General features: G+C 43.5%; 91 protein-coding genes (2 of these 91 running past the window's edge). 2 read left to right on the top strand and 89 right to left on the bottom strand.

Going from position 1 to position 115,343, the window contains the following annotated elements:
• The 13 genes from pksL to bslm_RS08895 form a co-directional block, all read right to left on the bottom strand.
• On the bottom strand, positions 1-8,260 hold the 5' portion of the coding sequence (gene pksL / locus bslm_RS08955; protein ID WP_082098078.1) for a polyketide synthase PksL. The gene continues 5,369 nt to the left of window position 1, outside the view; the window shows 8,260 of its 13,629 coding nt (coding positions 1-8,260); its start codon is at positions 8,258-8,260; the stop codon falls past the left edge of the window.
• On the bottom strand, positions 8,244-23,375 hold the full coding sequence (gene pksJ / locus bslm_RS08950) for a polyketide synthase PksJ (RefSeq protein WP_046381038.1): 15,132 nt from the start codon (positions 23,373-23,375) through the stop codon (positions 8,244-8,246). Before pksJ ends, pksL begins: the two co-directional genes overlap by 17 nt.
• 44 nt (positions 23,376-23,419) lie before the next feature.
• A complete protein-coding gene (locus bslm_RS08945; RefSeq protein ID WP_003231800.1) occupies positions 23,420-24,169 on the bottom strand; it encodes a polyketide synthase in 750 nt (249 codons plus the stop codon).
• A gap of 39 nt (positions 24,170-24,208) precedes the next feature.
• Entirely contained in the window at positions 24,209-24,988 is a 780-nt protein-coding gene (locus bslm_RS08940; protein ID WP_010886512.1) for an enoyl-CoA hydratase/isomerase, read from the bottom strand.
• Entirely contained in the window at positions 24,976-26,238 is a 1,263-nt protein-coding gene (pksG, locus tag bslm_RS08935; RefSeq protein WP_003231805.1) for a polyketide biosynthesis 3-hydroxy-3-methylglutaryl-ACP synthase PksG, read from the bottom strand. Before pksG ends, bslm_RS08940 begins: the two co-directional genes overlap by 13 nt.
• Positions 26,239-27,486, bottom strand: a complete 1,248-nt coding sequence (gene pksF / locus bslm_RS08930) for a polyketide biosynthesis malonyl-ACP decarboxylase PksF (protein WP_003245287.1) — start codon at positions 27,484-27,486, stop codon at positions 26,239-26,241.
• Positions 27,464-27,712: an acyl carrier protein gene (locus tag bslm_RS08925; protein WP_003231809.1), complete on the bottom strand. Its 249-nt coding sequence runs from the start codon at positions 27,710-27,712 to the stop codon at positions 27,464-27,466. The genes pksF and bslm_RS08925 overlap by 23 nt, the downstream gene beginning before the upstream one ends.
• Before the next feature lie 61 nt (positions 27,713-27,773).
• Positions 27,774-30,077: an ACP S-malonyltransferase gene (fabD, locus tag bslm_RS08920; protein WP_003231811.1), complete on the bottom strand. Its 2,304-nt coding sequence runs from the start codon at positions 30,075-30,077 to the stop codon at positions 27,774-27,776.
• Complete coding sequence (locus bslm_RS08915) at positions 30,074-31,048, bottom strand: acyltransferase domain-containing protein (protein ID WP_003231814.1); 975 nt, start codon at positions 31,046-31,048, stop codon at positions 30,074-30,076. Before bslm_RS08915 ends, fabD (bslm_RS08920) begins: the two co-directional genes overlap by 4 nt.
• A gap of 503 nt (positions 31,049-31,551) precedes the next feature.
• On the bottom strand, positions 31,552-32,418 hold the full coding sequence (gene fabD / locus bslm_RS08910; RefSeq protein ID WP_003231821.1) for an ACP S-malonyltransferase: 867 nt from the start codon (positions 32,416-32,418) through the stop codon (positions 31,552-31,554).
• Positions 32,415-32,681, bottom strand: a complete 267-nt coding sequence (locus bslm_RS08905; RefSeq protein WP_019712693.1) for a hypothetical protein — start codon at positions 32,679-32,681, stop codon at positions 32,415-32,417. Before bslm_RS08905 ends, fabD (bslm_RS08910) begins: the two co-directional genes overlap by 4 nt.
• Before the next feature lie 109 nt (positions 32,682-32,790).
• On the bottom strand, positions 32,791-33,468 hold the full coding sequence (locus bslm_RS08900) for an MBL fold metallo-hydrolase (RefSeq protein WP_003231824.1): 678 nt from the start codon (positions 33,466-33,468) through the stop codon (positions 32,791-32,793).
• Positions 33,469-33,657: 189 nt separating this feature from the next.
• Positions 33,658-34,275 (bottom strand): TetR/AcrR family transcriptional regulator, encoded by a 618-nt coding sequence (locus bslm_RS08895; protein ID WP_003231827.1) that lies wholly within the window; start codon positions 34,273-34,275, stop codon positions 33,658-33,660.
• A 120-nt stretch (positions 34,276-34,395) separates the two neighbouring features.
• On the opposite strand from bslm_RS08895, the gene bslm_RS08890 reads away from it, so the two are divergent.
• Positions 34,396-34,953, top strand: a complete 558-nt coding sequence (locus bslm_RS08890; RefSeq protein WP_003245720.1) for a hypothetical protein — start codon at positions 34,396-34,398, stop codon at positions 34,951-34,953.
• Between the two features lie 154 nt (positions 34,954-35,107).
• Positions 35,108-35,563, top strand: a complete 456-nt coding sequence (locus tag bslm_RS08885; RefSeq protein WP_003231830.1) for a regulatory YrvL family protein — start codon at positions 35,108-35,110, stop codon at positions 35,561-35,563.
• A gap of 397 nt (positions 35,564-35,960) precedes the next feature.
• On the opposite strand, the gene mutL is transcribed toward bslm_RS08885, so the two are convergent.
• The 76 genes from mutL to flgG all read right to left on the bottom strand — a co-directional run.
• The gene (mutL, locus tag bslm_RS08880; RefSeq protein WP_003245099.1) at positions 35,961-37,844 is read right to left on the bottom strand and encodes a DNA mismatch repair endonuclease MutL; all 1,884 of its coding nucleotides are present in this window, start codon (positions 37,842-37,844) and stop codon (positions 35,961-35,963) included.
• A gap of 15 nt (positions 37,845-37,859) precedes the next feature.
• Positions 37,860-40,436 carry a DNA mismatch repair protein MutS gene (gene mutS, locus bslm_RS08875; RefSeq protein ID WP_003244841.1) on the bottom strand — a complete coding sequence of 859 codons (2,577 nt, stop codon included), beginning with the start codon at positions 40,434-40,436 and terminating at the stop codon, positions 37,860-37,862.
• 132 nt (positions 40,437-40,568) lie between these two features.
• Positions 40,569-41,114 carry an outer spore coat protein CotE gene (gene cotE / locus bslm_RS08870; RefSeq protein ID WP_003231833.1) on the bottom strand — a complete coding sequence of 182 codons (546 nt, stop codon included), beginning with the start codon at positions 41,112-41,114 and terminating at the stop codon, positions 40,569-40,571.
• A 261-nt stretch (positions 41,115-41,375) separates the two neighbouring features.
• Positions 41,376-41,807 carry a regulatory iron-sulfur-containing complex subunit RicA gene (gene ricA, locus bslm_RS08865; protein ID WP_003231834.1) on the bottom strand — a complete coding sequence of 144 codons (432 nt, stop codon included), beginning with the start codon at positions 41,805-41,807 and terminating at the stop codon, positions 41,376-41,378.
• 1 nt (position 41,808) lies between these two features.
• Positions 41,809-43,338 (bottom strand): tRNA (N6-isopentenyl adenosine(37)-C2)-methylthiotransferase MiaB, encoded by a 1,530-nt coding sequence (miaB, locus tag bslm_RS08860; protein ID WP_003244831.1) that lies wholly within the window; start codon positions 43,336-43,338, stop codon positions 41,809-41,811.
• A gap of 147 nt (positions 43,339-43,485) precedes the next feature.
• Positions 43,486-44,664 (bottom strand): glycine C-acetyltransferase, encoded by a 1,179-nt coding sequence (locus bslm_RS08855; RefSeq protein WP_003231837.1) that lies wholly within the window; start codon positions 44,662-44,664, stop codon positions 43,486-43,488.
• A 12-nt stretch (positions 44,665-44,676) separates the two neighbouring features.
• The gene (gene tdh / locus bslm_RS08850; protein ID WP_003244880.1) at positions 44,677-45,720 is read right to left on the bottom strand and encodes an L-threonine 3-dehydrogenase; all 1,044 of its coding nucleotides are present in this window, start codon (positions 45,718-45,720) and stop codon (positions 44,677-44,679) included.
• A gap of 265 nt (positions 45,721-45,985) precedes the next feature.
• Positions 45,986-46,246: a stage V sporulation protein SpoVS gene (gene spoVS, locus bslm_RS08845; RefSeq protein WP_003154135.1), complete on the bottom strand. Its 261-nt coding sequence runs from the start codon at positions 46,244-46,246 to the stop codon at positions 45,986-45,988.
• 199 nt (positions 46,247-46,445) lie between these two features.
• Positions 46,446-47,240 carry a 2',3'-cyclic-nucleotide 2'-phosphodiesterase gene (gene ymdB / locus bslm_RS08840; RefSeq protein ID WP_003245138.1) on the bottom strand — a complete coding sequence of 265 codons (795 nt, stop codon included), beginning with the start codon at positions 47,238-47,240 and terminating at the stop codon, positions 46,446-46,448.
• Between the two features lie 68 nt (positions 47,241-47,308).
• Positions 47,309-48,871: a ribonuclease Y gene (gene rny, locus bslm_RS08835; protein WP_003221010.1), complete on the bottom strand. Its 1,563-nt coding sequence runs from the start codon at positions 48,869-48,871 to the stop codon at positions 47,309-47,311.
• Positions 48,872-49,146: 275 nt separating this feature from the next.
• On the bottom strand, positions 49,147-50,322 hold the full coding sequence (locus bslm_RS08830) for a serine hydrolase domain-containing protein (RefSeq protein ID WP_003245877.1): 1,176 nt from the start codon (positions 50,320-50,322) through the stop codon (positions 49,147-49,149).
• 167 nt (positions 50,323-50,489) lie between these two features.
• Positions 50,490-51,536 (bottom strand): recombinase RecA, encoded by a 1,047-nt coding sequence (gene recA / locus bslm_RS08825; protein WP_003245789.1) that lies wholly within the window; start codon positions 51,534-51,536, stop codon positions 50,490-50,492.
• Between the two features lie 172 nt (positions 51,537-51,708).
• Positions 51,709-52,959, bottom strand: coding sequence for a competence/damage-inducible protein A (locus bslm_RS08820; protein WP_003231847.1), 1,251 nt, complete (start codon positions 52,957-52,959; stop codon positions 51,709-51,711).
• Positions 52,960-52,976: 17 nt separating this feature from the next.
• Entirely contained in the window at positions 52,977-53,558 is a 582-nt protein-coding gene (gene pgsA, locus bslm_RS08815; protein WP_003244753.1) for a CDP-diacylglycerol--glycerol-3-phosphate 3-phosphatidyltransferase, read from the bottom strand.
• Between the two features lie 49 nt (positions 53,559-53,607).
• The gene (rodZ, locus tag bslm_RS08810) at positions 53,608-54,522 is read right to left on the bottom strand and encodes a cell shape determination protein RodZ (RefSeq protein ID WP_046381037.1); all 915 of its coding nucleotides are present in this window, start codon (positions 54,520-54,522) and stop codon (positions 53,608-53,610) included.
• 18 nt (positions 54,523-54,540) lie between these two features.
• Positions 54,541-55,332, bottom strand: coding sequence for a DUF3388 domain-containing protein (locus bslm_RS08805; protein WP_003220998.1), 792 nt, complete (start codon positions 55,330-55,332; stop codon positions 54,541-54,543).
• 128 nt (positions 55,333-55,460) lie between these two features.
• Positions 55,461-55,718: a DUF3243 domain-containing protein gene (locus bslm_RS08800; protein WP_003245199.1), complete on the bottom strand. Its 258-nt coding sequence runs from the start codon at positions 55,716-55,718 to the stop codon at positions 55,461-55,463.
• 80 nt (positions 55,719-55,798) lie between these two features.
• Positions 55,799-56,527, bottom strand: coding sequence for an elongation factor P 5-aminopentanone reductase (ymfI, locus tag bslm_RS08795; protein WP_046381036.1), 729 nt, complete (start codon positions 56,525-56,527; stop codon positions 55,799-55,801).
• 54 nt (positions 56,528-56,581) lie between these two features.
• The gene (gene yfmH, locus bslm_RS08790; RefSeq protein ID WP_003244823.1) at positions 56,582-57,868 is read right to left on the bottom strand and encodes an EF-P 5-aminopentanol modification-associated protein YfmH; all 1,287 of its coding nucleotides are present in this window, start codon (positions 57,866-57,868) and stop codon (positions 56,582-56,584) included.
• Positions 57,865-59,145, bottom strand: a complete 1,281-nt coding sequence (gene yfmF, locus bslm_RS08785; RefSeq protein WP_015715896.1) for an EF-P 5-aminopentanol modification-associated protein YfmF — start codon at positions 59,143-59,145, stop codon at positions 57,865-57,867. Before yfmF ends, yfmH begins: the two co-directional genes overlap by 4 nt.
• A 179-nt stretch (positions 59,146-59,324) precedes the next feature.
• Entirely contained in the window at positions 59,325-60,536 is a 1,212-nt protein-coding gene (bcbE, locus tag bslm_RS08780; protein WP_031600514.1) for a bacillibactin exporter BcbE, read from the bottom strand.
• A 138-nt stretch (positions 60,537-60,674) separates the two neighbouring features.
• The gene (locus bslm_RS08775) at positions 60,675-61,400 is read right to left on the bottom strand and encodes a GntR family transcriptional regulator (RefSeq protein WP_003245732.1); all 726 of its coding nucleotides are present in this window, start codon (positions 61,398-61,400) and stop codon (positions 60,675-60,677) included.
• A 143-nt stretch (positions 61,401-61,543) separates the two neighbouring features.
• Positions 61,544-63,907, bottom strand: coding sequence for a DNA translocase SpoIIIE (gene spoIIIE / locus bslm_RS08770; RefSeq protein WP_046381035.1), 2,364 nt, complete (start codon positions 63,905-63,907; stop codon positions 61,544-61,546).
• Between the two features lie 130 nt (positions 63,908-64,037).
• Entirely contained in the window at positions 64,038-64,250 is a 213-nt protein-coding gene (gene tepJ, locus bslm_RS08765; protein WP_003231871.1) for a YlzJ-like family protein, read from the bottom strand.
• A complete protein-coding gene (gene tepA / locus bslm_RS08760; protein WP_003245712.1) occupies positions 64,247-64,984 on the bottom strand; it encodes a translocation-enhancing protein TepA in 738 nt (245 codons plus the stop codon). Before tepA ends, tepJ begins: the two co-directional genes overlap by 4 nt.
• A 115-nt stretch (positions 64,985-65,099) precedes the next feature.
• Positions 65,100-66,767: a ribonuclease J2 gene (gene rnjB, locus bslm_RS08755; RefSeq protein WP_003231875.1), complete on the bottom strand. Its 1,668-nt coding sequence runs from the start codon at positions 66,765-66,767 to the stop codon at positions 65,100-65,102.
• A gap of 177 nt (positions 66,768-66,944) precedes the next feature.
• Positions 66,945-67,817, bottom strand: coding sequence for a 4-hydroxy-tetrahydrodipicolinate synthase (dapA, locus tag bslm_RS08750; RefSeq protein WP_003245816.1), 873 nt, complete (start codon positions 67,815-67,817; stop codon positions 66,945-66,947).
• A 30-nt stretch (positions 67,818-67,847) separates the two neighbouring features.
• A complete protein-coding gene (gene dapG / locus bslm_RS08745; RefSeq protein ID WP_015483233.1) occupies positions 67,848-69,062 on the bottom strand; it encodes an aspartate kinase in 1,215 nt (404 codons plus the stop codon).
• A 91-nt stretch (positions 69,063-69,153) separates the two neighbouring features.
• Positions 69,154-70,194 carry an aspartate-semialdehyde dehydrogenase gene (gene asd / locus bslm_RS08740; RefSeq protein WP_046381034.1) on the bottom strand — a complete coding sequence of 347 codons (1,041 nt, stop codon included), beginning with the start codon at positions 70,192-70,194 and terminating at the stop codon, positions 69,154-69,156.
• Positions 70,195-70,319: 125 nt separating this feature from the next.
• Positions 70,320-70,922, bottom strand: coding sequence for a dipicolinate synthase subunit B (gene dpaB / locus bslm_RS08735; RefSeq protein ID WP_046381033.1), 603 nt, complete (start codon positions 70,920-70,922; stop codon positions 70,320-70,322).
• Between the two features lie 2 nt (positions 70,923-70,924).
• A complete protein-coding gene (gene dpaA / locus bslm_RS08730) occupies positions 70,925-71,818 on the bottom strand; it encodes a dipicolinic acid synthetase subunit A (protein ID WP_046381032.1) in 894 nt (297 codons plus the stop codon).
• A 185-nt stretch (positions 71,819-72,003) separates the two neighbouring features.
• A complete protein-coding gene (locus bslm_RS08725; protein ID WP_003231890.1) occupies positions 72,004-72,261 on the bottom strand; it encodes a YlmC/YmxH family sporulation protein in 258 nt (85 codons plus the stop codon).
• Between the two features lie 77 nt (positions 72,262-72,338).
• Complete coding sequence (locus bslm_RS08720; RefSeq protein WP_003245717.1) at positions 72,339-73,568, bottom strand: M16 family metallopeptidase; 1,230 nt, start codon at positions 73,566-73,568, stop codon at positions 72,339-72,341.
• 39 nt (positions 73,569-73,607) lie between these two features.
• Entirely contained in the window at positions 73,608-74,567 is a 960-nt protein-coding gene (locus bslm_RS08715) for a polysaccharide deacetylase family protein (protein ID WP_046381031.1), read from the bottom strand.
• Positions 74,568-74,683: 116 nt separating this feature from the next.
• Positions 74,684-76,801, bottom strand: a complete 2,118-nt coding sequence (gene pnp / locus bslm_RS08710) for a polyribonucleotide nucleotidyltransferase (RefSeq protein WP_046381030.1) — start codon at positions 76,799-76,801, stop codon at positions 74,684-74,686.
• A gap of 172 nt (positions 76,802-76,973) precedes the next feature.
• A complete protein-coding gene (gene rpsO / locus bslm_RS08705; RefSeq protein ID WP_003220957.1) occupies positions 76,974-77,243 on the bottom strand; it encodes a 30S ribosomal protein S15 in 270 nt (89 codons plus the stop codon).
• 156 nt (positions 77,244-77,399) lie between these two features.
• Entirely contained in the window at positions 77,400-78,350 is a 951-nt protein-coding gene (gene ribF, locus bslm_RS08700) for a bifunctional riboflavin kinase/FAD synthetase (protein WP_046381029.1), read from the bottom strand.
• Between the two features lie 18 nt (positions 78,351-78,368).
• Positions 78,369-79,298: a tRNA pseudouridine(55) synthase TruB gene (gene truB, locus bslm_RS08695; RefSeq protein WP_015252083.1), complete on the bottom strand. Its 930-nt coding sequence runs from the start codon at positions 79,296-79,298 to the stop codon at positions 78,369-78,371.
• A gap of 81 nt (positions 79,299-79,379) precedes the next feature.
• Complete coding sequence (rbfA, locus tag bslm_RS08690; protein ID WP_009967251.1) at positions 79,380-79,733, bottom strand: 30S ribosome-binding factor RbfA; 354 nt, start codon at positions 79,731-79,733, stop codon at positions 79,380-79,382.
• 16 nt (positions 79,734-79,749) lie between these two features.
• On the bottom strand, positions 79,750-80,028 hold the full coding sequence (locus tag bslm_RS08685) for a DUF503 domain-containing protein (protein ID WP_003220950.1): 279 nt from the start codon (positions 80,026-80,028) through the stop codon (positions 79,750-79,752).
• Positions 80,025-82,175: a translation initiation factor IF-2 gene (gene infB / locus bslm_RS08680; protein ID WP_014479801.1), complete on the bottom strand. Its 2,151-nt coding sequence runs from the start codon at positions 82,173-82,175 to the stop codon at positions 80,025-80,027. Before infB ends, bslm_RS08685 begins: the two co-directional genes overlap by 4 nt.
• Positions 82,176-82,194: 19 nt before the next feature.
• Positions 82,195-82,497 (bottom strand): YlxQ family RNA-binding protein, encoded by a 303-nt coding sequence (locus tag bslm_RS08675; protein ID WP_003220946.1) that lies wholly within the window; start codon positions 82,495-82,497, stop codon positions 82,195-82,197.
• 1 nt (position 82,498) lies between these two features.
• Positions 82,499-82,774 carry a glucose-induced regulator RulR gene (rulR, locus tag bslm_RS08670; RefSeq protein ID WP_009967250.1) on the bottom strand — a complete coding sequence of 92 codons (276 nt, stop codon included), beginning with the start codon at positions 82,772-82,774 and terminating at the stop codon, positions 82,499-82,501.
• Between the two features lie 13 nt (positions 82,775-82,787).
• On the bottom strand, positions 82,788-83,903 hold the full coding sequence (nusA, locus tag bslm_RS08665) for a transcription termination factor NusA (protein WP_003231912.1): 1,116 nt from the start codon (positions 83,901-83,903) through the stop codon (positions 82,788-82,790).
• Between the two features lie 34 nt (positions 83,904-83,937).
• Positions 83,938-84,408 carry a ribosome maturation factor RimP gene (gene rimP, locus bslm_RS08660; RefSeq protein ID WP_003231915.1) on the bottom strand — a complete coding sequence of 157 codons (471 nt, stop codon included), beginning with the start codon at positions 84,406-84,408 and terminating at the stop codon, positions 83,938-83,940.
• Positions 84,409-84,737: 329 nt separating this feature from the next.
• Positions 84,738-89,051: a PolC-type DNA polymerase III gene (locus tag bslm_RS08655; protein WP_046381028.1), complete on the bottom strand. Its 4,314-nt coding sequence runs from the start codon at positions 89,049-89,051 to the stop codon at positions 84,738-84,740.
• A 108-nt stretch (positions 89,052-89,159) separates the two neighbouring features.
• Entirely contained in the window at positions 89,160-90,854 is a 1,695-nt protein-coding gene (gene proS, locus bslm_RS08650; protein WP_046381027.1) for a proline--tRNA ligase, read from the bottom strand.
• Between the two features lie 32 nt (positions 90,855-90,886).
• On the bottom strand, positions 90,887-92,155 hold the full coding sequence (gene rseP / locus bslm_RS08645) for an RIP metalloprotease RseP (protein ID WP_010886508.1): 1,269 nt from the start codon (positions 92,153-92,155) through the stop codon (positions 90,887-90,889).
• Between the two features lie 6 nt (positions 92,156-92,161).
• Positions 92,162-93,313, bottom strand: coding sequence for a 1-deoxy-D-xylulose-5-phosphate reductoisomerase (gene dxr / locus bslm_RS08640; protein WP_003245155.1), 1,152 nt, complete (start codon positions 93,311-93,313; stop codon positions 92,162-92,164).
• 61 nt (positions 93,314-93,374) lie between these two features.
• Positions 93,375-94,184 carry a phosphatidate cytidylyltransferase gene (gene cdsA, locus bslm_RS08635; protein ID WP_015252087.1) on the bottom strand — a complete coding sequence of 270 codons (810 nt, stop codon included), beginning with the start codon at positions 94,182-94,184 and terminating at the stop codon, positions 93,375-93,377.
• A 3-nt stretch (positions 94,185-94,187) separates the two neighbouring features.
• Positions 94,188-94,970, bottom strand: coding sequence for an undecaprenyl pyrophosphate synthase (locus bslm_RS08630; RefSeq protein ID WP_003231925.1), 783 nt, complete (start codon positions 94,968-94,970; stop codon positions 94,188-94,190).
• 130 nt (positions 94,971-95,100) lie between these two features.
• Positions 95,101-95,658: a ribosome recycling factor gene (gene frr / locus bslm_RS08625; RefSeq protein WP_003231927.1), complete on the bottom strand. Its 558-nt coding sequence runs from the start codon at positions 95,656-95,658 to the stop codon at positions 95,101-95,103.
• A gap of 1 nt (position 95,659) precedes the next feature.
• Entirely contained in the window at positions 95,660-96,382 is a 723-nt protein-coding gene (pyrH, locus tag bslm_RS08620; RefSeq protein ID WP_003220923.1) for a UMP kinase, read from the bottom strand.
• Positions 96,383-96,527: 145 nt separating this feature from the next.
• Complete coding sequence (gene tsf / locus bslm_RS08615; RefSeq protein WP_003231929.1) at positions 96,528-97,409, bottom strand: translation elongation factor Ts; 882 nt, start codon at positions 97,407-97,409, stop codon at positions 96,528-96,530.
• Positions 97,410-97,510: 101 nt separating this feature from the next.
• Complete coding sequence (gene rpsB, locus bslm_RS08610; protein WP_003220918.1) at positions 97,511-98,251, bottom strand: 30S ribosomal protein S2; 741 nt, start codon at positions 98,249-98,251, stop codon at positions 97,511-97,513.
• A 143-nt stretch (positions 98,252-98,394) separates the two neighbouring features.
• Positions 98,395-98,898: a swarming motility protein SwrB gene (gene swrB, locus bslm_RS08605; RefSeq protein ID WP_015252089.1), complete on the bottom strand. Its 504-nt coding sequence runs from the start codon at positions 98,896-98,898 to the stop codon at positions 98,395-98,397.
• 28 nt (positions 98,899-98,926) lie between these two features.
• Positions 98,927-99,691, bottom strand: coding sequence for an RNA polymerase sigma-28 factor SigD (gene sigD, locus bslm_RS08600; RefSeq protein WP_003220911.1), 765 nt, complete (start codon positions 99,689-99,691; stop codon positions 98,927-98,929).
• Between the two features lie 22 nt (positions 99,692-99,713).
• Complete coding sequence (gene cheD, locus bslm_RS08595) at positions 99,714-100,214, bottom strand: chemoreceptor glutamine deamidase CheD (RefSeq protein ID WP_003244852.1); 501 nt, start codon at positions 100,212-100,214, stop codon at positions 99,714-99,716.
• Positions 100,211-100,840, bottom strand: a complete 630-nt coding sequence (gene cheC / locus bslm_RS08590; RefSeq protein WP_003231935.1) for a CheY-P phosphatase CheC — start codon at positions 100,838-100,840, stop codon at positions 100,211-100,213. The genes cheD and cheC overlap by 4 nt, the downstream gene beginning before the upstream one ends.
• Positions 100,841-100,858: 18 nt before the next feature.
• Entirely contained in the window at positions 100,859-101,329 is a 471-nt protein-coding gene (cheW, locus tag bslm_RS08585; RefSeq protein ID WP_003231938.1) for a chemotaxis protein CheW, read from the bottom strand.
• 21 nt (positions 101,330-101,350) lie between these two features.
• Entirely contained in the window at positions 101,351-103,369 is a 2,019-nt protein-coding gene (gene cheA / locus bslm_RS08580; protein WP_015483230.1) for a chemotaxis protein CheA, read from the bottom strand.
• Between the two features lie 5 nt (positions 103,370-103,374).
• Entirely contained in the window at positions 103,375-104,448 is a 1,074-nt protein-coding gene (cheB, locus tag bslm_RS08575; protein ID WP_038428963.1) for a protein-glutamate O-methylesterase CheB, read from the bottom strand.
• Position 104,449: 1 nt separating this feature from the next.
• Positions 104,450-105,346, bottom strand: coding sequence for a flagellum location/number ATPase FlhG (gene flhG, locus bslm_RS08570; protein WP_082098077.1), 897 nt, complete (start codon positions 105,344-105,346; stop codon positions 104,450-104,452).
• The gene (gene flhF / locus bslm_RS08565; RefSeq protein ID WP_038428960.1) at positions 105,337-106,437 is read right to left on the bottom strand and encodes a flagellar biosynthesis GTPase FlhF; all 1,101 of its coding nucleotides are present in this window, start codon (positions 106,435-106,437) and stop codon (positions 105,337-105,339) included. The genes flhG and flhF overlap by 10 nt, the downstream gene beginning before the upstream one ends.
• A complete protein-coding gene (gene flhA, locus bslm_RS08560) occupies positions 106,437-108,470 on the bottom strand; it encodes a flagellar biosynthesis protein FlhA (RefSeq protein ID WP_003231947.1) in 2,034 nt (677 codons plus the stop codon). The genes flhF and flhA overlap by 1 nt, the downstream gene beginning before the upstream one ends.
• A gap of 32 nt (positions 108,471-108,502) precedes the next feature.
• Positions 108,503-109,585 (bottom strand): flagellar biosynthesis protein FlhB, encoded by a 1,083-nt coding sequence (gene flhB, locus bslm_RS08555; protein ID WP_003231949.1) that lies wholly within the window; start codon positions 109,583-109,585, stop codon positions 108,503-108,505.
• A complete protein-coding gene (gene fliR / locus bslm_RS08550) occupies positions 109,585-110,364 on the bottom strand; it encodes a flagellar biosynthetic protein FliR (RefSeq protein WP_003245510.1) in 780 nt (259 codons plus the stop codon). Before fliR ends, flhB begins: the two co-directional genes overlap by 1 nt.
• 7 nt (positions 110,365-110,371) lie before the next feature.
• The gene (gene fliQ, locus bslm_RS08545) at positions 110,372-110,641 is read right to left on the bottom strand and encodes a flagellar biosynthesis protein FliQ (protein WP_003220888.1); all 270 of its coding nucleotides are present in this window, start codon (positions 110,639-110,641) and stop codon (positions 110,372-110,374) included.
• 14 nt (positions 110,642-110,655) lie between these two features.
• Positions 110,656-111,321 carry a flagellar type III secretion system pore protein FliP gene (fliP, locus tag bslm_RS08540; protein WP_003245692.1) on the bottom strand — a complete coding sequence of 222 codons (666 nt, stop codon included), beginning with the start codon at positions 111,319-111,321 and terminating at the stop codon, positions 110,656-110,658.
• The gene (gene fliZ / locus bslm_RS08535; RefSeq protein WP_046381026.1) at positions 111,314-111,973 is read right to left on the bottom strand and encodes a flagella biosynthesis regulatory protein FliZ; all 660 of its coding nucleotides are present in this window, start codon (positions 111,971-111,973) and stop codon (positions 111,314-111,316) included. The genes fliP and fliZ overlap by 8 nt, the downstream gene beginning before the upstream one ends.
• A gap of 14 nt (positions 111,974-111,987) precedes the next feature.
• Positions 111,988-112,350 carry a chemotaxis protein CheY gene (gene cheY, locus bslm_RS08530; protein WP_014476812.1) on the bottom strand — a complete coding sequence of 121 codons (363 nt, stop codon included), beginning with the start codon at positions 112,348-112,350 and terminating at the stop codon, positions 111,988-111,990.
• Positions 112,351-112,375: 25 nt separating this feature from the next.
• Complete coding sequence (fliY, locus tag bslm_RS08525; RefSeq protein ID WP_003231962.1) at positions 112,376-113,512, bottom strand: flagellar motor switch phosphatase FliY; 1,137 nt, start codon at positions 113,510-113,512, stop codon at positions 112,376-112,378.
• Complete coding sequence (gene fliM / locus bslm_RS08520; RefSeq protein WP_003220879.1) at positions 113,502-114,500, bottom strand: flagellar motor switch protein FliM; 999 nt, start codon at positions 114,498-114,500, stop codon at positions 113,502-113,504. The genes fliY and fliM overlap by 11 nt, the downstream gene beginning before the upstream one ends.
• Positions 114,501-114,533: 33 nt before the next feature.
• Positions 114,534-114,956, bottom strand: coding sequence for a flagellar basal body-associated protein FliL (fliL, locus tag bslm_RS08515; protein ID WP_003231964.1), 423 nt, complete (start codon positions 114,954-114,956; stop codon positions 114,534-114,536).
• Entirely contained in the window at positions 114,953-115,168 is a 216-nt protein-coding gene (gene swrD, locus bslm_RS08510; RefSeq protein WP_003231966.1) for a swarming motility protein SwrD, read from the bottom strand. Before swrD ends, fliL begins: the two co-directional genes overlap by 4 nt.
• Positions 115,169-115,207: 39 nt before the next feature.
• Positions 115,208-115,343, bottom strand: the final stretch of a protein-coding gene (gene flgG, locus bslm_RS08505) for a flagellar basal body rod protein FlgG (protein ID WP_003231968.1). The gene runs 659 nt beyond the window's last position; the window shows 136 of its 795 coding nt (coding positions 660-795); its start codon lies beyond the right edge, outside the window — the gene reads right to left on this strand; the stop codon is at positions 115,208-115,210.

Below are 115,343 nucleotides of genomic sequence, written 5' to 3'. Positions count from 1 at the left end.
TTTCCCTCAAGTTTTCATGCAGCGTTTCAATTGCTACAGTATATTGTCTTGATGCAGATATTTCTGCCGCTGCATATTGAATCGTTTCTTCAGCTTCCTCTTGCACTGGCTGATGATGTTCTAACGGCTGCAGAGATATATTAGCCGGTTTAGCAGCAGGTACCGCTGTTTTTTGTCTGATCGGCGTGTACGTCTCCGTTTGTTTTTTCTCCCCAGCCTGTGTGCTTAACTCGTGTGCTAAGTAAACAGCGAAATCACGTGTTGTCGGATAATCATATACCTTTGTGACATTTAGTGATGTGCCATACTGTTTATTTATTGCTTTTATCCATTCGAGCCCGGTAATCGAGTCCATACCGATATCTATGAATGCTTCGTCTGGATCAATCTCGTTTTGGTCCATGTACAGCACTTCCGCTAAGCCCGCTGTCAGTTCATCGCACAAGGCTTCCGCCGTGATCGTCTCTGTTTCTGTATCTGATGGAACACGCTCTAAACGATCCTGATTGGTCATTAAAGGCTGTAACGTAATATTGGCAGGCTTGCCGCTGGCTTCTCTGGCTACAGACGGCTTTGGAAGGACGGGCTGTACTGGAGCGAATGGCTCCTCCGTTCTTTTTTCCTCAGCCTTTGCATGTACGTCTATCCAATAGCGATCTCTTGAGAAAGGATAGGCAGGTAAACTGATGCGCCGCGGTTTTTGATCCTGATATAGCGTGCTCCAGTCGATTCGCAAACCTCTTACCCACAGGTCTAAAACCTTCGCATATTTGCCTTTTTGCAGCCATGCCTCAATTGTTTTTGACATATCCTCATCAGCAGCAAAAGCAGCAATGGCCTCTTTGTTGCTCTTTACTTGTCCGCGATAGACATATTCACGATTTTCTGTTCCGGAGATACATTCATTCAGCTTTTCTTCAAGCTCCTGCATCGTTTCCGCAACGAACGCCAGCCGTTCGTTCATCGCTTCCCGTCCGACTTGCAGCGTATAGGCAATTCGGTGTAAATCTGCTTCAGCATATTTTTGTTCACGAATGGCATGCAGCAATCGCTCCGCGCGTTTCTGAAGCCTTTCCTCATTTTTTGCTGAGAGCACAATGACAGCCGGCTGTTTCCTCGCTGGTAAACGTTCCTCCACAGGTTCCGGAGCATACTCTTCTATTAAAATATGGGCGTTCACACCTCCGGCACCAAATGAAGAGACTCCTGCGATTCTCGGTAATTCGATGTCTTTGCCATTGACACTGATGATCGGCCTCTTCCACTCTTCTAGCTCTTGCTGTACTTTAAACGGCGAGTTAAGGAAATCAATATTCGGGTTCAGCACGTTTGAATGCAGGGAAGGCGCAAGCTGCCTGTATTTCATTTGGAGCAATACCTTCGTTACTCCTGCGATACCTGCCGCACTCTCACAGTGCCCGATATTTGATTTGGCTGACCCTATTGCACAAAATTGTTTGTCATCGGTTTCTTGCGTAAACACTTTGGACAGCCCTGTGATTTCAATAGGATCACCGAGAGAGGTTCCCGTGCCGTGGGCTTCGATGTAACTGACTGTCCGCGGATCAACCTTCGCTTCCACAAACGCCTTTTTGATGACATCTGCTTGGGCATGCGGATTGGGCACTGAGTATCCGTTTGTTTTTCCCCCGTGGTTAATGGCAGTCCCCTTAATGATTCCATAAATGTGATCACCATCTTCAACTGCTTTAGACAATGGCTTCAGAAGCACTGCTCCAACGCCTTCCCCTGGCACATAGCCGTCTCCGCCCTGTCCGAAGCTTTCACACCGGCCTTTGCTGGACATAAATTTGTTCTGCCCGAGCATCAAATATTTATTTGGATGGATTGACACATTCACGCCGCCCGCGAATGCCGCCTCACACTCTCCGCGCTGCAGGCTTTGGCAGGCCAAGTGGATAGCCGTTAAAGAAGAAGAACACATGGTGTCTAATGCAATACTCGGTCCGTGAAAATCAAAATAATAAGATACCCGGTTCGCGATGGATGATGGATTTCCCGTTAAAGCCAGAGACCTTCCCCGCACCTGCTCTTGTGCCCCGTACAGCTGATATTCTTCGTACATGACACCGACGTAAACACCGACGCTTCCGCCAAGCTCCGAATCACGCTTACGGCCGAGATGCTCCCTTGTATAGCCTGCGTCTTCCATCGTTTCATACACGCACTGCAAAAATAAACGCTCTTGCGGGTCCATTAATTTTGCCTCACGCGGCGAAATATGGAAAAACTGCGGGTCAAACTTGTCTACATCCTTCATGAAGCCGCCCCACTTGCTGTAGGTTTTACCAGGCTTGTCTTTATCTTCGTCATAATAAAGACTGTGATCCCAGCGGTCTGCAGGAATTTCAGTAATACAGTCTCGACCGTCTCTCAGGTTCTCCCACAATTCATTAATGTTGTCTGCCTGTGGATAGCGCCCTGAGATACCGATGATCGCAATTTCCTCTGTTCCCTTTTCTCTTAACTGTTGTTGCCCTTTTTCTTGCAAAGGAAAGAATCCAGACTTTCTTGGGGCAACAGAGATTTCTCTCTTTTCAGGCTCTGAATCAGTTTTTGTATTTTCCGCAGCAGAAGGTTTGTCTTTTTCAATTCCCAAGATGTCCAGCAGTTTTTCTCTGCGGGAATCAATAAAATACCGTGTTAATGAGCGAATATCCTGATATTCAAAGAACAACGTCTTGGACAAAGAACCGAATACTTTTTCTAATTGACCCGTTACATGCATGATCATGATAGAATCGATCCCGTAATCCTCGAGAGGAGCTTCAGCATCAATCTGGCCGGCTGGCAGCTTAATCACCGAAGAAAGCACCTGTTTAAAATAGTTCTCCGCTTTTTCTCTTAGTATCTCTTCATCAATTTCCCCGATCATGTCTGCTTTTTCTGCCTCCTGATTGAGACTGCTTTTTTTGATATTGTGAGATTGGCCTTTGCCATGTCCCGTTTCATGTAAAAATGCACGAATCCGATCAGTAACACCGGAAGCAACTAACACTTGCGGGTTCCCTGACGTCCAGCCATGATATAGCGCCTGAATCCCACGATCTGTTTCCATGGCCACCATGCCTGTTTCTCTTTTCAGCATCCTTGCAGTTTCCGCATCAATTTGCATGCCCCCGTCTTTCCACAGCGGCCAGCACACTGAAAGAGTTTTTCCGTAACGCTTGTGCAGCTCTGCTTGCCCATTTCGATATTCGCTGAATGCATTCATAAATGCATTGGCCATTGCGTAATCAGCCTGTCCCGCGCTTCCTACTGCTCCGGCACCTGAGGAAAAAAGGATAAAGAAATCGAGCGGAATATCTTTCGTTGCTTCGTCAAGGTGAATCAGTCCTGCTACCTTTGGAGCAAGAACGGTTTGAACCTCTTCTTTCTTTTTCTTCATAATGAAATTATCTTTTATTAAACCGGCGCTGTGAATGATGCCATCTAAGTCTCCGTAAACGTTTTGGGTTTCTTTTAATAAGGCATCAACCGTTTGTTTGTCAGCCAGATCAGCTTGTCTGTAAATCGCTTGGATGCCAAGTTTCTGTAAGGCTTTAAGCTTCTTCTTCTTCCTTTCATCAAGCGGAGAGCGTCCTGTCAGGATCACAACCGCATCATTCGTTTGGTTTGCAATTTCAGTTGCAAAGATGAATCCAAGGCCGCCTGCACCGCCTGTGATCAGATACACGCCTTTATCCTTCCATGGCATGTCAGCACTTAGGTGCTCACCAGACACTTCTTTCCACTTGCTTACAAATCGCTTCCCTTGCCAGTGGCGGATATGCGTGTCACGCGGATAGCGTCTGTTTTCCTCCAATATTTCGAATAGGTCACCAGCTGACATCCCGGTCTCTATTTCGATCAACTGTCCTGTCAGTTTTGGATTTTCCAGTTCAGCCGTTTTGAGCAATCCAGTTAAGCCGCTTAATAGCTGAGGCTCGTCCAACGCAGGCACCGCCACTTGAATGAATGTATGTCCCCCTGTTTTTGAGTGCATTAGCTGTTTGATTTCTTCAAATAACTGTATGGCATAACCTTCAAACCGTTCATCAATTGTCTCTGTATCATGCTGCAGAACTGTACAGTCAAGATGATTTTGGAGGCTTTCCATTTGTTCTCCAACATCACAGACAACGACTTTATGCGTGTCGTACTCTATGAGCTCTTGCCTCTCTGCAGCACGTTCTTCCCAAATATGTTCGAACAATAGCGTGTCAGTCGCTTCAGAAGGACCTTCTTGATCTGTTTCTAACACTCTTGCAGAATAGCCCGTCAATCGCACGCAAACCTGCCCCTCTTCATTGCATAAATCGATATCAAGCTTCTGCATACGATCCCCAGCTGTACTGCCCTCGCTATATGTGATCCGCGCCCACATAGATGCCTCGCAGCCTTTGAAGATTTGGACATCCTGTATGGCAAAAGGCAGCATTGCCTTTCTGTCTTCTAAACTCGTAGCTCCTCCCAGCCTCAAACCGATAGATGCTTGAAATGCCGAATCTATCATGCTCGGATGCAGAATATATTGGTCTTCTGTATCAGAGATTACAGGAGGCATCGTCAATTTCACTAGAACTCCGTTTTCGCCTGCATATAGGCTGTCGATCGCTCTGTGGCTGTCACCATAATGAATACCCATTTCTGTATAAGCCTCGTAGCAATCAAAAGGTGACAGCGTCCGGCCATTATAGCTTGCCTTCAGTTCTTCAATGTTGATGACCGGATTTTCACCAGCCTCACAAAGCACTGCACTCCCTTGTCCATATACAATCGGCGACTCCTCTGCGCTTTCAGGGTCCCGGCAGATTTCAAATGTAATCTCATCATTCTCCTCAGGATATAGACGTACATCTATATCTTTCTGCTGTTCTGTGACGGCGAACGGCCGGACCCAGACGATATTCCGGAGCCGGAATCCTGTCTGGAACTGATCCGCAGCTGCCCTTTCCACAGCTGCCCGAACCATCTCCAATAAAGCTGCGCCAGGTAAAACGTGTTCGCCCTTTATGACATGATCCTTCAAGAAAAATTCACGTCCTGTAAACGCTGAACGGAAGCGGACACCCGATATATCAGACACATTTTGATGCAGAAGAGGATGCAGGATGTGCCGCTCCTGTTTTGAACGATCAGTCTTTTTCTCCGCTTTCGGCACCCAATAACGCACCCTCTCAAATGGGTAAGTTGGCAGGCTGATCCGCTTTGGTTTGTTTCCGTCGTAAAGCAGCTTCCAGTCAACACCAGATCCGTTCGCCCACTGCTCCGCAATTTGGTCGAGTTTTCTTTGCTCCAGCAATTTATGTACCGATTCGGCGGGACGCGATGGTTCGCTTCCTCTTGACACGCGGCCCTTCCAGCAATGCTGAATGGCTTTTCGTCCTTCTATAAAAGCCTTCAATTGGTCGCTCAATTCTTGAATTCCGGATGCTAAGAAAGAAACCCGTTCTTCCATCGGTTCACGGCCTACCTGCAATGTATACGCCAAATCTCTAATCTGAATCCCATCATGAAGAAAATCCAAGAGACGTTTTGCATATACACGGAGACGTTCTTGATTACGGGCAGAAAGCGGAATAACTGCGGATATGTCAGAATCTGAGGACAAAGAAACGTCCTGCTCCGCTGTTTGAGGAATATATTCCTCAAGGATAATATGTGCGTTTGAACCAGTTGCTCCGAAGGAACTGATACCCGCCCGCCGCGGATAAGGGACGTCTTCCCCATTCTCCTTGATAACAGGCTGCTTCCACGTTTCTGTTTCATGCTGTACATAAAATGGAGACTTTTCAAAATCAACGTACGGATTCAGTTCTTCCGAATGCAAAGAAGGCACAAGTTTTTGATGGTGAAGCTGAAGGGCAACCTTGCTTAAACCGCTGATCCCCGCGGCGGATTCGGCGTGCCCAATGTTTGACTTTACAGAACCGATTGAACAGAACTGCCGATCCTGCGTATATTGGCGGAACGCTTTCACTAATCCCTGTATTTCGATCGGATCTCCTAAGGACGTGCCGGTTCCATGGGCTTCCACATAACTGATCGTCCGCGGGTCGATTCCCGTTTTCTCCAAGCATGTCTCAATCAGATCAGCTTGAGAAACAGGGCTCGGCACTGAAATGCCGCTTACAGTGCCCACATGATTCACAGCACTTCCTTTAATAACTGCATAAATGCGATCTCCGTCTTTCTCCGCCTGGCGCAAAGGCTTTAATAAAACCGCGCCTATACCCTCGGCAGGCACATAACCGTCCCCATCCTTTCCAAACGTACGGCAGTGCCCGTCAGTGGAAAACATATCCCAGACCCCGTATGTCATATATTTATTCGGGTGCAAAGACAGGTTCACTCCGCCTGCTAACGCAACATCGCACTCACCGTGACGTATGCTTTCCAACGCCAAGTGCACTGCGGTCAAAGAGGATGAACATACCGTATCGACAGCCATACTCGGACCGTGGAAATTACAAAAGTAAGAAACACGGTTGGCGATTTGCGCATAGTTGAGCGAAAGAGGAAACACATTTTCTGCTGATGCTTCTTCAGCTCCGACTAATGTATAATCCTTGTGCATGACGCCTGCAAAAACTCCTACATGCTGCCTTTTATTTCGTCCTTTAGGCTTGGCCAACGTCTTTGGCGTATAGCCCGCATCCTCAATCGTTTCCCAGCATGTTTCTAAAAACAGCCGCTCTTGAGGGTCCATTGTCTCAGCTTCTCTTGGCGTGATTCTGAAAAATTGGGGATCAAAGCAGTCGGGATCATCAATAAATCCTCCCCATTTGGAAATGTCCTTACCCGAAGGAGATGTGATTCCTTCAAGTTGCTGCCAATCCCAGCGCGACTCAGGAATCTCGCTAACGCAGTCCTTCCCCTCTTTCAGATTGTTCCAAAATTCATGAATATTGGCTGCCTTCGGATACCTGCCCGCCAAGCCGATAATCGCAATATCGCCTGCTGCCTCAATAGGTGCAGGACGAGAAGCTTCAACAGTCTTATGGTCGTTTATTGTGTTGGAAACGCGTGCTCTTTCATTCTGGCTAAGGGAGCCAGCGGCACTAAAATGCTCAGCATATTCCTCGGCAAGAAACGCTGACAGCTCCGCTATGGTGGTATGCTCAAACAGAAGAGTCGGCGAAAGGCTCTCACCGATCTTATCACTGATCGTTTCTACCACCTCAAGCAAGCCCGATGAATTCAGTCCCATTTGGTAATAACCGACCTGTTTTTCAACTTGTTCTACCGGCTTATTGATTTTCTCTGCAATTAATTGGCTTACGAACTGTTCAGCCCCGCTGTAGGAATCAACGGGAGAAGAAACCATGTCAGCAGGTTTATCACGCTCAACAGTGTCCGCTCTTGTCATCTGTGTCTCCTGTGCACCTTGATGTTTTCCGCTAATCAGCTCCGCTTCTCGCACCAATTTGCTTGTAAAGTTCTTCAACTCAGCCACTTTTTCTCCCGACGCATTAAAAAATTCAAGTGTTACATAAATCAGCTCTTTTTCCCGCCGGACGGAGGAGCGCTTAATTCTCGTCATGCAATCCGACTGCAAAAGTGCAGAAGCGGAAAAGGATTCATAGAACAGAGGCAAATACAGCCTCTGTTCTCCTTTAAGCAAAGATGTGAGCAAATGATTGGCACCCACCCCGCTCCCGTCTATGAGAGTCGGGTGAAACATAAAGCCTTCTGCGTGAAGCATGGCTTCCGAACCAAGAGAAAGCGCAAGAAGGACGCCGTCTTCCTCTTCATAGATACAGCCTTTTGCTTTCATATATTCGCTGTGCACCAATTCCTGACGTCTGCATTGTTCATATACATCATCAAGCTGAACAACGTTCTGTGCAGATGCTTTGATTTGACTGAGATCCAGTGTTTCTTCAAATATGGCTGGGGAGTCTGCGTACATATCAGCCTTCATATAGAGCTTTTCTTCTGAAGCTTCTTTCCCATCACGTTTTTCAGTTCCCTTGGCTGTGATTTGCCACTGTCCTTCTTTTTTCTCCGCGCATTGGATATTCAGAACAATTACTGCATCCTGTTCCGCCGTCAATGGCTGATAGATGGATAAATTCCGCAGCTGAAGCTCTGAGCAGGAGAAGCCGTGTTCTCTGAATATCTGGTAGATTATATCGATATAAGCCAATCCCGGCAGGACATTTTGTCCGTAAACCACATGGTGATAAATAAACGGATTTTTTAACGATAATGTGAGTTGTTTCGTTATCTTTTTCACGTTAGACCTCCACCTCATAAGTATCCCATATGTTTGCCGCAGTCATTTTCGAAGTCTCCGCTTCCAGCTTTGTCTCGCCTGGCGAAAGCATTCGTTTCTTTAATTGAGGAGGCGATTTTGGACTGCGCTTGATGGCGTGTTTTTCATCTTTTTCCCACACCTCTACGATGACATGGGCATTCGTCCCCCCATCGGCAAAGCAGTTAATAGCCGCAGTAGGCTGCGAATCTGTCCATTTTTCCAGGGCTCGGCTGAACGTGATGTTCGCTTTCTGTTGATCGAAATGCGCCATCTCTTTTTCACCTGATAAAAATGGGACAAAGCGGCGCTCTTTCAGCATCAGCACAACCTTAATGAAGCTGGCGATCCCTTCAGCACATAGCGGATGCCCGATGTTCGGCTTGATTGAGCCAAGAGAAAGAGGCGATGAGTGCCCAGAACGGTACACTGATTGGATCGCTTTTAGCTCAAGGAGATCGGTTACGATTGAACCTGACCCGTTTGCCTCAAGGTAGCTGATGTCCTCTGGTTTTTTTCCGCTTTTGAAAAGCGCATCTTTCATGACTTCCTTTTGCGCCTCAAGATTAGGTGTTGCAGGCCCCGCCGTTCTTCCGTCGTTATTGACCGAGGCCGCTTTGACGACAGCATATATGGTATCTCCGTCTTCCAGTGCCTGTTTTACGGTTTTTAGCATGACCATTCCGACGCCTTCACCTAACACAACTCCGTCAGCACGCTCATCAAACACATGGAAGGATGAATGCTTGCTTAAAATGCCGCGCCGGTCAAACAGCCTGTGAGAGGCATCTGAGCTCAGCAAACTGACACCGCCGACTATGGCGGATTGAATATCTCCGCCACGCAGCGCCTGAATGGCCATATTCATGCCGACCAAAGCTGACGAGCATGCAGTGTCAACTACAACACTTGGGCCGCGGACATCAAAAAATTGTGAAAGATTAGCGGCTAAATAATTTTGGCCGACTGTCACGATCGGATTCTTGGCATGATCAAGGCTGTCTTCATCAGGTTTGTGCTGGCTTCTGCCTCCGATATAAACACCGACGGGCTTGCCCTTTATTTCCTCAGGTGTATAACCGGCGTGATACAAGAGCTTCAGACACTCTTCCAACACGAGCAGTGCTTGCGGATCCATCGCCCTTACGTCTTCTTCGTGAAGCAAAAAGAAATCAGGATCAAAATAGCTGACGCCATCAATCACGCCGGCATAATATGGTGTCTTACAGCCCCAACGCTCTGCCGGAATCGGGCCGATTGACGAACGCCCCTCGGATAGTAACGACCAATATGACTCCAATGTCTCTGCCCCAGGGAATCGGCAAGAGAGTCCGACAACGGCAATACCTTCTGCATGAGAGTCCGGTGACAAAATCGCTGGTGCCTGAATCTGAGGTGTAAGAGCTCGATCCTTCGCAGGAACAGGTGCCTCCACCTCTATTTTGTTCTCCAAAGGTGCTGATGCATCCGATATCCTGCCTCCGAATAAAGCGGACAGCCTTTCGGAATAAGAACCGATCAGCCAATCTGTGAATCTTTGAATTGTCGGGTATTCATATAGAATCGATGGATCGAGCGCTGCCTCTAATTTGCGGTTTATACGCTGGAGCACCTGTGCCAAAATGATCGAATCCACGCCATAATCCTGAAACAACCCGTCAATCTCGAAGTCTTCACGATCTATTCTCAGCTCTTCGGTAAACAGATCAATAAGCCAGGACTGTGTTTCAGATAATAATCCATCACATTTGGAAACTTCATCGGCCTCTTCAATGTCTCTGGCTGGCGGGCTCTGTAAAGCAGCTTCCTGCAAACCGCCCTCATGCGGTTTCCTCCTCTTCATCAGCAGTTCCGGCTCCCAGTTTGTTTGATTCGCCATTGCAGGGAGAACAACCGGTCCGAACATTTTCGATACAATTTGATCTAGAAAACGTAAGCCTTCTGAATTCGTAATGCTCAACAAGCCGCTGTCCCGATACGCTTGATTTGTCACTTCACCCATACCGGTTTCTTTCCAGTTCGGCCACTGAACACTGATGATCGGCGCATGTTTCTGATGTGCTTCTGCAAAATAATCCATATAGCAATTGGCCATCGCATAGTCAGCTTGTCCCGCCGAAAGCTCCGGAATAATGGCTGAAACAGAAGAAAATAAGACAAAAAACTGTAAAGGCTCGTTACACACATGGCGATATAACGTTGTAAGACCTGACACCTTAGGTTCCATCACCCGCTGGATATCATCTGAAGTTTTTCGGATAAATGCCAGCGTATCCATATCCGTCAGACCTGCACAATGAATGACACCGCCAATCTGTCCTAATGTTCGCTTGATATGTTGCAGCGTTTGCTCAACCTGAGCATCATCAGATAACGTCAGCGACAGCATCTCCACCTGTACACCCTTCGCTTCCAGCTCCCGCACTGCCTGGATTTTCTGGGCAACTGATGTGTTCGAGGTGTCAAAACGAGTCCATTCCTCTCGCGGTGGAAGCTGTTCTCGTCCGGTCAGCACCAGTTTTTTCACTCCATAGCACTCTGCAAAATGACGGGCGCATAATAGTCCGATGCCTCGTGTGCCGCCTGTAATGAGAAGCACATGATCTTTCGGGAAGACCGCGCTCTGTTCCGTGGCCTTACCTGTTTCCGGATGAGCTTTTAGAAAAGCTTGATACCGTAAACCATCTCTGTAGCAAACCTCGGCATCATGAGAATCGGAATAAAACTCATCAGCGATCAACTTCGCGAGACGGCGATGATCAGTAACCTCCTCAGCATCCATATGCCTTGATATAAGATGGCTGTACTCGCATTGGAGCATTCGATACAACCCAGCCCGTGAGGCGCCAGCCATCCGGACAGATGTGTTTTGAAACGATTCGAGCCCCTTCGTCACACAAAGCAGCCTGAGCCCCTCTTTATGCCCGAATTCAACCAGTCTTTGCACCCATTCAATCCAATCCAGCCGGCCCTCATCATCCCAACCGCATCCGATGACATCCACTAGGCCGTCAAACTCTTTCCAATCAATGTCTGACTGATCATTTTCTATCCGGCTCACATCTATTAAGAGATGATTCGGAAAATACGAAGACACTTCTGCTGCTAAATCTGCTGTCTCTTGACAGCACAGGATGGCAACAGTTCTTGTCCCCGGCACTGCTGAGCCAATTGGACTCAAACTCCATTGTTTCGTCAAAAAACATGCATCCCGATCTTCAATCGCATTAACCAGTTCTTTTTTGTCTCTTTCTGAATGTTCCTTTGCCGGCACCCAATAGTGATCCTTCGCAAACGGATATGAAGGGAGGCTGATCAGGCGCGGTTTGGTCTCTCCGTATAATGTGTTCCACTGGATTGAGACCCCTTTGACCCATAAATCAGCAAGTTTGGCGTATTTTCTTTTTCTGATCCAAGCATCAAGTGCCAACGCTATATCTTCATCTGCTGTAAATATAGTCTGGGTCTCTTTATTTCGATGAGACTGTCCCCGGAAAAATTCGCCTGTTTCTTCCTTACCGTCAACAAACGCCTGCAGTTTCTCTTCAAGTTCCTGCATTGTCCCCGCAACACACGCCAGACGCTCATCCATTTCTTCGCGCCCGACCTGCAGGGTGTAAGCGATGCGGTGCAACTCCTGATCTGTATATTTTTTATTGCGGATCGCCTCAAGCAATTGCAAAGCACGATCTATCAGCCTGCTTTTATTTTTAGCCGACAGCACAATCACGTTTGGCTGTCCTGTAGCCGTGTGTTCTGAATTGGCTTTTGGCATATATTCTTCAATCACAATATGCGCGTTTACTCCGCCAATCCCAAACGAACTGATTCCGGCACGGCGCGGAAGCTCGTTTCCGTCACGATCTGTGACAGACTTCCATTCCTGTTTTTCCTGAACGATGTAAAACGGACTGTCTGTCAGCTGAAGATAAGGATTAAGCGTCTCGCAATGCAGGCTTTTCACTAACGTTTTATGCTTCATTTGCAAAAGCACTTTGATCAAACCGGAAATACCGGCTGCTAGCTCTAAATGACCGATATTGCTTTTAACTGAGCCGATGCCGCAACGGTGATCCGGAACATCCGGCTGGCTCTCTCCTTTCATATTGGATAGTTCCTTAAACGCGGCTTTCAGCCCATTTATTTCAATCGGATCGCCCAATTCCGTCCCTGTTCCATGTGCTTCGATATATGTGACAGTGCTTGGATCTATGCCTGCTTGGCGATATGCACGCACCAACAAATCAGCTTGTGCTTTCGGATTAGGCGATGTCAGGGTATTAGCTCTTCCGCCGTGATTTTCCGCCGTCCCCCGAATAACGCCGTAAATATGATTTCCGTCGCGCTCGGCATCTTCCAGCTTTTTCAGCATGACCATTCCGACCCCTTCGCCTCTGACATAGCCATTCGCATCGGCAGAGAAGGTTTTACACCTGCCGTCTTTGCTGAGCATGCCCGCCTTGCTGTAGCTAATATGCGCCTCCTCGGTTAAGATCGTATTCACGCCTCCAGCGATCGCCATCTCACAATCACCGTTTTGCATCGCAGTCACAGCACGGTGAATGGCTACAAGAGAACTGGAACAAGCCGTCTCTACTGGCTCGCTCGGACCATGAATATTTAAAAAATAACTCATTCTATTCGGGCCTACCGAAGGAATCATATGACCTGTAGCAGCATGGCCTTCAATTGGAAGATTCGCTCTATGGAATAGATCTTTATAACCGGTGTTTCCCGTACCGATAAAGATACCAGTCCCTGTACCCGAAAGGCTTTGCGGCGAGCAACCCGCATCTTCCAGTGCCTTCCACACGTATGTCATTAACAAGCGCTGCTGAGGGTCTACATAATCAGCTTCTCGCGGCGAAATACCAAAAAACAACGGATCAAACTCTGCGACACCATCAATAAACCCGCCCCATTTGATGTCGGTTTTATTGACGTCAGTGTCTGGGTTTCCATAATGCTCCCGCCAATCCCATCGATCTTTTGGAACTTCTGTGATGCTGTCTTTTCCTTCTTCTAGGTTTTTCCAAAATTCGTCTATATCCATAGCGCCAGGGAATCGGCCGCTGATGCCGACAATTGCAACCGGCTCAAAATCGGCAGCCTGCTTTTTGTTTCTTTCTGCTTTTGCAATAATAGGCTGTGTAAAGCGGCGCTTTCTACGTGATGTGATTTTCGGCGCTTCAGGGGATTTTGTCTGTAACTCTTCCTGCCCCTCTGGTTTTTCTCGCTCCTGAACCAGGGTGTCACCATGTTCAACGGTCAAATACTCAGCCAGGCTGTGGATGCTTCCATATTCAAAGAAAATGGTCGGCGTTAGCTCCAACTGAAATTCTTCGTTTATCTTGTTTGTAAAGACCGTAAATGTAACGGAATCAAATCCGTATTCACTCAGCTCTGTATTGACATCAATATCTTCACTATTTACTTTTAAAATTGCACTGACCATGTTGCTTAATGATGCCTCCAGGCTGCTTAAACTGTGCACTAAGTTTGTTCTTTCATCTATGCCTTTAGCAGTAGCATCTTGATTCCATTCGCCCTGATACGCAGCAACTACATATTCAGCCAGGCTTTGGACGCTACCATATTCAAAGAAAATGGTCGGTGTTAGCTCCAACTGAAATTTTTCGTTGATCTTGTTTGTAAAGACAGTGAATGTAACTGAGTCGAATCCGTACTCACTCAGCTCTGTGTTGACATCGATATCGTCTGTGTTTACTTTCAAAATTGCGCCAACCATCTGGATTAAGGCTGCTTCCAATTTTCTAGTTTGTCCTTGATCCTGATCCGCCTTTCTCTGATCGTTCCGCTTGGCTTTCGATCCTGCGGAAAGCAGTTTTTGCTTCATTTTCTGAAGCTGTCCTTCCATCACAAAAACTTGCGGCTTATCAGATGCTATCCCCTGATAAAATGCTTTCAAGCCACTATCTGTCGGCATCGGGACCATTCCCGTCGTTTTCAGCATTCTCTTTTCATCTTCAGCGCCGACTTGCATACCGCCTTCTTCCCATAACGGCCAATTGAAGGAAATGGTGGAGCCGAATCTCTTTTTTGATGCCGCAAGAGAACGGCGGTATTCAGCAAATGCATCCATAAACGAATTGGCTGCCGCATAATCGGCTTGTCCAGCGTTTCCTAAACATCCCGAAACAGATGAGAAGAAAATGAAAAAGTCCAATGGGAAATCCTTGCTGCATTCGTCTACATGTAACAACCCGCTCACTTTTGGCTGCAACACCTCTTGAAACTCTTCATTCGTTTTATGAATGATGAAGTGATCTTTAATGCTGCCTGCACCGTGAATAATTCCATTGAGAGTGCCATATCTTTCTTTGATTTCCTCAAAAAGATGACGAACCGCATGCTGATCACTTACATCAGCCTCTCGATAGACAACCTCCGCTCCGATGCTTCGAAGAGCCTCCAGCTCGTTTTCCTTATCCTCACTTAAAACAGATCGTCCCGTCAGCACAATAGTAGACCGGCCAGTTCGATTGGCAATTTCCTTTGCAAACAGAAGGCCTAAGCTTCCTGCTCCGCCTGTGATTAGATAAACACCCTCGTCTCTCCACGGCATGTGAAGCGTATCAGCTGAAGGAAGCACCATTTCCCTCCAGCCTTTCACAAAACGGTATCCAGCCTCATATCGAATCTGTTTGTCAAATGGTCTCCGGCTGTCGTCTTTCAGCTTGAGGTGAAGGTCTATCATCTCTTCAGGTTTCTCAATTTCGATGACCTGAGCAGTCAGTTTGCTGAACTCTATTTCTGCTGTTTTAAACAGACCGGAAACGCCGGCAAACAATTGCTTCTCTTTTTCCAGTGGAACAATCGCTTGAATGATGATACGGCCTGCAGAAAGCTCACGGACCTTGCTTTGCAGGAGTTCAAAAATGTTCTGCATGTAACATTGATAACGTTCAGCAATATGTCCTTCAGCTTCGTTTAGAGTAATCACACGGACATCTTTCATGTGGGAGGCAATGCTGTCTGTGACACTTCGTTCAGTTTCGAAGAGAACAATGATATGCTCCGTGTACGAAGGATCTTCGTCCTCTCGTTCTTCATTCTGTTTTTCCCACACCGGTTCAAGCATTAAGCGTTCGTACCGTGTTGAAGGCTTTGAATTATGAACCTCCCCTTCTAATACTCTCGTTGAGAATCCTTTGATCCTGACACATACGCTTCCACTCTCGTCAATGACATCGATATCCGCTTTCTGAACAACCCCTCCGGAGTGATCGCTGTCACTTAAGCGAGCATAAGCCCACATAGAAGAAGAACACCCTTTGATCACCTCAAGCTCCTCAAGCGCAAATGGCAAAATCAGCTTTTGATCCGTCAATTCCTGCATGATGCATATTGTTGCTGTCTGCAAGGCGGAATCCATGATACTTGGGTGCAGCACAAACTGTTCATTCGTTCCAGAAACGATTTCTGGAAGCTGCAGCTGCGCCAAAACCTCTCTGTTTCCTATATTCACATTCTTAATTCCTTGAAAGGCCGGACCATGGAACATTCCTCTGCTTCTGCCTTCTTCGTAAAATTGATCAGGCGACATCTTTCCTATGCCGCAGCGGCGTGACATTTCAGTGAGGTCTGCGACTGGCGTTTCGGCGGCAGATGCCAGCTCCGCACTGCCTTGACTATGAATAACAGGGTCGTCCCCGTCTTCCTGTGTACTATAAATGTCAAAGGTGATTTTTCCATCTTCTTCAGGAAAGAGACTGATATCCACTTGAGCTGAATGTCTGTCAACCACAACAGGCTGAACCCAGACTGTATGATTCAATCTGATTCTGACATCTTGGCCAATTTCACTTCCTGCCGCCTGGTTTATAGCCGCGTACGCCATTTCAAGGTACGCAACACCAGGAAGCACAGGCTTTCCTCTTACCACATGGTCTCTCAGGAAAAATTCGTCACCAGTGAAAACCGAACTGAATTTCTGTTCAGAAAAATCAGATGTATTCTGATGAAGCAATGGATGAATAGTGCCGATCCCTGTCTGATTTCCGGATAGCTGCGCCACCGGTTTGCGGTCATCCCGCGACGGCCAATATCGTTCCTTTGCAAATGGATAAGTCGGCAGACTCATTCTGTTTGGGCGCTCACCCTTGTAAAGCTGCATCCAATCTATATGTGCTCCCTTGCTCCACATTTCTGCAAGCTTGTTTACCTTTCCTTTGGCCATCCACTTACGTATGAGTTCAGCGCTGTCCTCATCCTCCGTCAGCCATGAAACCTCTCTGGCATTGTGCTTACTTCCTTGAAAACAGCCTTCAATCGCTGTTTTTCCATTGATAAAATCTGTGAGCCTCTGTTTTAACTCATTTATATGATCGGCAATAAAGACAACGCGATGCTCCATCGCTTCGCGCCCCACCTGAAGGGTATACGCAAAATCAGGCAGCCGGCTGTTCTCAAGCCCTCTTCTTTCTAAATAGGCCAGAATGTCTTCGGCATACTCTTGCAGCCTCTCTTTATTTTTCGCCGAGATCGGGACGATGCAAGTCCCGTCTATCTTTCTCTTATCAGAATCCCTTTTGAATTGTTCAAAAATAGCATGGGTATTTGTCCCGCCAAGCCCGAACGAGCTAAGTGCAGCCCTGTGCGTTTTGATCTCACGGCTTAACGTTTTCTTTTGATCGACGACGTAAAAAGGAGAGCTGGCTAAGTCTGTATTTGGATTCGGCTCCTTATAATTGATACTCGGTGCAAGCTCTTGATGATAAAGACTCATCACGACTTTAATGCAGCCCGCAAGACCGGCGGCTGTATCTAAATGTCCGATATTGGTTTTCACCGACCCAATGCCGCAAAATTGCGTTTTATTTGTATATTGCCTGTAAACGTTTGTTAAAGCCGCCAGCTCGATCGGGTCCCCCAGCTTCGTTCCGGTTCCGTGTGCTTCTACATAGCAGATGGATTCAGGCTGTATCTTCGTTTGATTCATGACCTGTTGAACCACGTCAGCCTGGCCTTTAACGCTTGGAGCATAAAAGCCGACTTTGTCAGCGCCGTCGTTATTTACACCAATGCCTCTCAGCAAGGCATAGATATGATCCCCGTCCTTTACTGCATCAGCTGCTTTTTTCAGCAATACAACAGCAACGCCCTCACCGCCTATCATTCCGTCAGCTGAAGCGTCAAAAGCTTTAATATGTCCATCACTCGAAAAGTTCAGCCCCGGCTGATGCACATATCCGATATTTGACTCGGTATGCAGCGTTGCCCCGCCAACTAAAGCATAATCAGATTCACCCGACAGCAGGCTTTTATAGGCAGAATGCAATCCAATCAGAGATGATGAGCAGTTGGCATGAACGAAATAGCTTGACCCTCTCAGCCCGAGCTTATGAGAAATCATTGTCGGAATCGTCCCGCTCTGTGCAAGCACCCACGAAACATAGCCGTCCGGCGTCTCCAAGCTCTCTGTTGTATCTGACGGCAGCAGCGCGCGATAAGAATTATTGCTTGCCGACATAAAAACACTGGTTTGCGGAATCTGTCCCGCAGCATAACCGGCATCTTCTATTGCTTTCCATGAATGAGTCAGCAGCATCCGAAGCTGAGGGTCCATAAATTCAGCGTCTTTAGGAGAGATTTGAAAGAAGCTTGGATCAAATCTGTCTTTCCCATCAATTGAAGCTTTAGCAGGGACATAGTCGGCATTCTCCGCTATCTCCTTTGAAATGCCAAAGCGCTGAAGCTCTTCTTTATTGAAAAACGCAATGCTTTCCTTGCCGTCTCTGAGGTTCTCCCAAAATTCATCATGATTTTTTGCCCCTGGAAATTCACACGATATGCCAATAATCGCCACACTATCGTCATAATAGTCCGGGAGATCACTCATCTCGGTAGACTGATCTTCTATATGAGCTGCCGGGTCTGTCGGCATATGGTCACTTGCATCGCCCATTCGCTGTTCAGTGATGTACTGGCTGATATTTTTAATCGTTGAATACTCAAACAGGTCTGTGACAGAAAACTCACAGGATAGTTCATGTTTGATACGATCAGCCACAGTGACCGCGAGAAGCGAATCCCCGCCCACATCGAAAAATCCGTCATCCCATTCAATGTCACTCGTTTTCAGCACTTCCTGCCAAATGGTAAAAACAGTATCCTGAATGTTCTTAGGAGAGGTCTGCCTTTGCTTTAGCTGCTCCCCTGATAAATCGATATTCTTAAGGCTGTTTCTATCTATCTTTCCGTTCGGAGTTAACGGCATATGATCAAGCTGAATAAAATAAGAAGGCACCATATAGGCAGGCAAAGCGTTTTTCACAAAATGACGCAGCTCTCTCGCTGTGAGAGAAGCATTTGCATGTTTAGCTGTATAATAGGCAGCTAGGTTATCCATATCTGCGACCACAACGCATTCCAGAATGCCGGGATGCTCACTAAGCCTGCTTTCAATATCACCAAGTTCAATACGGAATCCGCGGATTTTTACTTGATTATCGATGCGGCCTATATATTCAATTCGCCCTCCCGTAAGCCAACGGGCCATGTCTCCCGTTCTATAAAGCTTAGACCCAGGCTCAAAAGGGTTGTCAATGAATCTCGAATCCGTTAATTCTTCCTTTTTGTAGTAGCCCTTCGCCACACCGTCTCCTGCAATGCACAGCTCACCCGGAACACCTGCCGGCACTGGCGCGAGCTGAGAATCCGTAATATAGATTTGTGTATTGGCGATTGGCCTTCCTATCGTGGCATGAGAGCATTCAACGTTAATGCGCTGAACCGCTGACCAGATAGTTGTTTCGGTTGGCCCGAACATATTCCAGGCTTCGCTGCCCGTATCTAAGAAATATCGTTTTAATGTCTCAGGCAATGCTTCGCCACCGCATAAAATTTTCACGCTCTCTTCATTTTCCCAGCCTGAATAAAAGAGCATCTTCCACGTAGCGGGGGTTGCCTGCATCACTGTCGGTTTGATCGCGCGGATGTCCCGTTTCAGTTTTTCAACGTCTTTTGTATGCTCCGTTTGACAAATATAGCAGTGTGCGCCCTTTATTAAAGGCAAAAATAATTCCAGAGCTGCAATATCAAAACAGTAGGTTGTGACAGCAAGCATTTTATCCTCTGCCGTAAGACCTGGTGTTTCCCCCATCGAAACGAGAAAGTTTGTCAAAGCTTTATGTGGTATCATGACACCTTTTGGCTTTCCTGTGCTGCCGGATGTATAAATGACATATGCCAAGTTCTCTGGCGTGACAGTGCGTGTAAGCACTTTTCGATCAGAGGCTGTTTGAGCAATTTCATCCCAATCTTGATCTAAAAGGGCTGTTGTGACACCGTTCCAACTCAACGTATTTACTAATTCCGATGTCGTCAGTGTAATGAAAACTTCACTGTCCTCAAGCATGTATTCTAATCGTTCAGCCGGATAGGACGGGTCTAGCGGCACATACGCTCCCCCAGCCTTGAGGATCGCTAATAAACCCACTAGCATGTCCAGCGATCGATCCACATAGATCCCCGCCAGACGGTCAGGACCCACTCCATGCGCCTGCAAATAAATGGCCAGCTGTGTGCTTTTCTCATCAAGCTCCCGATACGTCAATGTTTGACCTTCATAGCTGACAGCCGCTCTATCAGGCGTCTTTTTCGCCTGCTGCTCAAACAACTCATGAAAAGTTATATATGGATACGTTTTTCCTGTGGCGTTCCATGTTTTGAGAATCATCTGCTTCTCTGCCTCAGGTAATAAAGAATACTCTTTTAAAGGCTGAGAAGGATTCAACATCGCCTGCTCTGTTACATAAACAAAATGGTCGAACATGGCGGATATAGAAGCCGCATCAAACAGCCCAGTATTGTACTTGATGTTCAGCTCCATTTTTTCTTCTGTTTCCCACAGTTCAAATACTAATTCGTATTCGCCCTCTTGGTGAATATACTCAACGAAATCGACAGAAAAGAAGTCAGCATAGCGGCTCAGCAAGCTTTGATAGCTTCCGGATTGAAGAAAATTCTGATAGAAAAAAGCGGTTTGAAATACCGGTGAACCTGCTTGACTGCGAGGAATATTCAGATCCCTCACCATTTTTGGAAAAGGATATGCTGCATGATCAAGCCCATCCAATATCGTTAATTGCAATTTTGATATAAAGCTAGAAAAAGTGTCTGCCGGGTTCAGCTCACTCCGAATCGGGAGCATATTGAGAAAATGTCCAATGGCATCATCAAATCTTTCTTCCGGCCTCACCATGGCCGGCATGCCGACGATCTGTTCTTTTTGGCCTGTGTAACGGCCAAGCAGCATCATATAGCAGCTTAAGAATACCGTCGTGACATTTACAGAATGCTCTTTCGCAAACGTTCTGACCTGATTCATGAAGCCGCTGGACAACCGCCTGGTGTATGTATCCTCTCTAAACTGAGAATCGACTGAACTTGCGCTGACATTAGGCAGCTGAAGATTCGGCAAAGTTCCCGATAGCTGTTTCTGCCAATATGTACGGTGCTTCACACCGTCTTTGCCGGCAAGCATGTTTTTCTCCCATGCCGCAAAATCATGATAAATGGCAGGAGAAACAGCTTTTTCCGGCTGCTGTCCTTTTAAAAGAAGCTGATAGGTATCAAACAGACTGCGTATAAATGTGACAGACGAAACTCCGTCAAAAATCAAATGGTGAATGACAACTAATAAAAAATGCTCTTGTTCAGATCTGGAAAAGCTCATGACACGCACTAACGGGCTGTTTTCCTTTACATACGGTTCCTTTACTTTCTTTCTAAGAAAAGCAGGAATATCAGACTCTTTCAAACTTGAGATATTTTCTGTCTTGATTTCAATTGAAAGTGCTGGCTCATTTTTAAGAAATGGCACTCCGTCTTTCTCTTGGATGACGTGCTTTAAGATTGGGTGCTGATTCAATACAAGGCCGAAAGCCTGCTGGAATGTTTCATGGTGAAGCCCTGACGAAAATTTAAAACAGAGAGGTACGTGATATGCACTTTTTTCGGGTGACATTTTTTGCAATGTCCATAATCCTTTTTGAACCTCAGAGAGAGGCTGAAAAGTTGCCTGACTCCTTTCCGGTTCGGTTTTATATGTGTCCGTGCCCTTTTTGTCAGCAGACAAGCTGCTGAGGTCTTCATGTTCTGATAGATAGCTGGCTAAGCGTTCAATTGTAGGATATTGATGTATCTCTCTAGCTGTTAGTTTGATATGATAGTTTTTCTCGATCGATCGAATGAGCTTCATCATCTTGATAGAATTCACACCAAGACTTTGGATATTTGCATTTGGCTCCACCCAATCGTGGGAAACGTGCAGCTCCTCAGTCAAACAGGTGAGCAGATGCTTCTGTATTTCTTCCCTTACTCTTTTCACCTGGTCTGCTTGCTGTATCCCCTCATCCTGGACTGCATCGTTCATCCGATTGGGTTTATGTAGCAAGTGGTCGAACTCTCCATTTTCAAATGAAGTTTTTAGCTGGGTGCGCTGGATCTTTCCGATAGCCGTTTTTGGAATCTCTTCTTTTTGTACAGGCAGCAAATATTCCGGGGTGACTCCGATCACCTGTGAGACATGGGATTGTATGTTTCTAAGAAGCTGAGACATCTGCTCATCATTTAATTTTGCGGAAGTAACAAAGAAGATAGCCAGCTGATCTGTTGAATTCTGGCCCAGACGGACAGCGCAAGCAGCAGTATAAGAAGTTTCAATTTCAGGTAATTCTTCAACTGCAGACTCAATTGCATGACTGTAATAATTAATGCCGTTAATGATAATTGCATCTTTCGTACGGCCTGTTATGGTTAAGCGCCCGTTTCGCAAAAAGCCAAGATCTCCGGTTTCAAACCAGCCGTCTTCTGTAAACACACTCTCATTCAAATCAGGCCGCTGGTAATAACCGCTAGTAACAGAAAGACCCGAGACTTGAAAACGGCCGATCTCACCCTCTTCAACCAATTCATTATGGTCATTCACAATTCTCATAGAGAAGCCGGGGATTGGAGAGCCTATTTCAACAAAATGATCATCATCACTTGTTCCAGCCCGGGTAAATTCATGAGAAAAAATAACGCCCGATGAAGTTTCGGACATTCCCCAGGCAGGTCGGATGGCGTCAGCAGGCAGTCCATGTGGTTCTAAAAGCTCAAGTATTCTACGCCCTACCTTGGCTACCATTGCTTCACCGCCATTGAGCATGTATCGCATTGAAGACAGATCCCATTTCTTATCTTTTATTTCTTCTGCAAAATCAGTAACCAGACCAAACGCAAAATTCGGCGCCCACGTAACAGAAGCTCGGTAATGATCAATCCAATCCAGCCATTTCAACGGCTCCATTAAGATCGTTTCGCTTGAGACGTTAATTTCCTGACAGCCAAGATAAACATCCCGCAAATGCAGCATTCCGATCCCTCCGACATGGTCAAACGGCATCCAGTTAAACGTAATATCCTCTCTGGTGAAGCCTTGCATTTGAATAATCCCTTTCACCATGCTCATAATGTTACGATGATTAAGCATAACTGCTTTGGGCGTTCCCGTACTGCCTGAAGTCAGCAATAAAAGCGCTAAGTCTTCAGGACTGGATTGATGCCAATCTGTGTCCGCTTCAGCGCTGAGCAGATCCTCTACAATAATTGCCCTGAACCCTTCAAGCCCTTGTTCTTTTGCCCAATCGAGCATTTCCTGATGCATCCCCCGGTCCGTAATCACCGCTGGCTTATCAAGAAGCGTCCATGCGTCTTTCAGCTTTTGAGTGCCGCTGCTCGATTCAGCATACGTTGGCGGAACGGCTAATGGAGCCGGAACAACCCCTGTTAACACACACCCCCAGAACGCAGGGAGAAGCTGTGAATTGTCACCAAGCTGCAAAATCACGCTTTGTTTTGCTTTCAGGCCTGATTGGCGAAGCCCCTTCGCAATGCGCAATCCATCATCCCATAATCGTCTGTATGATTGGTAAACTTCAGTTCCATCCGGCTGCAAATAAATGATTCCCTTTGTATCCCCAAGCTCCGTCGCCGTTCTGTATAAAACTTCAGGTATTGTTGCCGGCTGCTTTTCAGATATATGTAAAGGCTCCCCATGACTGACAGAAGGATTAGTTAATATGCGGATATTATCATTATTTCTCATCACGCTGCCTCCATTTCACCTGCAAAATTTATATATATTTTCAGTTAATTACCATATAAACCTTTGATTCTACTTTTGACTTCTTCATGATGAAATGTTTTCTCATGCATCATCAATTCCTGTTCAATGACGCGCGGCAGCTGATCGCGAAGCGGGGCAACCAAATGATCTTTCAGTGTAACCAGTGAGTTTCTCGGCTTTTCCGCCAGTTCTTGCGCCAGCTCCACTGCATAATCTAACACTTCTGCACGGGGCAGCACCTTAAAAGGAACCCCTCTTTTTTCAAGATCAGCTCCGCGGTAGCTGCCCGCATTCAATAATATTTCCTGGGCCAGGCTGAAACCCAGTTTTTTAGGAACGATAAAGGTAGCGCCCATTCCAGGCGTAAATCCGTATTTCATAAAATTAGCCGTATACACGCTTTCTCTGCTCAGAATGACAATGTCAGCAAAGAGCCCCATGACAAAGCCGCCTCCAATTCCATGGCCCTGCATTGCCGCAATAACTGGAATCTCGCAATCCAGCGCCAGAGAATAAAGATTGTCATCAGTGAACTTGGTCAATCCCTGTTGAATTCGAAGCAGTCCTTCTTGCGTTCCTCCTGAAGCAAAATAATTATCATATCCTGTCAAAATGACCGCTTTGTATTTGGGATTCTGCCGTATGTATTCAAACGCTTGAATTAAATCGTCTGTAAGTTCTTGTGAAAACGCGTTTTTATGAGTGCGATCTTGCATCTTTACCTGAATAATGGCGGATTCAATTTCGATAAGCTCTACAACAGAATGCGTCATGATGTCCTCCTAACGGTTCTGATTGTCATTTTTAAACGGTTACTGATCCTCCCATGGGAATTGTCCTGTTTCAACATACCTGATGATTCCCATTTGGTTTTGAGGATCAGAAAACATGTCTTGATTTGCAGTTAAAGCGGTGGCTTTCGCACGACTGACTTGATGATCAAGTGAGCTCATAAACTGTTTATAATGTGCGATTCCTTTTTTATTCAGCCTCCGCAAACGCAATAAATGCTTTCTCAGCAGCACGTCACTTTCAGCATCAAAAGCATCTATTAACCCCCATTCACTGGCTTCCTGAACGGAAATCGGCTTTGTCATAAGCGTCATATAATGCGCTTTCTGCCGGCCGATACGGCGGATCAGAAACGGTAAAACACAAGCAGGGTACAGGCCGAATAGCAGCTCAGAGAGACTGAATGACGCCGTCTGATCAGCAATGGCAATATCTGTGGCAGATACAAATCCAAGACCGCCGGCATTCACTTTTCCCCTGACATGCGAAATCGTGACATAAGGGCCGGTCTGCAATTTCATCCACAAATCATAGAGAGGCTCTTGGGAGCTTGCCTGTTTTCTGCCCCTTTTCATTTCCTGATAGATTTCTTGAAAATCCGCTCCGAAACAAAACACCTCGGGAAGCCCCTCTAAAACGACAACCGTCACCGTTGATGTTTCACATTGGTTTAACACTTGCAAGCATTCTTCTATCAGCGTGTCATTAATCGTATTATTCGCTTCAGGACGGTGAAAGGTAATATAGCAAACCGATGCTTGAAAGCGGACCTTTATCGTTTGATAGGTCACGAGATCCACCTGTACTTCCGATGAAACTCAGAAATTTCTTCTAAAAACAAGCGCGGCTTCTCTTGAGTGGACTGCATGATGCCCGGTATCATCTCAAAGTCCAGCTTTACATTGCGCGTCCCAAACCGCACCATCCCGCTCCCCTTAAACAATAGCTCATACTCTTCCATGGAGAGCTGATACCGGCGATCCAAATGCTTCTCAATACCAAATGTTCGCTGACGCTCCTGGCCTTGCGGAGTTGTAATTCCGCTGTAAAATTCAGAACAGCAGCCGGATCCGTAGGAAAAACAGCCAATTCGTTTAGGCGTATCAAATCTCCCTTGGTCTATCGTGCTGGCCAATGCCAGAAACAAGGCTGCCCCCATAATATTTCCAACCCGTTGACAGTAGTTTAAACCTGGTTTTACCCGAGTTAAAAAATCCGTCTCAATCCCGGATGTTTTCACCTTCGCTACCTTACGCATCATTGTCCGGTGCGCACCTTTCACCATCCCGCCAAAGGGCGTATGGTAAGCAAGATATTGAAACGTGTCCTGATAATTGGCACCCGGTACACGCTTTTGATATTCCAGAAAAGTCTGTTCGCAGCAATCCAAATATGACATTAAAGACAGATCAGAATCTCCCGCTTCACTGTCGGGAATGGGGCGGCACGTGTCCATCACTTCATAGCCGTAATAACCATTTGCTCCGGGATCTATTTGAAACACCTCGGGATTTTCGCCAACTAAAACGGCCACCGCTCCCGCTCCGGCGCTCGGTTCCGCATAAGACCAATCTTCGCTTAAAGCGTCTCCGCCCTCAGCGATTAAAAAACGTGAAATATCACTGGCGATAACCAGTGCTTTGGCACCCGGAGAAGTCTGGGATAATATAAAATTCACCGCCATCTGAAATCCCGCTGTCCCTGAATAACACGCCTGTTTAACCTCAAACAAACGGCAGTTGCGGTTGAGACCTAAATATTCATGGATATATGTACTTAACGATTTCCCAAAGTCGATCCCGGATTCAGAGCAAGTGATCAGCAATTCAATCCGGTCCTTCTCTGCTTCAGATAAAGCATCAATAATCGGCTTAGCTGCATTGACTCCGAAGGTCACGGGATCTTCATAAGGCAGTGCTACCGCTTTTTCTTTCATTAATAAATTTTCAAATCTCGCAGTATCTAAGTGTCTGTATTTGGCCAGCTCCATGACATCAAGGTATGCCGTTCCGCCAAAGACATTCATCGCTTCTATTCCGGCTGAAACCATTTATGATTCGCCTCCACATTTCTCAATGTTTTGTATACAAACCGCGGTGTTCATTCCGCCAAACCCCATGCTTAAGCTCAGCGCATTTTTGATGCGGTATGAAATCGATTTCTCATTTACCCAATGAAAGGAATCATCGATTGGATGATCCAAATTCCTGCTCGGATGCAGGGCAGATTTTTTCATTTGCAGCAAAACAGAAATAATCTCTACGATGCCCGCCGCACTAAGCCCGTGTCCGGTTATCGATTTTGTTGCATTGATATAAGCATGGGAAAGCCGGCATGCACGGAGCGCCTTTAATTCTATTTCATCTCCAATAAAAGAGCCTGTTCCATGAGGATTAATATAATCAATATCTTCTGGTAAAAGCCTGGCACGCTCCAGTGCCTTCTGGATGACATGAATCTCTCCTTCTAATGAAGGATCAGGATTCCGGTTTCCGTCCAGTTTGATTGACCAGCCAGACAATGCTGCATAAGGTTTTAGACCTCTTCGTAAAGCCGTCTCCTTTCGTTCTATTACCAATGCACCGCACGATTCTCCATAGATAAACCCGTCTCTGTTTTGATCGAAGGGACGGCACGCATTTTCAGGTTCATCAGCATATTTGTCCGTCCCCATAGCGCCTAAAGCCCTTAGCGCCTCGCATTCCATATAAGAAAGATCCATTAAAGCACCAAGTGCTATGCAAGTATCAACTTCGCCTGACAGGACTTGCTGAATCGCATGAATGACTGCTAACTGGCCGCTGGCCGAAGCTCCTCCCACCGTATATGCTAATCCCGTGATGCCAAACTGATCTGTACATATCCCGCAAAGATCGCTGTCCATGAAAGACAGACCATACGCCGGAGAAATAAAACCGGAGCGGTCTTGATACCTTTCATAAACTTCAAAGTTTTCTCTCTGTTGAAAATTTGATCCGCCAACAACCAGTCCGATACGTGAGGAATCTGCATCGTCCAATTCAGCCTCCTCCCAAGCCTCTGTGAGAGTTACCAATGCAGCGCGGCTGGAGAATGATGCTTTTCGCAACATTTTTTTAGAGAGTCGGTCAGGATAAGACAATGACGCAATTTCGGCTCCGATAAACCGGCTGTCTTTTTGTCTGCCTGAACGCTTCATGACATCAAAGGCATGTCTGCCGGACAGCAGCGAGGAAGCAAAGTCCTCTTTCCCTTGACCGATAGAGGCCGTAACGCCTACACCGGTCACCACCACCTCAGGCAGATTGCACTTTGTCATAAAGCACCTCAGCTAATTCACCGATGTTTTTCACCCCGGATAGCTCAATGCGAGGGATTTTTAACGATAAATCCTCTAGCACCATCGTGATAATTTCAGCTCTGTCTACAGAGTCAGCTCCTAGCTCAACTAACTGATCTTCAGGCTCAAATCTGTGTCCGTCTAATTCAGGAAGCACCTCGCAAATATTGGTGATTAATACTTCAAAGATTCTCTGTTTATCCATAATGCGCTCTCTCCTTCGAGGGATTATTTTAATGATTTTTATAGGTATATTTTCATAATATTCAAACTTTTATTTTTATGTTGTCTGTTTCATGCGACGGCTGATACATCGATTGCATCCGTTCATGAAGCAATACTGCCGTTTCTGTCATTAATTTTTTCCCGATTTCATCCACATGGCGGTTTCGCCAATTTTCTAATTGCGACCCTTTAACCCATTGATTAAAGGCTCCCAGCGCGGGACCGCAGTGAATTTGATAATCGACCTTCGAATGTTCGCTTCCGCTGATTGCCAATTTTGAACTGTATCTGAAGTACCATCGGAAAATCAAAGCCATTTTATGCTTCGGGTTTTGTTCAGCCTTCTCAATGTCTGCCGCGGGATAATGCAATGCAATATCTTTATATATGTCTTCTATACTGCGTTTAAAGTATTTCTCCTCAAGCTGGGCCAGCATCTTTGCATCCAGCTCACGTATAGACCCATACCGCTGATACAGTTCATATAACTTGTTTGCCCGTGCGGGAAAGAACACGCCTTTCTTTAGCACCTGCACTTTACTGCCCGATTCAAACATATCACCTGCAGGCGCATAGGCTGTATCTTGTACATTCATCTGCTGAAGCAAATCCTTTACTTTATCACTTGTTGCCGCCTCAACCGTACATTGATTGATTGAGCCTGTTAGAATAAAATCAGCCCCTAGCATAAAAGCCGCCATCGCTGCCTCAGGTGTTCCAATTCCTCCAGCTGCACCAACTCTTATTTTTTTCCGGTATTGATATTTTTTCATCATTTCATCTCTTAAAGATGTCATCGCCGGCATCAGGCTGTATGCCACACCGCCATCTGTATGACCGCCTGAATCAGCTTCTACACAAATATCGTCAGCCATCGGAATGCACCGCAACAACTCAGCTTCGTTCATAGTGATTTTATTTTCTCCTAAAAGCTTTTGCAGCATATTCTCAGGCGCAGGACTCAGAAATGATTCTGCAACTTCCGGCCGTGATATTTTTGCTATGAGACGATTTGAGCATATAACGTCACCATTTTGATTTCGTTTCACTCCTTTTGCGCGATACCTTACTAATACAGGAGTGACACTTAAAAATGCTGAAGCCTCCACAATGCTCACTTGATTCCTCAATAAAAGATCGATCATTTTTTCTTCTGATTCAGTATGTTTCATATTGTGGACCAGATTGATGCCGTAGGCTTGTCCTTTTCCTAATTCACCTTGTATAGCATGGATCGCATCTTCAACCTCTTTCAGGCTCAGACCTCCTGTGCCAAAGAACCCCATCATTCCCGCTCTTGACAGCTTTACTACCATTTCTTTCGAAGCAATGCCGCGGTACATTCCTCCTGCAAGATAAGCATATGTAAGATGATAATCTTGTTTAAATTCAGCACTTCCTAAAGATTCTGCCGTAATCCCGGCTTGAACATTGCGTTGCTCCTTTAGATGCGCACTGATCGCGGGGTTCTTTTTCGGTATATATGTCAATGGTTCAGCTTCATTTTTAATCCGATGAATGAGACCGGTTAAAACAGTTCCAGGCCCAATCTCTGCAAACTCCATTTCTCCTCTTCCCATCAGAAAACGAATGCTGTCCGTCCATTTCACTGTGTTGTCCATTTGTTCAGATAATGTATCTTTTAATCTGTCTTGATGGTATGGCTCTGCGTAGACATTGGAGATAACCGGGATCGCCAAAGGTGCAAACTGGAATGAGTCAATATATTGCTTAAATACCTGTTTGGCTTCATTCATATATCTGGAATGAAAAGCTCCGCTCACATTTAATGGATGAAACAGCTTTACATCCTTGGTGTTTTCAAAAACAGCCCGAGCTTTTTCAATCTCTTTTTTCGGGCCAGAAATCACAATTTGCTGGGGCGTATTTTCATTTGCCACATCAATGTCATAAAGACGGTGCTCTTCTAAAACGGCTGTAACTTGTTCCTTACTCAGGCCGATCACAGCAGCCATTCCGCCCCCTGTAATTCGTCCCATCAATTCTCCTCTTTTTTTGACGAGCCTTAATCCGGTTTCAAAATCAAATGCACCGGCTGCCATCAGCGCATTGTATTCTCCTAAGCTGTGTCCTGCCGCAAAATCAGGTTTTCTGCCGGTCTCCTCCACTCTCTTCAAGTAACTGAGTGCATTAACAACATACAAAGCCGGCTGCGTGTATTCAGTATGATTTACATCCAGATATGATTTTTCGGTACATAGCTTCTCTATTGAATAGCCCAATATTTGATCTGCTTGATCTGTCAAATGCTGATACTGTTCAAATAGCCCTTGTCCCATCCCCTTTTGCTGGGAGCCTTGCCCTGGAAAGACATATGTAATCATCTTGTAAACTTCCTTTCTGGTGTACGGAAATACTCAACCGTATTCAGATTTTTCAGCTCCTGATGAAATGGTGTTATGATTGAGCAGCAACGGTCAGCTGAATCACCCGGAATCAGCTGTTTCACAAAAGCAGCTAAGGTGCCGGATGGCCCTAAATCGATAAACTTGCATGTATGCTGGCTTTCCAAATATCGAATCGCTTCACGAAACATCATTGGCTTTCTGACCGCATTCCAAAAGAAATTCTCGTCCATTACGTGAAGGCAGCTTCCCGTTAAGCTCGATACAATCGGTATTGACGGTTTTTGAAAAGATTTTGATCTTAAAAATTCTGCATAGGCACTCTCTGCCGGATCAATAAGCGAAGAATGAAAGGCATAGGACACAGGAAGCAGCTGGCAAAGAATCTGCTTCTCCTTTAAATCCTCCATAATCTTCCTTATATGATCTTCTTCACCAGAAATGACGAAGTGCGAATCATAATTGATAGAAATGAGTTCACTATTTCCAAACAGTTGCGGATGATCATTCAGCAATTGCGGTTTGTCAAGAATGGCCAGCATTTTTCCTTTATCGCAGGAATTCTGGATGATAATAGCCTGTTCAAGTATGCAATCCAGCATATCCTCTGCGTCTGACACACCAGAAACTGCCGCTGCTGCGAATTCTCCCAGACTTGATCCCAATACGTAATCAGGATAAATTCCCCTGTCTTCCAAAACCTTATATAAGGAATACTCAATCATAAAAATGGCGGGGTGGGAAAAAAGAATACTGTCAAACGGATCTGACACACGTTTACCTGGATGGTAGATTTCTTCAACAATGGATGTGCCGATTCGCCGTGCTGCAATGGCATCCATTTCAAGCATTGATTGGCGAAACACGGTATTTTCCTTAAATAGTTCTTTCCCCATGTGATAGTATTGGGAACCTTGCCCGGAAAACATAAAAACAAGCGGTTCATTCATGTGTATAACCTTCTTTTTTTATATTTATGACGGCTATTGGATTTCTCATTTCCATGCATGTTGTTAAAGCACATAGCAGCGATTGAAATGAAATTAATAAATGGAAAAGACATATGTGAAAAAGTAAAGGAGATTCAACTTGGAAGGATTGCTATTGGTGCTCTGGATGCGGTTCATTTATGACGTGATCGTAGATGTATGTTGATATCTCAAAATTGATGTAACATGATAACAGGATCAGCAAAGAACATCGACTCTATGATTGGTGGGTGCGGTTTAAAAATGGACCATCTAGATGTGGGAGCGATGGTTTGACAGACCGGCTGACATAGTTCAAATGTCTAACTTAATTTATCAGCCTCTTTATGTAACAGTATATAAAGTTATTCAATTAGAAACAGTGTCAATCGAACGATTGAATCTTTAAAACTTTATACCTTAAATGAAAGGAAATCTGTGTTTAGACCTGATTGATGAGATACATGGCCATAGGGGCAAATGCTTTAGCGGGGCATTGCTTCCGCATCTTTCTTTATGCGATGAATTAACCCAGTTAAAACATTTCCAGGCCCTACCTCCTCAAACTCCATATGGCCTTTTTTCATTAAGTAGCTTATGCTGTCAGTCCATTTCACTGAATGATTAATTTGATCAGCCAGCGTCTGTTTCATGAATTCGTATGTATACGGTTTGGCATACACATTAGAAATAACCGGGATAGACGGAGGCGAAAAATAAAAGGCATGAAGGAACTCCTCGAATTCTTCTTTTGCTTTATTCATGTATCTGGAATGAAACGCGCCGCTTACGTTTAAGGGGAGTACCATTGTAACTTCAGTCATCGTTTCAAAAAGAGATGCGGCTTTTTCAATCTCATCTTTTTTTCCTGAAATTACAATTTGATATGGGGCATTCACATTAGCGATATCAACATCATGTAAATGATATTCTTTCAGAGCCTTTGCAACCTGCTCTTCATTTAGTCCCATAACAGCTGCCATACCGCCGTTGCTTATCAGACTCATCAGCTCGCCTCTTTTTCTGACAAGCTGTAAACCTGTCTCAAAATCAAAGGCTTCAGCTGCAAATAACGCATTGTATTCACCCAAGCTGTGCCCGGCGACAAAGTCAGGTTTAACTTCTTCATCCCTGATTTTTTTCAGATAGCTTAGTGCGTTTACCACATATAATGCCGGCTGAGTAAATTGCGTTTTGTTTAAATTGGAATAAGGATTTTCCAGGCAAAGACGTTTGATAGAATATCCTAAGATCTCATCTGCCTGATCCGTCAGTTCTTTAAATTCATCGAATAGGCCGCTGCCCATTCCCTGTTTTTGTGAACCCTGACCTGGAAAAACATATGTGATCATTCTCTCAAAGCCACCCTTCCGATTAGTAGATGTGTTTCACTTCTGTATGATTTTATAATAGTGATGACCGGATAAATAGTAGCATGTTCATGTTGATGGTAACCTCTGTAAATATTATCCGTCAAGTTAATTTTTCCTACAGTTTGCTCCATTGTTTTTCTGCTTTTTTCCATTGAGGAATAAAGGATCAGGAGATATAACAGAACATAAGAAAAAAGACCCGGATTACATATAGGGCGCCATATCATGATAATGCGCTTCATTTTCTTTCAAATGAGTTTTCAAAATAAATAACACCTTCTATGTAATCATTTTCGAAAATAAAAATCATTTAGATATTCGAAGAAAAATAGGATAATAGATTCAGAAGGATTATTTAAAATCAAAAATACCTTTTTGGTTTTTACGAGTGCGAAATTTCACAAAATATTCTTTCTTATCAATTTGAAAGTAAATATTATGCTGATAAAGATCCTTTATCGAATGGCCGGGCGATTTGCCAAATGAGTGACCAGGATACACCCGTACATGGGGTGAAACCTCCGACTTTATTCTTTGAATGCTATCAAACATCTCTTCCGCAGAGCTGCCATCATCCTCACATATGCCGCACCCTTCTGTAAACACCGTATCTCCGGTAAAAATACTCTCAGAAAACAAATAACACATTCCGCCGGCTGTATGCCCCGGTGTGAGAAGGCACTGTGCTCTTGTGTTTCCTATGCTGATCGTCTGATGATCATCTAGGCTAATTAAATTTCTGCATCGGAATTGATAATAATCAATTTCTTTTTTCGACATATAAACTTGAGCGTTAAACATCTTCGTCAGCGGGTCTACCAGATTTACATGATCATAATGAGAGTGTGTCAATGCGACTGCCTTTAATTCCGCTTCGAGTTCGGAAAGTGTAGTGGTTATCTTACTCAATTCCCATGAGGGATCAACAACAATTGCAGATCTGCTTACAATATCTTCAATGATATAGCAATAATTCGTCCAGCCCTGATACCTTGTTTTAATTGGATGCACCTTGTAAGTAAGATTCATTTATACCATCCCTATCATGTAAAGTTCTTAAACGATGGACCAGTGTTCACCCCTCAGTCCGTCTTTCATTCCACTTTACCAAACAGCATGATTGTTTTCCATTTTTTTCAGAGATCCTTGTTCTTTGAAAATAAAAAAGCGACTCTTTTGGACGCATGCCCAACAAGAATCGCTTTTCGCACTAGTGCCTTAAGGATGTCGTTTTTGTGTCTCACGTGTATCTTCCACGCAAATTGACTCTACATGCTGCATAATGACCCGCTTGATTCGGTCTTTATTCACGCGCACAGGGTCAAGCATGGCATGTAAAGCCAAGCCGTCAACAAGCGCGTAAAGTCTCTCAGCTTCAATGTCTTTATCAGCATTCTGCTTCAGTAAATCGGATTCATCTAAATAGGCAATCAGATTCCGCATGCCGCTGAAAATCCCGTCATGACTCGCATCAAACATATCCTTTTTATGTCTGGCGTAAGCAGTAAAAGCAAACCAAACCTCCATCTCTCTAATCGTTTCTTCATTCGTTGGGACCATTTCAAGCAAAATTTGCAACACTTTTTCCTTAGGGAGCAAATCCCTCACTGCAATGTCCTTAATTCGGTCCGTTACCTTTTCTTGGACAAGTTTCATTGCAAAAGCAAGCAATTCATCCTGTGTAGAGAAATAATGGCGCAGCGCACCTAATGACAATCCTGCTTCCTTTGCAATATTTCTGGCTGATGCTCCCTCCATCCCTCGTTCTAAAATGACGCGCCACGTTGCTTCTGCAATTTGTTTTCTTCTTTTCTCATGGTCAATTTGTTTTGGCATAGCTTTATTGTAACAAGAAAAAAATGAGAGGGCAATTTTTATAATACAGTTGTGTTACAAAAACAAAGATGGTAACATATTATTTAAATAATACAACTGTATTGAAAAGAGGGGAATGGATTGAACGGTATCGCATGGATGATTGTTTTCTGTGAAATTGCGTTTTGGGTTGTCATTGTTTTGGGGCTTGCTGTACGCTACGTATTCAAACGACATACATTAGGACTGCTATTCCTTGCCTTAACTCCAGTTATCGATTTGATCTTGTTAGCGGCAACTGGTGTGGACCTTTACCGCGGAGCCTCAGCGACCGCAGCCCATGGGATTGCAGCTGTTTACATCGGTATATCGATCGCTTATGGGAAACAAATGATTCAATGGGCAGATGAAAAGTTTCAATATTATGTGACAAAAAAAGGAACAAAACCGCTGAAACGTTTTGGAATGGACCATGCCAAGCACGGTGCGAAAGGCTGGCTAAGACATGTGCTGGCCTACTTAATTGGTGCGGGACTATTGGCAGGGATGATCTATTTTATCAATGACTCTTCCCGAACCGAGGCGTTGAGCGGCATTCTTAAACTGTGGACTGTCATTATAGGCATTGACTTTCTCATTACAGCCAGCTATTTTATTTGGCCAAAAAAAGAGAAAGCTTCGGCGAATCTCAGGAGTTAACATGATGAAAAAGGCCCTTCCCCAGTGGAAAGGGCCTTTTTTGGTTTTGTTAAAATATGCTATACTATTTTCGTCAGAAAACAGACTTATAGATATTTTGGGCTGATTCAAGGGTGCTGTTTGTATGAGTAAGCAGGTGAAGGGAGTGTCATACATGAACCAAAAAGAACAGAACGAGCACTCTAAAGATTTTAACCTGAGATCAAAATTAATCGGAATTGTATCTATTACTTTTATCGCGGCCATCGCGCTTGCAGTCATCTTCGGCGGCTTTTTCTTCGGGATGAAAGGCTTATTCTCCATACTTGGCATCACATACGCTTCCAATCAAACATTAGCTTTATTTATTTTAGCCTGCTTTGCTGTAGGTTTAATCATAGACCCACTCACAAAGATTATCTCTATCATTTTGGCAAAATCACTTTCATTGAAAAAGACTGCACTTTTTGCTTTTATACTGTATTTTATCAGCAATCTTATAACGATCTGTTTTGCAGATTACTTTATGCAGTCTATTTATATTCCAGATGTCTTGCTTGTTGTGATATCAGCTTTCATGGCTATCATTGAACTTGCTTTTGATAACCAGCCTAATAGAGAAGCAGCTTAAAGCCGATGGCAGATATGGAAAATTCATAACACCCTATATTTGGACATCACCAGTTATATAAACGAAAAAATCTCCCTGTTCACACGAACAGGGAGCAAAACACAATGTTGTAATTTAAATTCTGCATTCTAAAATGATTCTCACATTTGGATCATCAAGTTCATCCAAAAAGATAATGATCTTCGGACCACATGCCATATGTTTCCACCCCCTCACCCAAAATATACATTAATCCCAATTGCCTGTAAATGGAAATTTTGTTATACGGAGGAACCATGAAGTATAATGCGTTAACACTGCTCACACGTTTACAACCGTTTCTTATAATCTGACACTCGAAGGAGTACAAAAAAAGCATTGATCCATTCAGAGAATGGATCAATGCCTACCACCCCCGCTACATCACGCGTTTGAACATCTTTTCCATCTCATATGTCGAGTGGTGAATGATGATCGGGCGGCCGTGCGGGCATGTAAATGGGTCTGATGTGCTTCGGAGGTCGTCCAGAAGCGCTTTGATTTCGTCGTTTCTGAGGTGGCGATTTGCTTTGATGGAGCCTTTGCAGCTCATCATAATCGCCGCTTCCTCGCGAAGTTTTTTAATATCTATATTTTTGGAGTCGAGCACCTGCTGAATGATTTCTTCTATAAGCTCTGCTTCTTCTCCCTTTGGAAACCAGGCTGGGTGGCAGCGGACGATGTAACTGTTAGAGCCGAATGACTCTAAAAAGACACCGACGCTTTCGAGCTCTTGTTTGTGCTGTTCAATAATCAAAGCCTCATTTGTGGAGTAGTGGAACGTCAGCGGTACAATCATCTCCTGCACCTCAGGCTCAACCTCCCCCACCTTTTCACGGAAGTACTCATATTTAATACGTTCTTGGGCGGCGTGCTGGTCGATAATATATAGGCCGTTTTCGTTTTGTGCCAATATATAAGTCCCGTGCATCTGGCCAATCGGGTACATAATTGGAACCCGATCAGACGCTGGCTGCGGCTGTTCCTCATGGCATTCCTGCTCAAATGTTTCAGGCTGTTCTGCTGAAACATCGGACACCTCAAGGGTTTGTTCCTGATCAACGATAGGAGGAGCATCAAATTGGAGAGGGGGCAATTTTTCCTCCGCATCAACCGGCTCTTTTACGACTGAGCTGAGCTTCATCGGTGAATAAGATGGCGCAGTCGATTTTTCCGGAACTTTTTTTTCCGGAGGCTTTTCATCAAAGGTTATAAACTGCTGCTCATTTTTGATGGCAGGTGCTGATTTTTTCGGGACCTGGGCACTAGGAATCAGCTGCTGCTGTTTAAACACATCTTTAATTCCGTCACGTATTAAGTCATGAAGCTCTGTTTCCTTGCTGAGCCGGACCTCAAGCTTCGATGGATGCACGTTGACATCGACTAAAATCGGGTCCATCGTAATTTCTATAAAAGTAATCGGATGGCGTCCGATCGGCAGAAGCGTATGATAGCCTTCATGAACCGCTTTGACGAGCGGGAAATTTTTAATGTAACGGCCATTGACCACAGACGACATATAGTTTCTCGACGCCCGTGTAATCTCTGGGAGGGCGATATATCCCTTTACTTCAAAATCCAAGGAGCTCACATGCAGCGGAAGCATTTTTTTGGCGACAGCCGTGCCGTAAATCGCTGCCAGTACATGGCGCACATCTCCGTTTCCGTTCGTTTGAAGCAGGTTTTTCCCATGATGGCGCAGGCGGATCGATACCTCTGGATGCGCCAGAGCAATACGGTTAACCACATCTGTAATGTTTCCAAGCTCTGTATGAACGGTTTTCATATATTTCAAACGGGCCGGTGTGTTAAAAAACAGGTTGGAAACGACAATTTCAGTTCCCTTCCTGCTTGAGGAACGCGATTCGGAAATGATGTTTCCTCCTTGGAGGACGAGCTTCGTCCCAGCTCCTTCACCAGTGCTTGTTGTAATCTCCAGATGAGAGACTGACGCGATACTCGGCAGGGCTTCTCCCCTGAAACCGAGCGTTCTCACCCTGAATAAATCATTTTCATCTTTTATTTTACTCGTTGCGTGGCGCCGGAAAGCTCGCTTGCAATCTTCATTCTCCATTCCTTCGCCGTTATCCAAGACCCGAATGGATGCAAGGCCTGCTTCCTCAATATCGATTTCAATGACTGTGCTGTCAGCGTCGATCGCATTTTCCACCAATTCTTTGACGACTGAGGCGGGCCGTTCCACAACCTCGCCCGCCGCTATTTTATTTGAAAGCTCATCTGACAGTTGGATGACTTTTGCCACATTCATCACCCCGTTTTAATGTAATTTCTTTTGCAGCTTGTACATTTCATTCATCGCTTCAAGCGGTGTCATATCCAGTATATTAAGTGATTTGAAAGCATCGATCACTTGCTTTTCTTTTTTTGAAAGCTTTGGTGTTTCAGCCGGCTTTTCCGCTTCGTCAAAAAAGGACAGCTGTGCCGGCTCTTCTTTCACCTGAGGTTTCTGCACCGGCACTTCCGGTTTGTTTCCTGAATGCTCAAGCTCTTTTAAAATATCTTGAGCGCGCGCAATCAGATCTCCCGGCAGTTCGGCAAGCTGAGCTACATGGATACCATAGCTTTTATCAGCCGCACCTTCTTTAATTTGATGAAGAAAGACAACCGTTCCGTTATATTCTTCAGCGCGAACATGAACGTTTTTCAGCTGGGGCAGCTTGTCCTCAAGAACGGTCAGCTCGTGATAGTGTGTGCTGAACAGCGTCTTGGCGCCGATATGATCGTGAACATATTCAATAATCGCCTGTGCCAGCGCCATGCCGTCATAAGTGGACGTTCCCCGCCCGATTTCATCAAACAGAATGAGGCTGTTTTTCGTCGCATTGACAATCGCATTTTTCGCTTCAAGCATTTCTACCATAAATGTACTTTGTCCGGAAATCAAATCATCTGCAGCGCCGATTCGCGTAAAAATTTGATCGAAAATCGGGAGCACCGCTTTTTTCGCGGGTACAAAGCAGCCGATTTGCGCCATAATGGAAATGAGCGCGATTTGTCTCATATACGTGCTTTTCCCTGACATGTTTGGACCTGTAATGAGAAGCATTTGTCTGTTATCGCCCATCATACAGTTGTTCGGGACATATTCCTGGCTGTCCATGACTTTTTCAACAACCGGGTGTCTGCCTTCAATCACTTCGACTTCATCTTTAGAGAACTCTGGTTTCGTGTAGTGGCGATTTTCACTGATTGTCGCAAAGCATTGCAGTGCGTCCAGCTCGCTCATCTGTTTTGCAAGCTGCTGCAGCCGCGGAATATACTGCTTCACTTTCTCGCGCAGCTCGGTAAACAGCTCGTACTCCAGCTCACAGATGTTATTTTCCGCCTCTAAAATGAGCGCTTCTTTTTCTTTTAATTCAGGTGTAATGTAGCGCTCTGCATTGGTTAACGTCTGCTTCCGCTCATAACGCCCTTCCTCAAGCAAATGCAAGTTTGCTTTTGTCACTTCAATGTAATAACCGAAAACTTTATTAAAGCCGACCTTTAAAGAGCGAATGCCTGTGTATTCCCGCTCCTGCTGTTCCAGGCGGGCAATCCAGTCTTTTCCGTTTCTGCTTGCATCACGATATTCATCAAGCTTTTGATTATAACCATCTTTAATCAGGTTCCCTTCTTTTACCGATAAAGGAGGGTTTTCGTACAGCGCTTCTTCCAGCAGTTCAAGTACATCCCCGCAAGGGTCAATGCGCTTTGCACGTTCCTTGGCCTTGTCATGAGCCAGTGAAGCAACCAGCTGTTTGATGCCAGGCACTTGCTTTAACGATTCCTTCAGCTGAATCAAATCCCGGGCATTGACATTTCCGAATGCAACGCGGCCGGCAAGGCGTTCTAAGTCATATACTTCTTTTAAACGTTCACGCAGATCTTCCCGTTCAAAGAAATGGGACATTAATGTTTCCACCATTTCTTGGCGCTCTTCGATTTGATTGACTCTGATAAGCGGCCGGTCAATCCACTGTTTAAGTAGCCGGCCTCCCATTGCCGTTTTTGTTTCATCCAGCAGCCACAAAAGGGAGCCTTTTTTATTTTTCGAACGAATCGTTTCGGTCAGCTCCAGATTACGCTTTGAGTACAAGTCAATTTTCATCGCTTCCTCAAGCTCATACACCTGCACGGGCTGAAGATGATCAAGGCTGCGCTTTTGGGTTCTTTTCAAATACGTATATAAGCGCAGAAATGTTTTTGTTATATCTTCATTATTTAAGTGCTCAATGATCGTTACGTGTTCGTCTGTTTCTCCGTCTTCAATTGAAATCGTTGCACCGCACCGCTCTCTCAGCTGTGCCACTGTATCGGCATCCAAGCTTCCTGAAACCACGATTTCCCGTGCGCCGACTGAATAAATTTCTGATATGACGTCTTCAAGCCGTTCAATCAAAACAGCCAAATTTTCTCCCGTTGTTAAATCAGACAGAGCAAGTCCGTATCCGTTCGAGCAGGCTGAAACAGATGCGATAAAATTATTTTCCGACTCATGGATGCCTTTGCCGTCCATTACAGTTCCGGGCGTAATCAGCTGAACTACTTCTCTTTTCACAACGCCCTTTGCGGCTTTCGGATCTTCCGTCTGTTCACAGATCGCCACTTTGTATCCTTTTTTAATAAGCTGTTCGATATACGCGGAAGCAGAATGATACGGCACACCGCACATCGGTATTTTTTCAGCCGCACCGCCGTCTCTGCTCGTTAACGTAATTTCCAGCTCTTGTGACGCTTTTTTGGCGTCCTCAAAAAACATTTCATAAAAATCACCCAGGCGAAAAAATAAAAAGGCATCCTGGTGCTCTGCCTTTATTTTTAAATATTGCTGTATCATAGGCGTATAACCGGCCATTGTTTAATCCCTCACTATGTATCAACGTTTCTATTTTCCAACCTTCATTATAACATAAACAAAAAGTGATAAAAGAATGATATATCAATATAAAAAAGAGACTTGGGGGTACTGTCTCCCCTAGTCCCTTTTTTATTCTTCAGGATCTCCCACTAAAAACTCCGGGTTGATGTCTTCAAGCTCTTCATCAAGCTCATCTTCCCAATCTTCCTCGTCATCCTCTTCCCAGTCAGGATTGACCTCAACAACTACCTTTGTTTCCCCTACCACTTCCGCCAAAAATTCTCTTTCTGCCTGCACAACGATTTTATTTCCATTCGGCGAAATGGTCACTTCAAGGCAGTTTGGCTGCTGAAGCACTTTGGCAATCACTTCATGCTCATCATCTAAGTAATTATTGTCTCTGTATCTGAGTTTAATGACATCTACATATTTTACCCGTTCTGTGACAACCTCTGTCTTTGTGTTGTCCGCGTAAGAGTACCATACGTTTATATCATAATACCCTTCAATTTCTACCGTTTTTCCAATTTTTTCAGCGTCATACTTGTGGTTAATAATCCAACCACCCAAAATGCTGCTCGGTTTTTTCTCAGGCGAGATGGTGTTGGTGCATTGGGTGAATTTTCGGCCTTTCGCTACTACTGCCTTCGTAATAATTTCCCTGTATTCAGACATTCCGGCATGCCTCCTTGTTCTTCTTCGTGTTATCTTATGCTGGGCATTTGTCTAGTGTGCATTTTTATAAATAAAATATAAAAATACAAAGTTTCTGTTCCATTGTATGCAGGGGTGCCTAGAAACTTTACTTATAAGTGCGATAAAGTTTATACGCGGCTGAGCACAGAAAAACCAATTGAACATTTGGTACATAGATTATTTAGTTCATTTTTAACCGCACAAATGATAAAAAAACACGGGCCTGTAAAGGCACCGTGTTTAGAGAGAACAGCTGTTATTTGAATGCTTCACCTTTGAACCGGTTTCCCCTTTCAGCAGGTCGCCTCCGGTTGATGTGATGATTTCATTTGTGACTTGGTTGGAAATGGTGTGTGCAACGAGCTGCAGTAGGTCATTTACTTCCATTTGCGAGTCTCTGAATTCCTGGATAACAGGAATCTCTTCAAGCTCTTCTTGCAGCGCGTCAATTTTTGCTTCTACTTGTTTGAGCGCTTCATGCTTTTCATAATGCTTCAGATTGACAGCCTGCTTTTGCAGGGCTTTAATCTGATTAACGATTGTGGACACTTTGTCATTCTCATTGATTTGCGCTTCAGCCCGTTTGAAAAAATCAACCTCTTCTGTTTCAGAAATCATTTTTGCAAGGTTTCGAGCCTGCTGCACAATGTCTTTTTTTGAGTAGAGCGTCATCTCATTTCACCTCGATTGCTTCTCCTACCATTTCTCCGTCAAGCGACCATGTTTTCGCTTGCTGGATTTTCACGCGGACGATTTTGCCGATGGCTTCCTTCGGCCCTTTGAAATTGACAAGCTTGCTTTTTTCAGTATAGCCAGCAAGAATATCAGGGTTATTTTTGCTTTCACCCTCAACTAATACTTCGACAACCTTGCCTTCGTATTCCTTCATTTTTTTAGCAGAAATTTCATTCACCAGTGCGTTTAGACGCTGCAGGCGTTCTTTTTTCACACGCATCGGTACATTATCTTTCATCTTAGCAGCCGGAGTGCCTTCACGCGGAGAGTAAATGAACGTATAGGCGCTGTCAAACTCCACTTCACGGTATAGAGAAAGCGTTTCTTCAAACTGTTCGTCCGTTTCATTTGGAAATCCGACGATAATGTCCGTTGTCAAAGAAGCGTTTGGCATTGCTTCTTTAATTTTTCGCACCAGCTCCATGTAACGCTCTCTGTCATATTTGCGGGCCATCAGCTTGAGAACTTCTGAGCTTCCTGATTGAACCGGAAGATGAATGTGATCAAGCAGATTTCCGCCTTTTGCCAGCACTTCAATGAGGCGGTCGTCAAAGTCGCGCGGATGACTCGTTGTAAAACGGATTCTCGGGATATCGATTTTTCTCAGTTCATCCATCAAATCACCAAGTCCGTACGTCATATCTTCAAAGTCTTTTCCATACGCGTTTACGTTTTGGCCTAACAGAGTAATTTCCTTATAGCCTTCACTTGCGAGCCTTCTCACTTCCTGAATGATATCCTCAGGGCGGCGGCTTCTTTCTTTTCCGCGTGTGTAAGGCACAATGCAATACGTACAGAATTTGTCACAGCCGTACATGATATTGACCCAGCCCTTAATTTTTCCATTTCGGACTTTTGGAAGGTTTTCAATAACGTCCCCTTCCTTAGACCAAACTTCTACAACCATTTCTTTTGAAAGGTATGCTTCTGACAAAAGCTCCGGCAGGCGATGAATGTTATGCGTTCCGAAAATCATATCGACAAACGGATGTTTTTTCAAAATACGGTTCACGACTGATTCCTCTTGGGACATACAGCCGCACACGCCTAAAATCAGATCGGGATTGTTTTTTTTCAGTGCTTTTAAGTGCCCGAGCTCACCAAACACCTTGTTTTCAGCATTTTCACGGATTGCACATGTATTTAACAAAATGACATTGGCATCGTCAACAGAGTTTGTCGCTTCGTAACCGAGCGCCATAAAGATCCCTGCCATAACCTCTGTATCGTGTTCATTCATTTGGCAGCCGTACGTACGGATATAGAACTTTCTTCCGTCTCCCAATCCTTTAAATTGTTCAGAAATTTTAAAGTCATTATGATAAGTAACGGCTTCCTTGCCTCGTTTTTTCGCGTCTTTTAAAGAAGGCGGAATGTAAACAGCTTCAAAGTACTTGCTGTAATCCTTCTCGGATTTTTTGTCCGATGGATGAACTTGTCCGCTCTCTAATTTTTGTTTTTCATTCATGTCATATTTTCTCCTTTCAAACCAAACTTCCACCCTTCAGTATAAAGGTTATTGAAGCTCTGCACAACTGGCAACCTATCATTGTACACTCATTGAGAATAATAATCAATAAGGAATCAAAAGAGGAAGAGTAAACTCTTCCTCTTGTTACAATAGCTGGAGCTCCTTTGCCGTCTTTTCGATGACATCAAGCGCCTGATCCAGTTCATCTTTGGTGTGCTCTGCTGTTATAATCGTGCGAATTCTGGCTTTTCCCTTTGCTACAGTCGGGAAAACGATACTTTGGGCAAAAACACCGCGAGAAAGGAGCTGATCTGAAAATTGCTTTGCCACACCTTCATCACCTATTAAAATAGGAAGAATCGGCGTTTCACTCTTCGTGAGAGTCAGACCCATTTTCACAAGCATTGCTTTAAAATAGGCAGTATTCTCCCACAAGCGCTCCATATGCTCCGGCTCTTCAAGCAAGACATCAATCGCTTCCATACAAGCTGCAGTGACTGCCGGCGGATGAGATGTGCTGAATAAAAATGGACGGCCTTTATGGCGCAAATAATCGATCAGCACCTTTGAACCTGCAGCGTAGCCGCCGAGCACTCCGATTGCCTTGCTTAATGTTCCGACCTGAATATGCACTCTGCCGTCAAGACCGAAGTGATTCACCGTTCCCCTGCCGTTTTCGCCAAGTACTCCGGATGCATGGGCGTCATCCACCATCACAAATGCGTCATATTTCTCAGCGAGCTCTACAATATCAGGCAGAGGAGCTATGTTGCCATCCATGGAAAATACGCCGTCTGTCACAATCAGACGCATCCGATAATTCATTGACTTTCTCAGCACCCGCTCTAAATCACTCATATTGACGTGCTGATACACCTTTTTATCCGCCTTTGTCAGTCGAATTCCGTCAATAATAGAGGCATGGTTCAATTCATCTGAGATGACAATGTCCTCTTTTGATAGAATACTTGAAAGTACGCCTTGGTTTGTTGTGAAGCCTGATTGGAATACAAGTGCCGCCTCCGTTTTTTTAAAGGCTGCCAGCTTTTTCTCAAGCTCTTGATGCATTGTAAATGTACCCGCAATCGTTCTCACTGATCCGGTGCCGGCTCCATACTGCTGAACGGCCTCCTGTGCGGCGTTGATGAGTCTAGGATGTGAAGTGAATCCGAGGTAATTATTAGAAGATAGCTGAATGACTTTTTGGTGATTCACTGTGACAGATGGGCCCTGCATAGATTCAAGCTGTTTTATGTCTTGCCATGTATGGTTTTCTTTCATACTATTAAGCTCTGCTTTTAAAAACTCAAATTCCTTCGTCATGTTTATCCCCCTTTATGGAATTAAAATTACTTTTCCGCACTGCCCGCTTCTCATCAGTTCGAAACCTTTTTCAAACTCCTCTAATGGAAACTGATGGGTAATAACAGGTGCAAGATCGATCATGTTTGAACTGATCAACTGAGACACCTGGCGCCATGTTGAAAACATTTTTCTTCCTGTGATTCCTTGGATGGTAAGCCCTTTAAATACCACTTTATTCGTCAAATCAATTGTCACCGGATGTTCCGGCAAGCTGAGAATATGAAATCTTCCGCCATTCGCAGCCATCGCAAGACCTTGGGCAATCGCTGAGGGATGGCCCGACATCTCACAAACAAGATCTGCTCCTTCTCCACTCGTTAAAGCGCTTACAATTTTGAGCGGGTCTTCTTTTTCAATAGAAACAGTACAAGTCGCTCCCATTTGTTTTGCAAGCCTCAGCCTGTATTCATTCTTATCAATCGCTATCACCTGAGAAGCTCCTGCTGCTTTTGCAACCGCAACAGCCATAAGACCAATCGGTCCGCATCCAATGACTGCAGTCGTTCCTCCTGCAGGCTGGCTCTCGAGTACGGTATGAACTGCATTTCCTAAAGGCTCTTGAATGGAAGCAATCGACGGGTCCATATCAGCGGGATTTCTCCAAATGTTATCAGCTGGAACTTTTACATACTCCGCAAAACAGCCTGCCGTGTCCACTCCGATTATAGCAGTATTGGTACACACATGAGATTTTCCTGTTAGGCAAGGGACACATTCACCACAGACAATGTGTGTTTCCGCAGACACATACTCTCCCACTTTTACACTGCTGACATTCTCTCCCACGCCCTCTACGATGCCGCTGAACTCATGGCCGAAAACATAGGGTGTTTTGATTCTCTGACGTGCCCATTGATCCCAATTATAAATGTGGACATCCGTGCCGCATATGGAAGCGGCTTTCACTTTTATGAGGACTTCATGTTTATCAATCTCAGGAATGGGAACTTCAGTCAGCACAGCACCGAACGCCCCGTCCTTTTTCATTAGAGCTTTCATCTTTCCACTCTGCATGTACAATCCTCCTTGAAAAATTCTTGTTATATTCGGATTGTACCATGATATGGAATAAGCGTAAACAGAACTGTCTTTTCCAGAAGGACAAAAGTATCTGTCTTGAAAAATGGGCGGAAATTTTTTTTGAAACGTTTTAGCTCATTTCTGATTTTGTATATTCGCTCATTTATGTGCTAAAAATACTATCGGGAGAAAATATCACAATAAATGAAAAACAACCTGTTTGCATTACGCAAACAGGTTGAGAATGCTTTATTTGTTTTTAGCGAGGCTCCACGATTAATTTAATCGCTGTTCTTTCTTCCCCATCGATTTGAATATCTGTAAAAGCCGGAATACAAATCAAATCAACGCCGCTTGGCGCCACAAATCCCCTGGCAATCGCCACAGCTTTTACAGCCTGGTTTAATGCACCCGCTCCGATCGCTTGAATCTCGGCGGCTCCTCGCTCTCTCAACACGCCTGCAAGCGCACCTGCCACTGAATTTGGACTCGATTTTGCTGAAACTTTTAAGATTTCCATTTCTGCTCCCCCTTAGTTTTACAATGGATAAGTGAGTGTTCATTAGAACAATCATTATTAGATGTTGCTATCCAAAAAGCCATCCCCACAATGCTTTTCAAAAATAGCGGGCTACCTTCCATTTTTACTATATTCACTAAGGAGTTGCTATATTCCTGCTTTTCTTTTTAATATTTTTATAAAATAACCATATGTTCAACTATTCAAAGAACATGTGATCATCGTTGATTAAAATACGCTCAATTTTCACGGCTTTTTTCGTTTGATCGTCAATGTCAATGACAACTCCGCTGAGCGTTGTTTTTCCTTCAGCGACAGTAAACCGGACTGGAAGGTTCGTTTTGAATCGCTTAATAATCGTCTCTCTGTCCATCCCCAGTATACCGTCATACGGGCCAGTCATTCCCACATCAGTAATATATGCCGTTCCCTTCGGCAAAATGCGGTTATCCGCTGTTTGCACGTGTGTATGAGTTCCTACTACAGCCGATGCCCGTCCATCCGTGTACCAGCCAAGTGCGAGCTTTTCACTTGTCGCTTCGGCATGAAAGTCAATAAAAATGTACGGTGTTCTTTTCGCAGCTTCTGCGATCAATTCATCCGCTTTTAAAAACGGGTCATCAAGCGGCGGCAAAAACGTACGTCCCTGCAAATTAATGACTGCTAGTTCTTTGCCGTTTGCTTTCACATATGTGATCCCTTTCCCCGGTGTTCCTTCAGGAAAGTTTGCCGGGCGAACCAAGTTCGGAACGTCATCTATAAAATCAAATATTTCTTTTTTGTCCCATGTGTGGTTCCCCATTGTGATTGCATCTGCGCCGGACTGGATTAAGCTGTGATAAATTTTTTCCGTCAGGCCTTTTCCATGTGCGGCGTTTTCACCATTAATAATGGTAAAGTGAGGCTTATATTTTGTTTTTAGCTTTGGTACATATTCTTTGACCATGTCACGGCCCGGTGAACCGACAACATCTCCGATAAATAAAATTCTCATTTTGTAAATCCTTTCTTCTTGAAAATTCCTTGCCGTCAAAAAAATAAAGTGATGCTTAGCGCATCACTTTATTTTGCATACTCTACGGCTCGAGTCTCTCTGATTACTGTCACCTTAATATGACCTGGATAATCGAGCTCGTCCTCAATTCGCTTGCGGATATCTCGCGCCAGTCGATGAGCCTCAAGATCATTAATTGAATCCGGCTTCACCATAATTCGCACTTCGCGTCCAGCCTGAATGGCAAATGATTTTTCAACACCTTCGTAGGACTCAGAAATTTCTTCGAGTTTTTCAAGTCTTCGAATATAATTCTCGAGCGTCTCACTTCTTGCGCCAGGTCTTGCAGCGGAAAGCGCATCTGCTGCAGCTACCAGTACAGCAATAATGGAAGTCGGCTCCTCGTCCCCGTGGTGTGATGCAATACTGTTAATCACGACTGGGTGCTCTTTATATTTGGTCGCAAGCTCTACCCCGATCTCAACGTGGCTTCCTTCTACTTCATGGTCAATTGCTTTCCCGATGTCGTGAAGAAGACCCGCACGTTTAGCAAGCTTTGCGTCTTCACCAAGCTCCGATGCCATTAGACCGGCCAAGAATGCGACTTCCATGGAATGCTTAAGCACATTTTGACCGTAGCTTGTACGGAACTTTAAGCGGCCGAGGATCTTGATGAGATCTGGGTGGAGGCCATGAACGCCAACCTCAAATGTCGTTTGCTCACCCATCTCACGAATATAGTCATCGACCTCGCGGCGAGATTTTTCAACCATTTCTTCAATCCGTGCCGGATGAATACGGCCATCCTGAACGAGTTTATCAAGAGCAATTCTGGCTGTCTCACGTCTGATCGGATCAAATCCGGAAAGAATGACAGCTTCAGGCGTATCATCAATAATCAGGTCAATTCCTGTCAGCGTTTCAAGCGTACGAATGTTACGCCCTTCCCGTCCGATGATACGTCCTTTCATCTCATCATTTGGAAGATTGACAACTGATACCGTTGTTTCGGCAACGTGGTCCGCTGCGCAGCGCTGTAAGGCGAGTGAAAGAATGTTTTTCGCTTTCTTATCCGCCTCTTCTTTCGCACGGTTTTCAGTTTCTTTTGTCATGATGGCGATGTCATGTGAAAGCTCGTTTTCAACCCGCTCAAGAATGATTTGTTTCGCTTCGTCACGAGTCAGACTCGAAATTCGTTCCAACTCAGACTGCTGCATACGAATCATCTCATCCACTTTGCTTTCCATCTCTTCAATATGTTGTTGTCGTTCATTCAGAGAATGATCTTTCTTCTCCAACATCGCTTCCCGTTTATCAATTCCCTCATGTTTGCGATCAAGGTTTTCCTCCTTTTGGAGTAAACGGTTTTCTTGTTTTTGAAGCTCATTTCGTCTTTCACGAACTTCCTGTTCAGCATCTATTCGAAGTTTGTGGATTTCATCCTTTGCTTCAAGCAGAGCTTCTTTTTTCAGTGCTTCAGCATCACGCTTCGCATCTTCAAGAATTTGCTCGGCTGCACCGCGTGCGCCCGCAATTTTCGCTTCGGCAATGGTTTTACGAACAAAGTAGCCAACAACTAAACCGAGTAGAATCAGCAAAATGGAGATGAGAACCATCATAATTGGGGTCATACTTTCACCTCCTCTTGCTATGAACTTGGTTGTTGCTTAAAAAGTGTCGGCATGTACATTGTCTAGTTTTCTCAACATACAGAACCTTCACAGGGAATGAGTGTGTTCATCGCCCTTGTCAAGTTTAAATGGTTTAACAATCATGTTAAAAAAACAAATGTTACAACTTCATTGTAAATGTGTCGGAAATACTTGTCAAGCTTGCCATCTTAACGTTTGCAGGCCAGTCTTCTTTTCACGTGCCGAATGCAATTCATCCAAAAGAAGATCGCCAATCATTCTTGATTTAGAAGCTGGTATATTTTATTGTTCACTTGGCCCAATTTAGCATTATTTTGAATGTTTGAGAACAAAATAACAATGGTTTGCCCAGATTTGCTAAAGCTGTTCAAGATATTGAAGCCCGGCATAACACCATGGTTTGAATAGCTTCCGGGAGCAACATAAAATCCCATGCCGTATGTGGAGCTGCTCCCTGGCGTAAACATCTTTTCATAGCTTTTTTGCGAATACAGTTTTCCGTCTATCAGCGCTTGGTCAAATTTGTACATATCTATAGCGCTCATATAAATATCACCCGCTCCATACAGCTGGGATAAATCAGGTATATACGGTGTAACTGTTTTGCTGCCCTCCATCTTATACCCGACGGCAGGATAAGGTTCTTTTTCATATGTTTTGTAAAAGCCTGCATGCGTCATTCCCGCAGGTTTAAAAATATGATTCTTTATGTACTGTTCATAGGGCTCACCGCTTACTTCAGCAATAATATAAGCAAGAACAGAATAGTTGGAATCCTTGTAGTCCCATACGCCCGGCTGACGTTTGATTCCCTGAAGTTCTATATCTTTTATTAAATCGTCCGGAGTAATGGCGCCGTTTCCTTCAATATGTCCGTTTATCCCCGATGTATGTGTAAGCAGATTCTTCAAAGTAATCGTTTGTCCGTTGGGAAAATGAGGTAAATACGTGCTTACCGGATCACTTGTCTGAAGTTTCCCCTTTTCCTCAAGCTGCAAAATAGCAGTTGCAATCAGCGCTTTTTGTGATGAACCGACATAAAAAGATGTCAATGGATTATTTTGAATGTAGTGTTTACGGTCAGCATAGCCAAAACCTTTATTTGTTACGATTTCTCCATTTCTGACAATCATGGCTGTTCCGCTGAAACCGATCTCTTTTAAATAATTGCTGATTTTTTGGTTTCGATCCACTGTTTTGATTTGTTCCTCTGATTTTTTGGCAGTTTTCTTTTTGACCTCTTTTTTCTGATCGGTATTTGAAACCGCTGCAGTTTCTTGAGATGGTTCGTTTTCTTCACTATTTCGATGAAGAGCATTCCAAATCGTAATGCAAACCATCACTGCTAAAAGACCAAACAACAGTTTTCCTCTTTTATTTAGTTTTCTCCGTCTGCGTTTCGCAGTTCTTCTGCGGGTTGGGCTTGTCATTCATTTTTTCCTCCCAAAATAAATTCCATTTTGCACACGTTTTGTTAGACGAATAAAGCCCTAAAAAAGTTGTCAAAAAAAGCAATATTTTTATCATTTTTTTGCAAAATACAAAAAAGCTGAGTTTTTCACTCAGCCTTTTGTATCATTTGAAACTTATTTTATTTTTATTCTTCAAATTCGAGTTCTTCTTGTGTCTCTTCAGCTTGCTGCTGCACTACTCCGTTATTATCCAAGCCGTAATGTTCGCGAATTTGCTCCTGGATCATCAGCATGATATCTTTATTTTCTTTCAGGAATTGTTTTGCATTTTCACGGCCTTGGCCAAGACGCTCTTCTTCATAAGAGTACCATGAACCGCTTTTTTGCACGATATCAAGTTCAGTTCCTAGATCAATGATTTCGCCTTCTTTTGAAATGCCTTCTCCGTACATAATGTCAACCTCGGCTGTACGGAACGGCGGAGCCACCTTGTTTTTCACGACTTTGATTTTCGTTTTGTTCCCCATTACGTCGTTGCCTTGTTTCAGCTGTTCAGCACGGCGCACTTCAAGACGCACGGAAGAATAGAATTTCAACGCACGGCCGCCAGGTGTTGTTTCCGGGTTCCCGAACATAACACCGACTTTTTCACGAATTTGGTTAATGAAAATCGCGATTGTCTTCGATTTGTTAATGGCCCCTGAAAGCTTACGAAGCGCTTGAGACATTAAGCGTGCTTGTAAACCGACATGCGAATCTCCCATGTCGCCTTCAATTTCCGCTTTCGGAACGAGAGCGGCTACAGAGTCGACAACGACAATGTCAACTGCCCCGCTTCGAACCAATGCTTCCGCAATTTCAAGCGCCTGCTCGCCTGTGTCAGGCTGAGACAGTAAAAGCTCTTCGATGTTAACACCGAGCTTTTGCGCGTATACCGGATCTAACGCATGCTCCGCATCGATAAACGCGGCTTGTCCGCCCTGCTGCTGAACTTCAGCAATCGCATGAAGCGCCACAGTTGTTTTACCTGAGCTTTCAGGACCGTATACTTCAATAATCCGTCCGCGAGGATATCCGCCAATTCCCAGTGCTGTATCAAGAGCGAGGGAGCCGCTTGGTACAGTAGAAATTCTTGTATCTGTCTTTTCTCCCAGTTTCATAATGGAACCTTTGCCGAACTGTTTTTCTATTTGTTTAAGAGCCATATCTAAGGCTGCCTGACGATCACTCATTCTATTTTTTCCTCCTTTATGTTACCACTACATATACTATACCCTGTTTGAAGGGATTTGCCAAGAAAAAAGCGAACGCATATTCGGATTTTTTCTTGGCGTGATTCCTATCAAAATATCATAATGTATCAGAGAAATCATGTTTTCTTAGGAGGATAATGTGCTGAAAATATTATTTTTGCTCTAAAAGCTTTAAGATTAAATGGCAGCCGTATTTAGCGCCGCGTTTTCTGATCCCCGTTCTGGAGCCCGCAAAGTGAAACTCGTGAACCTCTTCTTTACCATTTGCGGAAATGCCGATAAACACATGCCCAGGCTCATGCCCTTCTTGAGCATCAGGTCCTGCTACACCAGTAAAGCTAATGCCGATATCGCTGCCAGTGAGTTTTTGAACACCCTTAGCCAGTTCGGATGCGCACTCCTTGCTGACCGCCCCAAAACGATCTAATGTTTCCTTCTTGACACCAAGCACATTCTGCTTCACGTCGTTTGTATAGCAAACAACGCCCCCGGCAAATAATTTTGAGGCACCGCTATGATCCGTCAGCCATTCAGAAAACAGCCCTCCGGTAAAGCTTTCTGCCGCAGAAATTGTTATGCCTTTTTCCTTACATGCTATAGATAGCTCTTTTACAAGAGAAGTATCATCGTAACCATAGAAAAATTCACCGACACGCTCTAAGATAACGGCCTCTGTTTCTTTTAACAGACGCTCTGTTTCCTTTTCATCGGCGTGTTTGGCTGTCAGACGCAGCGTCACCTCTCCATCAGCCGCCAAAGGCGCAATTGTCGGATTGGTTTGTGCATCAATAATATCTTCCAAATCGGCTTCAAGCTGAGATTCACCGATACCGAAAAAGCGAAGAACAGTTGACACAATTTTTTCATTTGAACCCATCTTTTTCAGCAGAAGAGGCTTTGCCTCGTTTTCAAACATTGGACGCAATTCGCTCGGCGGTCCAGGAAGAAGCATATAATAGCGCGATTCATGCTCTGTGAGCATTCCCGGGGCCATTCCAAAGTGATTCGCCAGCACGTCAGAGCCTTCGATCACAAGCGCCTGTTTTCGGTTATTAGGTGACATCGTGCGTTTTGTTCGTTTGAAATAGTCCTCAATGGATTGGAATGCCTCATCATTTAACACAAGCGGACGTCCCAGCGTATTTGCAATCGTTTCTTTCGTCAGATCATCTTTTGTGGGTCCAAGCCCTCCTGAAAAAATAATGAAGTCAGAGCGTTCTTCAGCAATGCGGATGACCTGCTTCAGCCGCTCCGGGTTATCTCCGACCGCTGTATGATAAAATACGTTGACCCCGATTTCAGCGAGCTGTTTGCTGATAAATTGAGCATTTGTATTGGCGATTTGACCAAGCAGCAACTCTGAACCGACTGCAATTATTTCTGCTTTTTTTGGAAATTCCATGACGAAGTCCTTCTTTCTTAGTTAGATGTTTTTAACGCTTCCCAATTTTTAGAGAAATATTCCCAGCCTGAGACGACAGTAAAGAAGACGGCTACCCACAGCGCCAAGTCTGCAAACGGGAATGACACAAGTTCAAATGGAAGATTATGAAGAAGCAATGCAGATACCGCAATAATCTGTGCCCAGGTTTTGATTTTACCAAGCATGTTAGCAGCTACGACTTCTCCTGTTCCGGCTAAGACAAGCCTTAAACCTGTCACGGCAAACTCCCTGCTGATAATCACAATGACCATCCAAGCTGGAGCGAGATCAAATTGAACAAGGATAATTAACGCTGCGGATACGAGCAGTTTGTCCGCAAGCGGATCAAGAAATTTCCCGAAGTTTGTTACGAGATTTAATTTTCGGGCATAATACCCGTCCACCCAGTCTGTTGTAGATGCAATAATAAATAGAATGGCCCCCGCCAAATGTGCGACCGGGATCGATTCGTCTCCAACTTCGAGCCTGCCCCAGTCAAACGGCGCCAGCATGATAATCATGAAGATTGGGATTAATGCGATTCTAGCTAGTGTGATTTTATTTGGTAAGTTAAACATAAAGCCCCTCCAATTTCATACTCGGACGTGAAGAAAAGTCATCTGGTAATTAAGATGACTTTTCTTCCTTTTTATTTACAATCTTTATGGTTTGTGCCATCACTTTTTTCGGATCAAGTTCATATGAAAGAACCTTACCGTTGATTTTTATTTTCAGATTAGGTGCATATCCGGTGCGGATATCAACTTGTTTCTGATCAGTTATGTCTTTTTTATAGGTTTCGTCTTTTTTCAGCGTTCCTTCTTTTAAAGAGCTGCTGTTTTCATCGCGCACTCGAATCCAGGAGCTGTCTGATGCCTTCAGTTCCAGCTCGATTTTATCAGCGCCGGACACTTCATAAGTCGTTAACGATCCTTCAGTGCCAGCAGCTTTAATCTCCAGCTTATCACTGTCATTTTCTTCTTTCTTATTTTCGTTTTCTTTCGTTTCTTTTTTAGTGTCTGTCTCTTTTTCAGAGCTGTTCTTTTGATTCTCTTTCAGCGTTGAATCTTTAGGGATTTCGTACTTGCTCTCACTTTGCGTAATTGCTTTTTCTGATGCCGCATTGTGATAATCACTGCTTTTGTGATTCGCAAACTGAATGATCGCGTACACAATGGCAATCACGACAATCACGCCGAGAATAACAAGTATCGTTGGCAGCAGCTCCAGCGCCTTAGATGCTGGCTTTGGCATTTCCTTTTGAAGATTCATGCCGGAGATCTTTTCAGACACATCATCATGATACGTATTAGGGATATCTTTTTTATGCTCCTCAAACAGCTGATCCGCATCAAGCCCAACGGCTTCTGCATATTGCTTGATGAATGCCCGAACATAAAACTTCCCCGGAATAATGTCATAGTTTCCTTCCTCCAAGGCGGTTAAATACCTTTTTTGAATCTTTGTTGCCGCTTGGAGATCATCCAATGACATTGCTTTTTCCTCTCTGGCTTCTTTGAGCCGGATTCCTAGTTCAGTCACAACAAACACCTTCCAATTTTAAAAATCAAAGCTTGAAAACCCGGATTGATCAAACATTTGGGGTTCCTCGGCATGTTCATATGTAATAACCTCATCAGGGTCATTTCTCAGTTCAATAATATAATCAAAGTCATCTAGTGTATACTCTGTATTTTGAACGAATATGTCCGGATGCTCCACCACTTTTGTTGCCGGAAGCCGCATGATTTCTCGGACCAGCTGGAGATGGCGTTCCGATCCTCTTCGTGTTGACACAATTCCGTCAACGATAAAGACATTTTCAGTGCTGTATTCATCGGCAATCAGCTGGCTTCTTATCGTCTGCTTCAGCAAGGTTGATGACACAAACAGCCACCTTTTGCTTGCACACACACTAGAGGCTACAATCGATTCCGTTTTCCCGACACGCGGCATACCTCTGATTCCGATTAATTTATGGCCTTCTTTTTTGAACAATTCGGCCATAAAATCGACTAATAAGCCAAGCTCGTCCCGTTCAAAGCGGAACGTTTTCTTGTCATCGGCATCCCGTTGAATATAACGGCCGTGGCGTACGGCAAGACGGTCGCGAAGCCTCGGTTCTCTAAGCTTCGTTACTTTAATTGTTTCCATCGTTTTTAAGATTGATTCTAATCGTTTAATTTGATCTATATGGCGGCACCTGAGGAGCATTCCCCTTCTGGAAAGATCGACGCCGTTTATCGTTACGATGTTGATAGAAAGCATCCCAAGAAGAGATGAAATATCCCCGAGCAGTCCGGGGCGGTTCACTTGAATTTCATATTCAAAATACCATTCGAGCTTTGCCAAATGATATACCCCCTTCATTGTGGCAAAATTTTACCTTCCTTTATCATAAAGCATTTTTCTCTAATTAGAAAGAAGAATGTTGCTGTGATGAGGAAAACATAAAAAAGAGAGGAAAAATCCCTCTCTTCCTAGTGAGTGCTGTTATTTTCAACAAGCTTAACCATCATATTGGCAATGGCGTGCTGTTCATCTTTTGATGCTACACTCCAAAGATCTGCCAGCACTTTTTCCTGCTCGTTCTTAGATTCCACTTCATTAGCCAAGTAGCTGCCGATTTCTGTCGCAAGATCTGTAATCGTATCCTGGCTCATACCTTTATCTTGCGCATAGTTCAGACGGTCGCCAAGGAAGTTTTTCCAGCTATCCCAGTTTTCTAATACTGACATGCTTGTTTCCTCCATTTCATGTGAAGTTACAAGATTATTGTGTCCTTCGCAAAAGAAACTATACACCGAATATTTTCGGATCAGCAGTGCCAGCCGCCATTCACCGACAGAATTTGGCCGGTGATATATGACGCTTTTTCAGACAGGAGAAAAGCTGTTGCCTCCGCAATTTCTTGCGGCCGGGCCAGCCGGCCGATCGGAATCTCATCAGCGATCTCTTCTTTTTCAGCCGGGGTAAATTGATTCATCATATTTGTATCAACTGCGCCCGGCGCTACGGCGTTTACTCTGATTCCGCTTGGCGCCAGCTCCTTAGCCAATCCTTTTACAAATGAATGCTGAGCTCCTTTTGCCATGCTGTACAGCACTTCACAGGATGCTCCAGTCTCTCCCCAAATCGAGCTGACAGCCACAATCGCTCCCGATTTATTCCGAATCATGCCTGGCAGAAGGTTTCTCGTCAGCATATACGGACTCGCCACATGAAGCTGAACCATTTCCTGGACCGTTGCGTTATCTACATCCGTAATCAGCCCAAAATGGCTTCTTCCGCTGTTTAAAACAATCGCATCAATCGGCTGAACAATTGAACTTGTCAGCTTATCTGCCCCATCTTGCGCGGACAGATCAGCTTGTAATATCTCAGCATTTACGCCAAACATCTCACTTAGTTTTTCAGCAAGCTCCGCTGCCGCGTTTTGATTTGTATTGTAATGCAGCAGCAGATTGTACCCTCTAGCTGCAAGGGTTTCGCTGATGCTTTTGCCAATGCCGCCGCTTGCTCCGGTGATTAGTGCTGTTTTGTTCATCCTCTTTCCTTCTTTCCGCAGAAAAACACCCCTCACACTGGAGGGATGTTTTGTTTATGATTTAGGAACAACCTTGCAGACAGTCAGTCTGTCTGCAGCAATTTCCTCTTGTATTACGTTCTGGACATCCTCGAGGGTAATCTGCTCGAGTACGGTTACAACGTCAAACAGGCTCATATCCAAGAACGCATAACGGGTAAATTGATTGGCGATGTATTCAGGGGAATTCAGCGCTTTTAAGAATGTGCCGATCTTTTTCTTTCTGGCAAGTTCAATCTTTTCAGCAGTAATCAGTTCACCGGCGCGCAAAAGCATGCTTGAAATGTCTTCAGCCAATTGATCAGGCTCAGGCGTATCTCCGCCGATCGCCGCAAAACCGAACCCATATTCAGCAGTAAAATCAAAGCTGAACGTTTCGTCAATATATCCTTTTTCATAAAGTGATTCATATTGGGCAGAGCTTTTGCCAAAAAGAGCTTCAAGCAATAAGTTCATTGAAAGTTCATGCTTTAAGAGCTCTTTGCCTAATTTAAACGGATTTTTTGATTTCAGCCCGACAAGGCATTTCGGTCCCTGCACGTTCATTTTGATCTCTTTTTCTTTTCTGAAAACCGCTTCTTGCTCTTTCACTTCTTCCCGTTTGATCTCCGGCTGATCAGTATACGGCTTTTTCCCCTGGTTTTCTCTTACCTGAGAAATAATCGCTTCAGGATCTACAGGTCCGACAATGAAAAGGAGCATGTTACTCGGGTGATAAAACGTTTCATAGCATTCATAAAGAAGGTCTTTTGTAATATGTGAAATGCTTTCCACTGTTCCCGCTATGTCAATTCTGACAGGATGCTCTTTGTACATATTTTCAATGACCCCGAAGTAAAGCCTCCAATCAGGGTTATCGTCGTACATATTAATCTCCTGCCCGATAATCCCTTTTTCCTTTTCAACCGTTTTTTCAGTAAAATATGGGTCCTGTACAAAATCGATAAGCGTCTCTAAATTGCGTTCAACATTTGATGTGCTTGAGAAAAGGTAAGCCGTTCTTGTAAATGACGTAAACGCATTGGCAGAAGCCCCCTGTTTACTGAAATCTTGAAAAACGTCTCCGTCCGCTTTCTCAAACAGCTTGTGCTCAAGAAAGTGAGCAATCCCGTCCGGCACGTGAACCATCTCGTTTTTACCTAAAGGGACAAACCGGTTATCTATCGAGCCGTACTTTGTTGTAAAGACCGCATATGTCTTGTTGAAGCCTTTTTTCGGCAAAACGTAAACATCAAGGCCGTTGGACATTTTTTCATGATACAGCGTCTCCTGAAGCTGTTCATATTCGATTGGTTTGATCAAGATGCACCCTCCGTCCCTTTTAAGAAATAAGTCGTATCAAGCTGAATCTTTTCGCCGGCTTTAATGATATCCTCTTTTGTGACATTCTCAATATTGGCAAGAAAGTCTTCGATAGGAATCTCGACTTGAGCAGCGGCCTGCTGATATAAAAACTCAGATAAACCGTATGCTGTATCAATCGTTTCCAGCACTTGATTTCGAATAACGGCCTTTGTCTGTGCTATATCCTGCTCACTGAAATCGCCATTTTTCATTGCCTGGAATTGCTCAGCAATAATCGAAACCGCCTGTTCAAAATTTTTCACTTCAATGCCTGACATCACCATTAACAAGCCTTTAAAACTTTCTATACGCGAAGCCGCGTAGTAAGCAAGACTGGCTTTTTCCCGAACATTAATGAAAAGTTTAGAATGAGAGAATCCGCCGAACAATCCGTTAAACACTTGTAAAGCAGGATAATCCTGATCTGTATAAGTGATGCTGGTGCGGTAGCCGATATTCAGTTTTCCTTGCTTGACATCCTCTTCATCAATTACTTCTTTTGGCTGAACTTTTTCATCAGCGTGATTGTTTTCAATCGTGCCAAGAGTTCGCTCTTCTGTTTTGAAATACTTATCAATTGCCGAATGTACCTGGTTACTGTCCACATCGCCAACTACATATAAATCAAGCTGGTCTTTTTGGATAGCGCTTTGGTATGTTTCGTATAATTGCTCTGCCGTAATGTCATCGACATCGTCGATTTCACCATTGACATGAAGCGCGTAAGGCTCATTTTTGCACATTTCCTGTATCAGCCTTAAATTCGAATAGCGCATTTTATCATCATAGACGGCTTGGATTCTTTGCTTAAGCGTCCGTTTTTCTTGAGCCACATATTGTGACTGAAAAGCGTCTCCCTCCAAAGCAGGTGAAAAGACGATTTCTGCGAGAAGCTGGAGCCCTTTCTCAAGTAGCGGCGTTTGGTCTTTTAAATATTTTTCATTCGGAATTTCAAGCCTGAACGTAATGACGTGCCGCTCTCCTTTTTTCGTAAGATCAGCCGATACTGACGTGCCGTACAGCTCATCCAAGTATGAACGCAATTCTGCGGTTTTCGGATGGCTTTTCGTTCCGCGAAGAAGCACATGCGGGAGAAGCGCTCTTTTGGTGACTTGATCCTTTGTCAGCGGCGCAAGCATCTTAAAAATAAGCGAGACGGTTTTGAATTTTTCTGTTTTTACAATATGTGCGGTTAAACCGCCGTGCTTTGATTTGAGTTCATTAACATATGACATATGGAACCTCCTTCGTTCATTTCTTAATTAGTATGTATTATGACCAATTTTCAGCATCCGCAGAAACACTCTTTCATGTAATTATAGCAACTGTAGGATTTATAAGGAAACAATAACCTCCGCATGCTGTATAGGTACAGTTGTAAACTGTGCAAGGAAGCGCAAAAAAAGACGGTTGGCTAGACCGTCCCTAAGTTTTTTTCTTCTTCTTCACTTTTTTTAGCATCTACAGTAAAGAGCACTAAAAATAAAGAAACGATGCTGCAAAACGCCGAGAGTATGAAAATAATCCAGTTTGCATTAGACATTAATGCAGCAAAAACAGGTGGACCGAGAGCTACTCCTATAAAGCGCATGCTATTGTAGAAGGAGGAAATGGTTCCGCATTGTTCACTTTCAATCCCTTCGGTTATTAATGCATCTAAAGCAGGAAGAGCCATTCCAATCCCAATCCCGCCAAAGCTTAAAAAGACAAATAAAAAATAAAAACTGTGGTTCCACCACAAGGCAATAAACGAAAGGGTTAACAGAATCATTCCTGTAACAACGCAAAATTTCATTCGGCCTTTATCTTTACCGATCTTTTTGCCAGCTATAAAAGAACTGGTTGACAAAAACAAAAGTGGGATTGCCAGTAATCCGCCTTTAGCTACTCCGTCAATAGCATACTTGTTCTCCAGCGTATCTGATAAATAAAATAATACGCCAAATAACAAAAACATAATGACACACCCGATAATGAAGACCGTATAAAGCCAGCGACCATCCTGTTTAAAAATTTTCTTCACACTCTTAATAAACTCAGAAACAGCAGGCGCATCTTCATCTTCTTCAGGCTTGGCCACCAAAAACAATACGAGCAAAAAGCTGATCAAACAGAAAAACGGAATAAACCAAAACGGTACAAACCAATACCAAGAAGCCAGTAAGGCTCCAAGTATGGGACTCAGTACCTTCCCTGACGTGTTGGCGGTTTCAATATCGCCAAGACCAGCGCTGACCTTTTCATCGTCTCCTTTAAACAAGTCGCCGATAAACGGCATGACGATCGGAGCGGCACCTGCAGAACCAATGCCCTGAAGAACCCGCCCCGCCAAGATCATAGCATAAGGATTTTTCATATAGGTCGAGGCAAAAGCAGCTACGGCTCCCCCCAATCCTGCAATGAGGAGGCATGGAAGCAATATTTTTTTTCTCCCGAAACGATCCGACAAATATCCGGCAATCGGAATGCAAATAATTGCTACTACTGAATATACAGTAATGATTAAAGATACTTGAAATGAAGTCACAGACAGCTTTTTCTCCATCATCGGAAGAACAGGAATCAGCATGGAGTTCCCGAGTGTCATCACAAGCGGGACGGAAGACAATGCAATAATATTTTTCATTCCATTTTTCTCTCTCAACATTTTCACCCATTCACTTTCTTGTCATCTCTTATATAGTGCGTTAACCGGAATGAAAGTATGTACAAAGAAACATGAATCAGTGCAAATAAAAAAACAGACACATACAGGCGTCCGTTTTTAGAATCGTTTACGCAAAACATGAAATCTGAATTTATCCGCTCTAAAATAATTTAAAGAATAAAGCACCGGTTTATCGTGCTGATCGTAATGGGTTTGTTTTAACAGCAAAAGAGCTGTTTCCGGATCGCATTCAAGTACGGGAGAAATGGTATCGTGATAGCCGATCGGTTCTATATCAGTTACTGCATAGCTGATTACGGAGCCTGAATTTTTCTCAAGCAGGTCAAACATAGATTCTTGCTGATGAGAAAAAGAATTCGGCAAAATATTCATCGGAATTTTGTCTATACAATACACAATCGGCTGTCCGTCAGCTGTCCTGACTCGTTCAAGGTAAAAAAGTTCTTGCCCTTCTGCCAAATGAAATCTCTTCGTATCATCTTCAGACGGCATAAGCACTTGTGATGATAGAAAAATCGTGCCAGGGGTCATATTCGCCTGTTCTATCATCTTCGTTACACTGTTTAGCTGTTCAATGCCCGAAAGAAATAACGGCTTAGAATGGACAAAAGTGCCTACACCATGCCTTCTGATAATCACATGCTCTTCTTCCAGTATCCGCAAGGCTTCTCTTAGCGTCGCTCTGCTGACACCAAGCTTTTTGGAAAGCTCAAATTCAGAAGGCAGCTTTTCCTTCTCAGTGTAGATCCCATTTTTTATATCCTCTTTAATTCGTTCAATTACTTTCAAATACAAGTGCCGATTATCAGCTTTTGTAGACATGTTTCCCCTCCGTAAACCACTTTCGATAAAAATTATTGAACAATTGGGACAACTATATCATGTTTTGTCGAAAAAATAAATAGAAAGGTGATCAGTTTACATAATGTTATTATTGGCAACTACAGAAAGCGGAACTCCCTTCATTAAGAAGAGAGCTCATCATATTTCTCTTTTGATAATAATACTTCCCTAGGTTTGCTGCCTTCATACGGTCCGACAACACCGCGTTCCTCCATTGCGTCAATCAGGCGCGCCGCTCTCGTATAGCCGATTCTGAATCTTCTTTGCAGCATTGAAACAGATGCCGTCTGCATGCCGACGATTAATTCAACAGCTTCATCATAAAGTTCATCAGTAACCTCGGAATGAGTTTCTGTTGTCTCCTCAGGAATCATTTCTTCTTGATATTGCGCTTTCTGCTGCGTAATCACATGGTCGACGACCTTCTCCACTTCGTCATCCGACAAAAATGCTCCCTGCACACGGACAGGTTTGTTAGCCCCTACAGGTAAAAACAGCATATCGCCGCGGCCAAGAAGCTTCTCAGCGCCACCCATGTCAAGAATGGTCCTTGAATCCGTCTGTGAAGATACGCTGAACGCGATTCGTGACGGAATGTTCGCTTTGATCACCCCTGTGATAACATCCACCGATGGCCGCTGTGTCGCAATAATAAGATGGATGCCGGCAGCCCGCGCCATTTGGGACAATCTCGTAATCGAATCTTCCACATCAGATGAAGCGACCATCATGAGATCGGCTAGCTCGTCCACAATGACAACAATATAAGGCAGCTCTGGCTGTTTCGCTCCTTCTTCATTGTTGGCGCGTTTTATATAATCATTGTATCCTTCAATATTTCTTGTACCCGTATGAGAAAATAATTCGTACCGCCGCTCCATTTCATTGACAACCTTTTTCAAAGCCTGCGACGCTTTTTTCGGATCGGTTACAACAGGAGCAAGCAAATGCGGAATCCCGTTGTAGACATTTAGCTCTACCATTTTAGGATCGATCATCATCATTTTCACTTCATGCGGTTTCGCCCGCATTAAAATACTTGTAATAATGCCGTTGACACAGACACTTTTCCCGCTACCGGTTGCGCCTGCGACCAAAAGGTGGGGCATCTTGTTTAACTCAGCCAATACAGCTTCACCTGAAATATTGCGGCCGAGTCCAATTAACAGCTTCGCATCCGGTCTGTCATTCAATTTAGACTCCAGCACTTCTTTCAGCGAAACCATTGCCACTTCTGCGTTTGGAACTTCAATTCCGATTGCTGATTTGCCTGGTATAGGCGCTTCGATCCTGATATCCTTCGCAGCAAGCGCAAGCGCTAAATCATCGCTTAAATTGACAATTTTGCTAACCTTCACTCCGACATCAGGATATACTTCATATTTTGTTACGGCCGGTCCGAGATGAACCTGTGTGACTTTCGCCTTTACGCCAAAGCTTTGGAATGTGCGTTCAAGCTTTCTCGCATTTTCATAAATATTCTTTTTATCAGCCTGCTGGCCGGTATGCTTCGGATCTGCCAGCAAATCCAGTGACGGCATCTCGTAATCCTTATTTTCGAGCTCTGTAAAGGTCATAGGAGGAGCAGAAACAGTTTCCTGATCACCTGTCTCCGGTTGGATGTCCTGAAGCGGCTTCGACACAGGTTCGGCGCGCTTTTCTATAACTGGAGACTCTTCCTCTTCATTACGATCAGAAAAGCTTGAGATAATCGGCTCTGAATGAATAAGAGGCGATACTGTTTCATAATCCCCCTCTTCATCAGGAGGCTCCGGTTCCATTTGCTGTTTTTTGCGGGCCGGTTTTTGTTTTTTGCTCGGTGCTTTCGTTTTTTTCGATGACTGCATATTTGATTTGAAGGATTTCATATCATCAATAAATGCTAACCATTGCTCTTTTATAAAACGTCCAATCGGGCTCATCCACTTTTTTAGTGTTTCTTGCAGTGAGCGTCCTGTGACTAAGATCATTCCGATCAAAATCATGACAATCGCCATGATCTGAGAACCAGTCGACGCAAACAAAAAGTGTGAAGCCGCAAACAGCAGCGCACCGATCATCCCTCCGCCTAAATCAGGTGAAGCAGAGCTGCCATTCATGTCCATTAAAAACAATTCCCACGTATTGCGCACCACGCTTGCGGACTCAATAGACCCTTTGTGCGTCAAATTTTTAAATAGCTGCACATGAGAAAGCAGCAATATGCTTGCGATGATACAGTACAACCCGGCCTTTCGTCTCGTTAAAAGGCTTGGGGTTTTCTTCTTCCAAAACAGCGAGACTCCTAACGCCAATAAACCTAACAAGCATAAAATAAACCACTCTCCAGCAAAAAAGCGGAACAAATAGATAAACGTTTGCCCGACTACCCCCAGCTGCAAGATTGCGATAATTGAAATGGCTATACACAGCAATCCGTTGAGCTCGTATTTTATATTGAGCTGTTTCGCCTGTTTTTTTCTTGATTTTCGTTTTTTCTTTGCCACACTCATCACCTTACTGCGTTAAAAAATGTAAGTTCATACATAATGAAGAAAGCAGCCGTTTACAGGCTGCGTTTTTTCTGTAGGATTCCCCTATTATAGCATATTTTGCCCTTAAAAAAGGGTTGGATTCTTATACGTTTAATTTCAGCTTTTGTCCCGGTGAAATGTCCGGATGCAGAAAATGCATTGGATTGGTGCTCATGATTTGAATGACTTCCGCTTCATTCCCTTTCATTTCGACTAGAAGCGGTACACCTTTATATTCAATTTGCTCATGTGCGCTTGTCTCTTGGTTCTGTTCTGCAAACACAATTTCCTGCGGCATCACGGTATAAAGAATCATTGAATCATCCGTCCTTCTTCTTTCCTTGCTTCATCGATGAGCTCATTCAGTTTATTGATTGCCTGTCCGACACCGCCTGCGTGATCGATCAATCCGTATTTAACTGCATCCTTACCGACTACATTTGTTCCGATATCGCGTGTTAAGTTTCCTTTTGAAAACATTAGCTCTTTAAACTTCTCTTCGGTTATATTGGAATGGCTTGTCACAAATTTAACAACTCTTTCTTGCATCTTATCCAGGTATTCAAACGTTTGCGGCACCCCGATGACCAGCCCGGTGAGCCTAACTGGATGAATCGTCATCGTTGCTGTTTCGGCGATATAGCTGTAATCACAGGATACAGCAATCGGAACGCCGATTGAATGCCCCCCGCCAAGCACGATAGAAACGGTCGGTTTCGATAAAGATGCAAGCATTTCCGCTATGGCAAGACCAGCTTCAACATCTCCTCCGACAGTATTTAATATGATCAGCAAGCCTTCAATTTTGGGATTTTGTTCAATTGCCACAATCTGCGGGATGACATGTTCATATTTTGTTGTTTTGTTTTGCGGAGGAAGCTGAACATGGCCTTCAATTTGTCCGATAATGGTCAGACAATGAATATTTGTATCTTGGGGCAGCTGAGGAAGCGTCGTTTCACCAAGCTGCTGTATTTTATTCATAATGCTGTCCTTCGCATCATTTTTTTCAGGACGCTCTTCTTCTGTGTTTTCCATACGATGATCCATCTCGCTTTCATCCTTTCCGAGTTTCTCTTTGTATTATGAACAAAGATACTTCATTCAATCCCGGCTTGAAGGACAAAAAATAAAGACCGGAGCAGCTCCGGCCTTTAGTCAGTCATTATACTTCCATAATAATTGGGATGATCATCGGTTTACGTTTCGTTTTTTCATAAAGGAATTGGTTCAAAGCATCCCGCATTGCCTGCTTCAGCGTTGACCATTCGACATTTGATGTTTCAGTCGCTTCTGTCACGATAGACCGGACAAGCTCAGTAGCCTGTACGATAAGACCTTCAGACTCTCTTACATAAACAAAGCCGCGAGTGATAATTTCTGGTCCTGATACAAGATGTTTCTTTTGTTTATCAAGTGTAATGACAACGATTAAAATTCCGTCCTGTGAAAGCAAGCGGCGGTCTCTCAATACGATATTGCCGATATCACCGACACCTAAACCATCAATTAAAATATTGCCGTAAGGAACTTTATCCCCAATTTTTACGTTTTGGCCGCGGAATTCAACAACGTCTCCTTTTTCAATTAAGAAGATGTCACTGCGCTTCATGCCGGTTTCTTCAGCGATTTTTGAATGAGCTTTTTGCATTCTGTATTCGCCGTTTACAGGAATCAAATATTTTGGTTTAAGCAGGTTGATCATCAGCTTTAACTCTTCTTGTGAGCCGTGGCCTGATACATGAACACGCTTTTGGGCAAAGATGACTTGTGCACCGGCTCTTGCAAGAAGATCTACTGTTTTAGAGTAAATGAGTTCCTGCCCGGGAATCGGAGTTGACGCAATGACCACCGTATCCCCTTCTTCAATGTTCAGCTGTTTGTGAGCTTTGTTTGCCATTCTTGTCAAAGCAGCTAATGGTTCACCTTGGCTTCCGGCTGTAATAATGGCCACTTCGCGCTTCGGATATTTTTTGACATCCTGTACAGAAATAAACAATTCATCATCTGCTTCAATGTATCCTAACTTTCTCGCGAGCTGCAGGACAGATTGAAGATTTTTTCCGGCTACGGCAATCTTTCTGCCATTTTGAGCCGCTGCATGAATGACTTGCTGAATCCGGTTAATATTGGATGCGAAAACAGCAATAATCACCCGGTTCTGTGAATTATACAGCGCATCCGAAATTTCTCCGCTGACAGCCGCTTCTGAAGGGGTGTAACCCGGCCGTTCCGCATTTGCACTGTCAGAAAGCAGAGCGAGCACGCCGCTATTGCCGATCTTGGCGATCTCGCCAATGTCGCACGTCTGATTAAGTGCAGGTGTTTGGTCAAATTTGAAGTCTCCCGTGCATACAATAGATCCAAGTGATGTTTTAAAGCTCACACCTACAGAATCAGGAATGCTGTGAATCGTTCTAAAGAACGATACTTTTGTTGATTCAAATGTAATGACAGATTTGGAGTGAATTTCTCTTAAATCAGTTTTTCGGTTATGTCCATATTGTTTTAATTTCTCTCTTAACAGTGCAAGCGTCAGTTTTGTTCCGTACACTGGAACGGACAGCTTGTTTAATAAGTAAAAAACGCCGCCGATATTTTCATCGTGCCCGTGCGTTAAAAAGATTGCCTTGACGCGGTCAGCCCGTTCAATCAAATATGATATGTCAGGAATCACTACATCAATACCGAGCATTTCGTTTTCTGGATGCATAAGGCCGGCATCAACGACAAATATGTCTGAGTCAATTTCAATGACATAAAGGTTCTTCCCAATCTCTCCGACACCGCCAAGGGCGATAATTCTAACGTTTTCTGTATTTTTCTTTTTCAAAATCTATATCCTCCTAGTCTCATACCCGTCCATCATCACTTGTTCCTATTATAACTGAAAGTAAATTTAGAAAACAAGATAAAGCAGAAGGTTTAGGGAAAACCAATATGTAAAAGAAACGGTCAAACTCAGCTGAATGTGAGAATGACCGCGTTTGTTTCACTGTATGAAATTTTCTTACAGTTCGCTGATCGTGCTGCTTAAGCTCAGACGTTCATCCTCAGTTAACGGGACTAGAGGCAGACGCACAGAACCGACATCAAGACCTCTCAGCTGAAGCGCTGTTTTGACTGGAGCAGGATTAGGCGCTTTAAACAGTTCCTTCATAATCGGCAGCAGTTTCTGATGGATCAGTGCCGCATTAGCTGTTTGCCCATTCGTATAATTTTTGATCATTTGCTGCATATCAGTGCCTGCAATATGGCTCGCCACTGATACAACTCCTCTTCCTCCAACTGAAAGAATTGGAAGCGTCAGAGCGTCATCCCCTGAATAGACATAGAAGTCTTCAGGTGTTTCAGCAATAATTTTTGTAATCGCTTCGAGGTCTCCGCTCGCTTCTTTAATCGCAACCACATTCGGAATGTCTGCCGCCAAACGGATCGTCGTTTCAGGAGCAAGAGAAGCAACCGTACGGCCAGGAACATTATAGAGCATAACCGGAAGAGATGTCTCTGCCGCAATTGCTTTAAAATGCTGGTACATTCCTTCTTGAGAAGGTTTATTGTAATACGGGGTAACAAGCATAACAGCGTCCACGCCCGCTTCCTCAGCTTTTTTTGTCAGCTTAATGGAATCTTTCGTGTTGTTGCTTCCAGTACCAGCGATAACGGGCACCCGTCCGTTTACTTCTTTTACCGTATATTCAAAAAGCGCAATTTTTTCTTCAGTTGAAAGGGTCGGAGATTCTCCAGTTGTTCCCGCTACTACTAAAGAATCCGTTCCGTTTTTCAACAAGTAATCAATCAGTGTAGACAGTTTTTGAAAGTCTACGTTCCCTTTATTGTCAAAGGGTGTAATCATCGCTGTAGACACATTTCCGAAATTCATTTTATTCACCTCATCATGATTCAATCACATTTACTTCGAAAGTTCAAACACTTCATGCAAAGCGTTTACAGCAGGAACCATATCCGCTTCATGGACGAGCACCCATATCGTCGTATGGCTGTCAGCCGACTGAAGGATCGGAATTTCTTTTTCTGAAAGAGCCGATACAATTTTGGACGTAACACCGGGAACACCCATAATGCCCGCGCCGACCGCCGATACCTTCGCGCAGTTTCTCGTCACCATTGGATCATAGCCCATATCCATTAAAATACGCTGAGCTGTTTCTGTTTTATTTCCGGCTACCGTATAGACGATTTCACTAGGTGTAATGTTAAAGAAATCGACACTGATTCCAGCATTTGCCATAGCCTTGAACACTTCAGTCTGAACGTTATACTGGCCGATTTTCGCAGGCACTTTGAACTGCGTGACATCTTTGACATGGGCGATTCCCGTAATCAGCCTTTCAAAAACATCACTGCCGACCTTGGAAGAGTGATGTGATGTCACCAATGTACCTTTATCATTCGAATAAGTCGAACGGACGCGGATCGGAACCTTGGCCTGCATTGCGATTTCCACCGCACGCGGATGAATGACCTTGGCCCCCTGATACGCCAGGTTGCAGATTTCTGTATACGTCACAACAGGAAGCGGTTTTGCATTTTCCACCACTCTTGGGTCAGCAGTCATCACGCCTTCTACATCGGTGAAAATATCGATGTATTCCGCATCAACAGCTGCTCCGAGTGCGGCTGCAGACGTATCGCTGCCCCCTCTGCCGATTGTTGTTGTATCACCCTTTTCAGTTGCGCCCTGGAAGCCTGCGACGACTACCGCATCATGATTGGCGAGCACACTGAATAAACGCTCCGGTTTCATTTCAATGATTTTCGCATTGGTATGCTGATCATTCGTTAAAAAGCCAGCCTGAGCCCCTGTCAGCGCAGCTGCTTTCACACCGTTATCAAGCAGCATGCTTGTAAAGACGACAGAGGAAATAGTCTCTCCGCAAGATAAAAGCAAATCCTGCTCCCTAGGAGAAATCGCTGACTGATCGCCGTAAAGCAGCCCGAGCAAAGAATCTGTTGCATACGGGTCTCCTTTTCGGCCCATCGCTGAAACGACAACGACAACCTTATATCCTTCACTGATTGCTTCTTTAATATGCCCTAAAGCCAGTTTGCGGCCTTTATCATCTTTTACTGATGTTCCGCCGAACTTTTGAACAATTATCTTCACTGTTTTCACTCCAAATTATTCGGACGTAACAGAAGAGAGCAGGCTGATAGCGCCTTACTCTCTTCTATTCGTCTTTAGAAAATTCTCTCTTTTATACGAGGTTTAGTTTTTTCAGGCTTTCTGCAATTTGAACAGAGTTCCATGCCGCGCCTTTTAATAGGTTATCAGAAACAACCCATAAATGAAAACCGTTTGCTCTGTCCAAGTCTTTGCGGATGCGGCCTACAAACACGTCGTTTTTGCCGACAGCATCAGCAGGCATCGGATAAAGCTGCTGGCTTGGATCATCCTGAAGTGTCACGCCCGGAGCTTCTTGCAATAGATTTTTAATATCTTCAACTGTAGCGTCATCACGGTCTATTTCGATGTAGACGGACTCTGAGTGTCCAGTTTGGATTGGCAGTCTCACACATGTAGCCGCTACTTGAAGGTCAGGCATGTGCATGATTTTTTTCGTTTCATTTATCATTTTCATTTCCTCAAACGTATAGCCGTTATCTTGGAATTTATCGATTTGCGGAATCGCGTTGAAGGCGATTTGATAGTGTTTTTTGTCACCTTTTACAGGCATGATCTCAGGCTCTATTTCTTCTTTATTTAAAATCGCCTGTGTTTGGCTGTAAAGCTCTTTTACAGCTTCATTACCCGCTCCTGATACTGCCTGGTAAGTTGATACGATGACTTTGTTTAAGCCATATGCTTTGCGGATCGGTTCAAGTGCCGCAACCATTTGGATTGTAGAGCAGTTTGGATTGGCAATAATGCCATTGTGTTCATGCAAGTCTGCCTCATTCACTTCTGGCACAACAAGCGGTGTATTTTCATCCATGCGGAACGCGCTCGTATTATCTATAACAATAGCGCCGCGTTTTACAGCTTCTGGTGCCAATGCTTGTGATACGCTTCCGCCGGCGCTGAACAAAGCAATATTTACCCCTTCAAAGCTCTCAGGAGAAGCTTCCTGAACAGTCAGCTCTCGGCCTTTAAACGTGACTTTTGTCCCCGCAGAGCGTTTTGAAGATAGCAATGTAAGTGTGTCCATTTCAAAGTTTCTGTCTTCAAGTGTTTTAAGCATTTGTTGTCCCACAGCCCCTGTCGCTCCGACAACAGCTACGTGTAAACCTCTTCCCATCTGTAAAACTCCTTCCGCCAATCAGCTTCATTGAATTGATTTGACTATGATTTTACGTTTTATTTTACCATAGAATATGCAGGTGATGACCGAATTTTTTAGTTTGGGAAAGATTTTCTGTAAATTTAGTCATTTCCCTGATAATTCTCAACTAGAATCGGCTGAAGCTGCTGGTGCATGAGTGCCTTTTCAATCGTTTGCGGTAGCAGATCCATTTTGGCTACCATTGAATTCGGTTTTTTAAAGGGATCGTCTTGCCCGAATGGAATAAAAAAGATATTTTTTGTTGACATGAGCCTCATTAAATTTGTTCCGTTTAAACCAAGAGCATCATTTGTCGAGATACCCAGAACGACAGGCCGATTGTTTCGGATTGTCGCTTTTGCCGCCATCAGCACCGGGCTGTCCGTCATGGCATTTGCCAGCTTGCTCATTGAATTGCCTGTTAAAGGCGCAATGACCATGCAGTCAAGGGGCAGCTTCGGCCCAAGAGGTTCTGCCTTTACAATCGAATCAATGGCCTCATATCCAGTCAGGTCTTCAATTTTTTTAACCCATTCTGCGCCCTCTCCAAATCGGGTATTTGTGGATTTCACATTAAATGTGACAACCGGACGGACTTCAGCTCCTTCGTTGACCAACGCCTCAATTTGCGGGAAAACCACTTCATATGTGCAATGCGACCCGGTCAGCCCAAACCCGATTCTTTTTCCTTTTAATGACGACATCCTTATTTCCCCTCCTCAGCTTGTATTTCAGCCAAAAGCTTGCTCAAGACGTTTGCAAGGATTTGCCCAGCTGTTTTAGGAGCGACAATCCCTGGAAGCCCGGGAGCAAGAAGTGCTTTAATCCCTTGTTTCTCGGCATATTTAAAATCCGTTCCCCCGGGACGTGAGGCCAGATCCAATATTAAGGTTTTTGGTGTCATGCTAGAAAGTACCGTTTGATTTAAAATCATACTCGGTATGGTATTAATGCAAATATCTATATCTTTTACATGCTCTTTCAGCTCATCGGTATGAAAAGGAACGAGCCCCATTTCAGTGATACGTGCCAGATGCGCTGAACTTCTTGCCCCCACTTTTACATTCGCTCCGAGCGCGGCAAATGTACGGGCAATCGTCATCCCGGTGCGCCCCAGACCGAGAACGGCCACCTGTGATCCGTGTATCGTATAATCCGTGTGCTGAATAGCCAGCATGATCGTTCCTTCTACTGTCGGAATAGAGTTGTATATCGCAATGTCATCCCGCTCAAACAGCTTAACAAGTTTTCTTTTTGCCTGAGCTGCAATGTTTTCTAAATAGGCGTTAGAAATTCCTGAGAAAATGACACAATGTGCAGGCGTTCTGTCAAGATGGTCCTGTTTTAACACAACTTCTTCATTCGAAAATACAGTCGATACGACACCTTCTCCTGTTGTCGCGGATACTGGAAGAATGATGCTGTCTATTTGCTGAAAAAGAATTTCATCAATATTGCATTTTACTGCCCCGGTAAAACCGTGATCCAATTGGTCAAAACCGACAAGATAGATGTCAGCCTGCTGTTCAGTGAGCTTTCTTATAATTTCGAGCTGTCTTGCGTCACCGCCAATAACTGCAATTTTCAATCCGGTTAACATTCTAAACGTTCACCTTCTTTGTATATACTGGATCTCTAGTTGTTAAGCTCCCCTTCATCTTATGATCAAAAGGAAATACCGGTGAATATAAAAGATGCGCTTTTTCCATATAAAAAAACATCGGCTCCGGCAGCCGATGTTTCAGATGTTTTCTTTAGAGCCCGCTTCACAGTCAATTGGGCTATTTACTCTTGTCGAGGAGGCATTTCCTCAGGTACATCTAATATAATCATATCTGAACCGATCTTTTGAATATGGTGCCATGGGACACGAATGTCATGACCTTGCTTTCTCAAACCAAACCACTTAACTGTGGGAATGAGGAGTGCTGTAATCTGTCCATCCTGTTCATTGATTTCCAAATCGGTCTGGCCGAGCACTCCGAGCCGTTCAGCTCTTTTGATGTCTACAATTTCCTTTCCTGATAATTCACTGAGCCGCATGTCTGTCACCCCCTTGTACTATGTATGATGAAAGGGATTAAAAAATGCCTGCTCCATTATGGAGCAGGCTTTCCTTTTTAAGACGGCATATTGCCGGAAGGGCTGATAAGTGCTAATGCATAGTCTTCAGTAAACAATTGTCTGGCAAGGCCGTTAACACGCTCTAAGTTCACGGCGTTTAATTCATTGATGATTTCATCTAATGTTTTATGTTTGCCGAGCAGCAGTTCATTTTTTCCGTTTCGGCTCATTTTGCTGTTTGTGCTTTCTAAGCTCAGCATTAAGCTTCCCTTCATTTGCTCTTTGCTGTTTTCCAGTTCTTTCGAGGTAATGCCGTCACGTTTTAATGTGGCAAGGGTTTCTTGAATTGTTTCCGACAGCTGCTGAAGCTGATTTGCACCCGTTCCGCCGTAAATCGTTAGCATTCCGCTGTCCTCATATGAGCTGTGATAGCTGTAAACAGAATAAGCAAGTCCTTTATCTTCACGCACATCTTGGAACAGCCGGCTGCTCATGCTGCCTCCGAGCACATTGTTGAGGACGATTAAATCATAAATACGTTCATGGCCAACCTCTAAGCCTTTAAATCCCAGGCACAAATGAGCCTGCTCTGTTTCTTTTTTTCTCGTCAGTTTTTCCGTGTGGAACTCAGGCTTCTCAAGGCCTGTCGCTTTGCCCTTCGCCTCGTATGAACCGAACCATTTTTCTACATCTTTGATAAAACTGTCAGATATATTGCCCGCTACCGAAATCACCACTCGGTCCGGCGTATAATAATCATGCATGTATTGTCTGAGAGAGTCACCGTTAAAGGAAGCAAGCGTTTCTTCCGTGCCTAGAATTGGGTAGCCTAAAGAATGATTGCCGTAAGTGGCTTTGCTCAGTAAATCATGTACAATGTCGTCCGGCGCATCTTCGTACATTTTAATTTCTTCATATACTACATTTTTCTCTTTTTTCAGCTCGTTTTCATCAAACGTTGAATGAAAGAACATATCTGCTAATACGTCCAGCGCGTAATTCGCATGCTCGTCAAGCACCTTTGCATAGTAGCAGGTATATTCCTTTGAAGTAAACGCATTGACCTGGCCGCCAATACGATCAAAAGATTCTGCTATCTCGCGTGCAGATTTTGTGCTCGTCCCTTTAAAGAACATGTGCTCTAAAAAGTGAGAAATTCCGTTTATCTCCGGCGTTTCATGTCTCGAACCTGTGCCGATCCATACGCCGATCGCAACAGAACGGACTGTCGGGTTATTTTCCAGCACAATTCTTACACCATTTTGACACGTATATCGTTTAATCAAATTTGTTCCTCCTATTCAAAGACAAGCTGCCTTCATCTGTTACTTCAATAGTCTTGTTTCATCCATTAGTTCAGTGACTGTTCCAAGCGCATATCCTTTGTCTTTTATCTGTGTAATCAGCGCTTCAAGACTTTCCGCCGTAGGGTCAGTCGGATGCATTAAAATCATGGCACCATTATGTATCTTGCTTAACACTCTCGTCTGAAGTACAGACGGAGCCGGCTTTTGCCAATCGATTGTATCAACTGTCCACATGACTGTTCCCATCTGTTTCTCTGCTGCAATGTCGATAACCGCTTTTCTGAAACTTCCGCTTGGCGGAGCGAACCACTTTGGCTTAACACCGATCGTTTGTTCTATTTGTTCATTAGTCTTGTCGAGCTGCTCGGAAATTCTTCCTGTAGTCAGTTTGCTCATATCCGGATGATTGTATGAATGATTTCCGATTTCATGTCCGTCTTTTGCAATCTTCTTAGCGAGCTGTACATTGTTTCTCACCCAATTGCCTTCTAAAAAGAACGTAGCTTTAACCTGGTGCTTTTGCAGAATAGGGAGCATTTTTTCCAAATACTCATTTCCCCATGCCACATTGATTAAAAAAGCCACCATCGGTTTGTCAGGATTTCCTTTATAAATAGGCTCAGGCTGAAGTGACTCAAGATGAACACTTGGTTTTACTTGACTGTACACCAAATCTTTTTCCCGAAACTCACCATGCTTTTTCATTTTTTTATATGATTGTTCAATATTGACCTTTAATCCATTGTAGCCTGGAATGCTTTTCCACACTTTATCAATTCTTGCATTCTGGGGCTTAACTTCGTACTCCGGCGCTTTTTGAAGCAATTCTTCATATAATGGGTCTTTTGACGCCGTGACAGTCACCGTATCTTTTTTCATTGCCCCTATATAATCAAGTGCATGCGGATTTTCCATCATCTCAAATGAGACAAAAAAAAGAAATAAAAAAACGGCAAACGGTACAAATTTTTTGTGCATGTTCTGTCCCCCCTCACCTCACATTATGAAGGAGAAGGACAAGGTAGAACCCGCCTGCTTTTGAAAAGCTTCAAAATAAAGAAGCCGGGTCTCCCAGGCTCCTTTTATGTTTTCATTTAAGATTGTTGTTCTTCTTTTTCTTTCTCTTCACGGAGCACCGCTTTGCGGGATAAATTCACTCGTCCTTGTTTATCAATTTCAGTGACTTTGACAAGAATCTCGTCTCCGATTTTTACAACATCTTCAACTTTCCCTACGCGTTCAAGCGCAAGCTCTGAAATGTGCACCAAACCGTCTTTTCCGCTGAAAATTTCAACGAAAGCCCCGAATTTTTCAATCCGTTTCACTTTACCTAGGTAAAGTTGGCCGACTTCAACCTCTCTAACAAGGTCTTCGATGATTTTTTTCGCTTTATGGTTGCCGCTTTCATCTGTAGAGGAAATAAAGATTGTGCCGTCCTGCTCAATATCAATTTTAACACCGGTTTCTTCGATGATCTTATTGATTTGTTTCCCGCTTGGTCCGATGACATCGCGGATTTTATCAGGATTAATGGTCATTGTTAAGATCTTAGGCGCATATCGAGAAAGCTCTTTTCTTGATTCGCTTAATGTTGCAAGCATGCTGTTGAGGATTTCCATTCTGCCCTTTTTCGCCTGCTGAAGCGCTTCTTCAAGAATCTCTCTGGAAAGTCCTTCAATTTTAATGTCCATTTGCAGGGCCGTTACGCCTTTTTCAGTTCCCGCTACTTTAAAGTCCATATCTCCGAGCGCGTCTTCCATGCCTTGGATGTCAGTCAAAACAGTGTAATGTTCGCCTGATTTGACAAGACCCATCGCAATACCAGCAACTGGCGCTTTAATCGGTACACCGGCATCCATCATTGCAAGTGTGCTTGCACAAATGCTTGCTTGAGATGTAGAACCGTTTGATTCAAGCACTTCTGAAACAAGACGGACAGTATAAGGGAAGTCTTTTTCAGACGGAATAACTGGCTCAAGCGCACGCTCACCCAGTGCTCCGTGTCCGATTTCACGACGTCCCGGTCCGCGCATCGGTCCTGTTTCCCCAACGCTGAATTGCGGGAAGTTGTAATGATGCATAAACCGTTTCGACTCTTCGACACCTAAGCCGTCAAGGATTTGCACATCTCCCAGAGCACCTAGCGTACATACGCTGAGGGCCTGAGTTTGTCCCCTTGTAAATAGACCTGAACCGTGCGTTCTTGGCAAGAGGCCAACCTCTGAAGAGAGCGGGCGGATTTGATCGACACCGCGGCCGTCCGGTCTTACTTTCTCTTCAGTAATCAGGCGGCGAACTTCATTTTTCACCAGCTTGGATAAAATCTGCTTCACTTGCTTGATTGTGTCTTCATCATGTTCTTCATCCTCGAATTTTGCCACAACTGCGTTCTTCACTTCGTTAATGGCATCTTCACGGGCATGCTTTTCATGAACTTGGATGGCTTTCAGCAGATCCTCTTCTGCCAAAGCTTTTACTTTTTCATTAAGCTCTTCATCAATTTCAAAGAGCTTAATTTCAGATTTCTCTTTGCCGACTGCTGCAACAATTTCTTCTTGGAATGCAATCAGGCGTTTAATCTCTTTATGGCCGAACATAATGGCTTCAAGCATGATTTCCTCAGGAACTTCGTCCGCTCCCGCTTCTACCATGTTAATCGCATCTTTCGTGCCGGCAACGACAAGATTGATATCGCTTTTTTCAAGCTGATCGACTGTCGGGTTAATGATAAATTGATCATCAATGCGTCCGACAGTAACCCCTGCAATCGGTCCTTCAAACGGAATATCCGATACAGAAAGTGCAAGAGATGAACCGAACATGGCAGCCATTTCTGAAGAGCAGTTTTGGTCAACACTCATGACAATGCTGATGACCTGAACTTCATTACGGAATCCATCGGCAAACAAAGGACGGATCGGACGGTCAATTAAACGGCTGGCAAGAACCGCTTTTTCACTTGGACGTCCTTCTCTTTTAATAAATCCGCCCGGAATTTTCCCTACCGCATATAATCTTTCTTCATAGTTTACAGTAAGAGGGAAGAAATCAAGCGGTTTAGGTTCTTTTGAAGCGGTTGCTGTACTAAGTACTGCTGTATCACCGTAGCGGATCATCACAGCACCATTTGCCTGTTTGGCAAGCTGGCCGGTTTCAACAGTAAGCGTTCTTCCGGCCCAATCTATGGTAAAGACATGTTTTTCTTGTCCCATACAATTACGAACTCCTCTCTTCGTTGTGTGAAATAATCAATTACTCCTATTATGAACGAAATGAATTGAACATATCAATGTCAAAGTAGTATGTAAAAGGATTTCAATGATTTGTTATAAGAAATTTCGCTTTAATACGATAAAAAAGCGGGAATCCTCCCGCTTTTTACGATTATCGACGTAAGCCTAGTTTGTTAATTAACTCACGGTAACGAGTTACGTCTTTATTACGCAGATACGTAAGAAGATTACGACGCTTACCTACCATTTTAAGAAGACCGCGACGTGAGTGGTGGTCTTTCTTGTGAGTACGTAAATGCTCGTTCAAGTTGTTAATTGAGTCAGTTAGGATAGCGATCTGAACTTCTGGAGATCCAGTATCAGATTCGTGTGTTTTGAACTCATTGATGAGTTGGTTTTTACGCTCTTGAGTAATTGCCATCCTGTTTCACCTCCAAATCATATTTAGCCCCAGTTACCTAGCAACCGTCGGTGACTTCGGATTGCCAAGCAATGGTTTTAAGACTACGAAAACTATCATACTAAAAATCGCGCCTATATGCAAATATTTTAGAATAAAATTTGTGTGCGTTGCAAGTTATTTCCGCAAATTGCTGAAATAACGGATGGCTTCCTGCTTATCTTTCTCAATTTGCTCAGTTAATTCTTTGATGCCAGTGAATTTCCGCTCGCTCCGAATCCGTTTGTACCATTCGATTTTTATAGCGGCTCCATATACCTCTTGATCGAAATCAAACAGATTGACCTCGATGGAAGGCTGTTCAGGGCGCTTTTCATAAAACGTTGGCTTATAGCCAATATTGCAAACGCCATTGTAAACTTCGCCGTTCACTTCCGCTTTTACGGCATATACACCTGTGGGCGGAACGATATAGCTGTTATTTAAACCGACATTCGCTGTCGGAAACCCGATGGTCCGCCCTCTTTTATCACCATGAATGACAATTCCTTTAATAAAATAAGGTTGTCCAAGCAAGACATTCGCCAATTCAACATCTCCGTTTTGAAGCGCGGTACGGATATACGAAGAACTGATTTTTTTATCCTGCTCCGTTAATTTTTCTACCATTGTGCACCCAGCTTTTCCGTCTAAATCATCCGGCATGGTCTTCATTGTTCCCTTGCCGTATTTGCCGTACGTAAAGTCAAAGCCTGCCACTGCGTGCTGCACATTAAGGCCGATAATATACTGGTCTATAAACTGCTTAGGAGAAAGAGAAGCAAACACTTCATTAAATTTAACGACATACAGAACTTCTGTGCCTAATTGTTCAATTTGGTTTATTTTGTCTTCAAGAGGCGTAATCAGATCCTTTGGTTCCTTATCTCTGCCCAACACGTGAGAAGGATGGGGATGAAAGGTCATCACAGCTAATGTCAGACCTTTTTCTTCGGCTATTTGCTTCGCTGTGCCGATTACCTTTTGATGCCCGAGATGAACGCCGTCAAAATAACCTAACGCCATCACTGATTTTGCCTGCTCCTCTTTTATTAAATGATGAGGATGTGTAATATGTATCGTCTTCACAGAACGGTCACCTTTTTTCTATTGTTCGCTTTTTTGCATCAATACTTTTGCCGGCTTTAACAGCCCTTTTTTTGCAGGATGAGGGAAATAGATCGCCAAGCAGGTTCCGGATTCAGTAAAGACGGCAATACGGTCTTCACTTGTCATTTCAGAAAACTGCTCGGGCGTCTCAAGCAAAGCCCCATTTTCTACTTTCTTAGCTAATGTATCACTTATGATCCATTTCGGCAAATGATTGAGCGCACGTTCAATAGGAACTGTATGCTCTTCCACGGTTCCGGATTGGGCCTGTGCTTCGAGTTCATCAAAAGTAAAGCATTCGTCGAGAGAAAAATCTCCGGATGCCGTACGGATTAAATGAGACATATGGGCCGGATATCCGAGCTTTTCTCCGATCATGACCGCCAGCGTCCTTACATAGGTCCCTTTGGAGCAAGTCACTGTAAACCGGAAGCTTGCGGTTTCTCCATGATGTTTAATCTCTGTTGTCAGGGCAATGTCTTCAATGGTTATCATACGTTTCGGACGTTCTACTTCAATCCCTGCTCTTGCGTATTCGTATAATTTTTTGCCGTTTACTTTTACAGCGGAATACATGGGCGGAATTTGTTCTTGTTTCCCCTTTAAACTGTTTAAAACCTTTTCTACATCCGCTTTATCAATGTCGTGATTGACAGGCTTTGTTTCCACCGTTTCTCCGGTTTGATCCTCTGTTGTGGTTGAAAAGCCCAATGTTATTTCTGCATCATACGTTTTAGATTTTTCAGTTAAGTATTCGACTATTTTTGTCGCTCTTCCTACACAAATCGGAAGCACGCCTGATACTTCCGGATCGAGCGTTCCTGTATGTCCTACTTTTTTTGTTTTTAACAGCTTTCGGATCTTCATGACACAGTCGTGCGATGTCATGCCAACAGGTTTATGTAAAAGGAGAACTCCGTTAACCATTTGCCTTTCACTCCTTCTTTTGAGTTTTTTTCTTATAAACGAAGAAAGAGGACAGACGATATACGCCTATCCTCTCTTTTTTTATTCAGATGGTTTCTCTGAATGTAATTCGTGAATCAGTGTTTCGATCCGATTCCCGTAATCGATTGATTCATCGAACTCAAATTCAATTTCAGGCGTTTTTCGAAGTCTGATGCGGCTGCCGATTTCGGATCGGATAAATCCTTTCGCTTTTGCCAGCCCTTTCAGCGCTTCTTCCCGTTTTTTCTCGTCACCGAGAACCGAGATATACACCTTTGCAATTTGCAAATCACCTGATACACGTACATCCGTTACTGTCAGAAAACCAATTCTCGGGTCTTTCAGCTTGCGGCTGATAATATCACCGAGTTCTTTTTTCATTTGCTCGCCGACACGGTTCGCTCTCATACTCAATTCAATCACCTCTAAGTTAAAACCACTCTGTCCTAGTGATCGTCCGTTCAATTTCAGGAAAAGAATCGATAAACGCTAGGACGCGCTGCAGTTCTTTTTCTGTTTGAACGCGAGAGGAAGAAACAGCGGCGATTCCGAAGCTGGTTCTTTGCCAGGTGTCCTGATAGCCAATCTCCGAAATCGAAACATTGAACTTGTTTTGAACCCTGGTTAAAATCCGCTTCAGAACGGCACGCTTTTCTTTTAGCGATCCTGCATCATAAATGATGCATTCACACTCCGCAAATCCGATCACGTTCTTTCAATTTCTTGCATGACAAACGCTTCTAGGATGTCACCTTCACGAATGTCATTGTATTTCTTAATTGTAATACCACATTCATAGCCTTGTGAAACTTCTTTCACATCGTCTTTAAAGCGTTTCAGAACATCTACTTCGCCTTCAAAGATGACGACGCCGTCACGAATTAAACGGAGGCCGCTGTCGCGCGTAATGGTTCCTTCAGTAACATATCCGCCGGCAATTGTACCGATTTTAGATACTTTGAATGTTTGGCGTACTTCTACTTGACCAATTACTTTTTCTTCATATTCAGGATCAAGCATACCTTTCATGGCAGCTTCAATCTCGTCGATTACTTTGTAAATGATACGGTGAAGTCGAATATCTACATTTTCAGCTTCAGCCGTACTCTTAGCATTTCCGTCCGGTCTCACATTAAACCCGATAACAATTGCATTGGAAGCAGATGCCAAGATAATGTCAGATTCAGTAATCGCACCAACGCCTGTATGGATGATTTTCACTTTAACGCCTTCTACTTCAATTTTTTGAAGCGCAGCCGTTAAAGCTTCAGCAGATCCTTGAACGTCAGCTTTTACGATGAGGTTGATGTCTTTTACATCACCTTGCTTAATTTGCTCGAATAAATCATCAAGACTGAGCTTCGCTTTATCGCTGCGCTGCTCTTCAAGCTGTTTCGAAGCACGGGCTTCACCGACAGAACGAGCTGTTTTTTCATCCTTAAAGACAAGGAATTGGTCTCCCGCTTGAGGGACATCATTCAAACCGGTAATTTCAACCGGAGTTGACGGGCCGGCAGTTTTCACACGGCGGCCAATGTCGTTGACCATTGCACGGACACGGCCAAATGTATTGCCGACTACGATCGGATCACCGACATGCAGTGTTCCAGTCTGTACGAGCAACGTCGCAACTGACCCTCTGCCTTTATCGAGTTCAGCTTCAATAACCGTTCCTTTTGCCTGACGGTTCGGATTCGCTTTCAGTTCCTCTACCTCACTGACAAGCAAAATCATTTCAACGAGCTCATCAATGCCTTTTCCAGTTAAAGCGGAAAGCGGCACAAAAATGGTTTCTCCGCCCCAAGCTTCAGGGACAAGTCCGTATTCCGTCAGTTCTTGCATTACACGGTCAGGGTTTGCGGATTCTTTATCTATTTTATTCACAGCAACGATGATTGGAACCTCTGCTGCTTTTGCATGGTTAATCGCTTCAACTGTTTGCGGCATGACACCGTCATCGGCAGCTACGACAAGAATCGTAATATCAGTTACTTCTGCACCGCGTGCACGCATTGTTGTAAATGCGGCGTGGCCCGGTGTATCCAAGAACGTGATTTTCTTGCCGTTCTCTTCAATTTGATAAGCGCCGATATGCTGAGTGATTCCGCCTGCTTCTCCTTCAACAACCTTTGTTTTACGGATGCTGTCAAGAAGCGTTGTTTTCCCATGGTCAACGTGGCCCATGATTGTCACGACAGGAGGACGAATTTCAAGATCCTCTTCATTATCAGGCTCTTCGTATTTTTCCAGCTCTGTTTCTTCAAGCACAATGACCTCTTCTGTTTCAACACCATATTCTGATGCAATGAGTTCGATTGTGTCTTTATCAAGCTCTTGGTTAATGGTTGCCATTACGCCAAGAAGCATCAGCTTTTTAATGATTTCTGAAGGCTCTTTGCCAAGCTCTTCAGCAAGTGCGCCAACTGTTAAAGTGCCAGAGAATGTAATTTTCTCAGGAAGCTCTTTTTTCGGCTTTACAGGCTTTTGCTGATGTTGGTTTTTATTATTGTTGTTGTTGCGTTTATTTTTTTTGTTGTTGTTATTCTTCTTGTTTTTGTTAAATTGATTATTCTGCACGTCATTCTTCTTTCCGTCTCGAATTTTATTTGGTTGATTTCCAGCTGATTGCTGATTAACCCCTTGTGGCTGTTTGTTTTTGTTCGTTTCTGCTGGCTTTTGAGATTTAGCAGCTGCGCCGCCTTTTTTATATTTGGCATCTAGCTTTTTAATGGCCTTTTCTTCAAGCATGGCCATGTGATTATTCACTTCTAAATCCATGTTCTTCAGTGCGGTCAAAATTTCCTTACTTGAAACATTTAACGCTTTTGCATATTCGTATACTCTCATTTTAGCCATTCGTTCACCCCCAAAAATATTAATCGAGCAAGCTGATCAGCTTATTCGCAAAACCTTGGTCAGTGACGGCGACAACGACACGGGCTTCTTTACCGATAGAGCGTCCAAGAACCGCGCGACTCTCGACTTTTTTATAAGGGACTTTATAATAATTGCACTTGTCAGTTACTTTTTTTGCTGTGTTAGATGATGCATCCTCTGTAAGCAGGACAAGCTTTGCACGCGCATTCCTGATTTCTTTTATTACCAAGTCTTCGCCTGACACGACCTTACGAGCTCGATTGGCCAGACCCAGCAAGGGAAACCATTCCATTCCAGACATTTTATTTTTTCACCTTTTCCGCCAGTTCCAGCAATTCATCGAAAATCTGGTCATCGATTTGTGATTGAAATTGATTTTGCAAAGTGTTTTTCTTTTTTGCTGCTAAGATGCACTCTTTATCCAGCGTTAAATAAGCACCCCGCCCATTCTTTTTTCCGGTCGGGTCTACTGAGATTTCGCCTTCTTTCGACCGTACAACTCGGATCAGTTCCTTTTTAGGCTTCATTTCACCAGTCACTACACATTTGCGTAATGGGATCTTTTTGTGTTTATTCACCTAAAGTCACCTCTTATTCATCCGATTCAGCAGTTTCAGGCTCCGTAAAGAGCGGCTCATCATCTTCTTCAAGTTCTCTCGGATAGATTCCAAGTTCTCTTGCGTCCGTTTCGCTCTTAATATCAATCTTCCAGCCTGTCAGTTTAGCAGCTAAGCGTGCGTTTTGTCCTCTTTTTCCAATTGCCAGAGACAGCTGGTAATCAGGAACAATAACAGTTGTCGCTTTTTCTTCTTCATTAACAATGACATCAAGCACTTTGGAAGGGCTGAGCGCATTCGCGACAAATTCTACAGGATCACTGGACCAGTTGACAATGTCAATTTTTTCACCTTTTAATTCATTGACGATTGCTTGCACACGCTGGCCTTTAGGCCCTACGCATGAACCGACAGGATCCACGTCAGGATCATCTGTGCGAACAGAAATTTTCGAACGGTCGCCGGCTTCTCTGGCAACAGATTTTAGCTCGACAGTTCCATCATAAATTTCAGGCACTTCAATTTCAAACAAACGCTTTAACAGGCCTGGATGTGTTCTTGACACATAAATCTGCGGGCCCTTCGTTGTTTTTTCTACTTTTGTGATATATACCTTAATGCGGTCATGGGGCTTGTAGCTTTCATTCGGCATTTGCTCATTAACCGGCAGCAAGGCTTCTATTTTGCCTAAAGACACGTAGATAAATTTATTGTCCAGACGCTGGACGATCCCTGTCATGATGTCTTCTTCACGGTCGATAAATTCAGAATAGATCACACCGCGCTCAGCTTCGCGCACACGCTGTGTGACGACCTGCTTTGCTGTTTGAGCAGCTATGCGCCCGAAATCCTTAGGTGTAACTTCGATTTCGACGACATCTCCGACCATATATTCCGGATGGATGCCCTGCGCCTCTTCAATTGAGATCTCTAATCTCTGGTCGTATACTTCGTCAACGACATCTTTTCTTGCAAATACACGGATGGAGCCAGTTTCACGGTTTAGATCCACCCGTACATTTTGCGCTTGATTAAAATTCCGCTTATAAGCAGAAATTAACGCAGCTTCGATTGCTTCGATGATAATTTCTTTACTGATGCCTTTTTCTTTTTCAAGAATCGTGAGAGCATCTAATAATTCACTGCTCATTTAACGGTCTCCCCCCTTAAAACATTTGTATTGATTAGAATGTAACAGCTAATCTTGCATTAGCTATCTTTTCATACGGAATATTGATCCGTTTCTTTCTTGTTTTGATCGTGATCTCAACTGTCACTGTTTGTCCATCAAATTCAGCCAGTTCACCTTCAAACACTTTTACGCCGTCAATAGGCTCATACGTCTTAATGTATACGTTTTTTCCTAGTGATTTTTCGAAATCGGCTTTTTTCTTTAGCGGACGCTCAGCTCCTGGAGATGAGACTTCAAGAAAGTAATTTTGGCTGATTGGGTCTGCCTCATCAAGCTTTTCGCTTAAAGCTTCGCTTACTTTGGCACATTCCTCAATATCCACACCGTCATCGGAATCAATAAACACGCGAAGGAACCAGCTTTGGCCCTCTTTGACAAATTCAATGTCAACGAGTTCCAGCTGAAGGCTGTCTACGATTGGCTGAGCCATTTCTTGAACGGTGTCAGTCACTTTTTTGCTCATGTTCTTCCTCCTTGTGCTGTCGATCTCATATTCGTCTCGTCACTCTGCATAAAAACCCTGCTTCAAAAGAGCAGGGGCTAAAAAGTAAACGATGAACATGTCGAGACAAAATTCTCCTGTTCAATACAAAAGAGCGGGTTTCCCCACTCTTTGCCTCGGTAATCGTTAGCATTTCCAATAAAACTATACCATAACCATATTTTTATTGCAAATGGATATACGCTTACCTTCATACCTAAGCAAGTGACAGAAACTCTAATATTACGATGGCACTTTTTGCGCTTATGTATGCATAGAAGCAGAATTTCTGAGAAATTCTGCTTTCCATATTAGAACAGTGACAATTGGTTTTGATCAGGCAGTGACTCCAGACAGCCATGGCGATCTAAGTACTCTAAAATCGTTTTTGATACTTTCCCTCTCTTTTGCAAATCTTCTTTTGAGAGGAATTCGCCTTCTTCACGAGCTTTTACAATGTTCAAAGCAGCGTTCGTCCCTAACCCTGGAATAGAGTTAAACGGCGGAATAAGACTGTTGCCGTCAATAATAAACTCTGTGGCGCTGGAGCGATATAAATCGACTTTTTGGAATGAATAGCCTCTCTCACACATCTCAAGCGCTAATTCTAAAACAGTCAGAAGGTTCTTTTCCTTCGGTGAAGCATCAAGTCCTTTAGCGTTTATATCCTCCATTACCGCTCTGATTGCTGTAGAGCCCTTGATCATTGTATCAATATCAAAGTCATCTGCACGAACGGTAAAATAAGCCGCATAATACAAAAGAGCATGATGCACTTTAAAGTAAGCAATGCGGACTGCCATTAAGACATATGCCGCGGCGTGGGCTTTCGGGAACATGTATTTAATCTTTTTACAGGAATCAATATACCAGTCTGGGACATTGTTATTTTTCATTTCTTCTTCCCATTCAGGCGTTAATCCTTTTCCTTTACGCACGAATTCCATGATTTTAAAGGCAAGGGACGGTTCAAGGCCTTGATAGATTAAATAAACCATAATGTCATCACGGCAGCCGATAACCTCACTCAGCTCACAAATATTATTGTGGATGAGCTCCTGTGCATTGCCAAGCCATACATCAGTTCCGTGAGACAAGCCTGAAATCTGAACGAGCTCAGAAAAAGTTGTTGGCTTTGTATCTTCAAGCATCTGCCGGACAAATCGGGTTCCGAATTCAGGAATTCCAAGAGTGCCCGTTTTACAGCCAATCTGTTCTTCAGTCACACCGAGTGATTCGGTTCCCTGGAAGATCTTCATCACTTCAGGATCATCCGTCGGAATTGTTTTCGGATCTATTCCGCTTAAGTCTTGAAGCATCCGAATAACAGTCGGGTCATCGTGTCCGAGAATATCAAGTTTTAACAGGTTGTCATGGATGGAGTGGAAATCAAAATGAGTCGTTTTCCACTCTGAACCTGTGGCATCTGCCGGGAACTGGATCGGTGAAAAATCATAAATATCCATATAATCCGGAACTACGATAATACCGCCAGGGTGTTGTCCAGTTGTACGTTTTACACCCGTGCATCCCTGTACGAGCCGATCTATTTCGGCACCGCGCATATGAAGATTGTTGTCTCCGGCATAGCCTTTTACATAACCGTAGGCTGTTTTTTCTGCCACCGTGCCTATTGTTCCCGCACGATATACATTGTCTTCTCCGAACAATACTTTTGTGTAATTGTGTGCTTGCGGCTGATATTCCCCTGAGAAGTTCAAATCGATATCAGGTACTTTGTCCCCTTTAAATCCTAAGAACGTTTCAAATGGAATATCATGGCCGTCTTTTTTCAAAGGCGTTCCGCAATGAGGACATGTCTTGTCAGGCAGGTCAAAACCAGAACCGACAGAACCGTCATTAAAGAACTCAGAATGCTGGCACTCAGGACAAACATAGTGCGGCGGCAGCGGGTTTACCTCAGTAATCTCAGTAAGTGTCGCAACTAATGAAGATCCTACGGAACCACGGGAACCAACGAGATACCCATCATCTAGTGAACGTTTTACAAGTTTGTGAGAGATCAAGTAAATAACAGCAAATCCGTGGCCAATAATACTCTTTAACTCTTTTTCAATCCGCGCTTCGACAATTTCAGGCAGCTCTTCCCCGTAAATGCTTCTTGCACGCTGATAGCTCATTTCTCTGATCTCTTCATCAGCGCCTTCGATTTTCGGCGTATATAAATCATCTTTAATCGGCTTGATGTCATCAACTAAAGAAGCAACCTTTTGGGTATTGGTGACTACGATCTCCTTCGCTTTTTCTTCACCTAAGAAAGAAAAAGCTTCAAGCATTTCGTCTGTCGTTCTAAAATGCACTTTCGGCAGTTCATGCCTATTCAGCGGATTTGCCCCGCCTTGTGAGGATATTAAAATCTTTCTGTAGATTTTATCCTCATCATTCAAATAATGAACATTTCCCGTAGCAACAACCGGTTTATTAAGCTTTTCCCCCAGCTTCGTGATATTCGCAATAATTTCTTTCAGCGCTTTTTCATCACGGACCAGTTCAAGCTCCAGCAAGTGACGATACACTTCAGGCGGCTGAACCTCAAGGTAATCATAGAATGACGCGATATCTTCCACCTCTTCAGGCGATTTTTGCATCATTCCCTCAAAAACCTCTCCCCTGTCACAGGCAGAACCGATCAGAAGCCCTTCCCTGTATTTCTCAAGCTGAGATCTCGGAATACGCGGCACTCTGTAAAAATAATGAATATGAGAAAGTGACACAAGCTTAAATAAATTTTTAAGTCCCGTGCTGTTCACGGCAAGTAATGTTGCATGATACGGTCTTGATCTTTGATAAGCATTGGACTGACCCATATTTTCATTCAACTCATCATGGTACTGAATACCTTTTTCAGCTGCGTCTTTCAGCATTTTCAGAAGCAAATAAGCGGTTGCCTCAGTATCATAGATCGCACGGTGATGCTGTGTGAGTTCGATATCAAACTTTTTACAAAGTGTGTTCAACCGGTGGTTCTTAAATTCCGGATAGAGAAAACGTCCAAGTTCAAGCGTATCAATGACTGGGTTTTTAGCTTTTTCGACTTCAAGAAGCTTTTTATAGGCTACATTTAAGAATCCCATATCAAAGCTTGCATTATGAGCGACAAGAATATCATCGCCAATCCATTCTCTGAAATCTCTTATTACATCTACGACATCCGGAGCGTCTTGTAGCATATCATCTGTGATCCCTGTCAGCTCTATGATTGTGGCGGAAAGCGGACGATGCGGGTTCGCAAACGCCTCAAATTTATCAATAATTTCTCCGCCTTTTACTTTTACTGCAGCCAGCTCAATAATGGTATCGTATACAGCAGACAATCCTGTCGTCTCAACGTCAAAAACAACATATGTTTCTTCTTCGAGCAGACGATGTGCGGCATTATAAGCAATTGGCACGCCATCATCCACGAGATTCGCTTCCATCCCGTAAATCATTTTAATTCCATGCTTTTTGGCCGCAGAATACGCATCAGGGAAGGATTGAACGACAGCATGGTCGGTCAAAGCGATGGCCTCATGCCCCCATTTTTTCGCCTGTTCGACAAGCTTTCCGATACCCGTAACAGCATCCATTTGGCTCATTGGGGAATGAAGATGCAATTCCACTCTTTTTTCTCCTTCAGGTGCTGAATCTTCACGGGTTTTTGCTTTTATTTCGTTTACGTCATTTGCGATCATGACAAGGTCTCTGACAAATGTATCATTTTGAATGCTTCCGCGTGCTTTTACCCACATTCCTTTTTTCAGAGACTTCATCAGCGTCGCATCTTCTTTTTCACGTGCAAACATTTTGATCAAAATACTATTTGTATAGTCTGTAATTTTGAAGATACACAGCGTGCGCCCGCTCTTCAGCTCGCGCGTCTCCACATCAAACACATAACCTTGGACCGTAATTCTCCGTTCTTCGTCCATGATGCTGTCAAGCGTCCGGATTTCCTCGTTATCTTTAATTGGATAACCGATAACAAGAGGACCAGATGGTGCTTGGTCTTCATCACTTTCTTTATCTTTCTTCTCCATTTCAATCAAGGCCTGCATAGCCCGCTCTTGGTCTTCCGCAAGCTTTTGCTCCCGAAACTTTTGAACTTCTTGCTCGGATACAAATATTTCAGCATCAAGCTGAAGATCCGGAAAGCCAAATTGACGGTATTCTGCTTGAATCATGGAACTGTATTTGTTTTTTAGCGCAGCCGCTTCTGTATCCGTTTTGGTTTTGACAATCAGTTTATTGCCCTTCAGCTTCGGTTTTTGCTGGTTTAAAAGACTGATAATCGGCGGCGAAATGCCCTGCAGTTCTTCTATGCAGCGTGACCAGTAGTCTTGTACGATACTTTCACTGACCTCGGCATCCTGAACTTCAATTGAAGATGTCACTTTTGCTATGTGGGCAAACGATTGCGTCAGCCTCGTTGTTAATGTGTCATATATTTGAAAAGGCAGCAAAGATTTAAATTGAAAATGAAAATGCCAAGACTTAGAAGCTTTGTGAATTGTCAGCTTTTTAATCTCGCCATGTTCAAAGTATGTCATGAAGGTATCATCTGTCATATTAATCTGCTGCAGAAGAATTTGAAACTGCCTTCTGTTTACTGATAACTGTTCCATTAAGACAGTATCCCTCCCTAAAAACATCATAAGTGAAGGTACCTCAGGCAATGAGGTACCTTCTATTATTTCTATTTTAACATGTTTTTTGATAAATCGTTATGGTGATTACTGCTTGCTGATAAACGCAGATAATTCGTCTACTGAGATTTCAGTTGACTCACCAGTTTGACGAATTTTCACTTCGACGATTCCTTCGTCAGCCCGTTTTCCGACAGTGATACGGATTGGAAGGCCGATTAGATCTGAATCAGCGAATTTTACGCCGGCACGCTCAGTACGGTCATCATAGAGCACTTCATAGCCTTCCGCTTTTAAATCGGCATACAGCTTTTCAGCAAGCTCTCTTTGCCCATCGTTTTTCATGTTCAATGCAAGAATATGAAGATCGTACGGCGCAACGCTTTTTGGCCATATTAATCCTTTTTCGTCGTGATGCTGTTCAGCAATAGCAGAAAGCGTTCTTGACACACCGATTCCGTAACAGCCCATCAGCATTGGCTGCGCGCGTCCGTTTTCATCTAAATATGTCGCATTCATCGCTTCTGAATAGCGTGTTCCGAGCTTAAAGACTTGTCCGACTTCGATTCCCTCAGCAAAACGGATCGTTCCCTTGCCGTCTGGTGAAGGATCACCTTCTTTAATAAAACGAAGATCAGCAAATTCTTTAATTTGCGCGTCACGATTCACATTGACATTTTTATAATGATGATCTCCTTCATTTGCCCCGGCAACAGCATTAACCATTGCTTTCACAGCTTGATCGGCATATACTTCCACATCCTGATGAATACCGACAGGGCCTACAAAGCCTGGCTCTGTTCCGAGCTGCTGAATGACCTCTTCATGTGTGGCAAGCTCTACAACTTCTGCATGAAGCAAGTTTTTCACTTTAATATCGTTAACTTCATGATCCCCTCTTACAAGCACTAAGACAAAACGGTCATCAGCTTTAAACAATACTGACTTAATGCACGCTTCAGTCGAAACCTGCAAGAACGCAGTCAGTTCTTCGATTGTTTTCACGTTAGGCGTATGAACCTTCTCTAGAGCTTTAGGCTCCTCATCTGAAGGAACTTCCTGGTGAAGAACTTCAGCCATCTCGATATTAGCCGCGTACTGTGATTCATCAGAATACGCAATCGTATCCTCTCCGATCGCAGAAAGTGCCATAAATTCGTGCGTATCCTTTCCTCCCATTGCGCCTGAATCAGCGATAACAGGTCTTACATTAATGCCGCAGCGGGCAAAAATATTAGAATAGGCTTCGTACATTTTTTGATACGTTTCATCCAGGCTCTCTGCAGATGCATGGAAAGAGTACGCATCCTTCATAATAAATTCGCGGCCTCTTAACAAACCGAAGCGAGGACGTTTTTCATCTCTGAACTTAGACTGAATTTGATAAAGAGTCAGAGGGAGACGCTTATAAGATTTAACCTCATCGCGAACAAGCGAAGTGATAACCTCTTCATGCGTTGCCCCTAAAGCAAATTCACGGCCATGACGGTCTTTTAGTCTCATCAGTTCGGGACCATACGTATACCATCTGCCTGATTCCTGCCATGTCTCTGCCTGCTGCAATGCGGGCATGAGCATTTCTACGGCATCAATTTTCTCCATTTCTTCTCGAACAATCTGCTGAATGTTTTGAATCACCTTATACGCAAGAGGCATATAGCTGTATACCCCGCTCGTATTCTGTCTGATAAATCCTGCTCTCAGAAGAAGCTGATGACTTTTTGCTTCGGCATCAGCTGGAACTTCACGGAGCGTAGGAATAAGCGTCAAGCTTTGTCTCATTTCTTCGCACCTCTGATTGATTTACTTTTCGTTTACAAAAACAGCCGCTGGATATCGTTCCATGTGACAACCAGCATAAGAAGCATTAAGAAAGCTACGCCGATAAACACAACAAATGCTTCTTTTTCCCTGTTAATCGGTTTGCCCCGAATCGCTTCAATAAATAGAAACAACAGTCTTCCTCCGTCAAGTGCCGGAATCGGAAGCAGGTTGACAATCCCAAGGTTAATGCTTAAAAACGCCGCAAACTGAAATAAGTTCACTATCCCTGTTTTCGCCACTTGGTCTGTCATGTCATATATGCCGACAGGACCTGACAGCATATCGAGTTTAAATTGGCCTGTTACTAATTTGCTCAGATTGGTTAAAATGGCTTTGGTGACATCAACTGTTGATGTCGCGCCGTAAGCAACCGCTGAGAGTACGCCTTTTTCAGTCGGCGCATAGGAACCGAAACGTCCGATTGTTTTTTTGTTCTCATCTTTAACAGCTTCCGGAGTCACCGAAATATGAAGCGTTTTGTTATCTCTTTTTACTGCAACGTCCATTTCTTTCTCCGGGTTTTCTTTTACAGCGGAGACAATGTCAGTCCAAGACCTCATTTTCTCTCCGTTAATGCTTTGGATATAATCCCCTTCTTTTAGCCCTGCTTCAGCCGCCCGTCCATTGTCTGTCAGCTGCCCGAGCATAGGTTCATTTGACGGTACGCCTTGAATCAGCCCAAGCATCACTAAAATGACGTAAGCTAAAATAAAGTTCATAATCGGCCCTGCAGCAATTGCTTTAATCCGCTGCCACACAGGTTTGGAACCAAATTGGCGATTATACGGCGCAATCTGCACTTCTTCTCCGTCTACAATAAAAAAGGATGTTTCGCTGACAGTAAAGCTGGAAAGTTCGTCCTCTTTCCCCTGTTCATAACCGGTGATCTTCATGTCATGCTCTAGATCCGCTGTTTCCACTTCAATGACTAATGCATCCGGATATTTTTCCTTTTGATTGATGATGACTTTCTCAACTTGATCTTCCTTATTAAACAGAAGCCCGACCGTGTATCCGGGTTTCACCTCAATCATTTCCGGATCTTCGCCGGCCATACGAACAAATCCGCCGACCGGAAGCAGCCTGATCGTATAAACTGTTTCATTTTTTTTGAAAGAAAAAATCTTTGGACCGAAGCCGATCGCAAATTCACGGCAGAGAATTCCCGCTCTTTGGGCTAGCAATAAATGGCCCAGTTCATGGAAGAAAACGAGCGTTCCGAAAATAATGATAAACGCTATAACTGTATTCACGAACATACCACCTTATGTGAGTATTGAATTGACGTATCCCCGGGTATCTTTGTCCACTTCTTGAATGTCCGCCAGGCTCGGTTTTTTCAGTAATTGATGGCGGGTTAGTGCCTTTTCGATACAGTCTTCAATAGCCAAAAACGGTATCTTGCCAGCTAAAAAGGCAGCGACAGCTACTTCGTTTGCCGCATTTAGCACTGTCGGCATTGTTCCTCCTATTTTACCTGATTCAAAAGCAAATTGTAAGCATCGGAACCTGTCAAAATCAGCTTTCTCAAAATGAAGGCTGCCGATTTCCCATAATTCAAGCCTTTTCGCATCTGGTAATGGCAATCGGTCAGGATAAGTGAGCGCATATTGAATGGGGACTCTCATATCCGGAGTTCCGAGCTGTGCGATCACACTTTTATCATGGAACTCAACCATTGAATGGATGATGCTCTCCTTATGTAAAACCACATCAATTTGTTCATAAGGTATATCGAAAAGCCAGTGTGCCTCGATCACCTCTAATCCCTTATTCATCATTGTAGCCGAATCAATTGTAATTTTTGCACCCATTGACCAGTTTGGATGTTTTAATGCATCTTCAACTGTTACTGATTCGAGCTCCTCCCGCGTCTTGTCCCGAAAACTTCCGCCGGATGCCGTAATGATGAGGCGTTCAATGTTTTTAGCCTGTTCGCCTTGAAGAGCTTGAAAAATGGCTGAATGCTCACTGTCAACAGGCAGCAGCGGAACATCATATTTCTTAGCATGTTCTTTTACTATATGCCCTGCAGTGACAAGAGTTTCCTTATTTGCAAGCGCAATTGTTTTTTTCTGTTCAATTGCCTTTAATGTCGGGATAAGACCGACGCTTCCAAGCAAAGCGTTGACAACAATGTCAACCTCCTCCATCACTGCTGCTTCTATCAGTCCTTCTTCTCCCAGCCCGATTTGGCATTCAAAAGAAAAAGACATTTGTTTTAATTTATGATATGTATCCAGATCACCGACAGAGACAAACTTCGGCTGAAAGACCTCAATCATTGGAACGGCCTTATCAATATTTCTGCCAAACGACATAGATACCAGCTGAAATTGGTCTTGATGTGCACGCAGTACATCAAGAGTCTGTTCGCCGATTGATCCTGTTGCTCCTAAAAGACAAATATTTTTCAAAGTTGCCACTACTCCTATTCTTATTGCTGCATGATCAGTCTCATATTCATATTAGACTTTTTTATGAAAAAAGGGCAAGCAGAAAGTACAAGAAAGGCATGACAAACAAGAAACTGTCAAAACGGTCTAATATACCGCCATGCCCGGGAAGAATATTCCCAGAATCCTTTACATCGTAATGTCTTTTCAAGGCGGATTCCACTAAATCTCCCAGTTGTCCAAAAACAGACAAAAACAGCGTGATCAACAGCAGATAGATATACGGGATCGGAAGTTGTGCAACAAGCTGAAAAATCGTCGCCAATACAAGTGCGATGACAATTCCGCCTGCAAACCCTTCCACTGTTTTATTCGGACTGATTTCAGGCCACAGTTTCCGCTTCCCAAGCGATTTACCGACAAAATAGGCACCGGAATCGGTGGACCAAATGACAACACACGCATAAAAAATGTATGTTAATCCGTATTGGTCAAGATTTCTGATTTCGATAAAATAATGAAAACACATTCCGATGTAAATTGCTGCAAGCGTAATAAACCCGACTTCATCAAAAGTAAAGGTGTTCTTGACCAACACTGTGTAAGTCAGCAATAGCAGTACCGCAAATAAAGCGATTTCCATTTTGGAAATCCCGTCCGCTTCAAAAAACGAATACTGGCTTGGCAATAAGAACATCCACAATAATAAAAGACCGATCAAACCAGGCAGTGAAACCAGCTTCAGCTTTTTCATCCGTAAAAGTTCAAAAAGCGCCACACTGCTCATAGCATAAATTAATATGGTGAACGGCAATTTCCCGACAATAACCAAAAATAAAAATACAATTGCTGCCAGAACACCTGTCAAAATTCTTTGTTTCATGTCCACCATCCTCTAAATTCCGCCAAACCTCCGGCCTCTCTGCTGAAACTCTCCTAACGCCTGCAAGAAGTGATCTTCTTTAAAGTCAGGCCACAAGACGTCAGTAAAGACAAATTCACTGTAGGCAACCTGCCATAGCATAAAATTACTCAGCCTTATCTCGCCGCTCGTTCGAATTAAAAGTTCAGGATCCTGCAAAGATTCAGTCATCAAATAAGTAGAAAAAAGCGATTCATCAATGTCTTCAATATTCAAAGAGCCTTCCTTCACTTTTTCCGCGAGTGATTTTGCAGCACTGACAATTTCAGTACGGCCTCCATAGTTAAGAGCAAAATTAAGGATCATTCCGTCGTTTTGCGCCGTGTCCTGTACAGCTTTTTCAATCGCACGTAATGTGTGCGCCGGCAAAGCCGTTTCATCCCCAATGATCCGAACCTGTACATTTTCCTCAACAAGCTCTGGAAGATACGTATTCAAAAATTCTTCCGGAAGCTTCATTAAAAAATCGACCTCCATTTTCGGTCTTTTCCAGTTTTCTGTTGAAAATGCATACAATGTCAGTACTTTGACACCTAATTCGTTTGCGAGCTTCGTGGTCCTTTTTACCACCTTCATCCCTTCATGGTGGCCTGCAATTCTGGGAAGAGAGCGTTTTTTAGCCCAACGGCCATTTCCATCCATGATAATGGCGATGTGTTCGGGAATTTCTCCCTTAAGTATGTCTTCTTTTGTATAACGTTCTAAGTTGGAAGCCGCAGTTTGCTGATTCTTCCAATTTTTGAGTATGTTGAGCATGAGATTCCTCCGTCACCCAAAAAGGTTACATTCCCTGCTGATAATCAATGTAATCAACAGTATTAACAAAAAAACCCCCTGTAAACATGAGAGGGTCTTTTCACTATTATCTATTGTACATAGTTTTTCATTAAACTTCCATGATTTCTTTTTCTTTGTCTTTTGTGACACTGTCAATTTTTGACACATATTCATCTGTCAGTTTTTGAACGTCTTCAGTGGAAGCACGCAGTTCATCCTCAGTAATGTCTCCGTTTTTCTCAAGTTTTTTGAGATCATCGTTAGCATCACGGCGAACGTTACGAACAGCTACTTTTGCTTCTTCAGCATATTTTTTTACAACTTTCACTAATTCTTTCCGTCTCTCTTCTGTTAGTGCCGGAATTGCAATTCGAATCATATTGCCGTCACTTGTTGGTGTAAGACCTAAATCAGCTTTTAAAATCGCTTTTTCGATATCGCCGATTGCTGTTTTATCGTATGGTGTGATAACGAGCATACGAGCTTCAGGCACGTTAATAGAAGACAACTGATTTAAAGGTGTCTGCGCTCCGTAATATTCAACCGTTACTTTATCTAATAATGATGGATTTGCACGGCCTGCGCGTACAGTAGCCAATTCGCGCTGATAAGCAGCAATTGCTTTTTCCATTTTTTCTTTTGTTTGAGTTAATACTTCTTTTGACACGTTATTTCCCCCTCACGATCGTTCCGATTGATTCACCGATAACGGCACGTTTGATATTTCCTTCTTCCATAATAGAAAAGACGATAAGCGGAATGTCATTGTCCATGCATAAAGAGGAAGCTGTTGAATCCATGACTTCCAGGCCGTCTTTAAGAACGTCAAGATAAGAAAGTGATTCATACTTAACAGCTGATTCATCTTTTCTAGGATCAGCATTATACACACCGTCAACGTTATTTTTAGCCATTAAAATAACGTCTGCCTCAATTTCAGCAGCCCGCAGTGCAGCTGTCGTATCAGTTGAGAAATATGGGTTTCCTGTGCCCGCAGCGAAAATAACGACACGTTTTTTCTCTAAGTGGCGTATCGCTTTTCTTCTTATGTACGGTTCAGCAACTTGTCTCATTTCAATGGATGTTTGCACTCTGGACTGGATTCCGAGTGTTTCCAAGCTGTCTTGAAGAGCAAGCGAATTCATTACTGTCGCCAGCATTCCCATATAGTCAGCAGTCGCGCGGTCCATGCCCAGGTCACTTCCTGTTTTTCCGCGCCATAAGTTGCCGCCGCCTACAACAACAGCCACTTCGACTTCAAGCTCAGCGATTTCCTTCACTTGCTTTGCAATGGATTGAATGACAGTCGGGTTAATTCCATTTCCCTGTTCTCCTGCCAATGCTTCCCCGCTAAGCTTTAATACGATACGTTTGTATTTTGGTTTTTCCATGATAACCTCCAAGTGTAAACATTGCCGTTTTCTATTATGCAAGAGAAAAAAAGGTTTGTAAATATAGTTTTAAAAATAGGGAACACAAAATGTGTCCCCTATACTGCCTGAAAAGACGCGACTTAGCCGCGAAATCTTTTCACCATTATTTTTTCACTTGGTTCATTACTTCTTCAGCAAAGTTTTCTTGACGTTTTTCGATGCCTTCTCCAACTTCATAGCGGACAAAAGTTTGAACAGTAGCGTTTTTCGCTGCAATAACTTGTTTCACTTTTTCATCTGGGTTTTTAACGAACGCTTGGTCTAATAGACAAATTTCTTCGAAGAATTTGTTCAGACGGCCTTCAACCATTTTCGCTACGATGTTTTCAGGTTTGCCTTCTTGGAGGGCTTGCTGAGTTAAGATTTGACGCTCATGATTTGTTTCTTCTTCAGATACTTGATCACGAGAAATGTAACGAGGGTTAACTGCAGCAACGTGCATTGCGATATCTTTCGCAGTTTCTTCATCAGTTGTACCGTTGAGAACAGTTAATACACCGATGCGGCCGCCCATGTGAAGGTACGCACCGAATGCAGAGCTGTCGTCTTTTGTAAGAACTGTAAAGCGGCGAAGAGTGATTTTCTCACCGATTTTAGCAACTGCGCTTGTGATGTACTCTTCAACAGTTGAGCCATTTTCCATTTTTTGGCCCATTGCTTCTTCAACATCAGCTGGCGTGTTTGCAAGAAGGTGGTCAGCTAAAGTGTTAAGAAGCTCTTTAAAACCTTCGTTTTTCGCAACGAAATCAGTTTCAGAGTTTACTTCTAGGATAACGCCTTTGTTGCCGTCAGTTTTAATAAGAGTAGAACCTTCTGCTGCGATACGGTCAGCTTTTTTCGCTGCTTTTGCAATTCCTTTTTCTCTTAAAAGGTCAATTGCTTTGTCCATATCTCCGTCAGTTTCAGTTAACGCTTTTTTACAATCCATCATGCCCGCGCCAGTTTTTTCACGCAGTTCTTTTACTTGCTGTGCAGTAATTGCCATTTGTATTCCTCCTTATATGTTTAAACAAGAGTATGTATATTACACATTTTTCTTGAAAAAAGGTGATAAAAGGCAGTCCCTCTTATCACCTTTTGAATAGGTTACGCAGTTGTTGTTTCTGTTTCTGGTGCAGTTTCTTCAGCAACTTCCGCTTCTTCTTCGCCTTGCTTCGCTTCTAAGATTGCATCTGCCATTTTAGAAGTTAGAAGTTTAACAGCACGGATAGCGTCATCGTTCGCTGGGATAACAACATCGATTTCATCTGGATCACAGTTAGTATCTACGATACCGATGATAGGGATGTTTAATTTGCGAGCTTCCGCAACAGCGATGCGCTCTTTGCGAGGATCGATGATGAATAATGCATCAGGAAGATCCTTCATATCTTTAATTCCGCCTAGGAATTTTTCAAGACGCTCTAATTCTTTTTTCAATTGAACGACTTCTTTTTTAGGAAGTACATCAAACGTACCGTTTTCTTGCATTTTTTCAATGTCTTTAAGACGTTTAATACGTTTTTGGATTGTTTCAAAGTTTGTTAATGTACCGCCCAACCAGCGTTGGTTGACATAGTACATGCCAGAGCGTTGAGCTTCTTCTTTAACAGAATCTTGAGCTTGTTTTTTTGTTCCGACGAAAAGGATTTTTCCGCCTTCAGCAGCAAGATTTTTAGTGAAGTTGTAAGCTTCCTCTACTTTTTTGACTGTTTTTTGAAGGTCAATGATGTAGATTCCGTTACGCTCCGTGAAAATGTAACGCTTCATTTTGGGGTTCCAACGGCGTGTTTGGTGACCGAAGTGAACACCAGCTTCAAGCAATTGCTTCATAGAAATGACTGACATGTTATTTCCTCCTAATATAATGGTTTTTTTCCTCCGCTTAGGTCATTTTTGTGCAGAACTGCCGCCTGCAGCACCCTCTGCATAAATCGTTAAGCGTGTGTATTTAACACCAAGACATAATATAACACAGCTTTATCCGACAATCAAGAATCCTTTACACCTTTGGAGCGAAATTTTAAAAATAGCTCGATTTCTGTCTTTCCGCTCTTCATTTTCTGGGCAATTTGACTTGCCGAATATCCCTGTTCATATAATTCTATGACCTGGTCTTCAAATGATTGGACCTCACTGTTTACGATCTCTTCCCGACGGTCAACCTCTGTAATCAGACCTTCAATATGTTCAGGAAGATTCTCTGCCTCTTGAACTGGATCCCGCTCTTGATATGTTTCAGAGTGCTGAAGGCCTGGCTTTTGGGATTCTTCATCTGATTGACTTGCAGATGAAGCTTTATTTTCTATCAGTTTCTCATTTTCTTCTTTTAATTCAAGCAGAAATGCCGCCAAGGTGTTTTCCGTCTCTTCAAGTATCTGTTTTTGCTGTTTTTCTGTTTCTTTCACTGCAGCGAGCCTCGTATACAGGATAATGACAGCGTACAGAAGAACGCCGTGGAGCGTAAAGCTTAAAAGCCATAATAGTGTTGACATGTTTTTCACTCGCTAACCATGAAATTCATTATTGTATCACTTTTTCCAGCAGATTCTTTAATTTAAATAATGCCTTTGAATGGATCTGAGATATGCGGGACGTAGAAAGATTTAATACTTGTCCGATTTCTGTCAGTGTCAACTCCTCTTTGTAGAACAAACTCACAACCAGCTGTTCTTTTTCAGAGAGTTCGTGAATTTTTTCCGCAAGCTGTGCAATCAGTTCATCCTTCATAATCTTTTCTTCAGGCGGAACATTTTTGTCATCTCTGATCATGACTTGAATGTTTTCCCCATCATCTTGATCATGGAGCTTTTCATCAATTGACAGCAGATTTGCAAAAAAACCTTCATTCATTGTTGACACGACATCCTGTACCGTCATTCCGAGTTCCTCTGCAATTTCCGCGGGCGATACATTCCGAAGATACCGCTGTTCAAGCTTTTCAATTGCTGCTTCAACCTTTTTTGTTTTTTCGCGCGAGGTTCTGGGCAGCCAATCTTCTTTACGAAGCCCGTCTATGATTGCGCCGCGAATTCTAAACGAGGCGTAGGTATCAAATTTTAAGTCCCGGCTGGGGTCAAATTTTTCAAGGGCATCATATAAACCAAGCATACCAAGGCTCATAAGATCGTCTTTATGCACTGATTTCGGCAGTCCGACAGAAATTCTGCCTACATGATATGTGACAAGCGGCATGTAACGGCGCATTAAGTCGTCACCGGCTTTAGGATCTTTCCACTCTTTCCAGCGCGTCCAAAGCACCTGATCTTCATAATTCAAGGATTGCATTGTTATCCCCCTAATACCTTAATTAAATCGTTTTTTCACCTTGTTTAACAGTTCGAATATGCAGCATGCAGGACTTCGGTTCAAATTCTATCGTCCGGCCGCTTGAGCCGCCCGTATCTTCACTAATAATAGGAATATTAAATAAAGACAGCTGTTCTTTTATCGCTAATACATTTCTCGGTCCGATCTTCATCAAATCATTTGTCGATTTAAATTTAAACATCTCTGATCCGCCGGCCAGCTTTGCTTTTAATGCAAATTTCCGGCATCCCGCTTCTATCAGCATATCAATCGTGGTCTGTACGGCGGTGTCAGCGTACTTAGCCCGGTTGAGCTCGGCAGTTTTCGATAACGTCGAATCCGGAAGCATGACATGAACAAGACCCGCCGTTTGCTTTTCTTTATCATAAAGCACCAGCCCCACACATGAGCCCAAACCAGAGGTCCGGATGGTATCCGGGAAGCGGGCGATCTTCACGTCAGCAATCCCAACCTTTATAACAACAGCCTCAGTTGTACTCATAATGATGCACCTAAGGCGACAAAGAGCTTTTCAAATGAATCATAGTCCGGCAGCATAAACATATGCGCTTTCAGCTCCTGCTGATGGCTTTGGTCAAAAATTGACGTGTCGACAACAATGGCGTGTTCTCCAACCTGACTGAGCTCCATCAGCCCTTCGCTGATCACTGCTCCGAACATGTCCAAAGAGACTTCAGGAACACTTGGATAGAGCTGGAGTTTCGTCAAATCCGCCAAAGCTGTTAAATATGACCCCGCTAAAATATTGCCCAGTTCATGCAAAGCGGATGAGCTCATGTGGTCTTCACCTAAGTCCTCTATGTCAAAATCGGGGTTTCCAATCAGCTCTCTGATAAACTGCTCCGCCTGAAAAAAAGGCATTATAAAGAACATTGAACCCGTTAAATCGCCTTCCATTCTTAAAAAGATGCTGGCAACCGGGACATCGGCGCCGCCGAAAAAATCAACAAGCTCATCAAAAGACAGCAGCTTTGCAAATGGGACTTCCATATCTATCTTTCTATTTAACAGCTGGGCCATTGCAGAGGCGGAGTGGCCGGCGCCTATATTGCCGACTTCCCGCAAAATGTCCATCTGCTCTTCTTTGATTCCATTAAAAATACTCATGTCATAACCCCTTTAAGATTAAGCTTGATCGGGCACAGCGGACTGAGATGATTCTTTATCCAAAACCGCGTTCGCATCAATAATATTTAAGAGTCTGTTCTCTTGTTTCACAATCTGTTCGATCGACACATCCGTATCTTTCTGAACGCCTTCTGGAGCAGATTCTATTTCACTTTCGTGTACGGTAATCACATCATTCGCTTCATCCACAATCCAGCCGACTTCAATATCACGATAAGCAATAATGATAATTCGTGTTTCATCTGTAATTTCATACTCTGGCAAATTCAGGCGTTTTCTTAAATCAATAACCGGAGTCACCACCCCGCGTAAATTGATTACCCCGCAAATATATGGTTCGACGCCAGGTACCCTCGTTGGCTTTTGCCATTTTTCAATTGATTTCACCTGAGTGACGGAAATGGCATATTCTTTGCCATTTACCATAAAGACTATCATTTTTTCGCCTGTTTTAATTTCTGCAGTCATGTGAGACACCTCCTCGAATGGTTAAATAATCAGTGCATTACAATCAATAATGAGCGCTACTTCTCCGTCTCCTAAAATAGTAGCTCCGGAAATTGCAAAGACGTTTGTTAAATAATCTCCGAGTGATTTCAGCACAACTTCCTGCTGGCCAATAAAGGAGTCCACCACAAATGCAGTAGGTTTGTCGCCTTTTTTCACGACAATGATATGGAGCTGTTCCGCATCTTTTCTTGTATCTTCTATTTTAAACTCTTCTTTTAAATAAACGACAGGGACAATATGCCCTCTAAAGTCAATCACTTCACGGTCATGCGTTTGCAAAATGTCTTTTCTGTCAATAACTGCTGTCTCAATGATTGAAGAAATCGGAATGGCAAATGTCTCTTCTTCCAACTTAATCAGCAGAACTGAAATAATAGACAAGGTAAGCGGCAGCTGGATGCTGAATAGAGAGCCTTGACCCTCGGCTGATTTCACACTGACTGAACCGCCAAGAGACTCCAGTTTGTTTTTTACAACGTCAAGTCCTACACCGCGGCCGGAAATATCAGAAATTTGGTCAGCAGTTGAGAACCCCGGAGCAAAAATCAATTCGTAAATTTGGTTGTCTTCTAAGGTTTCAGCTTCTTTTTCCGTTATGACCCCGCGCTCAAGCGCTTTTTCCAGAATTTTTTTTCGATTAAGGCCTGCGCCGTCATCCTCTACTTCGATAAAGACATGGTTGCCGCTGTGATAAGCTTTAAGCACAACTTTTCCTGATTCCGGTTTTCCCTTTTGCAAACGTGTTTCCGGCGCCTCGATACCATGGTCAATACTGTTTCTGATCAAGTGAACGAGTGGATCTCCGATTTCATCAATTACTGTACGATCCAGTTCAGTTTCCGCACCGATGATCGAGAGTTCAATTTTTTTATTCAGCTCTTTCTGAAGCTGGCGAATCATTCTCGGGAATCTGTTAAAAACAGTTTCAACCGGGACCATTCTCATATTCAGAATAATCGATTGCAAATCTCCGGAAATTCTCGTCATTCGTTCAACCGTTTCAGTCAGTTCATTATGCTCAAGCTCTTTCGCAATCTGCTCGAGACGCCCGCGGTCAATGACAAGCTCTTCAAATAAGTTCATTAAAGAATCAAGCCTGTCAATGTTGACACGAATTGTTTTAGATCCGCCGGCTGAATGCTTCGCCTGTTCATCGTTTTTAGCAGGCTGTTTTTGTTTCTCCTGCTTCGCAGGTACAGCTGCTGCTGGTGAATCTTCTTGCTTAGATTCTTCAGGCTTTTCAGCTGATGTTAAAGGAGCCCCTTGAATGACTTCAACATGCTCAATTTCCGACACGCCATTGATTAATTGTTCAATGTCTTCCGCTGATTGATGTGTTAAGAAACAAACTTGAAAGTCAGTTCCAAAATCTTCTGTTTCAAGCACTTCAGCACTTGGAATTGTTTTGGCTACTTCTCCGACTTCATTTAGTTTTTCAAACACCATATAGACACGAACTGCTTTTAACATACAGTTTTCGTTCAGAGAAATCTTGATTTCATATCGTTTGAAGCCTTGCTCCTCCGCTTCTTGTATAACTGTACGTTCAAATTCATCATATTCCCAATCAGATGCTGAACTCTGGGCTTCTGCAGGTTCCGCGGAGGCAGCGGATTCAGCGTGCGCACCATTCACATCAAGCTTGGCACTCACTTCTGAGATATCTCTTTTACCATCCCCGCCATCAATAATAGACTGAACCATTGCTTCCAGGTGATCCAGAGCTTCAAACAAAATATCCAGCCAGTCTGAGGTGACTGCCATGTCTCCGTTTCGGATTGCATCCAGCACGTTTTCAAGCAGATGGGTAAGATGTGCTAAATCCGTGTAGCCCATCGTTGCGCTCATTCCTTTTAATGTATGGGCAGCCCTGAATATATCATGTACGAGCTGAAGATCAGTCGGGTCTTTCTCTAAAAGAAGAAGCTTTTCATTACATGTTTGTAAATGTTCTTTACTCTCATCAATAAAGACATCTAAATACTGATTCATATCCATTTGAATCACACCCTCTCTTTTTTCACACAGCTTGTGATGGATGCTGCGATATCTTCCACATGTTTAATCTCATGAATGAGACCCGCTTTAACAGCAGCTTTTGGCATCCCGTATACGACACAAGATTCTTCAGACTCCGCAATGGCTTTCACATTGCCGGCTGTTAGCATGTCCTTTAGCCCAGCAGTGCCGTCACTGCCCATTCCGGTCATGATAACCGCTACTTTTTCATAATCTGTCAGTTTCCCGACAGAACGGAATAAATAATCAGCAGATGGTTTATGACGGCTTGGTGTGTCATGGTTATCAAGCACAATCTGAAGTCCTTCGCTGTTTTTAATAACGGATATGTTTTTTCCGCCCGGTGCTATGTAAACACAGCCGTTAAGAGCTGCTTCACCATCTTTTGCTTCTTTTACCTGAATGTCAGATAAATGATTCAGCCGATCAGCCAAAGAAGCAGTAAACCCTTCAGGCATGTGCTGAACGACAACCACTGGTGCGTTCAAATCCTTAGGGAGCTTCGGTATCACCTTTTGTAACGCCCGTGGACCGCCTGTTGATGTGCCGATACACACAATTTGTCTGCCCGTGCCAGGTTTCGGTTTGCTTAATTCAGGCTTAACGACAGCACGCACAATAGGTTCGGGCCGAACTGTCTGGGAAACAGGACGTATCCGCTTGCCGGAAAGTCCTGCCGCGACGACACGCTCAACTAATTGTTCTTTAATTTTGTATAAATCCAGAGATATTGAGCCTGATGGCTTTGTGATAAAATCAAAGGCACCGATCTCCAAACAATTAATTGTGCATTCTTTACCTTTCTCGGTCTGGCTCGACACCATAATGACCGGCAAGTTATAAATCTCAATAATTTTGCGGAGCGTATCTGTCCCATTCATGACCGGCATTTCAACATCAAGAGTAATAACATCCGGTTTTAATAATTCAATCTTCTTAAGCGCTTCTTCTCCGTTTCTCGCAGTTCCGATTACTTCTATCTGCTTTTCCTCGGTCAGAAAATCACTTATCATTTTTCTCATAAAAGCTGAATCATCAACTACAAGCACACGAATCAAATTAAGCCCTCCTCATTAAAAAAGAAGATAATTTCTCAATAAATGTCTGTTTGTCTTCTTTGTGTCTCGTTTCTTCTCTTTCAAACAAGGCGTCCGCTAAAATACGGACTGACCGGCTGGCTTTTGCCTGAGGGCTTTTTATGAAAAAAGGAACCTGCTCGACAACCGCTTTGCTCACGATCACATCGTCAGAAACGGAGCCGGCAAACTGAACCTGAACATCTAAAAACATATGAATTGTACGGGAGAGGCGGGCAAAAGCGTCAAGCCCTTCCTTTTGGTCACGGCACCGATTGACAGCCACCTTCATTGAAAGCTTATTTTCTGTCAAAACCAAGTGCTTGACAGCGCTGTATGCGTCCATAATGGCCGTCGGCTCGGGAGTTGTTATAATCAAAATATCTTCTGCTGATAAAATAAAAGGCAGTTGATCTTTTGATAAGCCCGCTCCCATATCAAACAGCACATAATCGAACTGGCTTAATGCATGAGAAAGTTCATTGGCAAAAAACGTCCATTTTCTCTGATCGAGCTGAAACATCACATCAAGACCGGTTCCCCCTGATATATACCGCAAACCCTTTGGGCCAATGGATAATGACTGGAGCAAAGGCTTACGATCGGTTAAAACATCAATTATCGTGGCAGACGATGAATTTCCCATTAATATATCAATGTTTCCCATCCCGATATCAAGGTCGATGAGCAGCACCTTCTTACCTTTATCCTGCAGCGCAAGTGCCATATTTAAGGTAATATTGGATTTTCCGACACCGCCCTTGCCGCTAATGACAGCAAGTGTCTTCGCTTTTTGTGAATAAACCATTGGCAGAACGCGCTCACGTTTTTCCATTTTCGCCCGTAAAGTTGCTGCTTGGTCATATCTGTTCATCTGCACAGCATCCTCACAAAACCAAGTGGAGATACAGTCTGTATATCCTCAGGCACATTCTGTCCGTTTGTCATAAACCCGACACCTATTTTTGATTCTGCCAGTATATTAAATACAGAACCTAAGGAAGTCGTTTCATCTATTTTCGTAAAAATATACTGATTGACAGGGACGGATGAAAACCGTTTGACAATATGCTTCATATCTTCATATTTTGCAGTCGCGGATAAAACAAGAAATGACTGAATGCTACTCTCAAAAGGAATCGTTTCTTTCAGTTCATCAATGTATTGCGGGTCCTTGAAGTTTCTTCCAGCTGTATCAACAAACACATGATCATACTCAGAAAATAGCTCCTTCGCCTGCTGAAATTCTTCTTTTGTATAGCAAACTTCCAGAGGAGCCTGCAGCAGTTCAGCGTATGTTTTCAACTGTTCAACAGCTGCAATACGATACGTATCTGTTGTAATAAAAGCGATTTTTTTATGTTTTTCAAGCATAGATATGGCTGCGAGTTTAGCCAGTGTAGTTGTTTTACCAGCCCCTGTTGAACCAAAGAGAACGATATATTTTGAATGAATTGGCTCCTGCCACTTGTCTGCTGAGGGCAGCATATCGCATAGTATTTCCTGAAGTTTGCCGACAACATTTTCTTCAGTCAAGCCGCCTGCTTCAACAGAGAAGCGAAGCAATTTTTTCAGAGTGTTCGTTTTCGTAGACTCTTTGATCCCTGTTTCGTGCAAAAGCTTTTCTGCTTTTCGCAGCGGCTCAGGAAGTACAGATTGATATGCTGAAAAATCACCTAGCTCCTGTTGCGCCGGAATTTGAGGGGGATATGTTCTCTCCTCTATTTTCGGACTGCTGACCGGAGTTTTTAATGTTTGTTTCGGTTCAGCTGCCTTCTGAGGCGTTTTTTTCTCAAGAAAGTCCTGATCCAATACGGCGATTACTTCAACAGCAGGCTTGTTGACGAGGCCAAACCATTTTCGCTTTTTAATTTTTTTCGAATTTAATATGACCGCTTCATTACCTAACTCTTTTCTGATGAGAAGTGCCGCTTCTTGCATTGAAGCAGCAGTAAATTTTTTTATTTTCATTAAATATCCACCACTCCAATGCTTTGTACCTCAACATTCGCCTCAAGTTCGTTATAAGAGAGTACCGGAAGATCAGGGAAGTACCGTTCCAGAAGCTGCTTCACATACATTCTGACAGGCGGCGAACAAAGAAGAATCGCGGTTTCCTGACGTAATGAGAGCTGTTCAGCTTCTTTAGCGACAGAGCGCACTATACTTTCTGAAATATCTGGTTCAAGTGATAAATAGTTCCCGTGTTCCGTCTGCTGCACACCGTCTGCTATTGCTTTTTCTACACGGCCGGAACAAGTAACAACCTTCAACACTTCATTTTCTTTGGCAAACTGGGCTGTAATTTGTTTAGCAAGCGCTTGTCTTGTATACTCTGTCAAGAGATCAGAATCTGTTGTTAATTTCCCATAGTCAGCAAGTGTTTCAAAAATCGTTACTAAGTTTCGAATTGAAACTTTTTCTTTTAAAAGCTTAGCAAGCACTTTCTGAATATCACCGACAGACAATGGATTCGGCGTAACCTCTTCAACCAGGACTGGATACGATTCTTTCAAGTGATCGATCAGCTGTTTTGTCTCCTGCCTTCCGATCAATTCGTGGGCATGCTGCTTAATTTTCTCCGTAATATGCGTTGAAACGACTGATGCAGGATCAACTACTGTATAACCAAGCATGTCGGCTTCATCCTTTACCGCTTCGCTAATCCATTTAGCCGGCAGCCCGAATGAAGGCTCCACTGTTTCAATCCCTTCAATGAGATCGTCCTCAGGAGTAGGCGACATCGCTAAATAATGATCAAGCAACAACTCGCCTTTTGCTACTTCGTTTCCTTTAATTTTCAATCGGTATTCATTAGGCTGCAACGCTATATTATCTCTGATTCGCACGACAGGAATGACAAGCCCGAGTTCCAAAGCCAACTGACGGCGTATCATAACAATTCGGTCTAATAAATCACCGCCTTGATTGGCATCAGCAAGCGGTATCAGGCCATATCCAAACTCAAATTCTATCGGATCTATATGCAGAAGCTGAACAACACTTTCAGGGCTTTTAAGCTCGTCCACCTCAGCCTCTTCCTCAAGAATCTCATCCACTTCTTCTTTTTCCTTACCTGATTTAGATAGTGTATATGCGCCAAAAGCAAGCAATCCCGCAAGCGGCCCCGTCAGAAGGATGCCGATCGGAGTGAAAATACCTAAAAGCATGATCGTAGCTGCTGCGACGTATAAAAGCTTTGGATACGCAAACAGCTGGCCTGTAATGTCATGCCCTAAGTTTCCTTCAGAGGCAGCTCTTGTGACCACAATACCCGTAGCCGTAGAAATTAACAGTGCCGGGATTTGCGAAACAATTCCATCCCCTACAGTCAGCATCGTAAAGTGTGAAGCAGCCTCTTGAATGGACATGCCCTGCTGAAGCATCCCGATCACGATTCCGAAAATAATATTGATCATCACAATGATGATTCCGGCAATGGCGTCACCTTTTACAAATTTACTGGCACCGTCCATTGCTCCATAAAAGTCTGCTTCTCTTGCCACTTTTTCGCGGCGATGCTTCGCTTCCTGTTCGGTAATCATCCCTGCGTTTAAATCAGCATCAATACTCATCTGCTTCCCAGGCATTGCGTCCAGCGTAAACCTTGCTGCAACCTCGGAAACACGTTCAGCACCTTTTGTAATGACGATAAACTGAATAATAATAAGGATGATAAATACAACGAGTCCAACTAATACATTTCCGCCGACAACGAAATTTCCGAAAGTCTCGACGACTTTACCTCCTTCACCGTGTGAAAGAATTGAACGGGTAGTTGAGACGTTCAAGCCCAAACGAAATAGGGTCAAAAGCAGCAACAGTGACGGAAAAATCGAAAACTGAAGCGCTTCCTGCATATTCATTGTGGTGAGAAGCACGATCAACGCAAGAGAAATATTAATAATGATCAAAATACTTAACAGCCATGGAGGAAATGGAATCACCAGCATCGCCACAATGAGGACAACACTTATTAAAACGGATAAATCTCTTGTTGACATGCTGTTTTTTCTCTCCTTTTAAATCGAAAAATTCAATATACTTTTTGTTTTGTTTTATATACGTAAGCCAGAATTTCTGCTAAAACTTTAAAAAATTCTTCCGGCACTGCCTGGTCAATTTCCACCTGATCATATAACGCACGGGCAAGCGGTCTGTTTTCTACCATCATGACATCATGCTCTTTAGCAATTTTCCTGATTTTTAACGCAAGGTGGTCGACGCCTTTTGCAACAATATAAGGTGCGTCCATTTTTTCTTCATCATATTTCAAAGCAATCGCATAGTGAGTCGGGTTTGTGATAATGACATCTGCTTTTGGAACTTCCTGCATCATCCGCCTCATCGCCATTTCCCGCTGTCTTTGTTTAATTTTAGACTTGATAATCGGGTCTCCTTCAGATTTTTTGTACTCATCTTTTATATCTTGTTTTGACATTTTGATATTTTTCTCATAGTCAAATCTCTGATATAAATAGTCGAGACCAGCAAGAATCAACAATGCACCTGCACCGCTTAGTCCCATCCACAAAGTGAGTTTTGAAACGAAAGAAAGTGCCTCTTCGGGTGTCAGGAGAGGAAGCCGGAGAATTTCTCCATAATGCAGCCAAAGCACAGCAAAAGCCGCAAAACCAACGACTACGATTTTCAAAATTGATTTAATCAGCTCTACAATCGCCCTCATACTGTATATTCGTTTAAAGCCTTTGATCGGATCCAGTTTTTCAAGCTTAGGCTGTATCACTTCAGCAGAAAATAAGAACCCAACCTGCATATAGTTGCTTACGACTCCTGCAACAAGAGCAACAAGCAAGATCGGTGCGAGTATCATGCCCATATCCTTTAATAAGCTGACAAACAATGTATGCACATTTGATTCTGAGAGCTTCATTGTGAGCGATTCGGTATAAAATGTTTCTATGAATGACAGCAGCCTGTCTCTCATATACGGACCAATTGCAATAAGCGAAAGGAATATTACCAGTAAAGAAACGGCGGTATTGACATCCGAGCTTTTGGCTACTTGCCCTTTTTTTCGCGTATCCTTCCGTTTTTTCGGAGTGGCTTTTTCTGTCTTCTCTCCCGCAAAAAACTGCAGGTCAACTCTAAGCTTCATTAAGAAACACCGACCAATGCTAAAAGATTCCGCATCGTTTCAATCGTTAAACTGAAAACATTCCGGACAACGACGAAGATAACGGACATACATACAATGAGCATAATGAAACTGACAGCGATCTTTAAAGGCAGACCGACCACAAATACATTTAACTGCGGAACAGTTCGAGCCACGATACCTAATGCTAAATCAACTAGAAACAAACTGGCCACAACCGGCGCTGACATTTGAAAAGCGATAATAAACATTGCATTAAAGCTTTTCGCAATAAAATAGGCAAACTTTTCATCGCCGAAATTCGGAAATGCCTGATCAACTGAAATATACTGAAAGCTGTAGTAAATACCATCCAGCAACAAATGGTGGGCATTGACACTTAGCATAAACAAAAGTGCCATCGTATAGATAAACTGGCCAATCAACGGACTTTGTGCACCGGTTTGCGGATCAATAACGTTTGCTATTGAAAATCCCATTTGAAAATCAATAAACGAGCCGGCAATCTGCACTGCGGCAATCATCATATAAGCAATTAAACCCAGACATAGGCCGACCAAAGCTTCTTTAAACGCCAAAAGCATATAGTGCTCATCTATCTCCAAAGAGGGCGGTTTATCAATGGTGCTGAAACAAATGACCGCAAGAAAAAAAGCAAAACCTATGCGATGAACAGCTGGCACATTTCGATGTCCAAATAGCGGAATCGTTACAAAAAAAGCAGAGATTCTAATAAAAACCAATAAAAAAGCAGGAAATAAGTCAATAATTGAATTCATCTCTACATTACCCTGCAAAACGATTTAAATTAGAAAACAGCTCTGTTGTAAATGAAAGAATCGTCGACAGCATCCACGGACCAAAAAAAATGAGAGCCAGGAGAACCGCCACGATTTTCGGAATAAACGCCAAAGTCTGTTCCTGGATTTGAGTTGTCGCCTGAAATATGCTGACAATTAAACCGACCAGTAAAGCAATAGCCAATAATGGCCCGCTGATCATCAGCGTTACGTATACGGCTTTTTCCGCCATAGAAATTACAAATTCTGAACTCACGTTTAGCACCTACCCTAAAAGCTCTGAAGCAAAGATTTCACAATTAAATACCAGCCGTCTACCAAAACAAAAAGTAATATTTTAAAGGGCAGAGAAATCATAACTGGAGGCAGCATCATCATTCCCATTGACATCAAGACGCTCGCCACTACCATATCTATAATTAAAAAAGGGATAAAAATCATAAAACCTATTTGAAATGCTGTTTTAAGCTCCGATATGGCAAAAGCCGGAACCATTGTTGTTAACGGAATATCCTTTAATGATTCAGGTTTATCCATTTTCGCGTAATTCATAAACAGCGCCAGATCCTTCTGCCTTGTGTGTTTACTCATAAATTCTTTAATCGGTTCCTCAGCTTTCGTATACGCTTCATCCAAGCTGATTTTGTTGTCCATTAATGGGGTCAGCGCTTCTTTATTAATTTCTGAAAAAGTAGGAGCCATAATAAAAAATGTTAAAAACAGCGCAAGCCCGATTAGAACCTGGTTTGGGGGCATAGATTGCGTCGCAAGTGAAGTTCTGACAAATGACAGAACAATGACGATGCGAGTAAAACAAGTCATAAGAATCAATATTCCAGGCGCCACTGAAAATACAGTTAACAATAATAGTAATTTAACAGTCGAACTTACGTTTTCCGGATCGCTTGAACTGAAAATATTTATAAACTCATTCATGATGACGTGGGCCTTTCTTCTTTCCTTCAGAACGGTTTTGTTTTAACTCTTCAAGTTGCTCTTTTAATGCTTTTGAAAATGAAGGCAGTTTTTGCTGCGGCTGATGTTCAGAACTCTTAAGCGGCTTCACAAACTTTTGCCACTCTATTTTGCTTGACATTGCCTCTTCATGCTGACTGAGAATGACTTCAATCTCTTTTTCATCCTCAATTTCTTTCAGCAGCTGGATCGTCTCTCCTACACCGACGATGAGCACACTTTTTCCGACCTTGATCAATTGTATGGATCTGTTCTGGCCAACCGATGTGCCGCCAATATTTTCAACATATTGAAAAGGCTTTAGGAGCCGATTTCTTTTGTTCATGAGCTTAACCAGCCCGTAAATCAGCGCGATAACAAACAGTAAAGCGAAAATCATCTTTACAAAATCAAAAGCTGAGACAGAAGGAGCAGCCGCTCCCTCCGTCTCATCAGCAGTTTTTGTTGTTTTTTCTTTCTTTTGCTCTGATTGATCTGCAGTTTTTTCATCTTTCTTTTGAAACCATTCGTTTACAGTTGAATTATCAGAGTCTGCCGCGGCAGCAGCAATCGGATGTACACTGAATAAAACGAAAAAACAAATAAAAACAATAAAATATTGACTCTTTTTCAACAGTCGTACACCCTTTAACTTAATGTTTTGTTGATTGCTTCAAGCACACGGTCAGCCTGGAAAGGTTTCACAATGAAATCCTTAGCGCCGGCCTGAATGGCATCAATAACCATTGATTGCTGTCCCATAGCAGAACACATGATGATTCTTGCCTGCGCATCAATTTGTTTAATTTCTTTTAATGCTGTAATACCATCCATTTCTGGCATCGTGATATCCATAGTAACAAGGTCAGGTGAATGCTCTTTATATTTCTCTACCGCTTGTGCTCCATTTTCAGCTTCCGCCACAACTTCAAAACCATTTTTAACTAAAATATCTTTAATCATCATTCGCATAAATGCTGCGTCATCTACAATTAAAATTCTATGTGCCATAATCTATCTCTCTCCTTGTGTTTCGTTATTTTAAATTATTAATGCGCTCTGCCTGGCTTAAAATGTCAGTGACTCTTACTCCGAAGTTTTCTTCAATGACAACGACCTCGCCTTTGGCAACGATACGCTGATTAACTAAAATATCTACAGGCTCACCGGCTAATTTATCAAGCTCGATAATACTTCCGGCAGAAAGCTCTAAAATCTCTTTTACGCTTCTCTTCGTTCTGCCAAGCTCAACAGTAATCGAAAGCGGGATATCCAAAAGCATATCCAGATTATGAATAGGGGCTTGTACAGCTTCGTTTGGATCAAACGCGGAAAATTCCACCGGTGAAACCTGAACTGGCGCTGCTTTTTTTGCTGTTCCCTGCCTTTTTGGCGGCTGCTGCTGTTGCTTCGGTTCAATACGCGGCTCTGGCGTCACAGGCTCTTTCGGCTGTTCGTATGTAACTTCAGGCTGCACCGTTTCTTCTTCCTCTGCACTTTCTGAGTTCATAAGGCTTGAAATTAAATCTTTCGCAAATGTCAATGGGTAAAGTTGCATAATGCTGGAGTCTATTAATTCTCCCACCTTTAAGTTGAAAGAAACTTTCACCAGCATTTCATCATCAGGAATACGGTCTGTACCCTTTTCTTCAGTAACATCCAGCAATTCAACCCGAGGAGGTGAAATATCAATTTTTTTACTGAATACAGTAGACATTGATGTGGCAGCCGATCCCATCATTTGGTTCATTGCTTCTTGAACCGCACTTAAATGGATTTCACCCAGTGAAGGGTCCGCACCTTTTCCGTCTCCCCCGATCATTAAGTCCGCAATGATCGCCGCGTCACTTTGTTCCACGACTAACAGGTTGCTTCCGCTGAAGCCCTCCGTATAATTCACTTCAATCGCTACATACGGTTCAGGAAACGCATCGCTGATTTTACTTCTTGGAATGACCGTTACGCTTGGAGTCGTAATATCGACCTTTTGATTTAAAAGCGTTGACAGTGCTGTCGCAGAACTGCCGAATGAAATATTACCGATTTCACCGATCGCATCACGCTCCATTTCCGATAAGTCATCTACTTCCGGAATCTCTGGCTCATCAAGCGTGCTGCCAGTACCGTTAAGAAGCGCGTCAATCTCATCTTGAGATAATCTATTATTCTCCATCTTGTTCACCTCTTATGTCGTGATCTAAAATTTGCACTGCCTGTTTTCGATTCACCCGGCCGGCTTGTCCTAAAAATTTCGGCTTATCTCCGACCAATACAGTAAGAGGATCCGTGACTGATTTGTCCAAAGTTATGCAGTCTCCGACTTCTAAACTTAAAAACTCTTCTATCGTCAGTTCAGATGTGCCGAGCTCGGCCACGACAGGTATTTGTGCTGTCATGATACGTTTTTCAAGCGACTTTGTTTCCTCAGGCTTTGGCTCATTTCGGTCTGATTGCATCCAATAGTGGACTGAAAGCTTCGGTATGAGCGGCTCGAGTACAATATGCGGGATACAGAGATTAATGACACCGCTGATTTCACCAATTTGAGTATTGAGCGAGATCACCACGACTGTTTCATTAGGAGATACCATCTGAACAAATTGCGGATTCACTTCAAACTCAGTCATTTCCGGTTCAATATCAGCAATTGACTGCCAAGCTTCTTTATAATTACCCAGTGCATTTTCAAATAAATTAGAAATGATTTTTGTTTCAATTTCTGTCAAACTGTCAACCTTGTTATGACTGATTCCAATCCCGCCCATGACTCGATCCATCATCGTATAAGCTATCGTGGGGTTGACCTCCATCATAATTCTTCCTTCCATCGGATGAACATCAAATAGATTCAGAATCGTCATGTTTGGAATCGATCTGATAAATTCCTCATACGGAACCTGATCAACAGAACTGACAGATATGTGAATATAGGTTCTGAGCTGAGCAGAAAAATGAGTGGTAAGAAGTCTTGCAAAATTGTCATGAATTCTCGTTAAACTGCGGATCTGATCCTTAGAAAACCGCAGCGCACGTTTGAAATCATAAACCTTGACTTTCTTCTCTTTTTCTTCTTTTTTCAGCTCTTCAGCGTCCATTTCACCAGTTGATATTGCAGAGAGCAGTGCATCTATTTCATTTTGGGAGAGAACTTCTCCTGACATTTTCCTCACCTCCGTATTCTGTCAAATTATGCTTTATTGCAGATTAAAGGAGGTAATATACACTTTTTCTACTTTTCCTTCTTGGAGGTAGCTATTTATTTTATCTTTTAGTTCCTTCTTAAAGGTTTCTTTTCCCTTGTCTCCCTCAATCTGATCAGCATTCGTATCAGCCAGCAGTGATATAACAGCGTCTTTCACTTGGAAATCACGTTTCTCAAGTTCTTCTTTTGATTTATCAGAATCAGTTTCAAGTTTAATAGCAAGACGGATAATGTTATCAGACTTTAAATTTGTTGTGATCTCTTCTACATCAACAGAAGACGCAACGATTTCATCAATACTTTTTTTCGCTTCACTTTTTTCGGACTTTCCGCCTAAAACAAAATAAGCCGCCGCCCCGAGAGCACCAATTACGATAAGAATAATTAGTAATATGATCATTAACTTTTTCTTCATTCCGGTTCCTCTATTCCTTGATCCATTGCAAATATTTGTATTTTTCGGTAGAAAGCTGCGATCTTTTCCAGAACAGCTTCTTCATCTTCTTTTACTACAAACTTCTTACCATTTGACAGAGTAATTGTAGTATCCGGAAAACATTCAATCTGTTCAATAAATAGCGCATTCAGTGTAAAGGGCTGCCCGTTCAAACGGGTTACTTTAATCATAAAACAGCGGAGAAGCGATTACTCGCCTCCCCTCCCTCCTTAACGTTTAAGGTTAACCAGTTCTTGAAGGATTTCATCAGATGTTGTAATAATTTTTGAGTTTGATTGGAATCCGCGCTGGGCTACGATCATTTCAGTAAATTCGTCAGTTAAATCGACGTTAGACATTTCGAGA

Source organism: Bacillus sp. LM 4-2, from assembly GCF_000978495.1.
Taxonomy (GTDB): domain Bacteria; phylum Bacillota; class Bacilli; order Bacillales; family Bacillaceae; genus Bacillus; species Bacillus subtilis.
The sequence above is the reverse complement of the archived record's forward strand: the minus strand, read 5'-3'. Positions and strand labels throughout refer to the sequence as shown.

Coding starts and splice junctions, on each gene's coding strand:
- swrB (WP_015252089.1), bottom strand. CDS start 98,898: ATGTCAACACTATTATGGCTTTTAAGCTTTACGCTCCACGGCGTTCTT.
- ymfI (WP_046381036.1), bottom strand. CDS start 56,527: ATGAACAAAACAGCACTAATCACCGGAGCAAGCGGCGGCATTGGCAAA.
- bslm_RS08655 (WP_046381028.1), bottom strand. CDS start 89,051: ATGGAACAGTTATCAGTAAACAGAAGGCAGTTTCAAATTCTTCTGCAG.
- bslm_RS08915 (WP_003231814.1), bottom strand. CDS start 31,048: ATGAATGAACCGCTTGTTTTTATGTTTTCCGGGCAAGGTTCCCAATAC.
- bslm_RS08775 (WP_003245732.1), bottom strand. CDS start 61,400: ATGTCTACAAAAGCTGATAATCGGCACTTGTATTTGAAAGTAATTGAA.
- yfmF (WP_015715896.1), bottom strand. CDS start 59,145: ATGTCATATGTTAATGAACTCAAATCAAAGCACGGCGGTTTAACCGCA.
- cheD (WP_003244852.1), bottom strand. CDS start 100,214: ATGAGTACAACTGAGGCTGTTGTTATAAAGGTTGGGATTGCTGACGTG.
- bslm_RS08725 (WP_003231890.1), bottom strand. CDS start 72,261: ATGCGGCTCAGTGAATTATCAGGAAAGGAAATTGTAGACATCAAAAGA.
- nusA (WP_003231912.1), bottom strand. CDS start 83,903: ATGAGCAGTGAATTATTAGATGCTCTCACGATTCTTGAAAAAGAAAAA.
- cdsA (WP_015252087.1), bottom strand. CDS start 94,184: ATGGTGGACATGAAACAAAGAATTTTGACAGGTGTTCTGGCAGCAATT.
- bslm_RS08830 (WP_003245877.1), bottom strand. CDS start 50,322: ATGACAAGCCCAACCCGCAGAAGAACTGCGAAACGCAGACGGAGAAAA.
- cheY (WP_014476812.1), bottom strand. CDS start 112,350: ATGGCACATAGAATTTTAATTGTAGATGACGCAGCATTTATGCGAATG.
- bslm_RS08945 (WP_003231800.1), bottom strand. CDS start 24,169: ATGACGCATTCTGTTGTAGAGCTTATCGAAATTGAATCCGCCATTATT.
- dpaB (WP_046381033.1), bottom strand. CDS start 70,922: ATGTCGTCATTAAAAGGAAAAAGAATCGGGTTTGGGCTGACCGGGTCG.
- fliY (WP_003231962.1), bottom strand. CDS start 113,512: ATGGAGAATAATAGATTATCTCAAGATGAGATTGACGCGCTTCTTAAC.
- pksJ (WP_046381038.1), bottom strand. CDS start 23,375: ATGAGAAATAATGATAATATCCGCATATTAACTAATCCTTCTGTCAGT.
- ricA (WP_003231834.1), bottom strand. CDS start 41,807: ATGACGCTCTACTCAAAAAAAGACATTGTGCAGCAGGCTCGAAACCTT.
- flhF (WP_038428960.1), bottom strand. CDS start 106,437: ATGAAAATAAAAAAATTTACTGCTGCTTCAATGCAAGAAGCGGCACTT.
- bslm_RS08715 (WP_046381031.1), bottom strand. CDS start 74,567: ATGCACAAAAAATTTGTACCGTTTGCCGTTTTTTTATTTCTTTTTTTT.
- pnp (WP_046381030.1), bottom strand. CDS start 76,801: ATGGGACAAGAAAAACATGTCTTTACCATAGATTGGGCCGGAAGAACG.
- swrD (WP_003231966.1), bottom strand. CDS start 115,168: ATGATTAAAGTAACCCGTTTGAACGGGCAGCCCTTTACACTGAATGCG.
- tepJ (WP_003231871.1), bottom strand. CDS start 64,250: ATGATTCTTTATACCGTGATGCCGCAGGAAATTGTGTTTGCAGAACAG.
- bslm_RS08925 (WP_003231809.1), bottom strand. CDS start 27,712: ATGGATAAACAGAGAATCTTTGAAGTATTAATCACCAATATTTGCGAG.
- bslm_RS08900 (WP_003231824.1), bottom strand. CDS start 33,468: ATGAATCTTACTTACAAGGTGCATCCAATTAAAACAAGGTATCAGGGC.
- bslm_RS08885 (WP_003231830.1), top strand. CDS start 35,108: ATGAACCAAAAAGAACAGAACGAGCACTCTAAAGATTTTAACCTGAGA.
- tepA (WP_003245712.1), bottom strand. CDS start 64,984: ATGGATCATCGTATGGAAAACACAGAAGAAGAGCGTCCTGAAAAAAAT.
- fabD (WP_003231811.1), bottom strand. CDS start 30,077: ATGATTACATATGTCTTTCCAGGGCAAGGCTCCCAGCAAAAGGGGATG.
- fliR (WP_003245510.1), bottom strand. CDS start 110,364: ATGAATTCAATTATTGACTTATTTCCTGCTTTTTTATTGGTTTTTATT.
- flhB (WP_003231949.1), bottom strand. CDS start 109,585: ATGAAGCTTAGAGTTGACCTGCAGTTTTTTGCGGGAGAGAAGACAGAA.
- truB (WP_015252083.1), bottom strand. CDS start 79,298: ATGGTTAACGGAGTTCTCCTTTTACATAAACCTGTTGGCATGACATCG.
- ymdB (WP_003245138.1), bottom strand. CDS start 47,240: ATGAGAATTTTATTTATCGGAGATGTTGTCGGTTCACCGGGCCGTGAC.
- dapA (WP_003245816.1), bottom strand. CDS start 67,817: ATGAATTTCGGAAATGTGTCTACAGCGATGATTACACCCTTTGACAAT.
- pksF (WP_003245287.1), bottom strand. CDS start 27,486: ATGACAAAGTGCAATCTGCCTGAGGTGGTGGTGACCGGTGTAGGCGTT.
- bslm_RS08800 (WP_003245199.1), bottom strand. CDS start 55,718: ATGTCAGTATTAGAAAACTGGGATAGCTGGAAAAACTTCCTTGGCGAC.
- miaB (WP_003244831.1), bottom strand. CDS start 43,338: ATGAATGAAAAACAAAAATTAGAGAGCGGACAAGTTCATCCATCGGAC.
- fabD (WP_003231821.1), bottom strand. CDS start 32,418: ATGATCACATATGTTTTTCCAGGTCAGGGTTCACAAAAACAGGGAATG.
- cheA (WP_015483230.1), bottom strand. CDS start 103,369: ATGGATATGAATCAGTATTTAGATGTCTTTATTGATGAGAGTAAAGAA.
- rimP (WP_003231915.1), bottom strand. CDS start 84,408: ATGAGCAAAAAAGTGACTGACACCGTTCAAGAAATGGCTCAGCCAATC.
- asd (WP_046381034.1), bottom strand. CDS start 70,194: ATGGGAAGAGGTTTACACGTAGCTGTTGTCGGAGCGACAGGGGCTGTG.
- cheC (WP_003231935.1), bottom strand. CDS start 100,840: ATGAGTATTTTTAATGGAATCAAAGAAGAGCAGATGGACATTTTGCGG.
- fliL (WP_003231964.1), bottom strand. CDS start 114,956: ATGAAGAAAAAGTTAATGATCATATTACTAATTATTCTTATCGTAATT.
- bslm_RS08820 (WP_003231847.1), bottom strand. CDS start 52,959: ATGGAATTTCCAAAAAAAGCAGAAATAATTGCAGTCGGTTCAGAGTTG.
- bslm_RS08895 (WP_003231827.1), bottom strand. CDS start 34,275: ATGCCAAAACAAATTGACCATGAGAAAAGAAGAAAACAAATTGCAGAA.
- cheW (WP_003231938.1), bottom strand. CDS start 101,329: ATGACTGCAGAAATTAAAACAGGCGAAAAAATGATAGTCTTTATGGTA.
- bslm_RS08675 (WP_003220946.1), bottom strand. CDS start 82,497: ATGTCTGGAATGGAATGGTTTCCCTTGCTGGGTCTGGCCAATCGAGCT.
- spoVS (WP_003154135.1), bottom strand. CDS start 46,246: ATGGAAATCTTAAAAGTTTCAGCAAAATCGAGTCCAAATTCAGTGGCA.
- proS (WP_046381027.1), bottom strand. CDS start 90,854: ATGAGACAAAGCTTGACGCTTATTCCTACGCTCCGTGAAGTTCCAGCT.
- recA (WP_003245789.1), bottom strand. CDS start 51,536: ATGAGTGATCGTCAGGCAGCCTTAGATATGGCTCTTAAACAAATAGAA.
- pgsA (WP_003244753.1), bottom strand. CDS start 53,558: ATGTTTAACTTACCAAATAAAATCACACTAGCTAGAATCGCATTAATC.
- fliP (WP_003245692.1), bottom strand. CDS start 111,321: ATGAATGAGTTTATAAATATTTTCAGTTCAAGCGATCCGGAAAACGTA.
- flhA (WP_003231947.1), bottom strand. CDS start 108,470: ATGTCAACAAGAGATTTATCCGTTTTAATAAGTGTTGTCCTCATTGTG.
- tdh (WP_003244880.1), bottom strand. CDS start 45,720: ATGCAGAGTGGAAAGATGAAAGCTCTAATGAAAAAGGACGGGGCGTTC.
- mutS (WP_003244841.1), bottom strand. CDS start 40,436: ATGGCCGGTTATACGCCTATGATACAGCAATATTTAAAAATAAAGGCA.
- bslm_RS08905 (WP_019712693.1), bottom strand. CDS start 32,681: ATGAAGCGCATTATCATGATATGGCGCCCTATATGTAATCCGGGTCTT.
- infB (WP_014479801.1), bottom strand. CDS start 82,175: ATGGCTAAAATGAGAGTATACGAATATGCAAAAGCGTTAAATGTTTCA.
- cotE (WP_003231833.1), bottom strand. CDS start 41,114: ATGTCTGAATACAGGGAAATTATTACGAAGGCAGTAGTAGCGAAAGGC.
- fliM (WP_003220879.1), bottom strand. CDS start 114,500: ATGTCAGGAGAAGTTCTCTCCCAAAATGAAATAGATGCACTGCTCTCT.
- dpaA (WP_046381032.1), bottom strand. CDS start 71,818: ATGTTAACCGGATTGAAAATTGCAGTTATTGGCGGTGACGCAAGACAG.
- rpsB (WP_003220918.1), bottom strand. CDS start 98,251: ATGTCAGTCATTTCTATGAAGCAATTGCTTGAAGCTGGTGTTCACTTC.
- pyrH (WP_003220923.1), bottom strand. CDS start 96,382: ATGGAAAAACCAAAATACAAACGTATCGTATTAAAGCTTAGCGGGGAA.
- rpsO (WP_003220957.1), bottom strand. CDS start 77,243: ATGGCAATTACTCAAGAGCGTAAAAACCAACTCATCAATGAGTTCAAA.
- rny (WP_003221010.1), bottom strand. CDS start 48,871: ATGACCCCAATTATGATGGTTCTCATCTCCATTTTGCTGATTCTACTC.
- bslm_RS08630 (WP_003231925.1), bottom strand. CDS start 94,970: ATGCTCAACATACTCAAAAATTGGAAGAATCAGCAAACTGCGGCTTCC.
- tsf (WP_003231929.1), bottom strand. CDS start 97,409: ATGGCAATTACTGCACAGCAAGTAAAAGAACTGCGTGAAAAAACTGGC.
- bcbE (WP_031600514.1), bottom strand. CDS start 60,536: ATGAAAAATATTATTGCATTGTCTTCCGTCCCGCTTGTGATGACACTC.
- rseP (WP_010886508.1), bottom strand. CDS start 92,155: ATGTTCGTGAATACAGTTATAGCGTTTATCATTATTTTCGGAACGCTC.
- bslm_RS08855 (WP_003231837.1), bottom strand. CDS start 44,664: ATGACGAAGGAATTTGAGTTTTTAAAAGCAGAGCTTAATAGTATGAAA.
- sigD (WP_003220911.1), bottom strand. CDS start 99,691: ATGCAATCCTTGAATTATGAAGATCAGGTGCTTTGGACGCGCTGGAAA.
- pksG (WP_003231805.1), bottom strand. CDS start 26,238: ATGGTTTCAGCCGGAATAGAAGCGATGAATGTCTTTGGCGGAACGGCA.